Source organism: Streptococcus sp. Marseille-Q5619 (genome assembly GCF_946901205.1).
Taxonomy (GTDB): domain Bacteria; phylum Bacillota; class Bacilli; order Lactobacillales; family Streptococcaceae; genus Streptococcus.
Genome location: NZ_CAMPPO010000002.1, coordinates 230,687 through 346,029, shown reverse-complemented (window position 1 = coordinate 346,029; position 115,343 = coordinate 230,687). Strand labels below are relative to the sequence as shown.

At 40.3% G+C, this 115,343-nt stretch carries 98 protein-coding genes, 1 tRNA gene, 2 pseudogenes and 3 riboswitches (2 of these 104 running past the window's edge); of the genes and pseudogenes, 85 read left to right on the top strand and 16 right to left on the bottom strand.

What is annotated here, in order from left to right; translation table 11 throughout:
- The 4 genes from OC530_RS02790 to OC530_RS02775 all read left to right on the top strand — a co-directional run.
- Window positions 1-2,254, top strand: partial view of a hypothetical protein gene (locus OC530_RS02790; protein ID WP_262079297.1) — the 3' portion only. The gene continues 2,147 nt to the left of window position 1, outside the view; only the last 2,254 of its 4,401 coding nucleotides appear in the window; the start codon falls outside the window, past its left edge; its stop codon occupies window positions 2,252-2,254.
- A gap of 163 nt (window positions 2,255-2,417) precedes the next feature.
- Window positions 2,418-3,074, top strand: a complete 657-nt coding sequence (gene vncR / locus OC530_RS02785) for a response regulator transcription factor VncR (RefSeq protein WP_023934212.1) — start codon at window positions 2,418-2,420, stop codon at window positions 3,072-3,074.
- A complete protein-coding gene (vncS, locus tag OC530_RS02780) occupies window positions 3,071-4,399 on the top strand; it encodes a sensor histidine kinase VncS (protein WP_262079294.1) in 1,329 nt (442 codons plus the stop codon). Before vncR ends, vncS begins: the two co-directional genes overlap by 4 nt.
- 140 nt (window positions 4,400-4,539) lie before the next feature.
- Window positions 4,540-5,421 (top strand): class II fructose-bisphosphate aldolase, encoded by an 882-nt coding sequence (locus OC530_RS02775; protein ID WP_001018997.1) that lies wholly within the window; start codon window positions 4,540-4,542, stop codon window positions 5,419-5,421.
- Window positions 5,422-5,742: 321 nt separating this feature from the next.
- Here OC530_RS02775 and OC530_RS02770 read toward each other — a convergent pair whose 3' ends face one another.
- The 5 genes from OC530_RS02770 to OC530_RS02750 all read right to left on the bottom strand — a co-directional run bounded on the left by OC530_RS02770 (window position 5,743) and on the right by OC530_RS02750 (window position 10,002).
- Window positions 5,743-6,933 (bottom strand): oxidoreductase, encoded by a 1,191-nt coding sequence (locus OC530_RS02770; protein WP_173283018.1) that lies wholly within the window; start codon window positions 6,931-6,933, stop codon window positions 5,743-5,745.
- Window positions 6,934-7,079: 146 nt separating this feature from the next.
- Complete coding sequence (locus OC530_RS02765) at window positions 7,080-7,739, bottom strand: amino acid ABC transporter permease (protein WP_000443889.1); 660 nt, start codon at window positions 7,737-7,739, stop codon at window positions 7,080-7,082.
- Between the two features lie 9 nt (window positions 7,740-7,748).
- On the bottom strand, window positions 7,749-8,426 hold the full coding sequence (locus OC530_RS02760; protein WP_057518587.1) for an amino acid ABC transporter permease: 678 nt from the start codon (window positions 8,424-8,426) through the stop codon (window positions 7,749-7,751).
- 12 nt (window positions 8,427-8,438) lie between these two features.
- Complete coding sequence (locus tag OC530_RS02755; RefSeq protein WP_262079287.1) at window positions 8,439-9,233, bottom strand: transporter substrate-binding domain-containing protein; 795 nt, start codon at window positions 9,231-9,233, stop codon at window positions 8,439-8,441.
- 10 nt (window positions 9,234-9,243) lie between these two features.
- Window positions 9,244-10,002 (bottom strand): amino acid ABC transporter ATP-binding protein, encoded by a 759-nt coding sequence (locus OC530_RS02750; RefSeq protein WP_001229569.1) that lies wholly within the window; start codon window positions 10,000-10,002, stop codon window positions 9,244-9,246.
- A 175-nt stretch (window positions 10,003-10,177) separates the two neighbouring features.
- Here OC530_RS02750 and recJ point away from each other — a divergent pair, with 175 nt between their 5' ends.
- The 8 genes from recJ to OC530_RS02710 all read left to right on the top strand — a co-directional run bounded on the left by recJ (window position 10,178) and on the right by OC530_RS02710 (window position 21,255).
- On the top strand, window positions 10,178-12,400 hold the full coding sequence (gene recJ, locus OC530_RS02745) for a single-stranded-DNA-specific exonuclease RecJ (RefSeq protein WP_262079283.1): 2,223 nt from the start codon (window positions 10,178-10,180) through the stop codon (window positions 12,398-12,400).
- Between the two features lie 173 nt (window positions 12,401-12,573).
- On the top strand, window positions 12,574-14,235 hold the full coding sequence (locus tag OC530_RS02740) for a ribonuclease J (protein ID WP_000065626.1): 1,662 nt from the start codon (window positions 12,574-12,576) through the stop codon (window positions 14,233-14,235).
- Between the two features lie 67 nt (window positions 14,236-14,302).
- The gene (locus OC530_RS02735) at window positions 14,303-15,082 is read left to right on the top strand and encodes an alpha/beta hydrolase family protein (RefSeq protein WP_262079281.1); all 780 of its coding nucleotides are present in this window, start codon (window positions 14,303-14,305) and stop codon (window positions 15,080-15,082) included.
- Window positions 15,083-15,193: 111 nt separating this feature from the next.
- Complete coding sequence (locus OC530_RS02730) at window positions 15,194-16,414, top strand: aminoacyltransferase (protein ID WP_262079279.1); 1,221 nt, start codon at window positions 15,194-15,196, stop codon at window positions 16,412-16,414.
- A gap of 4 nt (window positions 16,415-16,418) precedes the next feature.
- A complete protein-coding gene (gene murN, locus OC530_RS02725; RefSeq protein ID WP_262079275.1) occupies window positions 16,419-17,651 on the top strand; it encodes a peptidoglycan bridge formation alanyltransferase MurN in 1,233 nt (410 codons plus the stop codon).
- Window positions 17,652-17,844: 193 nt separating this feature from the next.
- Entirely contained in the window at window positions 17,845-18,546 is a 702-nt protein-coding gene (locus OC530_RS02720; RefSeq protein ID WP_262079273.1) for a M57 family metalloprotease, read from the top strand.
- 38 nt (window positions 18,547-18,584) lie between these two features.
- Window positions 18,585-20,432, top strand: a complete 1,848-nt coding sequence (gene uvrC, locus OC530_RS02715) for an excinuclease ABC subunit UvrC (RefSeq protein WP_262079270.1) — start codon at window positions 18,585-18,587, stop codon at window positions 20,430-20,432.
- On the top strand, window positions 20,422-21,255 hold the full coding sequence (locus tag OC530_RS02710) for a metallophosphatase family protein (protein ID WP_262079268.1): 834 nt from the start codon (window positions 20,422-20,424) through the stop codon (window positions 21,253-21,255). The genes uvrC and OC530_RS02710 overlap by 11 nt, the downstream gene beginning before the upstream one ends.
- Window positions 21,256-21,320: 65 nt before the next feature.
- Here the strand turns inward: OC530_RS02710 and OC530_RS02705 are convergent, their stop codons facing one another.
- Window positions 21,321-22,121 carry an amino acid ABC transporter substrate-binding protein gene (locus tag OC530_RS02705; RefSeq protein ID WP_176139003.1) on the bottom strand — a complete coding sequence of 267 codons (801 nt, stop codon included), beginning with the start codon at window positions 22,119-22,121 and terminating at the stop codon, window positions 21,321-21,323.
- A 171-nt stretch (window positions 22,122-22,292) separates the two neighbouring features.
- Here OC530_RS02705 and OC530_RS02700 point away from each other — a divergent pair, with 171 nt between their 5' ends.
- From OC530_RS02700 to brnQ, 6 genes are all read left to right on the top strand, one after another.
- The gene (locus tag OC530_RS02700; RefSeq protein ID WP_050209139.1) at window positions 22,293-22,898 is read left to right on the top strand and encodes a nitroreductase family protein; all 606 of its coding nucleotides are present in this window, start codon (window positions 22,293-22,295) and stop codon (window positions 22,896-22,898) included.
- Between the two features lie 12 nt (window positions 22,899-22,910).
- Complete coding sequence (pepV, locus tag OC530_RS02695) at window positions 22,911-24,311, top strand: dipeptidase PepV (RefSeq protein ID WP_262079264.1); 1,401 nt, start codon at window positions 22,911-22,913, stop codon at window positions 24,309-24,311.
- Window positions 24,312-24,364: 53 nt separating this feature from the next.
- On the top strand, window positions 24,365-24,943 hold the full coding sequence (locus OC530_RS02690) for a uracil-DNA glycosylase family protein (RefSeq protein ID WP_176139005.1): 579 nt from the start codon (window positions 24,365-24,367) through the stop codon (window positions 24,941-24,943).
- 3 nt (window positions 24,944-24,946) lie between these two features.
- Window positions 24,947-25,138, top strand: coding sequence for a hypothetical protein (locus tag OC530_RS02685; RefSeq protein ID WP_023933439.1), 192 nt, complete (start codon window positions 24,947-24,949; stop codon window positions 25,136-25,138).
- Between the two features lie 10 nt (window positions 25,139-25,148).
- The gene (locus OC530_RS02680; RefSeq protein WP_262079258.1) at window positions 25,149-25,436 is read left to right on the top strand and encodes a rhodanese-like domain-containing protein; all 288 of its coding nucleotides are present in this window, start codon (window positions 25,149-25,151) and stop codon (window positions 25,434-25,436) included.
- 170 nt (window positions 25,437-25,606) lie between these two features.
- The gene (gene brnQ, locus OC530_RS02675; protein WP_262079256.1) at window positions 25,607-26,932 is read left to right on the top strand and encodes a branched-chain amino acid transport system II carrier protein; all 1,326 of its coding nucleotides are present in this window, start codon (window positions 25,607-25,609) and stop codon (window positions 26,930-26,932) included.
- Window positions 26,933-26,957: 25 nt separating this feature from the next.
- On the opposite strand, the gene OC530_RS02670 is transcribed toward brnQ, so the two are convergent.
- Entirely contained in the window at window positions 26,958-27,083 is a 126-nt protein-coding gene (locus tag OC530_RS02670) for a hypothetical protein (RefSeq protein ID WP_261061026.1), read from the bottom strand.
- Window positions 27,084-27,182: 99 nt separating this feature from the next.
- Between OC530_RS02670 and OC530_RS02665 the strand changes: the two genes are divergently transcribed.
- The 6 genes from OC530_RS02665 (at window position 27,183) to OC530_RS02640 (ending at window position 38,676) form a co-directional block, all read left to right on the top strand.
- Window positions 27,183-28,220: a M42 family metallopeptidase gene (locus OC530_RS02665; RefSeq protein WP_262079253.1), complete on the top strand. Its 1,038-nt coding sequence runs from the start codon at window positions 27,183-27,185 to the stop codon at window positions 28,218-28,220.
- Window position 28,221: 1 nt separating this feature from the next.
- Window positions 28,222-28,692: an HIT family protein gene (locus OC530_RS02660; RefSeq protein WP_262079251.1), complete on the top strand. Its 471-nt coding sequence runs from the start codon at window positions 28,222-28,224 to the stop codon at window positions 28,690-28,692.
- 2 nt (window positions 28,693-28,694) lie between these two features.
- Window positions 28,695-29,411, top strand: a complete 717-nt coding sequence (ldcB, locus tag OC530_RS02655) for an LD-carboxypeptidase LdcB/DacB (RefSeq protein ID WP_262079250.1) — start codon at window positions 28,695-28,697, stop codon at window positions 29,409-29,411.
- A 122-nt stretch (window positions 29,412-29,533) separates the two neighbouring features.
- Window positions 29,534-29,959 (top strand): 50S ribosomal protein L11, encoded by a 426-nt coding sequence (gene rplK / locus OC530_RS02650; protein ID WP_001085807.1) that lies wholly within the window; start codon window positions 29,534-29,536, stop codon window positions 29,957-29,959.
- Window positions 29,960-30,165: 206 nt separating this feature from the next.
- Window positions 30,166-30,855, top strand: coding sequence for a 50S ribosomal protein L1 (gene rplA / locus OC530_RS02645; protein WP_001085675.1), 690 nt, complete (start codon window positions 30,166-30,168; stop codon window positions 30,853-30,855).
- 531 nt (window positions 30,856-31,386) lie between these two features.
- Window positions 31,387-38,676 (top strand): YSIRK-type signal peptide-containing protein, encoded by a 7,290-nt coding sequence (locus OC530_RS02640; protein WP_262079242.1) that lies wholly within the window; start codon window positions 31,387-31,389, stop codon window positions 38,674-38,676.
- A gap of 521 nt (window positions 38,677-39,197) precedes the next feature.
- Here OC530_RS02640 and OC530_RS02635 read toward each other — a convergent pair.
- The gene (locus tag OC530_RS02635; RefSeq protein WP_164226856.1) at window positions 39,198-39,539 is read right to left on the bottom strand and encodes a type II toxin-antitoxin system RelE/ParE family toxin; all 342 of its coding nucleotides are present in this window, start codon (window positions 39,537-39,539) and stop codon (window positions 39,198-39,200) included.
- Window positions 39,529-39,816: a type II toxin-antitoxin system RelB/DinJ family antitoxin gene (locus OC530_RS02630; RefSeq protein WP_173270312.1), complete on the bottom strand. Its 288-nt coding sequence runs from the start codon at window positions 39,814-39,816 to the stop codon at window positions 39,529-39,531. The genes OC530_RS02635 and OC530_RS02630 overlap by 11 nt, the downstream gene beginning before the upstream one ends.
- A 325-nt stretch (window positions 39,817-40,141) precedes the next feature.
- Here OC530_RS02630 and OC530_RS02625 point away from each other — a divergent pair, with 325 nt between their 5' ends.
- The 6 genes from OC530_RS02625 to OC530_RS02600 all read left to right on the top strand — a co-directional run bounded on the left by OC530_RS02625 (window position 40,142) and on the right by OC530_RS02600 (window position 51,158).
- Window positions 40,142-41,134, top strand: coding sequence for an ATP-binding cassette domain-containing protein (locus OC530_RS02625; protein WP_262079237.1), 993 nt, complete (start codon window positions 40,142-40,144; stop codon window positions 41,132-41,134).
- A gap of 1 nt (window position 41,135) precedes the next feature.
- On the top strand, window positions 41,136-41,954 hold the full coding sequence (locus OC530_RS02620) for an ABC-2 family transporter protein (protein WP_262079234.1): 819 nt from the start codon (window positions 41,136-41,138) through the stop codon (window positions 41,952-41,954).
- A gap of 1 nt (window position 41,955) precedes the next feature.
- Complete coding sequence (locus tag OC530_RS02615) at window positions 41,956-42,741, top strand: ABC transporter permease (RefSeq protein ID WP_173235024.1); 786 nt, start codon at window positions 41,956-41,958, stop codon at window positions 42,739-42,741.
- A 100-nt stretch (window positions 42,742-42,841) separates the two neighbouring features.
- A tRNA-Thr gene (locus OC530_RS02610) sits at window positions 42,842-42,914 on the top strand.
- Window positions 42,915-43,678: 764 nt separating this feature from the next.
- A complete protein-coding gene (locus OC530_RS02605) occupies window positions 43,679-50,353 on the top strand; it encodes a S8 family serine peptidase (RefSeq protein WP_262079231.1) in 6,675 nt (2,224 codons plus the stop codon).
- Between the two features lie 493 nt (window positions 50,354-50,846).
- A complete protein-coding gene (locus tag OC530_RS02600) occupies window positions 50,847-51,158 on the top strand; it encodes a hypothetical protein (RefSeq protein ID WP_164226851.1) in 312 nt (103 codons plus the stop codon).
- Window positions 51,159-51,234: 76 nt separating this feature from the next.
- Here OC530_RS02600 and OC530_RS02595 read toward each other — a convergent pair whose 3' ends face one another.
- Complete coding sequence (locus OC530_RS02595; protein ID WP_050239784.1) at window positions 51,235-51,594, bottom strand: DUF3397 domain-containing protein; 360 nt, start codon at window positions 51,592-51,594, stop codon at window positions 51,235-51,237.
- Window positions 51,595-51,685: 91 nt separating this feature from the next.
- Here OC530_RS02595 and OC530_RS02590 point away from each other — a divergent pair, with 91 nt between their 5' ends.
- From OC530_RS02590 to OC530_RS02510, 17 genes and pseudogenes are all read left to right on the top strand, one after another.
- Complete coding sequence (locus tag OC530_RS02590; RefSeq protein WP_262079226.1) at window positions 51,686-52,642, top strand: TIGR01212 family radical SAM protein; 957 nt, start codon at window positions 51,686-51,688, stop codon at window positions 52,640-52,642.
- Window positions 52,626-53,183 (top strand): class I SAM-dependent methyltransferase, encoded by a 558-nt coding sequence (locus OC530_RS02585; protein ID WP_262079224.1) that lies wholly within the window; start codon window positions 52,626-52,628, stop codon window positions 53,181-53,183. The genes OC530_RS02590 and OC530_RS02585 overlap by 17 nt, the downstream gene beginning before the upstream one ends.
- Window positions 53,176-53,430: a hypothetical protein gene (locus OC530_RS02580; RefSeq protein WP_000361092.1), complete on the top strand. Its 255-nt coding sequence runs from the start codon at window positions 53,176-53,178 to the stop codon at window positions 53,428-53,430. The genes OC530_RS02585 and OC530_RS02580 overlap by 8 nt, the downstream gene beginning before the upstream one ends.
- A gap of 11 nt (window positions 53,431-53,441) precedes the next feature.
- Entirely contained in the window at window positions 53,442-55,496 is a 2,055-nt protein-coding gene (locus OC530_RS02575) for a sodium:proton antiporter (RefSeq protein WP_262079222.1), read from the top strand.
- Between the two features lie 141 nt (window positions 55,497-55,637).
- A complete protein-coding gene (locus tag OC530_RS02570; protein WP_262079220.1) occupies window positions 55,638-56,498 on the top strand; it encodes a YihY/virulence factor BrkB family protein in 861 nt (286 codons plus the stop codon).
- A gap of 209 nt (window positions 56,499-56,707) precedes the next feature.
- Window positions 56,708-57,418 (top strand): thiol-disulfide oxidoreductase-associated membrane protein CcdA2, encoded by a 711-nt coding sequence (ccdA2, locus tag OC530_RS02565; protein WP_262079218.1) that lies wholly within the window; start codon window positions 56,708-56,710, stop codon window positions 57,416-57,418.
- A 20-nt stretch (window positions 57,419-57,438) separates the two neighbouring features.
- Entirely contained in the window at window positions 57,439-58,005 is a 567-nt protein-coding gene (locus tag OC530_RS02560; RefSeq protein ID WP_173217731.1) for a redoxin family protein, read from the top strand.
- Window positions 58,006-58,014: 9 nt separating this feature from the next.
- A complete protein-coding gene (msrB, locus tag OC530_RS02555) occupies window positions 58,015-59,127 on the top strand; it encodes a peptide-methionine (R)-S-oxide reductase MsrB (protein WP_262079216.1) in 1,113 nt (370 codons plus the stop codon).
- 336 nt (window positions 59,128-59,463) lie between these two features.
- Window positions 59,464-60,201: a response regulator transcription factor gene (locus OC530_RS02550; RefSeq protein WP_262079215.1), complete on the top strand. Its 738-nt coding sequence runs from the start codon at window positions 59,464-59,466 to the stop codon at window positions 60,199-60,201.
- Entirely contained in the window at window positions 60,198-61,889 is a 1,692-nt protein-coding gene (locus tag OC530_RS02545; protein ID WP_262079213.1) for a sensor histidine kinase, read from the top strand. The genes OC530_RS02550 and OC530_RS02545 overlap by 4 nt, the downstream gene beginning before the upstream one ends.
- A gap of 115 nt (window positions 61,890-62,004) precedes the next feature.
- Window positions 62,005-62,568, top strand: coding sequence for a TIGR01440 family protein (locus tag OC530_RS02540; protein WP_262079211.1), 564 nt, complete (start codon window positions 62,005-62,007; stop codon window positions 62,566-62,568).
- 21 nt (window positions 62,569-62,589) lie between these two features.
- Entirely contained in the window at window positions 62,590-68,478 is a 5,889-nt protein-coding gene (locus OC530_RS02535; protein ID WP_262079209.1) for a ZmpA/ZmpB/ZmpC family metallo-endopeptidase, read from the top strand.
- A 69-nt stretch (window positions 68,479-68,547) separates the two neighbouring features.
- Window positions 68,548-70,269: an aminodeoxychorismate synthase component I gene (gene pabB, locus OC530_RS02530; RefSeq protein ID WP_262079207.1), complete on the top strand. Its 1,722-nt coding sequence runs from the start codon at window positions 68,548-68,550 to the stop codon at window positions 70,267-70,269.
- Window positions 70,270-70,413 (top strand): annotated as a pseudogene (locus tag OC530_RS02525) (alpha/beta hydrolase); the annotation flags it as partial.
- Window positions 70,401-70,622, top strand: a pseudogene (locus tag OC530_RS02520) (N-acetylmuramoyl-L-alanine amidase family protein); the annotation flags it as partial. The pseudogenes OC530_RS02525 and OC530_RS02520, both read left to right, overlap by 13 nt.
- 110 nt (window positions 70,623-70,732) lie before the next feature.
- Window positions 70,733-71,692 (top strand): ROK family glucokinase, encoded by a 960-nt coding sequence (locus OC530_RS02515; RefSeq protein WP_262079205.1) that lies wholly within the window; start codon window positions 70,733-70,735, stop codon window positions 71,690-71,692.
- Between the two features lie 97 nt (window positions 71,693-71,789).
- Window positions 71,790-72,629, top strand: a complete 840-nt coding sequence (locus OC530_RS02510) for a thymidylate synthase (protein WP_262079203.1) — start codon at window positions 71,790-71,792, stop codon at window positions 72,627-72,629.
- On the opposite strand, the gene OC530_RS02505 is transcribed toward OC530_RS02510, so the two are convergent.
- Window positions 72,626-72,829, bottom strand: coding sequence for a hypothetical protein (locus OC530_RS02505; RefSeq protein WP_262079201.1), 204 nt, complete (start codon window positions 72,827-72,829; stop codon window positions 72,626-72,628). The two genes, OC530_RS02510 and OC530_RS02505, sit on opposite strands and share 4 nt — an antisense overlap.
- 56 nt (window positions 72,830-72,885) lie before the next feature.
- The gene (locus OC530_RS02500; protein ID WP_001051780.1) at window positions 72,886-73,056 is read right to left on the bottom strand and encodes a DUF3042 family protein; all 171 of its coding nucleotides are present in this window, start codon (window positions 73,054-73,056) and stop codon (window positions 72,886-72,888) included.
- Window positions 73,057-73,176: 120 nt separating this feature from the next.
- Between OC530_RS02500 and miaA the strand changes: the two genes are divergently transcribed.
- From miaA to OC530_RS02475, 5 genes are read left to right on the top strand one after another with little or no spacing between them, the layout of a single operon-like run.
- Window positions 73,177-74,061: a tRNA (adenosine(37)-N6)-dimethylallyltransferase MiaA gene (gene miaA / locus OC530_RS02495; protein WP_262079195.1), complete on the top strand. Its 885-nt coding sequence runs from the start codon at window positions 73,177-73,179 to the stop codon at window positions 74,059-74,061.
- Window positions 74,054-75,292, top strand: coding sequence for a GTPase HflX (hflX, locus tag OC530_RS02490; RefSeq protein ID WP_262079193.1), 1,239 nt, complete (start codon window positions 74,054-74,056; stop codon window positions 75,290-75,292). The genes miaA and hflX overlap by 8 nt, the downstream gene beginning before the upstream one ends.
- On the top strand, window positions 75,285-75,908 hold the full coding sequence (locus tag OC530_RS02485; protein ID WP_262079191.1) for a cystathionine beta-lyase: 624 nt from the start codon (window positions 75,285-75,287) through the stop codon (window positions 75,906-75,908). The genes hflX and OC530_RS02485 overlap by 8 nt, the downstream gene beginning before the upstream one ends.
- Window positions 75,909-75,922: 14 nt before the next feature.
- Window positions 75,923-76,852: a ribonuclease Z gene (gene rnz / locus OC530_RS02480; RefSeq protein WP_261063122.1), complete on the top strand. Its 930-nt coding sequence runs from the start codon at window positions 75,923-75,925 to the stop codon at window positions 76,850-76,852.
- Window positions 76,853-76,872: 20 nt separating this feature from the next.
- Entirely contained in the window at window positions 76,873-77,628 is a 756-nt protein-coding gene (locus OC530_RS02475) for an SDR family oxidoreductase (RefSeq protein ID WP_262079187.1), read from the top strand.
- Window positions 77,629-77,681: 53 nt separating this feature from the next.
- On the opposite strand, the gene OC530_RS02470 is transcribed toward OC530_RS02475, so the two are convergent.
- The gene (locus tag OC530_RS02470) at window positions 77,682-78,590 is read right to left on the bottom strand and encodes a LysR family transcriptional regulator (protein WP_049501939.1); all 909 of its coding nucleotides are present in this window, start codon (window positions 78,588-78,590) and stop codon (window positions 77,682-77,684) included.
- A 102-nt stretch (window positions 78,591-78,692) separates the two neighbouring features.
- On the opposite strand from OC530_RS02470, the gene OC530_RS02465 reads away from it, so the two are divergent.
- Window positions 78,693-78,923 carry a YqgQ family protein gene (locus OC530_RS02465; RefSeq protein ID WP_001808324.1) on the top strand — a complete coding sequence of 77 codons (231 nt, stop codon included), beginning with the start codon at window positions 78,693-78,695 and terminating at the stop codon, window positions 78,921-78,923.
- On the top strand, window positions 78,923-79,306 hold the full coding sequence (locus OC530_RS02460) for a rhodanese-like domain-containing protein (RefSeq protein ID WP_262079182.1): 384 nt from the start codon (window positions 78,923-78,925) through the stop codon (window positions 79,304-79,306). The genes OC530_RS02465 and OC530_RS02460 overlap by 1 nt, the downstream gene beginning before the upstream one ends.
- 33 nt (window positions 79,307-79,339) lie before the next feature.
- Here OC530_RS02460 and OC530_RS02455 read toward each other — a convergent pair whose 3' ends face one another.
- Window positions 79,340-80,065: a pseudouridine synthase gene (locus OC530_RS02455; RefSeq protein WP_262079181.1), complete on the bottom strand. Its 726-nt coding sequence runs from the start codon at window positions 80,063-80,065 to the stop codon at window positions 79,340-79,342.
- 161 nt (window positions 80,066-80,226) lie between these two features.
- Here OC530_RS02455 and typA point away from each other — a divergent pair, with 161 nt between their 5' ends.
- The 21 genes from typA (at window position 80,227) to thiE (OC530_RS02350) (ending at window position 102,839) form a co-directional block, all read left to right on the top strand.
- The gene (gene typA, locus OC530_RS02450) at window positions 80,227-82,068 is read left to right on the top strand and encodes a translational GTPase TypA (protein WP_000164111.1); all 1,842 of its coding nucleotides are present in this window, start codon (window positions 80,227-80,229) and stop codon (window positions 82,066-82,068) included.
- A gap of 19 nt (window positions 82,069-82,087) precedes the next feature.
- Window positions 82,088-82,342: a DUF3165 family protein gene (locus OC530_RS02445; protein WP_023932983.1), complete on the top strand. Its 255-nt coding sequence runs from the start codon at window positions 82,088-82,090 to the stop codon at window positions 82,340-82,342.
- Between the two features lie 475 nt (window positions 82,343-82,817).
- The gene (locus tag OC530_RS02440; protein WP_262079180.1) at window positions 82,818-84,839 is read left to right on the top strand and encodes a bacteriocin-associated integral membrane family protein; all 2,022 of its coding nucleotides are present in this window, start codon (window positions 82,818-82,820) and stop codon (window positions 84,837-84,839) included.
- A gap of 1 nt (window position 84,840) precedes the next feature.
- On the top strand, window positions 84,841-85,482 hold the full coding sequence (locus tag OC530_RS02435) for an ABC transporter ATP-binding protein (protein ID WP_000571283.1): 642 nt from the start codon (window positions 84,841-84,843) through the stop codon (window positions 85,480-85,482).
- Window positions 85,483-85,690: 208 nt separating this feature from the next.
- Entirely contained in the window at window positions 85,691-87,043 is a 1,353-nt protein-coding gene (murD, locus tag OC530_RS02430; protein ID WP_262079179.1) for a UDP-N-acetylmuramoyl-L-alanine--D-glutamate ligase, read from the top strand.
- Between the two features lies 1 nt (window position 87,044).
- Entirely contained in the window at window positions 87,045-88,103 is a 1,059-nt protein-coding gene (locus tag OC530_RS02425) for a UDP-N-acetylglucosamine--N-acetylmuramyl-(pentapeptide) pyrophosphoryl-undecaprenol N-acetylglucosamine transferase (protein WP_262079178.1), read from the top strand.
- 9 nt (window positions 88,104-88,112) lie between these two features.
- The gene (locus OC530_RS02420) at window positions 88,113-89,333 is read left to right on the top strand and encodes a cell division protein FtsQ/DivIB (RefSeq protein ID WP_262079177.1); all 1,221 of its coding nucleotides are present in this window, start codon (window positions 88,113-88,115) and stop codon (window positions 89,331-89,333) included.
- 232 nt (window positions 89,334-89,565) lie between these two features.
- A complete protein-coding gene (gene pyrF / locus OC530_RS02415) occupies window positions 89,566-90,261 on the top strand; it encodes an orotidine-5'-phosphate decarboxylase (RefSeq protein WP_262079176.1) in 696 nt (231 codons plus the stop codon).
- 38 nt (window positions 90,262-90,299) lie between these two features.
- Window positions 90,300-90,932: an orotate phosphoribosyltransferase gene (gene pyrE / locus OC530_RS02410; RefSeq protein WP_138335561.1), complete on the top strand. Its 633-nt coding sequence runs from the start codon at window positions 90,300-90,302 to the stop codon at window positions 90,930-90,932.
- A gap of 372 nt (window positions 90,933-91,304) precedes the next feature.
- Window positions 91,305-92,795 carry a lysine--tRNA ligase gene (lysS, locus tag OC530_RS02405; protein ID WP_088791010.1) on the top strand — a complete coding sequence of 497 codons (1,491 nt, stop codon included), beginning with the start codon at window positions 91,305-91,307 and terminating at the stop codon, window positions 92,793-92,795.
- 622 nt (window positions 92,796-93,417) lie between these two features.
- Entirely contained in the window at window positions 93,418-94,554 is a 1,137-nt protein-coding gene (gene lctO, locus OC530_RS02400; protein WP_000120722.1) for an L-lactate oxidase, read from the top strand.
- 148 nt (window positions 94,555-94,702) lie between these two features.
- Window positions 94,703-94,791, top strand: a riboswitch (TPP riboswitch).
- A 216-nt stretch (window positions 94,792-95,007) separates the two neighbouring features.
- Complete coding sequence (locus OC530_RS02395) at window positions 95,008-95,676, top strand: TenA family protein (protein WP_262079169.1); 669 nt, start codon at window positions 95,008-95,010, stop codon at window positions 95,674-95,676.
- A gap of 128 nt (window positions 95,677-95,804) precedes the next feature.
- Window positions 95,805-96,587: a hydroxyethylthiazole kinase gene (thiM, locus tag OC530_RS02390; RefSeq protein WP_262079167.1), complete on the top strand. Its 783-nt coding sequence runs from the start codon at window positions 95,805-95,807 to the stop codon at window positions 96,585-96,587.
- A gap of 1 nt (window position 96,588) precedes the next feature.
- The gene (thiE, locus tag OC530_RS02385) at window positions 96,589-97,218 is read left to right on the top strand and encodes a thiamine phosphate synthase (protein WP_101514665.1); all 630 of its coding nucleotides are present in this window, start codon (window positions 96,589-96,591) and stop codon (window positions 97,216-97,218) included.
- A gap of 115 nt (window positions 97,219-97,333) precedes the next feature.
- Window positions 97,334-97,422: riboswitch (TPP riboswitch) on the top strand.
- 158 nt (window positions 97,423-97,580) lie between these two features.
- Window positions 97,581-98,141: an ECF transporter S component gene (locus OC530_RS02380; protein WP_050108240.1), complete on the top strand. Its 561-nt coding sequence runs from the start codon at window positions 97,581-97,583 to the stop codon at window positions 98,139-98,141.
- A complete protein-coding gene (locus OC530_RS02375) occupies window positions 98,142-99,527 on the top strand; it encodes an ABC transporter ATP-binding protein (RefSeq protein ID WP_262079161.1) in 1,386 nt (461 codons plus the stop codon).
- A 1-nt stretch (window position 99,528) separates the two neighbouring features.
- On the top strand, window positions 99,529-100,179 hold the full coding sequence (locus OC530_RS02370; RefSeq protein WP_262079159.1) for an energy-coupling factor transporter transmembrane component T: 651 nt from the start codon (window positions 99,529-99,531) through the stop codon (window positions 100,177-100,179).
- A 10-nt stretch (window positions 100,180-100,189) separates the two neighbouring features.
- Window positions 100,190-100,882 carry a thiaminase II gene (gene tenA, locus OC530_RS02365; protein ID WP_262079157.1) on the top strand — a complete coding sequence of 231 codons (693 nt, stop codon included), beginning with the start codon at window positions 100,190-100,192 and terminating at the stop codon, window positions 100,880-100,882.
- Window positions 100,883-100,886: 4 nt separating this feature from the next.
- The gene (gene thiW / locus OC530_RS02360) at window positions 100,887-101,411 is read left to right on the top strand and encodes an energy coupling factor transporter S component ThiW (RefSeq protein WP_081530025.1); all 525 of its coding nucleotides are present in this window, start codon (window positions 100,887-100,889) and stop codon (window positions 101,409-101,411) included.
- Window positions 101,411-102,214, top strand: coding sequence for a hydroxyethylthiazole kinase (locus OC530_RS02355; RefSeq protein ID WP_262079154.1), 804 nt, complete (start codon window positions 101,411-101,413; stop codon window positions 102,212-102,214). Before thiW ends, OC530_RS02355 begins: the two co-directional genes overlap by 1 nt.
- Window positions 102,207-102,839: a thiamine phosphate synthase gene (gene thiE / locus OC530_RS02350; protein ID WP_262079152.1), complete on the top strand. Its 633-nt coding sequence runs from the start codon at window positions 102,207-102,209 to the stop codon at window positions 102,837-102,839. Before OC530_RS02355 ends, thiE (OC530_RS02350) begins: the two co-directional genes overlap by 8 nt.
- Window positions 102,840-103,003: 164 nt before the next feature.
- Here the strand turns inward: thiE (OC530_RS02350) and thiD are convergent, their stop codons facing one another.
- Window positions 103,004-103,795: a bifunctional hydroxymethylpyrimidine kinase/phosphomethylpyrimidine kinase gene (gene thiD, locus OC530_RS02345; protein WP_262079150.1), complete on the bottom strand. Its 792-nt coding sequence runs from the start codon at window positions 103,793-103,795 to the stop codon at window positions 103,004-103,006.
- Window positions 103,796-103,878: 83 nt separating this feature from the next.
- A riboswitch (TPP riboswitch) is annotated at window positions 103,879-103,976 on the bottom strand.
- 183 nt (window positions 103,977-104,159) lie between these two features.
- Here thiD and OC530_RS02340 point away from each other — a divergent pair.
- The 10 genes from OC530_RS02340 to manA all read left to right on the top strand — a co-directional run bounded on the left by OC530_RS02340 (window position 104,160) and on the right by manA (window position 114,409).
- Entirely contained in the window at window positions 104,160-104,555 is a 396-nt protein-coding gene (locus tag OC530_RS02340) for a CopY/TcrY family copper transport repressor (RefSeq protein ID WP_261053892.1), read from the top strand.
- 10 nt (window positions 104,556-104,565) lie between these two features.
- On the top strand, window positions 104,566-104,937 hold the full coding sequence (locus OC530_RS02335) for a cupredoxin domain-containing protein (protein ID WP_262079147.1): 372 nt from the start codon (window positions 104,566-104,568) through the stop codon (window positions 104,935-104,937).
- A 9-nt stretch (window positions 104,938-104,946) separates the two neighbouring features.
- Window positions 104,947-107,190, top strand: a complete 2,244-nt coding sequence (locus OC530_RS02330) for a heavy metal translocating P-type ATPase (protein WP_262079145.1) — start codon at window positions 104,947-104,949, stop codon at window positions 107,188-107,190.
- Window positions 107,191-107,396: 206 nt separating this feature from the next.
- Window positions 107,397-109,172: a pyruvate oxidase gene (gene spxB / locus OC530_RS02325; protein WP_112443465.1), complete on the top strand. Its 1,776-nt coding sequence runs from the start codon at window positions 107,397-107,399 to the stop codon at window positions 109,170-109,172.
- A 154-nt stretch (window positions 109,173-109,326) separates the two neighbouring features.
- On the top strand, window positions 109,327-109,674 hold the full coding sequence (locus tag OC530_RS02320) for a VOC family protein (protein WP_173213768.1): 348 nt from the start codon (window positions 109,327-109,329) through the stop codon (window positions 109,672-109,674).
- Window positions 109,675-109,982: 308 nt separating this feature from the next.
- Entirely contained in the window at window positions 109,983-111,980 is a 1,998-nt protein-coding gene (locus OC530_RS02315; protein ID WP_112443467.1) for a DUF1430 domain-containing protein, read from the top strand.
- Window position 111,981: 1 nt separating this feature from the next.
- The gene (locus tag OC530_RS02310) at window positions 111,982-112,617 is read left to right on the top strand and encodes a putative bacteriocin export ABC transporter (protein WP_112443468.1); all 636 of its coding nucleotides are present in this window, start codon (window positions 111,982-111,984) and stop codon (window positions 112,615-112,617) included.
- On the top strand, window positions 112,614-112,805 hold the full coding sequence (locus tag OC530_RS02305; RefSeq protein ID WP_000850052.1) for a hypothetical protein: 192 nt from the start codon (window positions 112,614-112,616) through the stop codon (window positions 112,803-112,805). Before OC530_RS02310 ends, OC530_RS02305 begins: the two co-directional genes overlap by 4 nt.
- Before the next feature lie 140 nt (window positions 112,806-112,945).
- Complete coding sequence (locus OC530_RS02300) at window positions 112,946-113,206, top strand: SemiSWEET family transporter (protein ID WP_173275620.1); 261 nt, start codon at window positions 112,946-112,948, stop codon at window positions 113,204-113,206.
- A gap of 258 nt (window positions 113,207-113,464) precedes the next feature.
- Complete coding sequence (gene manA / locus OC530_RS02295) at window positions 113,465-114,409, top strand: mannose-6-phosphate isomerase, class I (protein ID WP_124787759.1); 945 nt, start codon at window positions 113,465-113,467, stop codon at window positions 114,407-114,409.
- Window positions 114,410-114,451: 42 nt separating this feature from the next.
- Here manA and OC530_RS02290 read toward each other — a convergent pair whose 3' ends face one another.
- Window positions 114,452-115,343, bottom strand: the 3' portion of a protein-coding gene (locus tag OC530_RS02290) for a sodium-dependent transporter (protein WP_262079140.1). Its footprint extends 449 nt past the window's final position; 892 of the gene's 1,341 nt are visible here — the last part of the coding sequence; its start codon lies beyond the right edge, outside the window; the stop codon is at window positions 114,452-114,454.

The following is a 115,343-nucleotide window of genomic DNA, read 5'->3' as shown; positions in this document are numbered from 1 at the left end:
AACACCGGTTGCTTCAGGCGATACCAATTCTACTGCACAGCCAGCTGGAGAAACAGGTAACTCTGAAACAACTGCAGAACCTTCCAATACTCCATCTGCAGATGCTACAAATGATTCAGGCAATTCAGAGTCATCAAGTCCGGTAACAGATGATACTACTTCAAATGTGGAAACTACAGAACAACCTGAAACTTCAGCTCCAAAAACTGAAGCAACAGCGCCAAAAGAGGATAAACTACCAACTAATCAAAATGGAGATACATCAAATCCAGTAGATTCAAAGGATGAAACATCAAATACGGCTCCGAAAGAAGGGGATTCAACTTCAGGAGTAACAGGAACAGAAGGAAACCCAACACCTGAAGAAAAAGAAACTGAAGAACCAGGAACATCTGAAGCTACTAAACCAGCAGCAACCTCTACAAATGAGGATACTAACGAGGGTGAATCAGAAAAAACAGTAGCAGAAGAAAAAACTGATACAACAGGAAACAATTCAAATTCATCAACAGATGTTACAAATTCATCAGATAACACAACACCCGAAGCAACAACTACAGGTGATCAAGGAAAAGAGTCAAAAGTAGAAGAACAACCATCAGAAACAGGCGATACACTAACGCCAAAAGAAGGAAACTCAACTGAAGGGACAGTAGACTCAACATCGGCACCAAAAGAAGTAGGAATTACAGGAACTGAAGGAACAGAAGTAGCTAATGCAGAATCCGAATCGAAAGAAGAAAAACCTCAAGCCGATGCATCGGCTGAAGAACATAATGATTCAGAGAAGACTTTAGAAGAAGATACCAAAGACAGTAACAAAGAGGCGATTAATGAGCGTAAGGTTACAAAAGAAGCTGAGATTAGCAACAGTAATTTAAGTAATGATAAGAAAAAAGAAGCACGCGAAAAAGTGGAAAAACTTACTGAAGAGTACCATAAAAAACTCGAAAACGAGAAAGGTACAAATAAACAGGCTGAGTTGGTAGATGAATACGAAACAGAACTAGATAAAATAGAAACTCCAGGTGCAGAATATGCCAGTCCTGATTTCAAGAAACCAATCGAAAGTCATGCTGGTGGTACAACTATCGATGAAAATAGTACAGTCGCAAACAGTGCACTAACTTCTAGCAATCCATCTTCTCAGCCGTCCTTATCTGAAGATTCATCACAAACACAACCTGTGGCAACATCGGATAGTTCTGCAACTGGTAATTCCAGCTTCCGAAGTGCAGGAACTTACCAACCTCGAGTAACTCGTCGTCCTAGAAGTGTAAATGAACCTAAAAATAAAGTTTCTATTTATTACAATTTTGATGGTATGAAAGATATTCCTGGATTCTTTGATGATTTAGGTGGTAAAAATGAAGTAGACATACCAAAAGATGTCTCTGGTGAAGCTTTGAAATCTATTTTAAAAGCAAGAATAGATAAGAAAAAAGCAGAACTTGAAAGCAAAGGATACAAAATTTCTGATGAGTACTTTGTGGGTATTGATCAAGCAGATGCAACTCATTATGACTACGTAGTTACTTTCACTAAAGAGAAAACAGGAACTACAGGATTTAGAATTGCACCAAAAGTTCAAGTTAGAGCTAAAAAAGTTGTAAAAAGAGATTTATCTAATAAAACTAAAAAAATAAATATCTACTATAATTTAACAGCTCTTAAAGATATAGCTGGAGCGTTAGGAGAATTGGATGGCGAAAATGTGCTTACTTTCTCTGGAGAGACATCTAAAGAAGACTTAAAACGAGCTGTTGAAGAAAAAACAAAAGCCCAAATCGAGAAACTTAAAAAACAAGGCTTTACAGTTACGTCAAAAACAGACTTAGATCAAATCATTGAAGGTGGAGATAGCTATGATTATGTTGTAGAATTCACAAAAGAATCCAAAACACAGCCAGTAGGAACTACAGGTTTCAGAATGGCTCCAGCAGTTCAACCACGCGCTAGCAGAAATCGTAGAAGTCTAGAACAGCCAGCTCCTCAAAAGGTCAAAGTAAATGTATTTTATAACTTTGATAAAATGAAAGATATTGCAGGTTTCCTAGGAGATATCAATGGAACTTCTCTTGAAATCGCGGAAGGTTTATCAGCTGAACAGGTGAAAGCAGCGGTCAAGAGCCAAGTTGATGCTAAGAAAGAAGAGTTGAGCAAACGCGGCTATACTTTCAAAGAGGACTATGTCTATCAAGCTAATGGGAAAGATTATAACTACGTTGTAACATTTTCAAAAGCAACCAAATAACGTTCATTCTATAGAGAGTGAAATGCAAGCAGAGAGAGCGATAGGCTCTCTTTGTTTTATCTAGTGGTCAGTTGCTTACAGACAAAAGGCCAGTAAGAGGCTATAATAAAAGTAGAGTAGGTAGTTATTCTAAGAAAAATAAAAAATAGAGAGCAGTTAAAGTATGAAAATTTTAATTGTAGAAGATGAAGAGATGATCCGTGAGGGGATCAGTGATTATTTGACGGATTGTGGTTATGAAACCATTGAGGCGGCGGATGGTCAGGAAGCCTTAGAAAAATTTTCCAGCTATGAAGTAGCCTTAGTTTTACTGGATATCCAGATGCCAAAGCTCAATGGCTTAGAAGTCCTAGCGGAAATTCGTAAAACCAGTCAGGTTCCTGTTTTGATGTTGACTGCCTTTCAGGATGAAGAATACAAGATGACTGCCTTTGCTTCGCTAGCAGATGGCTATCTGGAAAAGCCCTTCTCCCTCTCCCTCTTAAAAGTGAGGGTGGATGCGATTTTCAAGCGCTATTATGATACGGGAAGAATCTTTTCTTACAAGGATGCCAAGGTGGACTTTGAAAGCTACAGTGCAAGCCTCGCAGGTGAGGAAGTAGCTATCAATGCCAAAGAGTTAGAAATTCTTGATTATTTGGTGAAAAATGAAGGAAGAGCCTTGACTCGTTCTCAGATTATCGATGCAGTCTGGAAGGCGACAGATGAGGTTCCCTTTGACCGAGTCATTGATGTTTATATCAAGGAACTGCGGAAAAAGCTAGACCTGGACTGCATCCTCACTGTGCGCAATGTTGGTTATAAATTGGAGCGAAAATGAAACGAACAGGTTTATTTACAAAGATATTTATCTATACCTTCTCGATTTTTAGTGTTCTAGTCGTCTGTCTCCATTTAGCCATTTATTTTCTTTTTCCTTCGACTTATCTGAGCCATCGTCAGGAAACCATTGGCCAGAAAGCGACAGCCATTGCTCAGTCCCTAGAAGGGAAGGATAGGCAGAGTATCGAGCAAGTGTTAGAGCTGTATTCCCAGACTAGTGAGATTAAGGGGGCGGTCAAGGGTGAGATGACCGAGGACAAGTTAGAAGTCAAGGACAATCTTCCTCTGGACACAGACCGCCAGACCACCTCTCTCTTTATCGAGGAGCGTGAGGTGAAAACGCAGGACGGTGGTACCATGACTCTCCAGTTTTTAGCGTCCATGGATTTGCAAAAGGAAGCAGAGCAAATCAGTCTCCAGTTTCTTCCCTATACCTTGTTGGCATCATTTCTGATTTCACTTTTGGTAGCCTATATCTATGCTCGGACTATCGTTGCCCCGATTTTGGAAATCAAGCGGGTGACCCGACGGATGATGGAACTGGATACTCAAGTGCGATTGCGCGTGGATTCTAAGGATGAGATTGGTGATCTCAAGGAACAAATCAATAGCCTCTACCAACATCTTTTGACAGTTATCGCGGACTTGCATGACAAGAATGAAGCCATTCTCCAGCTGGAAAAGATGAAGGTCGAATTCCTACGAGGAGCTTCTCATGAATTGAAAACACCGCTGGCTAGTTTGAAAATCCTAATCGAAAACATGAAAGAAAATATCGGGCGTTATAAGGATAGAGACCACTATCTGGGAGTTGCCTTGGGGATTGTGGATGAACTCAATCACCATGTTCTGCAGATACTTTCTCTCTCGTCTGTGCAGGAATTGCGAGATGATAGGGAAACAATTGACCTCCTCCAGATGACGCAAAGTCTAGTCAAGAATTATGCCTTGCTAGCCAAGGAAAGAGAGCTTCAGATAGACAATAGTTTGACTCATCAGCAGGCCTATTTAAACTCATCTGTCATGAAATTGATTCTGTCTAACCTTATCAGTAATGCTATCAAGCACTCTGTTCCAGGCGGCTTGGTCCGCATCGGGGAGAGAGAAGGGGAACTTTTTATCGAGAATAGCTGTAGCTCAGAGGAACAAGAAAAACTAGCCCAGTCTTTTTCTGACAATGCTAGTCGCAAGGCCAAGGGTTCTGGGATGGGGCTCTTTGTGGTTAAGAGTCTATTGGAACATGAAAAATTAGCTTATCGTTTCGAGATGGCGGAGAATCGTTTAACCTTCTTCATAGCTTTTCCAAAAGTCGCCCAAGACTAGGGAGAGAAAGGGTTTACATAGATGAAGCTAGAAGAAATTCAATCGAAACTGCGGGAAAAACTAGATTTTTTTGTCAAAAAGTGATAAAATGAACAATGTAAATGGGATGACCCATAAAAATATACAGGAGGCCTGATAAAATGGCAATCGTTTCAGCAGAAAAATTTGTCCAAGCAGCTCGTGACAACGGTTATGCAGTTGGTGGATTTAACACAAACAACCTTGAGTGGACTCAAGCTATCTTGCGCGCAGCAGAAGCTAAAAAAGCTCCAGTTTTGATCCAAACTTCAATGGGTGCTGCTAAATACATGGGTGGTTACAAAGTTGCTCGCAACTTGATCGCTAACCTTGTTGAATCAATGGGTATCACTGTACCAGTAGCTATCCACCTTGACCACGGTCACTACGAAGATGCACTTGAGTGTATCGAAGTTGGTTACACTTCAATCATGTTTGACGGTTCACACCTTCCAGTTGAAGAAAACCTTAAATTGGCTAAAGACGTTGTTGAAAAAGCACACGCTAAAGGTATCTCAGTAGAAGCTGAAGTTGGTACTATCGGTGGTGAAGAAGACGGAATCATCGGTAAAGGTGAATTGGCTCCAATCGAAGACGCTAAAGCAATGGTTGAAACTGGTATCGACTTCTTGGCAGCTGGTATCGGTAACATCCACGGTCCTTACCCAGCAAACTGGGAAGGTCTTGACCTTGATCACTTGCAAAAATTAACAGAAGCTCTTCCAGGATTCCCAATCGTATTGCACGGTGGTTCAGGTATTCCTGATGAGCAAATCCAAGCAGCTATCAAACTTGGTGTTGCGAAAGTTAACGTTAACACTGAATGCCAAATCGCATTCGCTAACGCAACTCGTAAATTTGCTCGTGACTACGAAGCAAACGAAGCAGAATACGACAAGAAAAAACTCTTCGACCCACGTAAATTCTTGGCTGACGGTGTAAAAGCTATCCAAGCATCAGTTGAAGAACGTATCGACGTATTCGGTTCAGAAGGTAAAGCATAATCTAGCTGAATAATACAGATGAAACCTACCCATTGGGTGGGTTTTTTGGTGTTTCAAGCTACTCGTTTTAGTATAGTAAACTGAAACTAGACTAGCACAATGCTGCTTCTATAGCGTTTTGAAACTGGAATAGGATGCCATGACTGCTAAAAGATTTCTGTAAATTCATTTGATTTTCCTAATCAATTTGTTCGTATCCTATTTCATTCCACTATAAAATATTCTTATCAATTGATTTGAATGCCAAAATTCCATCGCTCCGGTCTTATTTCATTTGGCTATAAAAAACTCTCCTGGGAAATTTCAGGAGAGTATGAGTGGTTATTTGAACTTGAATCCTTCGTAAATAAGCTCTGCTTTTGGATTTTGTTTCTTAATCTGTTTGGCAAGTGACTTCATCATAGAAAGAGGACCACACATATAGACGGTTGCCTGTTCGGGTACTTCTTTTTGTTCAAAATTAAGATAGCCGTTTTTTGTACTGTCGACTAGATGGAGTTCAAAATTAGGATTTTTCTGAGCATAGTCACGGAGTAAATCTAGATAAACTGCATTTTCACCTCCACGGAAGCTATAGTAGAAGTGAACCTGTTTATCTAAAATAGGATGTTCACGGATGTAAGAGATGAAGGGGGTGATCCCAATACCCCCAGCAATCCAAACCTGATTTCCTCGTCCTTCTTCTATAATCATGTGCCCATAAGCTCTGTCTACGCTTACTTTGCTGCCGACTTGAAGATTGTCATAGATATTCTTGGTATGGTCGCCTGAATTTTTAACAGTAAAGTAAAGAGTTTGACCATGACCTCCTGAGATAGAAAAGGGATGTGGAGCACTTTCAAAGCCTTCTTGGAAAATCTTCAGAAAGGCAAATTGTCCTGATTGATAGTTGAAAGGTCTGCTAAGATGGATTTGAATTTCTCTAGTATCGTGATTTAAGTGTTTGAGATTGGTGATTTTCCCTAGATAGGGGAAGCCAATCTTTTGATATAGAAAAATGATATAAAAACCAGCCAGTAAGCTTAAAAGGGCATAGCTACCAACAAGAAAACTTAGAAGATTAAATGTAAGGAGACGATTGCCCATCATCATGTAGACGTGAAAGAGTCCGAAAATATAGGCTAGGTAAACCAGACGGTGAATCCATCGCCAAGCTTCGTATTGGATGTATTTTCCTAAATAGGCGACAAGGATGATGCTGACAAAGATATAGATGGCAAGGTTGCCAAACTGAGCAGCTAAGCGAGAGCCCCACAAACCGCCCATACTAAAGTTATGAAAGATGAGTAGGATGATGGAGAGGAAGGCTGTGAATTTGTGGACGGTGTAGACCTTCTCCAAACCGTGAAACCAGCTTTCAAGTAGTGGGAGATGAGTGGCTAGGATAAAAGTCAGAGATAGGCTTGTTAAAGCTAGTCCTGGAATCATGAATTGGGGAGAAGTGTTCATCCAAGTCAACATAGTCAAGATAAAACTAGCTGTGATAAAGAGTAGTCCTTTGATTGATTTCATAGAAAATTCCATTTCATTAAGATTTTGATTTGTTGTAAACAAATTTGTTACATTTTATCATAGAAAAAGTATGGTGTCAAATTGAGGTCTATAAATATCTACTCTCATCAAAAAACTCTCCAATTGAACTGGAGAGCTGTTTTTTTTTATTCTGCAGCTTGTTGCCAACGTTTTGCTAGCATATGAGACAGGCTAGAAATGGCTAGGTTAAAGCTGAAGTAGATGAGGGCAATCAGGATATACAGACTGAAGACTTGCTCTGGTTCGAAATAACGGCCCATGAGAATTTGGCTGGCTCCAAAGAGTTCTTGTAGGGCGATAACAGAGTAGAGAAGGCTGGTATCCTTAATCACGGTAACAAACTGAGAAATGATGGCTGGCAGCATTTTACGAATGGCTTGTGGGAGAATGATGTGGTAGAGGATTTGTGCAGAAGTAAATCCTTGTGACATTCCTGCTTCGTACTGTCCCTTGTCTACGGCATTGAGACCACCTCGGATAATCTCAGCCAAGGCTGCTGATGTAAAGAGGGTAAAGGCAGTGATTCCTGCTGGTGTGGATTTCATCTTGAAAACTAAAAAGATAGTGAAAATCCAGAGGAGGTTGGGAACGTTACGTACAAACTCGATATAAATGCTGGAGATGATACGTAAGACAGGATTTTTCCCATTTCTCATGACGGCTAGCACCGTTCCGATAAGGGTAGAGAGGACGATGGCAATCAGAGAAATATAGAGGGTCAAGCCAAATCCTTTAAAGATAAAGACTAGGTTATCTGGGGTCAAAACTTCTAAAATGGATTCCATAGTAACCTCCTAAAGTGAATAGGCTTTTTTGTTGGCTTGCTCCATCTTGCGACCAAACTGGGCAACAGGAAAGCATAGAGAGAAGTAGAGCAGGGCAGCGCCTAAAAAGGCTGGAATGTAGTTTCCGTTAAGTGCTGACCAAGACTTGGTCACAAACATCAAGTCGACTCCAGAAATGATAGCGACTGTGGAGGTATTTTTGATGAGGTTGACGATTTGGTTGGTCAAAGGAGGGAGAATGATACGAAAGGCCTGAGGCAAGATAATCAAGCGCATGGCACTGATATAAGTAAAACCTTGTGACAAGGCAGCCTCCATCTGACCGCTAGGAATAGACTGAATTCCTGAGCGAATAACCTCGGCGATATAGGCGCCGTGATAGAGACCCACGCAGAGAACAGCCGTCCAATAAATCGGAATCATGATGATATGGTCACTGATAAGAGGTAGGCCATAAAAAACGATAACAAACTGCACCAAGAGGGGAGTGTTTTGGTAAAATTCAACAAAGATGCGAGCCAAAATGCGCAAAATTGGACGTTTGCTGGTTGACATAGCTCCGAAGAAGATACCTAAGATCATGGCGAGGATAAAGGATCCAATCGCTAAGGCCAGGGTAAAGAGGAAACCATTGAAAAATTGTCCAAAATCCTGAAAATAGGCTGTCCAAGATGATAAATCTGTCATGGGGTATCCTCCTTAATCTGCAGTATGGCTAGATGGTTTGAGCTTGTAACGGTCATAAAGTTTTTGCAAACTGCCATCCTTGCTCCATTTGGTCACCAAGTTATCGAGATAGTCGTTGAGCTCTGTATTTGATTTCTTGGTGACGATACCATAGTCAGATGGCTTGAAACTATTATCTAGTAGTACTGTGCGTTTGCTGATGTAGCCAGACAGGATCGAGCGGTCAACGGAAAAGGCATCAATACGGTGAGCATGAAGGGAAGTAATCAATTCTGGATAAGAACCAAGTTCGACAAATTTAAACTTCAAGCCTTTCTTTTTACCTAGTTCGGTAATCAAGCGCTGAGTAATGGAACCTTGGGCAACTCCGATGGTTTTGCCGTTTAGTTCCTCAATACTTTTTATTTTGGCAGATTTATTGACCAAAAAGCCAGAAGCATCTGTGTAGTAGGGACTGGTGAAGTTATAGAGTTTTTTGCGTTCGTCTGTGATGGTAAAGGTCGCGATATCTATATCGACCTGTTCATTGTCTAGAAGTGGTCCGCGAGTTTGTGCGGTAACAGGCACATAGCGAACCTTGACCTTGAGTTCATCGGCGACCATCTTGGCCAAGTCAGTTTCGATACCAGAATAGGTCCCTGTCTTGGGATCCTTGTAACCGAAATTGGGAACGTCTTGTTTGACACCAACAACCAGCTCGCCTCTCTTTTGAATATCTGCGACGCTGGTGTCGGCCTGAACTGGTTTTGCAGCAGCAAGGCCGAAAAGGCTAATCAATAATGCGGATAAAAAGAATTTCTTTTTCATAGGCGCCTCCTTATTTGACTTTGTCACTTTCGTGGTTGATGATTTTGCTGAGGAATTGTTGGGCACGAGGTTCGCTTGGATTGTCGAAAAAGTCATCAACATCTGTTGTATCCACCAACACTTCTCCGTCAGCCATAAAGATGATGCGGTCAGCGACTTCACGGGCAAAGCCCATTTCATGGGTAACGACAATCATATTCATACCATCGTGGGCCAATTTTTGCATAACTGCCAGAACATCACCGATGGTTTCAGGGTCAAGGGCAGATGTTGGTTCATCAAAGAGAAGGAGTTCCGGATGCATAGCGAGTCCACGAGCAATGGCGATTCGTTGTTTTTGTCCACCAGACAGCATGGCTGGATAAGAATCTTTCTTGTCCCACATATTTACAAATTCCAGATATTTTTGGGCTGTTTTTTCAGCTTCTTTTTTATCAATTCCTAGAACTTTTATGGGTGCAAGCGTTACATTTTCTAACACTGTTTTATGCGGATAGAGGTTAAAATGCTGGAAAACCATGCCGACTTCCTTGCGAAGAGGAACTAAATCTTTCTGGCTGGCACCAGCAACTTGGTGACCATTTACTAGAAGACTTCCTTTGTCTACAGCCTCCAAACCATTGATGGTACGGATAAGAGTGGATTTTCCAGAACCAGATGGACCTAGAAGGACAACGACTTGTCCTTTTTCAAAACGGAGATTGATGTCGCGGAGTGCGTGGTAGTCTCCGTAATATTTTTCGACGTGTTCAAATTCTACTAAAGCCATAAGGAATCTCCTTTGTGTTAGATTTTATAACATGATTCTACACCAAAAGATTTGTCTTGTCAAATCATATCTTAAAAATTCACTAAAATTTTATAAAAAAGCAATCCGGATAGAGAAAAAGCCTAAATCGTGTTATAATGAAGCAATAGAATTCTTAGAAAGAGTGGATGTCTTTTTGATAACACCTACTTATGAATGGCAGTTTGCCCCGCAGGTAGAAGATGCGGATTTTACAAAAATAGCCAAGAAGGCTGGACTGGGTCCTGAGGTGGCTCGGTTATTATTTGAGAGAGGGATTCAGGACCAAGAAAGTCTGAAGAAGTTTTTAGAACCTTCCTTGGAGAATTTGCATGACCCTTATCTGCTCCATGATATGGACAAGGTAGTGGCTCGTATTCGTCAGGCCATTGAAGAAGGGGAAAATATTCTCATCTATGGAGATTACGATGCGGATGGAATGACTTCGGCTTCTATTGTTAAGGAAAGTTTGGAACAGCTTGGCGCCGAGTGCCGTGTTTACCTACCCAATCGTTTTACTGATGGCTATGGACCTAATACAAGTGTCTATAAATACTTTATCGAGCAAGAAGGAATTTCCTTGATTGTGACGGTGGACAATGGGGTTGCTGGTCACGAGGCTATTGAATTGGCCCAGTCTATGGGAGTGGATGTCATTGTGACTGACCACCATTCTATGCCTGAAACCCTGCCAGATGCCTATGCCATTGTCCATCCTGAACATCCGGATGCGAACTATCCTTTCAAATATCTGGCTGGTTGTGGAGTGGCTTTCAAGCTGGCTTGCGCCCTGTTAGAAGAAGTACAAGTGGAATTGCTTGATTTGGTCGCTATTGGTACCATTGCTGATATGGTTAGTTTGACAGATGAGAACCGTATCTTGGTTCAGTATGGTCTGGAAATGTTGGGACACACTCAGCGTATTGGTCTACAAGAAATGCTAGACATGGCTGGGATTGCTACCAACGAAGTAACAGAAGAAACGGTTGGTTTCCAGATTGCCCCTCGTTTGAATGCCTTGGGCCGCTTGGATGATCCTAATCCAGCCATTGATTTGTTGACTGGCTTTGATGATGAGGAGGCTCACGAGATTGCCCTTATGATTCATCAGAAAAATGAAGAGCGTAAGGAAATCGTCCAGTCTATCTATGAAGAAGCCAAGACCATGGTGGACCCTGAGAAGAAGGTCCAAGTCTTGGCTAAGGAAGGCTGGAATCCTGGAGTTCTAGGAATCGTGGCTGGTCGTTTGTTGGAAGAACTAGGACAGACAGTCATCGTTCTCAATATAGAGGACGGTCGTGCCAAGGGTAGTGCTCGTAGTGTGGAAGCGGTTGATATTTTTGAAGCCCTAGATCCCCATCGAGACCTCTTCATCGCCTTTGGTGGCCATGCTGGTGCGGCTGGCATGACGCTGGAAGTGGAGAAACTTTCAGATTTATCTCAGGTTTTGGAAGACTATGTCCGTGAAAAAGGCGCAGATGCTGCTGGCAAGAATAAGTTAAACCTAGATGAAGAGTTGGATTTGGAGACTTTGAGTCTTGAAACAGTCAAGAACTTTGAGCGCTTGGCACCTTTTGGAATGGACAATCAGAAACCTATCTTTTATATCAAGGATTTTCAGGTCGAAAGTGCTCGTACTATGGGAGCAGGCAATGCTCATCTCAAGTTGAAAATTTCCAAAGGTGAGGCGAGTTTTGAAGTGGTGGCCTTCGGACAAGGCAGGTGGGCAACAGAATTTGCTCAAACCAAGAATTTAGAGTTGGCAGTCAAATTGTCTGTCAACCAATGGAATGGCCAAACTGCCCTCCAATTGATGATGGTGGATGCGCGTGTAGAGGGTGTTCAACTTTTTAACATCCGTGGGAAGAATGCAGTCTTGCCAGAAGGAGTTCCAGTCTTGGATTTTGCTGGAGAATTACCGAGTCTAGTAAATAGTGAAGCTGTTGTCGTAAAAACCATTCCAGAGGATATTACTCAGCTGAAGACCATTTTTCAGAAACAGAATTTTTCCGCTGTCTATTTCAAAAATGATATTGACAAGGCCTACTATCTGACAGGCTATGGGACTAGAGAGCAGTTTGCCAAATTGTACAAGACTATCTACCAGTTTCCAGAGTTTGATATTCGCTACAAGCTCAAGGATTTGGCTGCTTATCTCAATATCCAACAAATCTTGCTGGTTAAGATGATTCAAGTCTTTAAAGAACTAGGCTTTGTGACGATCAAAGATGGGGTTATGACAGTCAATAAAGAAGCGCCAAAGAGAGAAATCGGAGAAAGTCAGATTTACCAAAATCTCAAACAAACCGTCAAAGACCAAGAAATGATGGCGCTGGGTACCGTGCAAGAAATTTATGACTTTTTAATGGAAAAAGAGTAGATCATAGGAAAGAGTTGGGAAACCAGCTCTTTTTTGAAAACAAATCTTCATTTTGAAAATCATCAAAAAAATGGTATAATGGTAGGAAAAGATTCGGCTAACAGTAATAGTGCTTTTAGAATAAGAGGGTAAGCAACCCTATAATCAAGATAAACTAAGATTTTGGAGGAAAAATGAGTAATATTAGTTTAACAACACTTGGTGGTGTACGTGAAAATGGGAAAAATATGTACATTGCTGAAATTGGAGAGTCCATTTTTGTTTTGAATGCAGGGTTAAAATATCCCGAAAATGAACAATTAGGGGTCGATGTGGTGATTCCAAAGATGGACTACCTTTTTGAAAATAAAGATCGAATTGCTGGGGTATTTTTAACTCACGGACATGCAGATGCTATTGGTGCTCTGCCTTATCTCTTGGCTGAAGCCAAGGTACCTGTATTTGGCTCTGAGTTGACCATTGAGTTGGCAAAACTCTTTGTCAAAGGAAATGACGCAGTCAAGAAATTTAATGATTTTCATGTTATTGATGAAGATACGGAGATTGATTTTGGTGGGACAGTGGTTTCCTTCTTCCCTACGACTTACTCCGTTCCAGAGAGCCTGGGAATTGTCTTGAAGACAGCTGAAGGGAGCATCGTTTATACAGGTGACTTCAAATTTGACCAGACAGCTAGTGAATCCTATGCGACAGACTTCGCTCGTTTGGCAGAAATCGGTCGTGACGGCGTCCTGGCTCTCCTCAGTGATTCGGCCAATGCGGACAGCAATATTCAGGTGGCTAGTGAAAGTGAAGTTAGAGATGAAATTACCCAAACCATTGCTGACTGGGAAGGTCGTATCATCGTTGCAGCTGTTTCCAGTAACCTTTCTCGTATCCAGCAGATTTTTGACGCTGCGGATAAAACAGGTCGACGTATCGTCTTGACAGGATTTGATATTGAAAATATCGTCCGCACAGCGATTCGTCTCAAGAAGTTGTCTTTAGCCAACGAAATTCTCTTGATTAAGCCGAAAGATATGTCTCGCTTTGAAGACCATGAGTTGATTATTCTTGAGACAGGTCGTATGGGTGAACCTATCAATGGACTTCGTAAGATGTCGATTGGTCGCCATCGTTATGTAGAAATCAAGGATGGGGACCTGGTCTATATTGCTACGGCTCCGTCTATTGCTAAAGAAGCCTTCGTTGCGCGTGTGGAAAATATGATTTATCAGGCAGGAGGGGTTGTCAAATTGATTACCCAAAGTTTACATGTATCAGGGCACGGAAATGCGCGTGATTTGCAGTTGATGATCAATCTCTTGCAACCTAAGTATCTCTTCCCAATTCAAGGGGAATACCGCGAGTTGGATGCCCATGCTAAGGCTGCTATGGCAGTAGGTATGTTGCCAGAACGCATTTTCATTCCTAAAAAGGGAACCAGCATGGCTTATGAGAATGGGGACTTTGTCCCAGCTGGAGCGGTTTCGGCAGGGGATGTCTTGATTGACGGAAATGCCATTGGTGATGTTGGTAATGTAGTCCTTCGTGACCGCAAGGTCTTGTCAGAGGATGGTATTTTCATCGTCGCAATCACCGTTAACCGTCGTGAGAAGAAAATTGTGGCCAAGGCTCGTGTTCACACGCGTGGATTTGTTTATCTCAAGAAGAGCCGCGATATTCTCCGTGAAAGTTCAGAATTGATTAACCAGACGGTAGAAGACTATCTGCAAGGAGATGACTTTGACTGGGCAGACCTTAAAGGGAAGGTTCGTGATAATTTAACTAAGTATCTCTTTGACCAGACTAAGCGTCGTCCAGCTATTTTACCAGTAGTCATGGAAGCAAAATAATCTTTGAAATAAACAGAGAGAAAGTCGAGTTTCGGCTTTTTCTTATAGAAAAATAGAGGAAAAAATTATGGCAGTAATGAAAATCGAGTATTACTCACAAGTTTTGGATATGGAGTGGGGAGTGAATGTCCTCTATCCTGATGCTAATCGAGTGGAAGAACCAGATTGTAAAGACATTCCAGTCTTGTACCTCTTGCACGGGATGTCTGGCAACCATAATAGCTGGCTCAAGCGTACCAATGTAGAACGCTTGCTTCGAGGAACCAACCTCATCGTCGTCATGCCCAATACCAGCAACGGTTGGTACACCGATACCCAATATGGTTTTGACTATTATACAGCTCTAGCAGAGGAATTGCCAGAGGTTCTGAAACGCTTCTTCCCTAATATGACAAGTAAGCGTGAAAAGACCTTTATCGCTGGTCTCTCTATGGGAGGCTACGGCTGCTTTAAATTGGCTCTTGCTACAAATCGTTTTTCCCATGCAGCTAGCTTTTCAGGCGCCCTTAGCTTTCAAGAGTTTTCTCCTGAGAGTCAAAATCTGGGGACACCAGCTTACTGGAGAGGTGTGTTTGGGGAGATTAAAGATTGGACAGCTAGTCCTTATTCTCTTGAAAGTCTGGCTAGAAAATCGGACAAAAAGACTAAACTTTGGGCTTGGTGTGGCGAGCAGGATTTCTTGTATAAAGCCAATAATCTAGCAGTGAAAAATCTCAAAAAACTAGGTTTTGATGTGACCTATAGCCATAGCGCTGGAACTCACGAATGGTATTACTGGGAAAAACAATTGGAACGGTTTCTAGCAACCCTACCGATTGATTTCAAATTAGAAGAGAGACTGACTTAGTTTGAACTTCAGCATAGGGGGAGTAGAACTAAAATAAAATATGTTTTCACTAGACTTTTCAAACGAAAGTGGTAGAATAGTAATAAGATACTGGAGGAAAGAGAGTAGGAAATGTACCGTTATCAAATTGGCATTCCCGCATTAGAATATGATCAGTTTGTCAAAGAACATGAATTAGCCAATGTATTACAAAGTAGTGCTTGGGAAGAAGTGAAGTCTGATTGGCAACATGAGAAGTTTGGTGTCTACAGGGAAGAAAAATTACTGGCGACAGCTAGTATTTTGATTAGAACTCTTCCGCTAGGCTATAAAATGTTTTACATTCCAAGAGGACCTATATTGGATTATGGGGATACGGAACTCTTGAGTTTTGTCATTCAGTCCATTAAGTCTTATGCTCGAAGCAAGAGAGCTATTTTTGTGACTTTTGACCCAAGTATTTGCCTATCTCAAAGTTTAATCAATCAGGAAAAGACAGAATATCCTGAAAATCTTGCTATCATTGACAGTCTTAAAAACTTGGGAGTAAAATGGTCAGGACTTACCAGTGATATGGGAGATACCATTCAACCTAGGGTTCAAGCAAAGATTTATAAGGATCATTTTGGAGAGGATGCCCTTTCAAAATCAACAAAACAAGCGATTCGAACAGCTCGAAATAAGGGAATTGAAGTCCAAGTTGGTGGACTAGAGTTGTTGGATTCTTTTTCGGCTTTGATGAAAAAAACGGAGCAGAGAAAAGATATCCATTTGAGAAATCAAGATTACTATAGAAAATTATTGGATAGCTTTAAAGATCATTCTTATATTACACTTGCGACACTAGATCTTTCGAAACGCTCACAAGAATTGGCTCTGCAATTAGAAAAAAATAAATCTAAGCTTGAAAGATTTACAGATTCAACTAAGCCTTCTAAAGTGCAGGAGCATTTGAAAGAGAAGGAACGTATAGAAGAGGAACTAACTTTCTTACAGGATTACATCGATAGAGGTTATACAAAAGCACCTTTGTCTGCAACATTAGTTGTTGAATTTGGTCATTCTTCTGTCAATTTGTATGCCGGTATGGATGATGATTTTAGGCGTTATAATGCCCCAATTTTAACATGGTATGAAACAGCACGCTATGCTTTTGAACGTGGAATCTTGTGGCAAAATCTAGGAGGAATCGAAAACACTTTAGATGGTGGACTCTATCGTTTTAAAGCTAATTTTAATCCAACGATTGAAGAATACTTGGGTGAATTTACAATGCCTATCCATCCTCTCTATCCTCTGTTAAGACTTGCTCTTGATTTCCGTAAAACATTAAGAAAAAAACATAGAAAGTAAGTATATGGCACTAACAACACTCACGAAAGAAGAGTTTCAGACTTATTCTAATCAGGTTTCTTGTCGTTCCTTTATGCAATCTGTCCAGATGGGGGATTTGTTAGAAAACAGAGGGGCTCAAATTGTTTATCTTGCTTTGAAACAAGAAGGAAAAACTCAAGTTGCAGCTCTGGTTTATAGCTTGCCCATGCTGGGTGGTCTGCATATGGAGCTCAATTCGGGGCCGATTTATACCCAACAAGATGCCCTTCCAGTTTTTTATGCGGAGTTAAAAGAATATGCCAAGCAAAATGGTGTATTAGAGTTGCTTGTAAAACCTTATGAAACTTATCAAACTTTTGATAGCCAAGGTAATCCAATAGATGCTGAGAAAAAAAGTATGATTCAAGGTTTGACTGATTTAGGTTATCAATTTGATGGATTGACGACAGGGTATCCAGGTGGAGAACCAGATTGGTTATACTATAAAGATTTGACTGAATTAACTGAAAAGAATTTGCTTAAAAGTTTTAGTAAAAAAGGGAAACCCTTGGTGAAAAAGGCTGAAACCTTTGGCATTCGGTTGAAAAAGTTAAAACGTGAAGAACTATCGATTTTTAAGAACATCACAAAAGAAACCTCTGAACGTAGAGAATATAGTGATAAAAGTTTAGAATATTATGAGCACTTTTATGATTCTTTTGGAGAACAAGCTGAGTTTCTCATAGCAAGCTTGAATTTTTCGGACTATATGAGCAAATTGCAAGGTGAGCAAAGTAAACTAGAAGAAGTCTTGGACAAGTTGCGACTTGATTTGAGTAAAAATCCTCATTCTGAGAAAAAACAAAATCAACTGAGAGAATACTCTAGTCAATTTGAAACGTTTGAAGTTCGAAAAGCAGAAGCGCGAGACTTGATTGAAAAATATGGAGAAGAAGATATTGTTTTAGCTGGGAGTTTATTTGTCTATATGCCTCAGGAAACGACTTACCTCTTTAGTGGTTCCTACACTGAGTTTAATAAATTCTATGCCCCTGCACTGCTTCAAAAATATGTTATGTTGGAAAGTATAAAACGTGGAATACCTAAATACAACTTCCTAGGCATTCAAGGGATTTTTGATGGTAGTGATGGTGTTTTGCGTTTTAAACAAAATTTTAATGGCTATATTGTACGCAAAGCGGGTACTTTCCGTTATCATCCATCGCCTTTAAAATACAAAACTATTCAGTTATTCAAAAAAATATTAGGACGTTAATACTCTTCGAAAATCTCTTCAAACCACGTCAGCTCTATCTGCAACCTCAAAACAGTGTTTTGAGCAGTCTGCGGCTAGCTTCCTAGTTTGGCTCTTTGATTTTCATTGAGTATAAGATGAAAAAGTCAGTATTTAGTTTTCTTTCAGCTTCTTTTAGTAAAATAGACTTTATTTACTAGAAAGGTGGAAGGATATGCGCTGGCTTTTTCGTTTGATAGGGGCTTTCTTTTCTTTTGTTTGGCGTTTGTTTTGGCGTCTGGTTTGGATAGTTGTGCTCTTATGTGTGCTTGCTTTCAGATTTCTCTGGTATCTGAACGGGGATTTTCAAGGGGCGCTAAAGCAAGCAGAACGGTCAGTAAAGATTGGTCAACAAAGTATCGACCAATGGGAAAGAACAGGGCAACTGCCTAAGTTGAACCAGACAGATAGCCATCAACACTCTGAAGGAAGATGGCCACAGGCTTCTGCTCGTATTTACTTGAATCCCCAGATGGATTCACGCTTTCAAGAAGCTTATTTAGAAGCAATCCAGAATTGGAATCAAACTGGTGCTTTTAACTTTGAAATTGTCGCTGAGTCCAGCAAGGCGGATACCTTGGCTACTGAGATGAACGACGGAAACACTCCTGTGGCAGGAGAGGCTGAAAGTCAGACCAATCTCTTGACAGGACAATTCTTATCTGTCACGGTACGGTTGAATCATTATTATTTGTCCAATCCTAACTATGGCTATTCCTATGAGCGTATTGTCCATACGGCAGAACATGAGTTGGGTCATGCGATTGGCTTGGACCATACAGATGAGAAGTCTGTCATGCAACCAGCAGGTTCTTTTTATGGTATCCAGGAAGAGGATGTTGCAAACCTCCGAAAAATATATGAGACTAGTGAGTAGGGAACAATCTTTCCCTACTTTTTTGCTATAATGGAACTATGAATAACTTGATTAAATCAAAACTAGAGCTCTTGCCGACCAGCCCTGGTTGCTACATTCACAAGGATAAAAACGGCACCATTATCTATGTAGGAAAGGCTAAAAATCTGCGTAACCGCGTGAGATCTTATTTCCGTGGGAGTCACGATACCAAGACAGAGGCCTTGGTGTCTGAAATTGTGGATTTTGAATTTATCGTTACGGAGTCTAATATTGAGGCACTTCTCCTAGAAATCAACCTAATCAAGGAAAACAAGCCCAAGTACAATATCATGCTCAAGGATGACAAGTCCTATCCTTTCATCAAAATCACCAACGAGCGCTATCCTCGTTTGATTATTACCCGTCAGGTCAAAAAGGACGGTGGTCTCTACTTTGGGCCTTATCCAGATGTGGGGGCAGCCAATGAAATCAAGCGACTGCTGGATCGAATTTTCCCTTTTCGCAAGTGTACGAATCCACCGTCTAAGGTTTGTTTTTACTACCATATCGGTCAATGTATGGCCCACACTATCTGTAAGAAGGATGAGGCCTACTTCAAGTCTATAGCTCAGGAGGTTTCTGACTTCTTAAAAGGGCAGGATGACAAAATCATTGATGACCTCAAGGGCAAAATGTCAGCGGCAGCCCAGACTATGGAATTTGAACGTGCGGCGGAATACCGTGACCTCATTCAGGCCATTGGAACACTTCGAACCAAGCAACGGGTCATGGCTAAGGATCTCCAAAATCGGGATGTCTTTGGCTACTATGTGGATAAGGGCTGGATGTGTGTTCAGGTTTTCTTTGTTCGTCAGGGCAAGCTTATCGAGCGCGATGTCAATCTCTTCCCCTACTTCAATGATCCAGATGAGGATTTCTTGACCTATGTGGGACAGTTCTATCAAGAAAAATCTCACCTGGTTCCCAATGAGGTACTGATTCCGCAGGATATTGACGAAGAAGCTGTCAAGGCTTTGGTGGATACCAAGATTCTCAAACCCCAGCGTGGAGAGAAAAAGCAACTGGTCAATCTGGCTATAAAGAATGCTCGAGTCAGCCTAGAGCAGAAATTTAACCTGCTAGAGAAATCTGTCGAAAAGACCCAAGGGGCTATTGAAAATCTAGGACGCTTGCTCCAGATCCCGACCCCAGTCCGCATCGAATCCTTCGATAACTCCAATATCATGGGAACTAGTCCTGTTTCAGCCATGGTGGTCTTTGTCAACGGCAAACCAAGTAAGAAGGATTATCGTAAGTACAAGATAAAAACGGTTGTCGGTCCAGACGATTATGCTAGTATGCGAGAGGTCATTCGCAGGCGTTATGGTCGAGTTCAACGTGACGGCTTGACTCCGCCAGATTTGATTGTGATTGATGGGGGACAAGGTCAGGTCAATATCGCCAAGCAAGTCATACAAGAGGAACTGGGTTTGGATATTCCCATTGCAGGTCTGCAAAAGAATGACAAGCACCAAACCCATGAATTGCTCTTTGGAGATCCGCTTGAGGTGGTGGAGTTGTCTCGCAATTCTCAGGAATTTTTCCTCCTCCAACGTATTCAGGATGAGGTCCACCGCTTTGCTATCACTTTCCACCGCCAACTGCGCTCCAAAAATTCCTTTTCATCACAATTGGATGGCATTGACGGCCTGGGACCTAAACGCAAGCAAAATCTCATGAAGCATTTCAAGTCTTTGATCAAAATCAAGGAAGCCAGTGTGGATGAGATTGTCGAAGTTGGGGTACCAAGAGCAGTTGCAGAAGCTGTGCAGAGGAAGTTGAACCCGCAGGAAGAAGTGGAATTGGCTCAGGTAGCGGAAGAAAGAGTAGATTATCAAACGGAAGGAAACCACAATGAACCATAAAATCGCAATTTTATCAGATATTCATGGCAATGCGACGGCGCTAGAAGCAGTGATTGCAGATGCTAAAAATCAAGGAGTCAGTGAATACTGGCTTCTGGGAGATATTTTTCTTCCTGGTCCAGGCGCAAATGACTTAGTCGCCCTGCTAAAGGACCTTCCTATCACAGCAAGTGTTCGAGGCAATTGGGATGATCGTGTCCTGGAGGTCTTGGATGGCGAATATGGTTTGGAAGATCCGAAAGAAATTCAGTCAATGCGCATGACCCAGTTTTTGATGGAGCGAATGGATCCTGCAACGATTGTCTGGCTACGAAGCTTGCCTTTGCTGGAAAAGAAAGAAATTGACGGATTGCGCTTTTCTATCTCTCATAATTTGCCAAATAAGAACTATGGTGGTGACTTGCTAGTTGAGAATGATACAGAGAAATTTGACCAACTCCTAGATGATGAAGTTGACGTGGCAGTCTATGGTCATGTTCACAAGCAGTTGCTTCGTTATGGCAGTCAAGGGCAACAAATCATCAATCCAGGGTCGATTGGCATGCCCTATTTTAATTGGGAGGCGTTAAAAAATCACCGTGCCCAGTATGCCGTGATAGAGGTTGAAGATGGGGAATTGGTAAATATCCTATTTCGTAAAGTCGCTTATGATTACGAGGCTGAGTTAGAATTGGCCAAGTCCAAGGGGCTTCCCTTTATCGAAATGTATGAAGAACTACGTCGTGAAGATAACTATCAGGGACACAATCTGGAACTCTTAGCCAGCTTAATAGAAAAGCATGGGTATGTAGAGGATGTGAAGAAATTTTTTGATTTTTTGTAAGAGTTTCCTAAAATAACCGATGCAAACTAAAAACGATTGACTGGTCCAATCGTTTTTAATATATCTTACTGTAACTGAGATTGATCTGGGAGGTAAGAGCCACCTAGATAGGTATTGCTGAGTTTTTCGAGGGTTCCGTCTTGGTAGAGTTCTTTGAGTGCTTTATCAAATTGTTCTTTAAACTCTTTCTGGTCGCTTGAGAAAATGATATAGTTGCTGGGGCTATCGGCAGAAGGCAAGTCAACCACAGAAAGGTCTAAGCCACGGTCCTTGATAATCTTTTGAACAGAGACCTTGTCAAAAACGAGGAAATCAAATTCACCGTTAGCAAGGTCTAGGATTCGTTTGCCGATATCTTCACCAGAAAAATCTATAGTAGCAGGATTATCAGTGTGTTTTTGATTCCAGTTATTGATGAATTGAGCGTTTGAAGTTCCGGTATCCTCTTGCGTTGTTTTACCAGCAATTTGGTCAAGTGAAGTCAAAAGATTTTTCTTGTTGCTGACGAGGACGAGGGGATTGTTCGAAATCGGAAGTGAGTAGAGGTATTTTTCAGCACGCTCTTTTGTATAACTCAAGTTATTGGCTGCAGCCTGATAGTGACCAGAATCAAGTCCTGGGAAGATACTTTCCCAAGCAGTTCTTTGGAATTGAATCTCGTAGTCGCTGAGTTTTTCATCCACTGCCTTTAGGACTTCAATATCGAAGCCTGTCAGATTACCCTTGTCTTCGTAGTCAAATGGCGGCACATCGCCGGCTGTAGCAACGACGATTGTCTTTTGAGCGCTAGTCTCTTTGGGTGTAGCTTGATTCCCACAGGCAACCAAAAATGGTAGGATAGCTAGTAATAGGCTAAATTTTTTCATAATGTCTCCATTCAAATGTAAAGTACTTGCTAGTTTATCAGAAACTTTCCTGATAAACCAATATATATCTTTTATGTCTGTGATAGAAAAAACTTAATCATGAAAAATCTCTGCAAGCTCTTTCAAAATATGGTAGAATGGAAGCAGTAGAATTAGAAAAGGAAATCGATTATGAAATTTCTTGAATTAAATAAAAAACGTCATGCGACTAAGCATTTCACTGATAAGCCAGTTGATCCAAAAGATGTGCGTACGGCTATCGAAATTGCAACCTTGGCTCCAAGCGCCCACAACAGCCAGCCTTGGAAATTTGTGGTGGTACGTGAGAAAAATGCCGAACTAGCAAAATTGGCTTACGGTTCAAACTTTGAACAGGTATCATCAGCGCCTGTAACTATTGCCTTGTTTACAGACACAGATTTGGCTAAACGTGCCCGCAAGATTGCCCGTGTCGGTGGCGCAAAGAATTTCTCAGAAGAACAACTTCAATATTTCATGAAGAACTTGCCTGCGGAATTTGCCCGTTACAATGAACAACAAGTCAGCGACTACCTAGCCCTCAATGCAGGTTTGGTTGCTATGAACTTGGTTCTGGCTCTTACAGACCAAGGAATCGGATCAAATTTGATCCTTGGATTTGACAAATCAAAAGTCAATGAGGTTTTGGAAATTGAAGACCGTTTCCGCCCAGAACTCTTGATCACAGTGGGTTACACAGACGAAAAATTGGAACCAAGCTACCGCTTGCCAGTAGATGAAATCATCGAGAAAAGATAGAAAGAAGAAAAAATGACAGTAATTGATTTTACAGCAGAAGTAGAAAAACGCAAAGAAGACCTCTTGGCTGACTTGTTTAGCCTTTTGGAAATCAACTCAGAACGTGATGATAGCAAGGTTGATGCTGAGCATCCATTTGGACCTGGTCCAGTAAAAGCCTTGGAAAAATTCCTTGAAATAGCAGATCGTGATGGCTACCCAACTAAAAATGTTGATAACTATGCAGGACACTTCGAGTTTGGTAATGGCGAAGAAGTTCTCGGAATCTTTGCTCACATGGACGTGGTTCCTGCTGGTAGCGGTTGGGACACAGACCCTTACACACCAACTATCAAAGATGGTCGTCTTTATGCGCGTGGGGCTTCTGATGATAAGGGACCTACAACAGCTTGTTACTATGGCTTGAAAATCATCAAAGAATTGGGCCTTCCAACTTCTAAAAAAGTTCGCTTCATCGTCGGAACAGACGAAGAATCAGGCTGGGCAGACATGGACTACTACTTTGAACATGTAGGACTTGCCAAGCCAGACTTTGGTTTCTCTCCAGACGCTGAATTCCCTATCATCAATGGTGAAAAAGGAAATATCACGGAATACCTTCACTTTGCAGGTGAAAATGCAGGTGAAGCTCGTCTTCACAGCTTCACAGGTGGTTTGCGTGAAAACATGGTACCAGAATCAGCAACAGCAGTCGTTTCAGGTGATTTGGCTGACTTGCAAGCTAAACTAGATGCCTTTGTTGCAGAACACAAACTTAGAGGAGAACTCCAAGAAGAAGCTGGCCAATACAAGGTGACCATCATTGGTAAATCAGCCCACGGTGCTATGCCTGCTTCAGGTGTCAATGGTGCGACTTACCTAGCCCTCTTCCTTAGCCAGTTTGACTTTGCTGGTCCAGCCAAAGACTACCTTGACATCGCTGGTAAGATTCTCTTGAACGATCATGAGGGTGAAAATCTCAAGATTGCTCATGTGGATGAAAAGATGGGTGCCCTTTCTATGAATGCCGGTGTCTTCCGCTTTGACGAAACAAGCGCTGATAATACCATTGCCCTTAACATCCGCTATCCAAAAGGAACAAGTCCAGAACAAATCAAGTCAATCCTTGAAAACTTGCCAGTTGCTTCTGTTAGCCTTTCTGAACACGGTCATACCCCTCACTATGTGCCAATGGAAGATCCACTTGTGCAAACCTTGTTGAATGTCTATGAAAAACAAACTGGACTTAAAGGTCACGAGCAAGTTATCGGTGGTGGAACCTTTGGTCGTTTGCTCGAACGCGGAGTTGCCTACGGTGCCATGTTCCCAGACTCAATTGATACCATGCACCAAGCCAATGAATTTATCGCCTTGGACGATCTCTTCCGAGCAGCAGCAATCTATGCCGAAGCTATTTACGAATTGATCAAATAAAACGATAGAAGTCTGAGATCTTATGCTTAGACTTCTTTTTGGAGGGAAAGTAGATGTCTCAAATCGAAAGAATCAAGAAAGCTATTATGGCGGATCCACAGAATGCTATCTATACAGAACGCGGAATTGAGCCTCTTTTTGCAGCGCCAAAAACTGCTCGCATCAATATCATCGGTCAGGCGCCTGGTCTTAAAACCCAAGAAGCAGGCCTTTACTGGAAGGACAAAAGTGGTGATCGTTTGCGGGACTGGCTCGGTGTGGATGAAGATACCTTTTACAATTCAGGCTATTTTGCTGTCTTGCCTATGGATTTCTACTTTCCAGGACATGGCAAGTCAGGTGACCTGCCACCGAGAACAGGCTTTGCTGAAAAATGGCATCCACAGCTCTTGCAAGAATTACCCGATATCCAGTTGACCCTCTTGATCGGCCAATATGCCCAAGCCTACTATTTACAGGAGAAAGTCAGTGGCAAGGTGACAGAACGGGTAAAATATTATCAGAATTACTTGCCAGAGTATTTTCCTTTAGTTCACCCCTCACCGCGAAATCAAATCTGGATGGCCAAAAATCCTTGGTTTGAGGCAGAAGTGGTGCCAGATTTGAAAAAAAGAATTAAAACCATTTTATAGTCAATGAAAATCAAAGAGCAAACTAGGAAGCTAGCCGCAGGCTGCTCAAAGTACAGCTTTGAGGTTGTGGATAGAACTGACGAAGTCAGCTCAAAGCACTGCTTTGAGGTTGTGGATAGAACTGACGAAGTCAGTAACCATACCTACGGTAAGGCGACGCTGACGTGGTTTGAAGAGATTTTCGAAGAGTATTAGGAGAAAAAGAATGAAAGAAATAACCTTTGACGCATTTTACGAGCTTTACCAAAATGACCAACTTTCTCTAGTAGACGTGAGAGAAGTGGATGAGTTTGAAGCTCTTCATTTAGAAGGTGCTCAGAATCTTCCTCTGAGTCAATTAGCCGATACTTATGATCAATTGAACAAGGATCAGTTACATTATGTTATTTGTAAATCTGGAATGAGATCGGCGCGCGCTTGTCAATTTCTAGCTGAACAGGGTTATGAGGTTATCAATATTCAAGGTGGCATGTTAGCCTTTGAAGAACTTTAAACAGTAGACTTTCTCCTACTTGGTGTGGACTGGGTAGGAGAATTTTATTTTTAGACAATTCTTATTTTTAAGAATCTTGAAAACATTCAATATTTACTTCGTGAAGCTTTTTTCATACTCCTATTCATGATATACTAGGTCAGTATTTTATAAATATGAAGGAGATTTTCATGGCTAAAAAAGGTGCCTTAACAGGTTTACTCCTGTTTGGAATATTTTTTGGTGCGGGGAACTTGATTTTTCCGCCTTCTCTAGGTGCTCTATCTGGAGAACATTTTCTTCCTGCCATCGCAGGTTTTGTCTTTTCAGGTGTCGGTATCGCCGTCTTGACTCTGATTATCGGAACGCTAAATCCTAAAGGATATATTTACGAGATTTCAACAAAGATAGCGCCTTGGTTTGCGACTCTTTACCTCTCAGTTCTTTACTTGTCAATTGGTCCATTCTTTGCCATCCCACGTACAGCTACAACAGCTTACGAAGTAGGGATTAGCCCCCTTTTGTCGGATGCAAATAAAGGTCTTGGTTTGATTGTCTTTACGGTTCTGTATTTTGCGGCAGCCTATTTGATTTCGCTTAATCCATCAAAAATCTTAGACCGTATCGGCCGTATTTTAACACCAGTTTTTGCGATTTTGATTGTTATCTTGGTTATTCTAGGAGCTATCAAATACGGCGGAACAAGTCCTCAAGCTGCGTCAGCCGCTTATCAAGCTTCTGCCTTTGGGACAGGTTTCCTAGAAGGTTATAATACTTTGGATGCCCTTGCCTCAGTTGCCTTCAGTGTAATCGCAGTACAAACCTTGAAACAACTTGGATTTTCAAGTAAGAAAGAATATATTTCAACTATTTGGGTGGTTGGTATCGTTGTTGCCCTTGCTTTCAGCGCCCTTTACATCGGGTTAGGTTTCCTTGGAAATCATTTCCCAGTACCAGCTGAGGCGATGAAGGGTGGAACACCAGGTGTTTACATCTTGTCACAAGCTACTCAAGAAATATTTGGCTCAACAGCTCAACTCTTCCTTGCAGCTATGGTTACCGTAACCTGCTTCACAACAACAGTTGGTCTGATTGTGTCAACAGCTGAGTTCTTTAATGAGCGTTTCCCACAAATCAGCTACAAGGTTTATGCGACAGCCTTTACTTTGATTGGATTTGCCATCGCTAATTTGGGTCTTGATGCGATTATCAAGTATTCCATTCCAGTATTGGTTATCTTGTACCCAATCACGATTGCTATCGTTATGATTGTCATTGTCAACAAATTTGTGGCTCTTTCAAAACCAGGTATGCAGTTGACAATTGCTGTTGTTACAGCTATTGCCATTGCAAGCGTACTAGGAAGCTCGTTTAAAGTTGAGTTTCTTGCAAATCTTGTCAATGCTCTTCCTTTTGCCAAGGCATCACTCCCATGGTTGGTACCAGCCGTTGTCGGAATCTTGCTCTCATTGGTTCTGCCAAACAAGCAAGAAAGTGATGTTTTTGAAATGGAATAATCACTAATACTCTTCGAAAATCTCTTCAAACCGCGTCAACGTCGCCTTGTCGTATGTGTAGGATACTGACTACGTCAGTTCCATCTACAACCTCAAAACAGTGTTTTGAGCAACCTGCGGCTAGTTTCCTAGTTTGCTCTTTGATTTTCATTGAGTATAAAATCACTTTTGTAGCCAAGTCTACAGGAGTGATTTTCTTTTTTTATCCGATGATAAATGTGTTATAATAGGTAGCAAAAGAGGTGAAGAAATGAATCAAACAGTAGAATATATCAAAGAACTGACAGCCATTGCGTCGCCAACGGGCTTCACTCGTGAGATTTCGGACTATTTAGTCAAGACTTTAGAAGCTTTTGGTTATCAGCCAGTTCGCACAGCCAAGGGCGGTGTCAATGTGACCATTAAAGGTCAAAATGATGAAGAGCAACGCTATGTGACTGCCCATGTGGATACGCTGGGTTCTATTGTCCGTGCTGTCAAACCAGATGGCCGTCTCAAAATGGACCGAATCGGTGGTTTTCCTTGGAACATGATTGAAGGTGAAAACTGTACCGTTCATGTGGCTAGTACAGGTGAAAAAGTATCCGGAACCATCCTCATCCACCAAACTTCTTGCCACGTTTACAAGGATGCAGGAACTGTAGAACGCACGCAGGACAATATGGAAGTGCGTTTGGATGCAAAAGTGACCAATGAAAAAGAAACTCGTGCTCTTGGGATTGAGGTTGGTGATTTTATCAGCTTTGACCCACGAACTGTAGTGACAGAGACAGGTTTTATCAAATCTCGTCATTTGGACGATAAGGTCAGTGCAGCGATTTTGCTTAATCTCCTTCGTATTTATAAGGAAGCGAAGATTGAATTGCCTGTAACAACCCATTTTGCTTTTTCAGTCTTTGAAGAAGTGGGGCACGGTGCTAACTCTAACATTCCTGCTCAGGTAGTAGAGTATCTGGCTGTGGATATGGGAGCTATGGGCGATGACCAGCAGACAGATGAGTACACAGTGTCTATCTGTGTCAAGGATGCCTCAGGGCCTTATCACTATGACTTCCGTCAACATTTGGTGGCTTTGGCTAAAGAGCAAGATATTCCATTTAAGTTGGATATCTATCCATTTTATGGTTCGGACGCTTCAGCAGCTATGTCTGCAGGGGCAGAAGTCAAACACGCCCTTCTCGGTGCCGGTATCGAGTCTAGTCACTCATATGAACGCACTCATATTGACTCGGTGGTTGCAACAGAGCGTATGGTTGATGCATATCTTAAGAGTGCATTGGTAGACTAATATGTGCCTGATTTGTCAGAGAATTGAGCTCATCAAGGCTGGGGAAAATCCTTACTTTGTAAGAGAGTTGGAAACAGGCTATCTTGTGATTGGAGACCACCAGTATTTTGCAGGCTATAGTCTCTTTCTAGCCAAGGAACATGTCACGGAATTGCACCATTTGAAAAAGGAAACAAGACTCCGTTTTCTCGAAGAAATGAGTCTAGTCCAAGAGGCAGTTGCCAAGGCATTTGCTGCTGAGAAAATGAATATCGAACTGCTAGGAAATGGCGATGCCCATCTTCATTGGCATCTGTTTCCACGACGGACAGGTGATATGAATGGCCACGGTCTTAAAGGTCGTGGTCCAGTCTGGTGGGTTCCCTTTGAAGAAATGACAGCAGAAACATACCAAGTAAAAACGGATGAGATTAAAAGATTAGTCGAATGTTTATCGTCAGAAGTAGATAACCTATTAGAAATAAAGGAGTAGAAATGAAAAAAAGATACCTTATCTTGACAGCCTTGCTAGCCTTGAGTCTAGCAGCTTGTTCACAAGAAAAAGCAAAAAATGAAGATGGAGCAGCTAAAACAGAACAAACTGCTAAAGCTGATGGAACAGTTGGAAGTAAGTCTCAAGGAGCTGCCCAGAAAAAAGCAGAAGTGGTCAATAAAGGTGATTACTACAGCATCCAAGGCAAATACGATGAAATCATCGTAGCCAATAAACACTATCCATTGTCAAAAGACTACAATCCAGGGGAAAATCCAACAGCCAAGGCTGAGTTGGTCAAGCTCATCAAAGCTATGCAAGAGGCAGGTTTCCCAATCAGCGATCATTACAGTGGCTTTAGAAGTTATGAAACTCAGACCAAACTCTATCAAGATTATGTCAATCAAGATGGAAAAGAAGCTGCCGACCGTTATTCTGCTCGACCTGGCTATAGTGAACACCAAACTGGCTTGGCCTTTGATGTGATTGGGACTGATGGTGATTTGGTGATAGAAGAAAAAGCAGCCCAATGGCTTTTGGACCATGCAGCTGACTATGGCTTTGTTGTCCGTTATCTCAAAGGTAAGGAAAAGGAAACAGGCTATATGGCTGAGGAATGGCACTTGCGTTATGTAGGAAAAGAAGCTAAAGAAATTGCTGAGAGTGGTCTTAGTTTGGAAGAATACTATGGCTTTGAAGGCGGAGATTACGTCGATTAAAAAATAAACTTTTCTCTTGCAATTCCAGATAAATAGTGTATAATAGATGGGTATGTGAAAAGCATACTTGTGGGAGGTAAAAATCTCTAATTACCGCCAAAACCACAAAGGAGGATTTAAAAATGGCTAAAAAAGTCGAAAAACTTGTAAAATTGCAAATCCCTGCTGGTAAAGCTACACCAGCTCCACCGGTTGGACCTGCTCTTGGTCAAGCTGGTATCAACATCATGGGATTCACAAAAGAGTTCAACGCTCGTACAGCTGACCAAGCTGGTATGATCATTCCAGTTGTTATCTCAGTTTACGAAGATAAATCATTTACTTTCATCACTAAAACACCACCAGCTGCTGTTCTTTTGAAAAAAGCTGCAGGTGTTGAAAAAGGATCAGGTACACCTAACAAAACTAAAGTTGCTACAGTTACTCGTGCGCAAGTACAAGAAATTGCAGAAACTAAGATGCCAGATTTGAACGCAGCAAACGTAGAGTCTGCAATGCGTATGATCGAAGGTACTGCTCGTTCTATGGGATTCACTGTTGTTGATTAATCAATAACACAGTAGAAAATCTCACAGCAGTCTATTAGTTGCTTTTCATATTAGGCAAGTGACTGATGCTTGTACTTGGGTACAGCAAGGAGCTTAAGGCCGTAGGAAGAGAAAAATAATAGACTGAAAACCCGCAAGACTTCATCATTTCGAGAAGTGACGTGGGAGATGAAAATCGATTGAACCACTTACAAGGAGAATAGAAAATGGCTAAAAAAAGCAAACAACTTCGTGCTGCTCTTGAGAAAATCGACAGCACAAAAGCATACAGCGTAGAAGAAGCTGTAGCACTTGCAAAAGAAACTAACTTTGCAAAATTTGACGCAACTGTAGAAGTTGCTTACAACTTGAACATCGACGTTAAAAAAGCTGACCAACAAATCCGTGGAGCAATGGTATTGCCAAACGGTACTGGTAAAACTTCACGCGTTCTTGTTTTCGCACGTGGTGCAAAAGCTGAAGAAGCAAAAGCTGCTGGTGCAGACTTTGTTGGTGAAGATGACCTTGTTGCTAAAATCAACGACGGTTGGTTGGACTTCGACGTAGTTATCGCTACACCTGACATGATGGCTCTTGTTGGACGTCTTGGACGTGTCCTTGGACCACGTAACTTGATGCCAAACCCTAAAACTGGTACTGTAACAATGGATGTTGCTAAAGCAGTTGAAGAGTCTAAAGGTGGTAAAATCACTTACCGTGCTGACCGTGCAGGTAACGTTCAAGCAATCATCGGTAAAGTATCATTTGAAGCTGAAAAATTGGTTGAAAACTTCAAAGCTTTCAACGAAACAATCCAAAAAGCAAAACCAGCTACAGCTAAAGGAACTTACGTAACAAACTTGACTATCACAACTACTCAAGGTGTTGGTATCAAAGTTGACGTAAACTCACTTTAATCAGTAGTTAATCTAATGTAAAAAAGTTGAAGACGCTATGTCTCAACTTTTTTTGATTTCAAAATATCTTCTTGTAAGGTAATACTCAATGAAAATCAAAGAGCAAACTAGGAAGCTAGCCGCAGGCTGTACTTGAGTACGGCAAGGTGAAGCTGACGTGGTTTGAAGAGATTTTCGAAGAGTATAAATTTAAGTTACTGCTGTTATTCTTAGGGTCCCGTGTTTCAATACAATACTCTTTAAGCGTATGTAAATTGGTTTTATACTAAAGCATTGATCATCGTTAATGAAAAATAGAAAAATCTCTAATAAAATTAAAAAACACTCATTCAAACTCAATAATTACCAGTTATAATACTTGAATGCTACAAATATAAATGCTATAATGAATTTAAGTGTGTACAATTATTTAGCAATCTTTTTTAAGATATTCTCCTCTTAATATTACTAAAAAATTTAAGGGGGGGGCTTTTTATTTGCCCTAATGCTTTAAATCAACACGAATAAAATAAATCAAGGAGGTTGAATCTCATGAAGAGAGGTCAACAAGATTTTAGAACTGAAAGATACCTTCGATATGGTATTCGTAAGTATAGTTTTGGGGCAGCATCAGTGGCAATTGCGGCTGGTTTGATGTTTCTTGGAGCTGGTGCGGTATCAGCAACAGAAGTAGAAGGAGTTAATGAACTATCTTCAACAGCTACTCCAACACCGACCATAGGCGATGAGGGTGCTAATCAAGGTGCTAACTCATCTAAATCCACTACTTATGACGCAAAACCAGTCCTAACTAGGGACGGCGGTGAAGATACTGCCTCATCCCAAGCTAGCGATGAGAATACCGAAGCAGCGGCAACTGAATCCTCTACAGAAACAGTTGCAGATAAGACTATTCTTAAGGATACAATCTCTGACTTGGAACTAGGATTATCTAAGATTGCTCGTTCTAAAGTTCCAGCATCTACTATTGCAAATGCAGAGAAGGTACTGGAAGAAGCGAAAAGAATCCTTGCCAAAGAAAATGCAAGTCAATTAGAAGTGAACAAAATCGCTAAAGCCAGTCGTTCACAAGCTTCAATCATTGCAAGTATGCCTAAAGTTCTTGGAGTAACACCAGCTGAATCGGAAAATAAGGAAAAAGCAACAACAGCTGCCCCAACAGCAACTGAAGTTGAAAAACCGGTTGATGCAAGTCTAGCTGAAGAAAAAACAGCTGAAGATGCAAAGGCAGAGTTGGCAACAGTGCAAGAAGACCTTGCTAGCTTCTTACCACAAGCAGAGAAGTTGGCTACAGATTCTGTAGTGATAGAAAGTGCAAAAGCAACTCTTCAACTGATCAAATCAAGCCTTGTGGATGCAAATATCACAATCCCTGAACTTGAAAAACGTGTGCAAGAAGCAAAACGTGTACGCAACAGCCTTGTAAACCTTGTAACAGGCTTCAACTCAGGTAGTCGTGATAGCCGTAATGATCAAGCGATGAAAGAGGGAAGTCAGCTTCTGGCAGCCAGCGACTATATCTCAACTCCAAATGAGGATGGAACCTACACAGCTAAAGCCAACTCTCCAACAAAAGATAATTATACTGGTAAGGATATCTATACATTTACTTCTACTGTAGCAAAGCAGGGAGATGTTTCTACTGACCGAAGGAATGGAGATATCAGCACTTTAGAAACTGTGGTTTATTCTACTCAACGTGTAGGGGAAGCGAAAGATCCTAGTAACGCAGGTAATGGAGTTAACAATATAGGACGTATGGATTATCCCTTAAGCAAGGAACAAGCAGAAGACTTGGCAGTAGAGGCGGATTTTTGGAAAAATAAAAAACGTATAGACGGTTCGACGATTTCGGGTGGTAACAATTCAAAATATCAAGCTAACGGTGGATATGAGTATCTAGCTACCCACATTTATCACTATGTCTATGAGCAAGGTCAAGACCGCGTTTATATCAATAAAATTAAGGATCGTTTTGACCTAACAGATAAAGCTAAGGCAGATGGTTGGACTATCTCAAAAGTTGAACCGACAAACTTACCAAGTGGCTTAAGTTACAATGCTGCTACTGATACGATTGAGGGCAAGATTGTTGTAAGTAATATTGCAAATGGGGTATACGATACACGAACCTATGTGACTTATACCAATACCAAAACCAAAGCAAGTGTGCGTGTATTTTATCGAAACGTCCGTGGGGGTTGGATTGGTTGGCAAGATACTACGCCACCTACTATAGGAAGTGATAATACAGTTCATAAGGGAACGGTCGGAGAAGAGATTTCACCTGTAGACATCCATTACAATGATAATTCTGGTTCCCGTATAACCACTGAAAGAGCCAATGTTTCCTATACGTTGGCTAATGGTACAGATATCTCAATTCGTACTCAATATGGTAATGGGATTTCTGGAATTTCAGGAAATATCTCAACAAGTGGGTCAACGGTAGCTACAGCTATCCCTGGTTTGACTTATAAACCAAACGTAGGGACTACTCCTATTACTGAAAATGGTAAAATTGTTGGCTATGATGGGAAAGGGCTAATTTCTGGAACACCAACAAAAGCAGGTGTTTACCATGTGACTGCCTACGCGAAAGATTATAACATAACAGATCGTGCAAGGAATTATAGCTGGAATTATGATACACAAGAAGGTCGTGGAGAATTGACCTTTGTCATCGCACCTAAGGTAACGGTAAAGAACATAGCTACTTATGATAAAACTGTACCGGTTACGATTTCAGATGGGGCAACCTATGCAGAAATTAAGACACCAGATGGCTCCAAGACTATCTTAAAAACAAATAAGGATGGCAAGTGGATTGTACAAGAGGGAACAACGAATACCGCGGTTTCTGTTAGAACTGAAGTTGGAACGGTAGGGAATGAATTTTCTCTATCAGTAAAACCTGAAGCGACGGCAACAGCTGGAGTTTCTAAGATTTCTGTATATGCTAAAACTGAAAATGTTACGGCTAATCTCATGAGAACCAAGGTGGAGTTGAACTCTGTAAACGGTACGAAGTATATAGCAGTTCTCAATCCTAAATCAGGTCGTTATGAATTAGCTGACTCTGATGCAACGGTGCGAACAGAGTTAAATGATGGCAAAGGTAATTACACAATCACCAAACGAGAAGTTTCAACCCGTGCCCAAACAGATGGCTCCATGAAGTTTGACTTGTACGAATATAAGAGAACATACAACAATGCTGGCAAAGTGACTGCTGTTAACAGTGCTGATTTAACTGAGACAGTTTATAGCAAGGATAACACAGAAAACACTGCTACAGGTAATGGTATGTACATTACTGTTCAGTATGATAAAAATAGTAATGAATGGTCAGCAAGTGATAAGTCTACAGTAAAAGCCCATAAGACTGGTGATGATACATGGAAAATTGAAACTAGTTCGGGTTATACTGGGACTGTTAAGGGAATTATGGCTGAAAATACCAGCACTTCTACAATCATCAACTCGAAACCAACTGCTGCATCAACTTCTTACGAGAGTACCTTGAATACAACTGTTAACCTAATCGACCGCCCTGCAGCTGATACTGCGGTAGTTACTAGTGCTAACGTGAGTGTCAGAGATACTGAAGATAATAAGTTAGCTACAAGTACTGCAGAGCCTGCATTCAAGGAAAGTCATAAAACAAAAGTAACAAGTATTACTGTTACAGATCCAGATGGCAACACTGTATTTGCAGAGACTACATCTGGAGATGCAGCCAACTATCCAACTGAAACATCTCTCAAACTGACAAAAGTTGGTAAATATAGTGTTACCATCAATGTCGTAGATAGTAATACAAACTTGGTTGATGGAACAACTGTAGGAGATACGACTGCTGGTACTGATCACGGAGTGAACACTTCTACAGCGACTACAACTTACACTATTACTGTTAAAGCTGGTATTGTAGGAACGCCTGCAACTACTAGCGATATTCAAGGAGCGGTTCAGAAAGGCACTCCAAGCTTCAATTTTGATGACGAAGAGAAAACTAAGATTTCTGCTACCACAAATGGTACAAAAGTTTATAGCTTAGAATCAACAAATGCTACAGATAATACAGGAGCTACTGTAGGTACTTATGCAATTAATGCGGATACGGGTGAGGTAACCTTTACTCCTAATCCAACATTTGTTGGAACTCCAAATCCAGCTAAGGTAAAATTGACCGTGACAGTAGCCGGAGTTGATCCATTAACATCTACGGCAGATTACACACCAACTGTTATTGGCGTTAGACCAGAGGGAACGAAGGCATCTTCAACAGATATTCAAGGTCAAGTTCAAACAGGTAAACCAACCTTTATCCCAGGTTCTGCAGAAGTAAATGGAGCTAGAAAAACAGTCCCATTGAAGGCAGATAGCTATAAACTTCTTGATAGTGCAGGTACAGAAGTAGCGGATGGCGCTACAACTCCAGCTTACGCTGCAGCAGATAATGGTACTGTGAAAGCTGGTGATGTGATTGGAACTTTCGGTATTGATAAGTCAACAGGTCTCGTGACCTTTACGCCAACCAATAAAGCTTATGTTGGAGCAGTAAAACCTGTCCAAGTTCTTGTTTCAGATAACAATGGTACGCAACCAGAGAACGATAAACGTGGTGAATACACACCAAACATTGTTGGTGTTACTCCAACTGCAAGTGAAGCTTCAACTACAGGCATTCAGGGAGCTGTTCAAAAATCTGAAGTGGTTCTCAATGCTAAAGATGAAAATGTAAACACCTTGAACTTTAGCAAAGGTAGTGAAATTGTAAATGGAACTGAAAAATCTGTTGATTTAAATGAAGCTACTCTGACTCTAGTAGGAGCTGATGGTGAAGGTAAAGTATCGGTAGCTGGTCAAGGAACATACTCTATCGTAAAAGAAGACGGTAAGTCTTATGTTCAATTCACCCCGGTAGCCACTTATACAGGAAATGTAACTCCAGTAACAGTGAAAATTGCTGATGCTAATGGAACTGAAGTAACAACAACCTATACTCCGAAGATTGTTGGAGTGAAACCAAGCGCAGAATCTTCTAAGACAAATGGAATTCAAGGCGAAACTCAAACTTCTAGCATCGTTTACAATCTAGTTAATAAAGATGAGAATGCTCTAAACTTCGTCAAAGGAACTGCGATTATAAATAGTGAGTCTAAATCAATCGAACTAGATAAAACATCTGTGAAGCTAGTAGGTGCAGAAAATGGAACTGTTAATGGTGACGGTAGCGTTACTGTAGCGAATCAGGGTACTTATAAGCTTGTTAAAGATGCAACTGGAGCCAATGCTGTTACCTTTACTCCTCTTGCTACATTTACTGGAAAAGCACATCCTGTAACAGTAAGTATTACTGATACCAATGGAACTGAAGCAACAACAACCTACACTCCAAGCGTCACGCCTGTTAAAGCTTCAGCTGAACCTGCAACGTCTACTGGAACTCAAGGTTCAACTCAAAGTGGTACGCCAATTTACACAGCTCCAGAAGCTGGTACGGGTGTTACCGTCACTCCAAGTTATACTTTGGATAACGATTCAACTACTAAAACTGTAGATGGTGTTGGTACTTATACAATTGATACAACTGGTAAAGTAACCTTTGTTCCCGTAGCTAGCTATGTATCAAGTGATGCCAATAAGACAAGTGTAGGAGTAAAAGTTACTTATAGATTAGAGACTGCAGATAAGTCGCAGGCAACAATCACCTCTGAAACAACCTATACTCCAACAGTAAATCCTGTAACCTCTGCAGGAAATGATGTTGCAACGACAAACATCCAAGGTCATGCCCAAAAATCAACAGATGAAGGGAAAACTCTGACTTATACTATTTCTGATACTAGTCATATCACAGCACGCACTTATGCATTGGAAGGTGCAGATAATGATGGTAAGGTAGTGGTAGAGAATGTTGGAACCTACACAGTAGACGATAAAGGTCAGGTAACCTTTGTACCAGTGCCATCTTATGTAGGAACACCGACTCCTGTGACAGTTGTTGAATCAGCGGTTTTAACTTCTGATGATAAGACTACAGCAATTATCACAACTAAGTCAATGTACACTCCAACGGTAACAGCTGTAACTCCAACAGGTGCTTCATCGGTTACTGAAGGAGCTCGTGGAACTATTCAAACATCTCCTGTAGTATTTGATACGCCAGATCAAGATAATACAACAGTGAACTTTAATAAAGGTCATGAAAAAGTTGAACTTGATAAGTCTACTCTAACATTAGTTGATAAAACTGGTAAAGAAGTGAAAGAAGTTGTAGTTCCAGGAGAAGGAACATATGTACTTAAGGATGGAGTCGTTGAATTTACACCAGAAAAAGATTTCGTAGGCAAGGCAACTCCAGTAACAGTTCAAGTGAAAGACGTCAATGGTAAAGTAGTTTCTGAAACTTATACTCCAACTGTGCGTCCTGTAACGGAGTTTAAAGACACAGATGGGAATGTTGTTTCAGGAAGTACTACAGAAGATGGCAAAGTTGATAAGAAGGACTTCCCGGGCTATAGATTTGTTGAAACTAAAGTTGATAACAAAGGTAATACAACTCATATTTATGAAAAAGTAACAACAACATTCAAGGATAAGGAAGGCAATCTTATTACTGTTGATAAAGACAACAATCCTGTGAAATCAACAGAAAAAGGAGAAATCCTAGCTAAAACGATCCCAGGTTATAAATTCGTAGAAACGAAGAAATTACCAAATGGTGATATTGAGCATATCTATGAAAAAGTAACAACAACATTCAAGGATAAGGAAGGCAATCTTATTACTGTTGATAAAGACAACAACCCTGTGAAATCAACAGAAGAAGGAGAAACCCCAGCTAAAACGATCCCAGGTTATAAATTCGTAGAGACTAAGAAACTTCCAAACGGAGATATCGAACACATCTACGAAAAAGTAACAACTTCATTCAAAGATAAAGACGGAAACGAGATTCCAAACTATCCAAGTGAGCCAGGTACAGTCGATAAGAAAGACATTCCAGAATACAGATTCGTAGAGACTAAGAAATTACCAAATGGTGATACAGAACACATCTACGAAAAAGTAAGTACCTTCTTCAAAGATAAAGAAGGCAAAGAGATTCCAAACTATCCAAGTGAGCCAGGTACAGTCGATAAGAAAGACATTCCAGAATACAGATTCGTAGAGACTAAGAAATTACCAAATGGTGATACTGAACATATCTACGAAAAAGTAAGTACCTTCTTCAAAGATAAAGAAGGCAAAGAGATTCCAAACTATCCAAGTGAGCCAGGTACAGTCGATAAGAAAGACATCCCAGGCTACCGCTTCGTAGAGACTAAGAAACTGTCAAATGGAGATACTGTTCATGTTTATGAAAAAGTAACACCACCAGCTCCAACACCTTCACCTGTTCCTCAACCAAATCCAGGTAAGCAAAATACAACTACTTGGACTGATGAGAATGGAAATCCATTGAAACCAACTGAGCCAGGTTCTAAAGAACCGGGAACAATTCCAGGTTACGAATATGTGAAGACTGTGACAGATTCAAATGGAAATATCAGACATATCTTCCGTAAAGTTGAGATGCCAACTCCAACACCGGTTGAACCGACTCAACCAGCACAACCGGTAGAGCCAGCAACTCCAGCAATACCTGAACAGCCAGCTAAACCTCAAATGCCAGCAACACCTAAATATGTTGATGGTCAAAAAGAATTGCCTAACACAGGTACAGAAGTTAACGCTAGCCTCGCAGCACTTGGACTTCTTGGAGTTTTGAGTGGATTTGGATTTCTTGCTCGCAAGAAGAAAGAAGACTAATCTTTCTAATGGGTATAATTTGTTTGCAATGAACAGATTGTCCTTAATGAGGATGGGCAAAAACTTCATTTCAGGATAAAATGAAGTAAATATTCCCACAATAAAACGCATAGTATCAAGTTTCAAGACCTGATATTATGCGTTTTTTAATTTTACAGACTTTTTTCAGTCTCACTTATTGTACAGTGAAATGAGATAAAAAATGGACAAGTTGATTGGGGGATTTAAACCAATTTCTAACAATGTTTTAGAAAACTCGGCGGACTATTCCAGATTCAATCAACTAGAATGTTAAAAGTTATTGGGCCTGTAGAGGTTCCACAATCTCGTCATTTTGAGTCTAAAAAGAGAATGGTTTCCATGCTGTGATTGCTGCTCTCTACAAACGTGAGCTTGTGCATGAGTCGAACGTTGGGGAGCTCCTCGATATGTTAGAGGATTGGGAGTTTTAAAAAATCCTTGTTTATGTTTTTTTATATGCAATTGATTTACAGTAGATAAAAAGACTGAGGGATTACTTCTCAGTCTTGGATATGTTGAAAGAGGTGGTCGAGTTGGTTTAGGTAGTCGGTGCGTGAGTTGATAATTCTCAGGATATGGACTTCTTTTTCATGAATGAGGTAAAAGAGTAGGTATTGTTTAGAGACAATCATTCTGAGAGTATTTCCTGGATAGAGGGAGTATCCGATTTTATGGTCAAAGTTAATACCGCCCTCTGGTGAGAAGGTGAGTAGGTTGGTAATTTGTTGTAGACGAGTGATGACTTTCTTGGCTATGTTTTCACTGAACTCTGTGGAGTAGTAGATGAAAATATCGTCCAAGTCTTGTCTGGCTTGTTCTGTAAAGCGTACTTTATAGTCCATACTTTGAAAAGACCTCGTCTGTGTCGTAGAGACGCTCCTCGATGATGTCTTGGTAGCCTTTATCTAGTTCTGCTTTGAGTTCGCCTAGGAAGATTTCTGCTTTGAGTTGGTCGGCTGTTTTAATTGGGAGACCTCTTTCAAGGACGATTTGTTCTACAAAGAGGTTGAGGGCATCTGAAAGGCTGATGTTTTGGCTTTCTAGGATGGTTTTTGCTTCTTCAAATAGTTGAGTATTGACGCGGAAGTTATAAACTCGGTCTCGTGTAAGTGTTGACATGGCATTTCTCCTTGTAATGATATGGTATAACACATATCTTACATAAAAAGATAGAGAAAGTCAAGGGCTGTTTTAGTAGGGAAGGGTGGAAGGGTGGTAATTTAAACTATTAAACAGAATTTTTGATTAAAAGTATTATTTTATGAGAGAAATCCTAATTTCACAATCCATAGGCAAACGCTTGCATTTTAGTTTTTATTGGACTATAATAGGTTGGTATAAAGCCTTCTGTAGTAATAAAATGTAGAAGGTGTAGAAAGTAAGGATTTAGAATATTTGTAGTTAAAAATACAATGTTGCAATTCCTTACCATAGGGAGATAGATATGGCAATGATAGAAGTGGAACATCTTCAGAAAAATTTTGTGAAGACTGTTAAGGAACCGGGCTTGAAGGGGGCATTACGTTCCTTTATTCATCCTGAAAAGCAGACCTTTGAAGCAGTCAAAGATTTGACCTTTGAGGTGCCCAAAGGGCAGATTTTAGGCTTTATCGGGGCCAATGGTGCTGGGAAGTCGACAACCATTAAAATGCTGACAGGGATTTTGAAACCGACATCTGGTTTTTGTCGGATTAATGGCAAGATTCCGCAGGACAATCGCCAAGATTATGTCAAGGATATTGGGGTTGTTTTTGGACAACGTACCCAGCTGTGGTGGGATTTGGCACTGCAAGAGACCTACACGGTCTTAAAAGAAATTTACGATGTGCCAGATTCGCTCTTTCATAAGCGCATGGATTTTTTGAATGAAGTCTTGGATTTGAAGGACTTTATCAAGGACCCCGTGCGAACTCTTTCACTGGGACAGCGCATGCGGGCGGATATTGCAGCTTCCTTGCTCCACAATCCCAAGGTACTCTTTTTAGATGAGCCGACCATTGGCTTGGACGTTTCGGTCAAGGATAACATTCGTCGGGCTATTACTCAGATCAATCAGGAGGAAGAGACGACCATTCTCCTGACTACTCACGACCTGAGCGACATTGAGCAACTTTGTGATCGGATTTTTATGATAGATAAAGGGCAGGAAATTTTTGATGGAACGGTTAGCCAGCTCAAGGAAACCTTTGGTAAGATGAAGACGCTCTCCTTTGAACTGCTACCAGGCCAAAGTCATCTCGTCTCTCACTATGAAGGCCTGCCTGATATGACCGTTGATAGACAAGGAAATACTCTCAATATTGAATTCGATAGTTCCCGCTACCAATCAGCTGATATTATCAAGCAAACCCTGTCTGATTTTGAAGTCCGTGATTTGAAGATGGTGGATACGGATATTGAGGATATTATCCGTCGCTTCTACCGAAAGGAGCTCTAGGATGGTCAAATTGTGGAGACGTTATAAACCCTTTATCAATGCAGGTGTTCAGGAGTTGATTACCTATCGAGTCAACTTTATTCTCTATCGGATTGGGGATGTCATGGGTGCTTTTGTGGCCTTTTATCTCTGGAAGGCTGTCTTTGATTCTTCGCAAGAGTCCTTGATTCAGGGCTTTAGTATGGCAGATATCACCCTCTACATCATTATGAGTTTTGTGACTAATCTTTTGACAAGATCTGATAGCTCCTTTATGATCGGGGAGGAGGTCAAGGATGGCTCCATTATCATGCGCTTATTGAGACCAGTGCATTTTGCGGCCTCTTATCTTTTCACTGAGCTTGGTTCCAAGTGGTTGATTTTTATCTCTGTTGGCCTTCCATTTTTAAGTGTCATTGTTTTGATGAAAATCTTATCTGGGCAAGATGTTGTAGAAGTGCTGGGATTAACTGTCCTTTATCTTTTTAGCTTAACGCTGGCCTATCTGATTAACTTTTTCTTTAATATCTGCTTTGGATTTTCTGCCTTTGTGTTTAAAAATCTTTGGGGATCCAATCTCCTCAAGACTTCCATAGTGGCCTTTATGTCGGGGAGTTTGATTCCCTTGGCATTCTTTCCAAAGATTGTTTCAGATATTCTGTCCTTCCTGCCTTTTTCATCCTTGATTTACACTCCGGTTATGATCATTGTTGGGAAATACGATGCCAGTCAGATGATTCAGGCGCTCGCTTTGCAGTTTTTCTGGCTCTTAGTGATGGTGGGCTTGTCTCAGTTGATTTGGAAACGAGTCCAGTCATTCATTACCATTCAGGGAGGTTAGTATGAAAAAATATCAACGCATGCATCTGATTTTTATCAGACAATATATCAAGCAAATCATGGAATACAAGGTGGATTTTGTAGTTGGTGTTCTGGGAGTTTTTTTAACTCAAGGTTTAAATCTCTTGTTTCTCAATGTCATCTTTCAACACATACCATCCCTAGAAGGTTGGACTTTTCAAGAGATTGCTTTTATCTATGGATTTTCCTTGATTCCCAAGGGGCTGGACCATCTCTTTTTTGATAATCTCTGGGCTCTGGGACAGCGTTTGGTGAGAAAAGGGGAGTTTGACAAGTATCTGACTCGTCCTATCAATCCTCTCTTTCACATCCTAGTTGAGACCTTTCAGATTGATGCCTTGGGCGAACTTTTGGTTGGTGGAATTTTATTGGGAACAACCATGAGCAGCATTGCTTGGACTCTTCCAAAATTCCTGCTTTTCCTAGTTTGTATTCCTTTTGCGACCTTGATTTATACTTCTCTTAAAATCGCGACAGCTAGTATCGCTTTTTGGACCAAACAGTCAGGCGCCATGATTTACATCTTCTATATGTTCAATGATTTTGCCAAGTACCCGATTTCGATTTACAATTCTCTTCTTCGGTGGTTAATCAGTTTTATTGTACCTTTTGCCTTTACGGCCTACTATCCTGCCAGCTATTTCTTGCAGGACAAGGGTGTAATCTTTAACATCGGAGGTTTGATGTTGATTTCCCTCGCTTTCTTTGCTATTTCCTTGAAACTATGGGACAGGGGCTTGGATTCTTACGAAAGTGCTGGGTCCTAAGATGAAGAAACTCAAAGCCTTGTCTCAAGACAGGCTTTTTCTAATAGAGATGAAAATTCCTTGACATCTATTCTCAGAGTGCTATACTGTAAGTGTAATAGCCGATTTAGCTCAGTTGGTAGAGCAAGGCACTCGTAAAGCCTAGGTCACAGGTTCGATCCCTGCAATCGGCAAAGTGAAGAAGTCTCATCAGGCTTCTTTTTCTTTTTAAAGAAAATCAGACCACTTAGACTGATATAGAGACCAGATAGGCAAAAGAACTTGTTCTTGAGAAACTCCTCTGCTATAATGATTGTTGTAAGGGACGTGAGTATTCATACTCTTCGAAAATCTCTTCAAACAAAGTCAGCTTCACCTTGCCGTTTATATGTGACTGACTTCGTCAGTCTTATCTGCAACCTCAAAACAGTGTTTTGAGCAGCCTACGGCTAGTTTCCTAGTTTGCTTTTTGATTTTCATTGAGTATTAGTTGCTAGAGCAAGGCACTCGTAAAGCCTAGGTCACAGGTGAACATATGACTGAAGATTTGAAAAAATAGATATGTATAAATAACCGTTAAGCCTTATTCTTAGCGGTTATTTATATTGTTTAATAGCGCTGATATTTCATCAATGATGTTTGACTTTGTGATTTTGGTAGTGGTTCAATTTGATTGCTACTATTTTTGATGGTATGAATGTGCTTATAATGTATCCCCGTTAAGTACGAAACTTTTGCATCATTTATTAACATGCGTTAAAAATAAAATTAACCAGCCTTAATTTTTCTTGACTTAAATTTTTTAAATGATATACTATTTTTATGGAGAGCTAACAATTATATATAAATGTACTACTCTATTTCCTAGATAATACTTAGTAAAACTTTTTATAACAAAGGCTAGCAAAGTTAAAGTTTTCTATCTATTGGAAGTTAAATAAATATGTAAGGAATTAAAATGAAAAAAAGTACAGTATTGTCATTAACCACAGCTGCAGTTATTTTAGCAGCCTATGCCCCTAATGAGGTAGTCTTAGCAGACACATCTAGCTCTGAAGATGCTTTAACTATCTCTGATACAGAAAAAGTAGTAGTAGATAAGGAAGCAGAAAATAAAGAAAAACATGAAAATATTCATAATGATATAGAAACTTCCAAGGATACTGAAGAGAAGAAAACAACGGTTATTGAGGAAAAAGAAGTTGTTAGTAAAGAATCTGTGATAGATAACAAAACTAGCAATGAAGAAGCAACAATCAAAGAAGATTCCAATCAATCCAAAGAAGATAAAGCGGACTCGTCTGCAAGTAAAGACCCAGAAAGTCCCAAAAAAGAGGATAAACTTGTCTATATTGCTGAATTTAAAGATAAAGAATCTGGAGAAAAAGCAATCAAGGAATTATCCAATCTTAAGGATACAAACGTTTTATATACCTATAATACGATTTTTAATGGTGTTTCAATAGAAACAACTCCAGATAATCTGGATAAAATTAAACTAATAGAAGGTATTTCATCGGTTGAACGGTCACAAAAACTCCAACCCATGATGAATCATGCCCGAAAGGAAATTGGAGTTGAGGAGGCTATCGATTACCTAAAGGCCATTAATGCTCAATTTGGGAAAAACTTTGATGGTAGAGGTATGGTCATTTCAAATATCGATACCGGGACAGATTATAGGCATAAGGCCATGAGGATTGATGATGATGCTAAAGACTCAATGAGATTTAAAAAAGAAGACTTAAAAGGTACTGATAAAAATTTCTGGTTGAGTGATAAGATTCCTCATGCTTTCAATTATTATAATGGTGGTAAAATAACTGTAGAAAAAGCTGATGATGGAAGTGATTATTTTGATCCACATGGAATGCATATTGCAGGGATTCTTGCGGGAAATGATACTGAAAAAGACATCAAGAACTTTAATGGAATAGATGGAATTGCTCCTAATGCACAGATATTCTCTTATAAAATGTACTCTGACGCAGGATCTGGCTTCGCAGGAGATGAAACAATGTTTCATGCTATTGAAGATTCGATCAAACACAATGTCGATGTTGTTTCGGTATCATCTGGCTTTACAGGAACAGGTCTTGTAGGTGAGAAATATTGGCAAGCTATTAGAGCATTAAGAAAAGCAGGCATTCCAATGGTTGTAGCTACGGGTAACTATGCGACTTCTGCTTCAAGTTCTTCTTGGGATTTAGTGGCAAATAATCATCTGAAAATGACCGACACTGGAAATGTAACGCGAACAGCAGCACATGAAGATGCGATAGCGGTTGCATCTGCTAAAAATCAAACAGTTGAGTTTGATAAAGTTAAGATTGGAGGAAAAAGTTTTAAATACAGAAATATAGGAGCCTTTTTCGATAAGAATAAAATCACAACAAATGAAGATGGTTCAAAAGCTCCTGATAAATTGAAATTTGTATATATAGGCAAAGGCCAAGACCAAGAGTTGATAGGTTTGGATCTTAAGGGCAAAATTGCAGTAATGGATAGAATTTATACAAAGGATTTAAAAAATGCTTTTAAAAAAGCTACGGATAAGGGCGCACGCGCCATTATGGTTGTAAATACTGTCAATTACTACAATAGAGATAATTGGACAGAGCTTCCAGCTATGGGATATGAAGCGGATGAAGGGACTAAAAGTCAAGTATTTTCAATTTCAGGAGATGATGGTGTAAAGTTATGGAACATGATTAATCCTGATAAAAAAACTGAGGTTAAAAGAAATAGTAAGGAAGATTTCAAAGATAAATTGGAGCAATACTATCCAATTGATATGGCAAGCTATAATTCTAATAAACCGAATGTAGGTGACGAAAAAGAGATTGACTTTAAGTTTGCACCTGACACAGACAAAGAATTGTATAAAGAAGATGTCATCGTTCCAGCAGGATCCACATCTTGGGGACCAAGAATAGATTTACTTTTAAAACCCGATGTTTCAGCACCTGGTAAAAACATTAAATCTACTCTCAATGTCATTAATGGGAAATCAACTTATGGCTATATGTCAGGAACTAGTATGGCAACTCCAATCGTAGCAGCTTCTACTGTTTTGATTAGACCGAAGTTAAAGGAAATGCTTGAAAGACCTGTATTGAAAAATCTTGAGGGAGATGACAAAATAGATCTTACAAGTCTTACAAAAATTGCTCTACAAAATACTGCGCGACCGATGATGGATGCAACGTCTTGGAAAGAAAAAAGTCAATACTTTGCATCACCTAGACAACAGGGAGCAGGGCTAATTAATGTGGCCAATGCTTTGAGAAATGAAGTTGTAGCGACTTTCAAAAACAAGGATTCTAAAGGTTTGGTAAACTCTTATGGTTCTATTTCTCTTAAAGAAATAAAAGGAGAAGAAAAATATTTTACAATTAAGCTTCACAATACATCAAACAGACCTTTGACTTTTAAAGTTTCAGCATCAGCGATAACTACAGATGCTCTAACTGACAGACTAAAACTGGATGAAACATACAAAGATGAAAAATCTCCAGATGGTAAGCAAATTGTTCCAGAAATCCACCCAGAAAAAATCAAAGGAGCAAATATCACATTTGAGCATGATACTTTCACTATAGGCGCAAATTCTAGCTTTGATTTGAATGCGGTTATAAATGTTGGAGAGGCTAAAGACAAAAATAAATTTGTAGAATCATTTATTCATTTTGAGTCAGTAGAAGAAATGGAAGCTCTAAACTCTAACGGGAAGAAAATAAACTTCCAACCTTCTTTATCAATGCCTCTAATGGGATTTGCTGGGAATTGGAACCACGAACCAATCCTTGATAAATGGGCTTGGGAAGAAGGATCAAAATCAAAAACAATGGGAGGTTATGATGATGATGGTAAACCGAAAATTCCAGGAACCTTAAATAAGGGAATTGGTGGAGAACATGGTATAGATAAATTTAATCCAGCAGGAGTTATACAAAATAGAAAAGATAAAAATAGAACATCCCTAGATCAAAATCCAGAATTATTTGCTTTCAATAACGAAGGGCTAAATGCATCATCAAGTGGTTCTAATATTGCTAACATTTATCCTTTAGATTCAAATGGAAATCCTCAAAAGGCTCAACTTGAAAGAGGATTAACACCTTCTCCACTTGTATTAAGAAGTGCAGAAGAAGGATTAATTTCAATAGTAAATACAAATAAAGAGGGAGAAAATCAAAGAGACTTAAAAGTCATTTCGAGAGAACACTTTATTAAAGGAATTTTAAACTCTAAAAGCAATGATGCAAAGGGAATCAAATCATCTAAACTAAAAGTTTGGGGTGACTTGAAGTGGGATGGACTCATCTATAATCCTAGAGGTAGAGAAGAAAATGCACCAGAAAGTAAGGATAATCAAGATCCTGCTACTAAGATAAGAGGTCAATTTGAACCGATTGCGGAAGGTCAATATTTCTATAAATTTAAATATAGATTAACTAAAGATTATCCATGGCAGGTTTCCTATATTCCTGTAAAAATTGATAACACAGCCCCTAAGATTGTTTCGGTTGATTTTTCAAATCCTGAAAAAATTAAGCTGATCACAAAGGATACTTATCACAAGGTAAAAGACCAATACAAGAATGAAACCCTATTTGCGAGAGATCAAAAAGAACATCCTGAAAAATTTGACGAGATTGCAAACGAAGTTTGGTATGCTGGCGCCGCTCTTGTTAATGAAGATGGAGAGGTTGAGAAAAATCTTGAAGTAACTTATGCAGGTGAGGGTCAAGGAAGAAACAGAAAACTTGACAAAGACGGAAATACTATTTATGAAATTAATGGTGCAGGAGATTTAAGAGGAAAAATCATTGAAGTCATTGCATTAGATGGCTCTAGTAATTTCACAAAGATTCATAGAATTAAATTTGCTGATCATGCTGATGAAAAGGGGATGATTTCTTATTACCTAGTAGATCCTGACAAAGATGCTTCTAAATATGAAAAACTTGGTGAAATTTCTGAAGATAAACTCAAAAATGCAAAGAGCTCAGAGGAAAATACCAATAATAATCAAGCTAAGGATGAAGATTCAAAACCAGATGAAGAAAGTTCAGTTGAGGGAGAAGCTAGCCTTGAAATAAATAAAACTATTTCAACAATTAGAAACTTTGAAAATAAAGACCTAAAGAAACTCATTAAAAAGAAATATAGGGAAGAAGAGGACTTTGTAAATGGTGGTACAAGAACAGTAGAACTTGATTATCGATATGACGATAAAGGAAATATAGCTGCCTATGACGATGGTAGCGCCTTAGAATATGAAACTGAAAAACTTGACGAAATCAAATCAAAAATTTATGGTGTTCTAAGCCCGTCTAAAGATGGACACTTTGAAATTCTTGGAAAGATACGTAATGTGTCTAAAAATGCCAAGGTATATTATGGAAATACCTATAAATATATAGAAATCAAAGCGACCAAGTATGATTCCAATTCAAAAACGATGACATTTGATTTATACGCTAATATTAATGATATTGTGGATGGATTAGCTTTTGCAGGAGATATGAGATTCTTTGTTACAGATGATGGTCAGAGAAAAGCTGAAACGAAGATTAGAATGCCTGAAAAAAATAGGGAAACTAAAACAGAATATCCCTATGCATCAAGTTATGGGAATGTAATCGAATTAGGAGAAGGAGATCTTTCAAAGAACAAACCAAACAATTTAACTGAAATGGAATCTGGTAAAATCTATTCTGATTCAGAAAAACAACAATATCTATTAAAGGATAATATCATTCTGAGAAAAGGCTATGCACTAAAAGTGACTACCTATAATCCTGGAAAAACGGATATGTTAGAAGGAAATGGAGTCTATAGCAAGGAAGATATAGCAAAAATACAAAATTCCAATCCTAATCTAAGAGCCCTTTCAGAAAAAATAATTTATTCTGACAGTAGAAATGTTGAAGATGGAAGAAGTACTCAAGCTGTATTAATGTCGGCTTTGGACGGCTTTAACATTGTAAGGTTTCAAGTGTTTAGATTTAAAATGAACGATAAAGGGGAGGCAATCGATAAAGATGGAAATCTTGTGACAGATTCCTCTAAACTTGTATTATTTGGTAAAGATGATAAAGAGTATCATGGGGAGGAATATTCTAATGTAGAAGCTATAAAAGAAGATGGCTCCATGTTATTTATTGATACCAAACCAGTAAACCTTTCAATGGATAAGAACTACTTTAATCCATCTAAATCTAATAAAATTTATGTACGAAATCCAGAATTTTATTTAAGAGGTAAGATTTCTGATAAGGGTGGTTTTAACTGGGAATTGAGAGTTAATGAATCGGTTGTAGATAATTATTTAATCTACGGAGATTTACACATTGATAACACTAGAGATTTTAACGTTAAGCTTAATGTTAAAGACGGTGACATCATGGACTGGGGAATGAAAGACTATAAAGCAAACGGATTTCCAGATAAGGTAACAGATATGGATGGAAATGTTTATCTTCAAACTGGCTATAGCGATTTGAATGCGAAAGCAGTTGGAGTCCACTATCAGTTTTTATATGATAATGTTAAACCCGAAGTAAACATTGATCCTAAGGGAAATACTAGTATCGAATATGCTGATGGAAAATCTGTAGTCTTTAATATCAATGATAAAAGAGATAATGGATTCAATGGTGAGATTCAAGACAAACATATTTATGTAAATGGAAAAGAATACACATCATTTGATGATATTAAACAACTAACAGATAAGACACTAAACATTAAGATTCTTGTAAAAGATTTTGCAAGAAATACAACTGTAAAAGAATTCATTTTAAACAAAGATACGGGAGAGGTAAGAGAACTAAAACCTCATACGGTAACTGTGACCATGCAAAATGGAAAAGAAATGAGTTCTAAGATAGTGTCGGAAGAAGATTTCATTTTACCTGTCTATGAGGGTGAATTAGAAAAAGGATATCAATTTGATGGCTGGGAAATTTCTGGTTTCGAAGGGAAAAAAGATGCTGGCTATGTTCTTAATTTATCAAAAGATACCTTTATAAAACCTGTATTCAAGAAAATAGAGGAGAAAAAGGAGGAAGAAAATAAACCTACTTTTGATGTATCCAAAAAGAAAAATAAGGTGCAAGTAAATCATAATCAATTAGATGAAAGTCACAGAAAAGAGGATTTACAAAGGGAAAATCATCCCCATAAATCTGATTCAACTGAAGGTGTCAAAGCTACAGTTCCTGTACAAGTAAATCATAATCAATTAGATGAAAGTCACAGAAAAGAGGATTTCCAAAGAGAAAATCATTCACACAAATCTGATTCAACTGAGGGTGTCACAGCTACAGTTCCTGTACAAGTAAATTATAGTCAATTAGATGAAAGTCAAAGATCTGATTTAACTAAGGATGTCAAAGCTACAGTTCCTGGTAGAAATGATAAAAACTTTGAAAATAAGACTGAAGTTTATCCTAATGAACCAGAGAACATAGCCAATAAAGACACCAATATCGATAGCAAATTAACTACTAACAATCTTAATAAGTCACCAAAAACCGGAACAGTTAGCGGAGTCTTTACATTATTCGTTGCTGGAATACTGTTTACCGTAGGCACATTTCTTGGATTAAAGAAAAAAGATTAAGATGAAGACAAAAGCTATAGATGAAAAAATGGTTTATGTACTGAGATAGTGTGATGATGAAACAGTTTTGTGAAAATAGCCATTTATAACTCAATTATTTAGTTTACTTTACTATTGATACTCTTTTTTGGATCTATTAATAGACTTAGTTTCGATAACTAATGAATTGATTGAAAGGGTTAGTATTGACAATATTGGTCATATTGATTAGAAAATAGAGTCTATCAAAATTTAAAGGCTAATAGAGGTGATGAGACAATTTCAAGGAATTAAGTAGCGTTTGGTTGCTTAATTCCTTTTTATTTGGAAGGAAGTTTTTCACCTATTTCCTTATTTTACGGCTATTATTGAGCCACTTAGACCGAGATTGAGACCAGATAGGCAAACGAACTTGTTCTTGAAATTGACCTCTGTTATAATGATTTTTGTAAGGAACAGGAGGCGTCACTATCAGATAACTCAAGTTCCTAAAAAAGAAATCGGAGATAAAGAAATGAAAAAATTATTGGGGATTGTATTTTTAGTAGCAGCAGCGACAGTAGTGTATTTTGGTTCTGTTGGATGGCCAAGTTTGGATGTCAACCTATGGTCCCTGATTCCGGTAGGCCTGTTCCTCTTTTTCACTCTAGAGAATCTTTTGAAAAAAGACTACAAGGATAGTCTGATGTGTTTGATTATTGCCTTTATCATCGCCAATGCAATTTTGGACCTGTTACCAATTTCAAGTGGCTTGGTGATTGGAGCAGGTGTGCTGGCTTGTGTAGGTATTGGTTACCTCTTTCCTGATAAAGAAAATAGGAATTGATGAAAAAATAGATAAAGAAAAAAACACTTCAATCACTGTATTTCAGCTTGATTGAGGTGTTTTCAATTTCATTTTTTTATTTCTGGGTCATCAATTCAACAATCATCTCGATATACATGACAAGGGTTAATAAGAATCCTGCACGCCAGAAGAATTTTATGAATTTAGGATAGTAAAAGCTACGTTTTTTCAAAAGAAAGAAAAAAACGAGAATAATAGCTAGGACTGAGAGGGCTAGGCCCAGTCTAGGGAGAAAATTATGGGTAAAGGTTTTAGCTGTGATCAGGTAATATTCAAATACCAAGACTGGAAAAGCCAAATCCGCAAAATTTCGTCCTAGTTTTTTTAATCTAAAAAGTTTGGTTAGGATAATGCAGACTACTAAAGTCAGTATCAATAATAAAATAGATGCTAATTTCATTAAAATCATACCCATATTGTATCATAAAAAATCGCTATTGGAAATGGGAAACAGAGGAATTTATAGGAAAGTCAGGCTTTTGAGATTGTGGGTGATTTTTGTTATAATGAAAGTTATGAAATCTTATAATACCTTGAATGATTATTATCGAAAACTTTTTGGAGAAAAGACTTTTAAAGTCCCTATTGATGCGGGATTTGACTGTCCCAATCGTGATGGAACTGTGGCTCATGGGGGCTGTACTTTTTGTACGGTTTCTGGTTCTGGAGATGCTATCGTAGCACCGGATGCCCCTATCCGTGAGCAATTTTATAAGGAAATTGACTTTATGCACCGCAAGTGGCCAGATGTTCAGAAGTATCTAGTTTATTTTCAGAATTTTACCAACACCCATGAAAAGGTGGAAGTCATCCGAGAGCGCTATGAGCAGGCTATCAATGAGCCAGGTGTAGTAGGAATCAATATTGGAACACGGCCAGACTGTTTACCAGACGAAACCATCGAATATTTGGCTGAATTATCGGAGCGCATGCATGTGACGGTTGAATTGGGTTTGCAGACTACTTATGAAGCAACCTCTGACCTGATTAACCGTGCCCATTCCTATGAATTGTACGTAGAAACGGTCAAGCGTTTGAGAAAGTATCCTAAGATTGAGATTGTTTCTCATTTGATCAATGGTTTGCCTGGTGAAACACATGAGATGATGGTTGAAAATGTACGCCGCTGTGTTACGGATAACGATATTCAAGGAATTAAACTGCATTTGCTCCATCTTATGACAAATACTCGTATGCAACGGGATTACCATGAGGGACGCTTACAACTGATGAGTCAGGACGAGTATGTCAAAGTCATCTGTGACCAACTGGAAATCATTCCCAAGCATATCGTCATCCATCGAATCACGGGAGATGCACCTAGAGATATGCTGATTGGTCCTATGTGGAGCCTCAATAAGTGGGAAGTGCTAAATGCTATTGAAACTGAAATGCGACGTCGCGGAAGCGTTCAAGGATGTAAGGCTGTAAAACAGGAGTTTGAAAATGAAAAGATCACTTGAAATGGCACATGATTTTTTGGCTGAGGTTGTAACTCAGGACGATATCGTAGTGGATGCGACCATGGGAAATGGTCATGACACGCTTTTTTTAGCCAAACTAGCCAAGAAAGTCTATGCCTTTGATATTCAGGAGCAAGCCTTGGAAAAGACCCAAGAGCGTTTGGACCAGGCTGGAATGACAAATGCCCAGTTAATCTTGCAAGGCCATGAGACACTGGACCAGTTTGTGACAGAAGCCAAGGCAGGGATTTTTAATCTGGGTTATCTGCCGTCGGCTGATAAGTCCGTCATTACCCAACCTCAGACAACTATTGAAGCCTTAGAAAAGTTGTGTCACTTTCTTGTCAAAGGTGGACGGATTGCCATTATGATCTACTATGGTCATGAAGGAGGCGACCTCGAGAGGGATGCTGTCTTGGATTTTGTTAGCCAGTTGAACCAACAAGAGTATACAGTTGCCATTTACCGAACCCTGAACCAAGTTAATAACCCGCCATTTTTAGTTATGATTGAAAAATTAGAGAGATATAGACATGGATAAACAATACCTACGTGAAAAGCTGGATACTATGCGCCAGAAATTTGTGGAGTCAACCCACCACGAACGTGCGGTTGGTGTGCTAGACCAAGCGCATATGAGCAAAAAAATGCTTAAAATCAAGAAAAAATTAGTTGCTCTTGAAATGGAACGGTGCCAGAGAAAAATTGAGCACAAGGATTGTTCCAAGATTGACCAAAAAATCAAAGAGCAGAAGGAGATTTTTGAATCTTGTTGTAAAAAAGATTAAGGAGGACGTGCGTGGAATTACTGATTTACCTCATCCTATTTTTACTGGTCTTGATTGTCTCAAGTACAACCAATAAGCTCCTGCCCTTTTTGCCTCTACCTTTGGTGCAAATTCTTTTGGGAATTGTGATTGGTCTCTTTTTACCCAATACCGACTTTCACCTCAATACAGAGTTGTTTTTGGCACTGGTTATTGGGCCCTTGCTTTTTCGAGAGTCGGAAGAAGCGGACATTACAGCTATTTTAAAACACTGGCGAATCATTGTTTACCTCATATTTCCAGTGATTTTCATCTCGACCCTGAGTTTGGGTGGCTTGGCCCATCTTCTTTGGCTCAGTCTTCCCTTGGCGGCTTGCTTGGCTGTTGGTGCAGCCCTTGGCCCTACGGATTTGGTGGCCTTTGCCTCTCTTTCGGAGCGGTTTAGCTTTCCTAAGCGCGTGTCCAATATTCTTAAGGGTGAAGGACTCTTGAATGATGCATCTGGTTTGGTTGCCTTTCAGGTGGCCTTGACAGCCTGGACAACTGGAGCCTTTTCCCTTGGACAAGCGGGTAGTTCGCTCATCTTTTCAATCCTAGGCGGTTTTTTGATTGGATTTTTAACAGCCATGACCAACCGTTTCCTCCATAGTTTCTTACTTAGTGTGAGAGCAACGGATATTGCTAGTGAGCTCCTTCTGGAATTGAGTTTGCCCTTGGTAACCTTCTTCCTGGCAGAAGAAGTCCATGTTTCAGGGATTATTGCCGTTGTAGTTGCAGGGATTTTAAAAGCAAGCCGTTTTAAGAAAATTACGCTCCTTGAAGCCCAAGTGGATACGGTGACCGAGACGGTCTGGCATACAGTGAACTTTATGCTCAACGGTTCTGTCTTTGTGATTTTAGGGATGGAGCTGGAAATGATAGCAGAACCTATCTTGACCAATCCAATCTATAATCCCTTACTTTTATTGGTATCTCTTATAGCCCTTACCTTTGTCCTCTTTGCCATTCGTTTTGTCATGATTTATGGCTATTATGCCTATAGGACTCGACGTCTTAAGAAAAAGCTAAATAAATATATGAAGGACATGCTTCTTTTGACCTTCTCAGGTGTAAAGGGAACGGTGTCGATTGCTACGATTCTTCTGATACCAAGTAATCTAGAGCAGGAGTATCCTCTCTTGCTTTTCCTTGTCGCAGGTGTGACGCTGATAAGCTTTTTAACAGGTCTCTTGGTCTTGCCTCATCTTTCTGATGAACAGGAAGAAAGCAAGGACTATCTCATGCACATCGCCATTTTGAATGAAGTAACGCTAGAGTTGGAAAAAGAGTTGGAAGATACCAGAAATAAGCTCCCTCTCTATGCAGCTATTGACAATTACCATGGACGTATTGAAAATCTCATCCTGAGTCAAGAAAATAAGGGGGCTCAAGAAGACTGGGAGGCCTTAAAACTTCTCATCCTCAGTATTGAAAGTGATGGTTTAGAACAGGCTTACGAAGAGGGTAAGATGAGTGAGCGTGCCTATCGAGTTTACCAACGTTATTTGAAAAACATGGAACAAAGTATCAATCGTAAGTTTGCGTCACGATTGACCTATTATTTCCTTGTTTCCTTGCGGATTTTACGTTTTCTCCTTCATGAAGTTTTTACCTTAGGTAAGACCTTACGCAGTTGGAAAAATGAAGAATCACAGAAACTCAGAGCCCTTGACTATGACCAAATTGCAGAGCTCTATCTAGAAAATACAGAGATGATTATCGAAAGTTTGGAGAACCTAAAAGGGGTTTATAAGAGTTCTTTAATCAGCTTTATGCAGGATTCTCGTCTCCGAGAAACAGCTATCATCACCAGTGGTGCCTTTGTCGAACGGGTTATCAATCGCGTCAAGCCCAACAATATCGATGAAATGCTGAGAGGCTATTACCTGGAGCGTAAGTTGATTTTCGAATATGAAGAGAAACGATTGATTACGACCAAGTATGCCAAGAAATTGCGACAAAATGTGAATAACTTAGAGAACTATTCTCTAAAGGAAGCTGCCAATACCCTGCCTTATGATATGGTGGAATTGGTAAGAAGAAATTAGTTAATACTCTTCGAAAATCTCTTCAAACCACGTCAGCTCTATCTGCAACCTCAAAACAGTGTTTTGAGCAACCTGCGGCTAGCTTCCTAGTTTGCTCTTTGATTTTCATTGAGTATAAGATTGTAAGTGAAGGAGTGAGACATGAAGAAGTGGTGGAAAGAGCTGATAGACAGGCCTTTAGTAAAAGCTTTTTTGCATTATTATCAAGCATCAGATAGTGAATTGACTAGTGTCGCAGTAGCCTACTATTGGTTGATTTCGATTTTTCCCCTGCTTTTGGTGGTGGTCAATACCCTCCCATATTTTCAGATTCCAGTTTCTAATTTTTTAAAGGTTGTCAATGAATTTTTGCCGGAAAGCATGTATGATGTGGTCGCAAAGATTATTACAGAAGTGCTGACCCAACCGTCAACAGGCTTATTGAGTTTTGCGGTTTTGTCAGCCCTCTGGACCTTTTCAAAATCCATGAATTTCCTACAGAAAGCCTTTAATAAAGCTTATGGCGTCGAAAAGAGTCGTGGACTTATTTCCCATCAGATGGTAAGTCTCCTAGTCAGTTTTGGTTTGCAGCTCCTCTTTGCTTTTGCCTTGTTTTTGAGCTTATTTGGGCAGATGATTTTGGATTTACTTGCTCATTATTGGACAAAAGATGGCATTATCTATCAGGCTTTACAAGGTTTGGCAGGTCCTCTGACTTACGCTCTCCTCTTTGCTATCTTGGTCATGCTTTATTATTTTCTTCCCAATCTATCTGACAGGAAAATTAGCTATACCCTACCAGGCAGTGCCTTTGTCCTCTTAGTGATTTTAGGTTTACTAACTCTGTTCTCTAGTTATCTCAATTACTATGTCCATCATTTGGTGGATGTCCGAATTTTAGGTTCCGTTCTTCTTGTTGTTATGATGTTTTGGTTTATCTTGATTGCTAAAATTGTTATCCTAGGCGCGGTGATCAATGCCAGTATACAGAGTTTGAAAGATCCGAGCTTTAGAAAAGACTAACTATTTATCTATTACAAAAACGCATAGTATCGAGGCTTTATAGAACCTTGATACTATGCGCTTTTGTGCTTTGGTAGTTTTTGTATAGTTTTTGTCTAAGATTTCTAAATCATCTGATTAAATTCCTATTTTTCCCTATCATTGTCCCTGTTTTTTCGAAAATGGAAGGAGTATAATAAACCTATCAATAAAATGATAGGAGGAACTTTATGGGTCATATTTTCTTTTTTCTAAGTGTCTTTTTGGCAGGGATTCTATCCTTCTTTTCTCCTTGTATCTTACCCTTGTTACCAGTTTATGCAGGGGTGTTACTAGATGATAAGGATGGTGCTCAGACTTCTAGTGGCAAATTTTCCATCTCAGTTACTAGTTTATTGCGAACGCTGGCCTTTATAGCGGGGATTTCCTTTATCTTTATTTTGTTGGGCTATGGAGCTGGTTTTTTAGGCGATTTGCTTTATGCTTCTTGGTTCCAATATGTGACGGGTGCGGTTATCATTCTCTTAGGCTTGCACCAGATGGAGATTCTACACTTTAAGGGGCTTTATAAGGAAAAGAGGTTACAACTCCAAAGACAGGGGCAACATGGTAAGGGCTATAGTCAGGCATTTTTGCTGGGTTTGACCTTTAGTTTTGCTTGGACACCTTGTGTGGGGCCGGTTCTGGGGTCTGTTTTAGCCTTGGCGGCTTCAGGTGGCTCAGGTGCTTGGCAGGGAGCTGGTCTCATGTTGGTGTATACGCTGGGTTTGGCGCTACCATTTTTGGTTCTAGCTCTGGCCTCTAGCTATGTTTTGAAACATTTCCGAAAACTCCATCCTTATCTCGGAATCCTCAAAAAAGTGGGTGGGTTTCTCATTATCCTGATGGGAATCTTGGTTCTGTTTGGAAATGCTTCAATTTTAAGTCAATTATTTGAATAAAAATGGAAAGGAATATCAGTATGAAAAAATGGCAAACATGTGTTCTTGGAGCAGGTTCGCTCCTTTGTTTGACGGCTTGTTCAGGCAAGTCCATGACCAGTGAACACCAAATGAAAGATGAGATGAAGATGGAGCAGACAGCTAGTAAAACAAGCACGGCTAAAGGGAAAGAGGTGGCTGATTTTGAGCTAACTGGAGTAGATGGCAAGACCTACCGCTTGTCTGATTATAAGGGAAAGAAAGTCTATCTTAAATTCTGGGCTTCTTGGTGTTCCATCTGTTTAGCTAGCCTTCCAGATACGGACGAAATCGCTAAAGAAGCTGGATATGACTATGTTGTCTTGACAGTAGTGTCACCAGGACACAAGGGAGAGCAATCTGAAGCGGACTTTAAGAATTGGTATAAGGGCTTGGATTATAAAAATTTCCCAGTCCTAGTTGACCCATCAGGCAAACTTTTGGAAAGTTATGGTGTCCGTTCTTACCCAACTCAAGCCTTTATAGACAAGGAAGGAAAGCTGGTCAAAACGCAACCAGGTTTTATGGATAAGGATATGATTTTAAAAACATTGAAAGAAATGGGGTAGGGAAAGGTCATGAATGATAAAGTAAAATTGTTTGTCTTGGCAGGAATCTTTTTCCTAGCCATAACCGGTTTCTATTTTCTATTGATGCGAAATGCAGGGCAGACAGATGCCTCGCAAATTGAGAAAGCGGCAGTTAGCCAAGGAGGAAAAACAGTGAAAAAAACAGAAATTAGTAAAGACGCAGACTTGCACGAAATTTATCTAGCTGGAGGTTGTTTCTGGGGAGTGGAGGAATATTTCTCACGTGTTCCTGGAGTGACAGATGCCGTTTCAGGTTATGCAAATGGTAGAGGGGAAACAACCAAGTACGAATTGATTAACCAAACAGGTCATGCGGAGACTGTTCATGTTACCTATGATGCTAATCAAATTTCTCTCAAGGAAATCCTGCTTCATTATTTCCGCATTATCAATCCAACCAGCAAAAATAAACAAGGAAATGATGTGGGAACCCAGTACCGTACTGGTGTTTATTACACAGATGACAAGGATTTAGAGGTGATTAATCAAGTCTTTGATGAGGTGGCTAAGAATTATGACCAACCTCTGGCAGTTGAAAAGGAGCCCTTGAAGAATTTCGTGGTGGCCGAGGATTATCACCAAGACTATCTCAAGAAAAATCCAAATGGCTACTGCCATATCAATGTCAATCAGGCGGCCTACCCCGTCATTGATGCCAGCAAATATCCCAAACCAAGTGATGAAGAATTGAAAAAGACTCTGTCACCTGAGGAGTATGCAGTTACCCAGAAAAATCAAACAGAACGGGCTTTCTCAAACCGCTACTGGGATAAATTTGAATCTGGTATCTATGTGGATGTGGCAACTGGCGAACCTCTCTTTTCATCAAAGGACAAGTTTGAGTCTGGTTGCGGATGGCCTAGTTTCACCCAACCAATCAGTCCAGATGTTGCTACTTACAAAGAAGATAAGTCCTACAATATGACACGCATGGAAGTGCGGAGCCGAGTTGGAGATTCTCACCTTGGCCATGTCTTTACGGACGGACCACAGGACAAGGGTGGCTTGCGCTACTGTATCAATAGTCTTTCCATTCGCTTTATTCCCAAAGACCAAATGGAAGAAAAAGGCTATGCTTATTTACTAGATTATGTCGATTAATACTCTTCGAAAATCGCTTTAAACCACGTCAGAATCGGCTTACAGTGGGTAGGGTTGAGACTGGGCAAAACTCAATTTGAGGAGAAAGTGAAGCAAATTTTCTAACAATAAAACACATAATATCAAGTATTTTTAACACCTGATACTATGCGTTTTCTACTTTAACAGACTTTTTGCCCAGTCTCTCTATCCACAACCTCAAAGCTGTACTTTGAGCAACTTGCGGCTAGCTTCCTAGTTTACTTTTTGATTTTCATTGAGTATAAGAAGTCTTTCCTAAGCAGTTAGAGGAGAATTTTGCTATACTGATACTAGTAAGTGACAAAGGAGAGAAGCATGACCTACACAATCTTAATCGTAGAAGATGAATATCTGGTAAGACAAGGCTTGACCAAGTTGGTCAATGTAGCAGCCTACGATATGGAAATCATCGGTCAGGCTGAAAATGGAAGGCAGGCTTGGGAGCTAATTCAAAAGCAGGTGCCAGACATTATTTTAACCGATATCAATATGCCTCAGCTAAATGGCATCCAGTTGGCCAGTCTAGTCCGAGAAACCTATCCTCAGGTTCATCTAGTTTTTTTGACTGGCTACGATGATTTTGATTATGCCTTGTCTGCTGTCAAACTCGGTGTGGATGACTACCTGCTTAAGCCCTTTTCTCGTCAGGATATTGAGGAAATGTTGGGGAAAATCAAGCAAAAGTTGGACAAGGAAGAGAAAGAAGAGCAGTTACAAGATTTATTGACCGATAAGTTTGAAGGAAATATGGCCCAGAAAATCCAGTCTCATCTGGCTGATAGCCAGTTTAGTTTAAAGTCTTTAGCCAGTGACTTGGACTTTAGTCCGACCTATCTGAGTTCTTTGATTAAGAAAGAGTTGGGCCTGCCTTTTCAGGATTATCTGGTGAGAGAACGTGTCAAACAAGCCAAGCTCTTGCTTCTGACCACAGATTTAAAGATTTATGAGATAGCCGAAAAGGTTGGTTTTGAAGATATGAACTATTTTACCCAACGTTTTAAACAGATTGCAGGAGTGACACCTCGTCAGTTTAAGAAGGGGGAAGGTCGATGAAGCGTTCTTCTCTCCTAGTCAGAATGGTTATTTCCATCTTTCTGGTCTTTCTCATTCTCCTAGCTCTGGTCGGGACTTTCTATTATCAATCTAGTTCATCAGCCATTGAAGCTACCATTGAGGGCAATAGCCAGACGACTATCAGCCAAACTAGCCACTTTATCCAGTCTTATATCAAAAAATTAGAAACCACCTCGACTAGTTTGACCCAGCAGACAGATGTTCTGGCCTATGCTGAGAATCCCAGTCAAGACAAGATCAAGGGAATTCGAGATCTGTTTTTGACCATCTTAAAGGCAGATCAGGACTTGAAAACTGTTGTGCTGGTGACCAAATCCGGTCAGGTCATTTCTACAGATGATAGTGTGCAAATGAAAACTTCCTCAGATATGATGGCTGAGGATTGGTACCAAAAGGCCATTCATCAGGGAGCCATGCCCGTTTTGACTCCAGCTCGTAAATCAGATAGTCAGTGGGTCATTTCTGTCACTCAAGAACTTGTTGATGCAAAGGGAGCCAATCTGGGTGTACTTCGTTTGGATATTTCTTATGAAACTCTGGAAGCATATCTCAACCAGCTACAGTTGGGTCAGCAGGGATTTGCTTTTATCATCAATGAAAATCATGAATTTGTTTATCATCCTAAACATACAGTCTATAGCTCATCTAGCGAAATGGAGGCCATGAAACCCTATATTGAGACAGGGCAGGGCTATACTCCAGATCACAAATCCTACGTCAGTCAGGAAAGGATTGCTGGAACTGATTGGACGGTGCTTGGTGTGTCTTCGTTGGAGAAGTTAGACCAGGTTCGGAATCAACTCTTGTGGACCTTGCTTGGGGCTAGTATCACATCTCTTCTTGTCTGTCTCTGCTTGGTGTGGCTTAGTCTTAAACGCTGGATTGCTCCTTTGAAGGATTTGAGAGAAACCATGCTGGAAATTGCTTCTGGTAATCAGAATCTTCGTGCCAGGGAAACTGGTGCCTATGAACTGAGAGAAGTGTCTCGTCAGTTTAATGCCATGTTGGATCAGGTTGATCAGCTGATGGCGGATATTCGCAGGCAGGAAGAAACGACCCGTCAGTACCAACTTCAAGCCCTATCAAGTCAGATTAACCCACATTTCCTCTATAACACCTTGGACACCATCATCTGGATGGCTGAATTTCAGGATAGTCAGCGTGTGGTTCAGGTGACCAAGTCCTTGGCAACCTATTTCCGCTTGGCACTCAATCAAGGCAAGGATTTGATTTGCCTGTCTGATGAAATCAATCATGTCCGCCAGTACCTCTTTATCCAGAAACAACGCTATGGAGATAAGCTGGAATACGAGATTGAGGAAAATCCTGCCTTTGATAACCTAGTCTTGCCCAAGTTGGTGTTACAACCTCTGGTGGAAAATGCTCTGTACCATGGCATCAAGGAGAAGGAAGGTCAGGGACATATTAGAGTTTCTGTCCAGAAGCAGGATACAGGATTGGTCATCCGTATTGAGGATGATGGCGTTGGCTTCCAAACTGCTGGCGATAGTAGTCAGAGTAACCTCAAACGTGGGGGAGTTGGTCTTCAAAATGTCGATCAGCGACTCAAACTTCATTTTGAAGAAGATTACCATATGAAGATTGATTCTGCCCCCTCAAAAGGAACGAAAGTTGAAATATACATAAATGGAATAGAAACTAGCTAACTCCCAGTCAATTCTGGGAGTTTTATGCGTAATTGGGCAAGCTTTCTAGGTTGTCTATCTTGCTAAAAACAAGAAAAAACGGTATGATAGAAGAGTGACAAAAGAGGTGACAGAGATGAACGAGACACAGATTCAAAGAGAAACACGTCAGGTATTAGAAGATGTTTTAGAAAAGGCCAATTTGAAGCAGGGGGCCCTTTTTGTTTTAGGTCTATCTTCTAGTGAGGTGATAGGTGGTCAGATTGGGAAAGAATCCAGTCAAGAGATTGGTGAGCTGATAGTGGAGACTATCTTGGGTATTCTAGGTAGTAGAGGTATCCATTTAGCCGTTCAAGGTTGTGAACATGTCAATCGAGCCCTCGTTGTTGAACATCAAGTGGCAGAGCAGTTTGGTCTGGAAATCGTCAGTGTCCTTCCAACTCTTCATGCAGGAGGTTCAGGTCAGTTGGCAGCCTTCAAGTTTATGCAGGATCCAGTTGAGGTTGAATTTATCAAGGCTCATGCTGGATTGGATATCGGAGACACTGCAATTGGCATGCATGTCAAGCATGTTCAGGTTCCGATTCGCCCTCTTTTGAGAGAGATTGGTCATGCCCATGTAACGGCGCTGGCTAGTCGTCCAAAATTAATCGGAGGTGCGCGTGCGCACTATCCGCAAGATTCTATCAGAAAGTCGTGAGAATGAATAAAGGAGATGAAAGTGTTTAAAAAAGACCGTTTTTCAATTCGTAAGATTAAGGGAGTTGTAGGTTCTGTATTTCTTGGAAGCCTTTTGATGGCTCCTTCTGTAGTGGACGCAGCTACCTATCACTATGTAGATAAAGAGGTTATTTCACAAGAAGCTAAAGATTTAATCCAGACAGGAAAGCCTGATGGGAATGAAGTTGTATATGGTTTGGTGTACCAAAAAGACCAGCTGCCACAAACAGGGACAGAAGCATCTGTTTTGACAGCTTTTGGTTTGCTGACTGTTGGGAGCTTACTTGTAATCTACAAGAGAAAGAAAATTGCCAGCGTCTTTCTAGTTGGAGCTATGGGATTGGTAGTCCTTCCTAGTGCAGGAGCTGTAGACCCAGTTGCGACCCTAGCACCGGCTAGTCGAGAGGGTGTTGTTGAAATGGAGGGCTATCGCTATGTTGGTTATCTATCAGGTGACATCCTCAAAACGCTTGGCTTGGACACTGTTTTAGAAGAAGCCTCAGCTAAACCTGGAGAGGTGACTGTAGTCGAAGTTGAGAATCCCCAAGTAACAAGTAGTCAAGCACAACCTAGGGTAGAAACCCAAGCAGGAGTAGAGGAAGTTTCAGTAGAAGAAGCTCCTAAAATAGAAGAAGATCCAAAGGAAGAACCAAAATCGGAAGTAAAACCTACTGACGACCCCCTCCCTAAAGGAAAAGATGAAAAAGAAGATTCAGCAGAACCAGCTCCAGTTGAAGAAGTAAGTGGAGTAGTTGAGTCAAAAACAGATGAACAAGCACCAGTCAAACCGGAAAGTCAACCATCAGACAAACCAGCTGAGGAATCAAAAGTTGCAACTCCAGTAGAACAACCAAAAGTCCCAGAACAACCTGAGCAACCAAGGATACCAAAAGATTCATCACAACAAGAAGATCCTAAAGAGGATAAGGTATCGGAAGAGACACCGAAACAAGAAGATGCACAGCCAGCAGTAGTAGAATCAAAAGAGGAGGCTGCTAATCAACCTGTTGAAGAACCAAAAGTGGAAACGCCTGCTGTAGAAAAACAAACGGAACCAAAAGTTGAACAAGCAGGTGAACCAGTCGCGCCAAGTGAAGACGAAAAGGCACCAGTCTCTCCAGAAAAGCAACCAGAAGCTCCTGAAGAAGAGAAGACTGCGGAAGAAACACCGAAACAAGAAGAAGTATCTCCAGAGACTAAGGTTGAAGAAACTGTAGAACCAACAGAGGAGACCAAAACAGCTAAAGGTACGCAAGAAGAAGGCAAAGAAGGTCAAGCACCAGTACAAGAAGTAAACCCAGAATATAAAGTAACAACAGGTACAGTTGAGAAGTCTACCGAAAGTGAATTAGATTTCACAACAGAAGTAGTTCCGGATGACACAAAATATGTAGATGAAGAAGTTGTTGAACGTGAAGGGGCTAAAGGAGTTCAAGTTACCAAAACAACTTACGAAACAGTGGAAGGTGTAGAGACAGATAAAGTTCTTTCTACCAGTACGGAAGTGAAAATGCCTGCCGTTTCTAAAGTCGTTAAAAAAGGAACAAAACCAGTTGAAGGAACAACAGTTGAAACAAGAGAAGAAGCCATTCCTTTTGCTACAAAAACAGAAGATGATGACACTTTAAAACGTGGAACAACTACAGTTGCTCAAGAAGGTGTAAACGGTAAGAAACAAATTACTGAAACGTATAAAACAATTCGCGGAGAAAAAACAAACGAAGCTCCAACAGTAGAAGAAAAAGTTATCTTACAACCTCAAGATAAAATTATTAAGAATGGTACAAAAGGGTTAGAAAAACCTACTTTACAATGGGCTAATACTGAAAAAGATGTCTTGAAGAAGAGTGCGACAGCTAGTTATACATTGACAAAACCAGCTGGAGTAGAAATCAAATCAATCAAATTAGCATTAAAAGATAAAGATGGACAACTTGTTAAAGAAGTAACGGTAGAAGAAAATAAATTAAACGCTACTTTAGATAAATTGAAATATTATCAAGGTTACACCCTATCTACTACAATGGTTTATGATCGTGGAGAAGGCGAAGAAACTGAGAAATTAGAAGATAAACAAATTCAGTTAGACCTTAAAAAAGTTGAAATCAAAAACATCAAAGAAACTAGCTTGATGAGTGTGGATGATGCTGGTGTTGAAACAGATAAGAGCTTACTTACTGAAAAACCGACAGACGTTGCACCACTTTACTTACGTGTAACAACTCACGACAACAAAGTGGCAAGACTTGCAGTAAGTTCTGTTGAAGAAGTTGTTGTAGATGGAAAAACATTGTACAAAGTAGTAGCAAAAGCTCCAGACTTAGTTCAACGTAGATCTGATGATACACTGAGTGAAGAATATGTTCATTATTTTGAAAAACAATTACCAAAAGTAAATAATGTATACTACAACTTCAATGAACTTGTAAAAGATATGCAAGCTAACCCTACTGGAGAGTTCAAACTGGGTGCAGATCTTAATGCAGCCAATGTTAAAGGTAATGGTAAATCTTACGTAACATCCGTATTTAAAGGTAAGTTATCAAGTGTTGATGGTGGACGTTATTCAATCCATAATATAAGTCGTCCATTATTTGGAAACATTCAAGGTGGTCATATTCATGATATAAATCTTGCTAATGTGAATATTAACATGCCGGGAGAAAATCAAATTGCACCCATTGCTAATGTCATTAAAGGTGGAACTACTATTGAAAATGTTAAAGTTACAGGTGATGTAGTTGGTCGTGACTGGGTATCTGGATTTATTGATAAGATTGATAGTGGCGGTACATTGAGAAATGTAGCTTTTATTGGGAATGTGACCTCTATTGGTACAGGTAGTTCGTTCTTGACTGGTATTGTTGGTGAAAACTGGAAGGGGCTGGTAGAGCAGGCTTATGTAGATGCCAATATTCGAGGGAAGAAAGCTAAGGCTGCAGGTATAGCTTACTGGTCGCAAAATGGAGGCGATAACTATGCTGTAGGTAGAGAGGGAGCTATTAAAAAATCTGTTGTTAAAGGTACAATAGTTGTGGAAGAACCAATTGAAGTTGGCGGTGCTGTTGGAAGTCTTAACATGCATGGTTCGATTGAAGATTCTGTTTCAATGATGAAAGTTGAAACCGGAGAAATATTTTATGGTTCACATGATATCAGTGCCGATCCTTATTGGACTGGTAACAATGTTAATAGAAACTACGTTGTAAAAGATGTAAGTAAGGGTACTTCATCATACAAGCATTCTAAAGAATTGCATCGTATTAAGCCTATAACACAAGAGGAAGCTGATAAGAAAATTAAAGAATTGGCTATCACAGCAGATAAATATGCAATTACAGAGCCAATTGTAAATAAACTCAACGCTCTCACAACACGGGATAATGAGTATAAGACAACGCAAGATTACAAAGTTGAACGTGAACAAGCCTATCGCAACATTGAAAAACTTCAACCGTTCTATAATAAAGAGTGGATTGTAAACCAAGGGAATAAGTTAACAGATGAGTCCAATCTTGTTAAGAAAACCGTTCTGTCTGTAACGGGTATGAAATCAGGGCAATTTGTTACTGATTTATCAAGTGTGGATAAAATCATGATTCACTATGACGATGGAACCAAAGAAGAATTTGGGGTATCTGCGGTTTCGGACTCTAGGGTAAAACAAGTCAAAGAATATAATGTAGATGATTTAGGTGTAGTTTACACTCCTAATATGGTTGATAAGAACAGAGATTCTTTGATTACGAAAGTTAAAGAGAAGTTGAGTTCTGTTGCTTTAGACTCTGCTGAGGTTAAAGCTATTACAAATAACCCTGCATCTCTATACCTAGAAGAAAGTTTCGCTGAGGTTAGAGAGACGTTAGATAAGTTAGTGAAGTCCTTGTTAGAAAATGAAGATCATCAACTGAACAGTGATGAAGTGGCTGAGAAGGCGCTTCTCAAGAAAGTTGAAGATAATAAAGCTAAGATTATATTAGCCTTGACTTATCTAAATCGTTATTATGGTATCGACTATGATGGCTTGAACTTTAAGCATTTGATGATGTTTAAACCAGACTTTTATGGTAAAACACCAAGTATTTTAGATTTCTTGATTCGTATAGGTTCAGCAGAAAAGAATTTAAAAGGAGATAGAAGTTTAGAAGCTTATCGTGAAGTTATTGGTGGTACTATTGGAAAAGGGGAATTAAATGGCTTGTTAGGTTATAACATGCGTTTATTCACTAAGTACACCGACTTAAATGACTGGTTTATTCATGCTGCAAAGAACGTTTATGTTTCTGAGCCCGAAACGACTACAGAGGATTTCAAAGATAAGCGCCATCGTATTTATGATGGTTTGAATAATGATGTTCATAGTCGTATGATTTTACCATTGCTTAACTTGAAGAAAGCTCATATCTTTGTAATATCTACTTACAATACGATAGCTTTTAGTTCATTTGAGAAATATGGTAAGAATACAGAAGAAGAGCGTAATGCCTATAAAGCGGAGATTGATAAAGTAGCCAAAGCGCAACAACGTTACTTAGACTTTTGGTCTCGTTTAGCTTTACCAAAGGTTCGGAATCAATTATTGAAGAGTCAAAATTCTGTACCAACTCCAGTTTGGGATAACCAAGCCTATGCTGGTTTAGGTGGAGCGAATCGTATGGGTTATGGTGATGGTGGTAAGGTTGTTACACCAGTCCGTGAGTTATTCGGCCCGACTGATCGTTGGCACCAAATTAATTGGAATATGGGTGCTATGGCGAAGATTTATGAGCGTCCTTGGAAAGATGATCAAGTTTACTTCATGGTAACAAATATGATGGAACCATTCGGTATTTCAGCTTTCACTCATGAAACTACACACGTAAATGACCGTATGGCTTATTACGGTGGGGATTGGCATCGTGAAGGTACGGATTTAGAAGCCTTTGCTCAAGGTATGTTGCAAACTCCTGATAAATCAACTCCGAATAGTGAATATGGTGCTCTCGGTATCAATATGGCTTATAAGCGTAAAAATGATGGTGAACAGTTATACAATTATGACCCGGATAAGTTAGATAGTCGAGAGAAGATTGATAGTTACATGAAGAACTACAATGAGTCTATGATGATGCTTGATTACTTAGAAGCTGATGCCGTTATTAAACAGAAGTTAACTGATAATTCTAAGTGGTTCAAGAAGATGGATAAAGAGTGGCGCACTAATGCGGATAGAAACCGTTTAATTGGAGAACCACATCAGTGGGATAAATTACGTGACTTGACAGAAGAAGAGAAAAGATTGGCAATTGATAGTATTGACAAGTTGGTAGAGAATAATTTTGTAACTCTTCATGGTATGCCGGGTAACGGTCGTTACCGCACAGAAGGATTTGATAGTGCTTATCAGACAGTGAACATGATGGCAGGTGTCTTTGGAGGAAATACGAGTCGAAGTACCGTAGGTTCTATTTCCTTTAAACATAATACTTTCCGTATGTGGGGGTATTATGGTTATGAAAATGGCTTCATTCCTTATGTTTCTAATAAGTTAAAAGGAGCTGCAAATAAAGAGAATGAAGGGCTTTTAGGTGATGATTTCATTATCAAGAAAGTTTCTAAGAATCAATTCCAAAATCTCGAAGAGTGGAAGAAGCATTGGTATCATGAAGTTTATGATAAAGCACAAAAAGGCTTTGTTGAGATTGAGGTAGACGGAGTGAAAATTTCAACGTATGCTCAGTTACAATCCTTATTTGAAGAAGCTGTTAGCAAAGATCTTGCAGGTATGGATGATAAGAACATTAAGAATCATTACCAATATACAGAGAATCTCAAGTGGAAAATATACAAACAACTCCTTAAAAACACAGACGGTTTCTCTGGTGATCTATTTACTGCACCACAAGCATAGGGATGAATAAAATCGTAAAAAGGTAGATCAGCTTTGTCTGTATCTGCCTTTTTATGCTATACTTAAGGTATGCATAGAAAAACAGTGATTGATTTTAGGGCTTTGGGGGAGAGATACACCTTTACCCAGCCTATTAAAGAGTTAAAAACCAGAGATTTAGCAGAAGTGGCAGACTTGTTGTCACAAGTGGAAAGCTACCAAGAGCAGGGTTACTATGTGGTGGGCTATGTCAGCTACGAGGCTGCACCTGCTTTTGAGGAGAAATTAGCAGTTCATAAGGCACCTTTACTGGACGAGTATTTGCTTTACTTTACTGTTCACGATAGGGTGGAGACCTCCCCTATTCCTCTGACTTATGATGAGGTTGATTTGCCTTCAAATTGGCAGGAAGTAACGTCAGCAGTAGACTATGAAAAGGCTATTGCCCAGATTCACCATCATTTGCGGCAGGGAGATACCTATCAGGTCAACTACACCGTCCAACTAAAACAAGATTTAAGTGCCAATCCTTTTGCCATCTACAATCGTATGGTGGTAGAGCAGGAGGCGGGCTACAATGCCTATGTGGAACATGACGAGATGGCAGTGATTTCCATGAGCCCAGAGCTCTTTTTTGAGCAAAATGGCCGCGAGTTGACAACGCGACCAATGAAGGGAACGACTCAGCGTGGCATGACTGACCAAGAAGATTTGGGGCAGGCTAGTTGGCTGGAGCAGGATCCCAAAAATCGCTCTGAAAATATGATGATTGTGGACCTCTTGCGCAATGATATGAACCGTATCTCTGAAGTGGGGAGCGAGCACGTGGAGCGTCTGTGTCAGGTAGAGCAGTATTCAACTGTGTGGCAGATGACTTCGACTATCAAGAGTCAGTTGCGAGAGGATGTTGACCTTGTTGAAATCTTCCGTTCTCTATTTCCTTGCGGTTCCATAACGGGAGCTCCGAAAATTGCGACTATGGAGATTATCAAGGACCTAGAGCCGCAACCGCGTGGAGTTTACTGCGGAACGATTGGTTTCTTGCTTCCAAATGGACGACGGATTTTTAATGTGGCCATTCGGACGATTCAACTGTATCAAGGGAAAGCCATCTATGGAGTTGGCGGAGGCATTACATGGGATAGCACTTGGGAATCTGAGTATCGAGAGGTTCATCAAAAGGCAGCTGTTCTCTATCGTAAACAAGCTCGTTTCAAACTGATTACTACAGGGAAAATCAGCCAGAAGTGCTTGCTGTTTGAGAATCAACATATAGAAAGGCTGAGAAAAGCTAGTCGGTATTTTGCCTTTCCATTTGATTCAGAAAACTTGAAACAAAAGATAGAGGAAGAGTGTCAGGATTGTGAAGTTAATCAAGATTACCGCTTGCGAATTTCTCTCAGCAAATCTGGAGAGATAGAAGTCAATCGTCAAGTATTAACCCCTCTTAGTACAAGCTTTTGTCAGGCCCAAGTCTGCCTTCAAGAAGCTGCTTTGAATCAATCCTTTACCTACTTTAAAACGACTCACCGACCGCATTTGAGTTTAGGAGAACAAGAAATTATTTACCATAATGTAGCTGGAGAGCTATTGGAAACCTCAATCGGAAATTTGGTTCTGAAAATCGCTGGAAAACTCTACACACCGCCTATCCGACTGGGAATCTTGCCAGGAATTTACCGTCAGTATTTACTAGAAACAGGACAGGTAGAAGAGAAAGTCTTGACCTTGGCAGACTTAGCCCAAGCAGAAGCTATTTACGGCTGTAATGCAGTGAGAGGCTTGTATGAATTAAACCTAGAGGAGAATTAGATGAAACTGATATTTTTACACGGTTTAGGGCAGTCAGCAGAGTCTTGGAAAGAAGTTCGGAATCTACTGACAGATTATCCTTCTGAGGCTATCGAGTTATTTCCTTCTGGAATTAGCAGCTATCAAAAAGCCAAGGAGCTTATTACCTTAAATCAAACGGTAAAATGGCACAAGGTGAGTGGGTTTATGATTCTTCTTACCAAGCCTGGTATTACTTGAAATCAGATGGTTCATACGCTCGCAATGCATGGCAAGGAAATTACTATTTGAAATCAGATGGTAAAATGGCTAAGAATGAGCGAGTTGATGGAGGCCGCTACTATGTAGATGCCTCAGGTCTCTGGAAACCATAAATCAGATAAAATTCAGAAAGTTAATGCAAACCTTTGCATAAACGATTAGTTTTTGTTATACTAATACTGTAAGCATTTTCAATTAATTCATAATAAAAAAGGAGAATATGATGAGTCAAAAGATTATTGGAATTGACCTTGGTGGAACATCTATCAAGTTCGCAATTTTAACTCAAGAGGGAGAAATCCAAGAAAAATGGTCTATCAAGACCAACATTTTGGATGAGGGAAGTCATATCGTAGATGATATGATTGAGTCTATTCAACATCGTTTGGCCTTGCTTGGATTGGCAGCAGCGGACTTCCAAGGAATTGGAATGGGGTCACCAGGTGTGGTTGACCGTGAAAACGGGACTGTTATTGGTGCCTACAATTTGAACTGGAAAACCCTTCAACCAATTAAAGAGAAAATTGAAAAAGCCTTGGGCATTCCATTTTTCATCGATAATGATGCCAACGTGGCAGCTCTTGGTGAGCGCTGGATGGGGGCTGGTGATAACCAACCAGATGTTGTCTTTATGACACTTGGTACTGGTGTTGGTGGTGGTATCGTCGCAGAAGGCAAATTGCTTCACGGTGTTGCTGGTGCAGCAGGTGAGCTTGGCCACATCACTGTTGACTTTGACCAACCAATCGCATGTACTTGCGGTAAGAAAGGCTGCCTTGAGACAGTCGCTTCAGCAACAGGGATTGTCAACTTGACTCGTCGTTATGCCGATGAATACGAAGGCGATGCAGCCTTGAAACGCTTGATTGATAATGGAGAAGAAGTGACTGCTAAGACTGTCTTTGACCTTGCAAAAGAAGGAGACGACCTTGCTTTAATCGTTTACCGTAACTTCTCACGTTACTTAGGAATTGCTTGTGCTAACATCGGTTCAATCCTAAACCCATCAACAATTGTTATCGGTGGTGGTGTGTCAGCTGCAGGAGAATTCCTTCTACAAGGTGTTCAAAAAGTTTACGATGAAAATAGTTTCCCACAAGTACGCACATCCACTAAATTAGCTCTTGCAACTCTAGGAAATGACGCTGGAGTTATCGGGGCAGCATCACTTGTATTGCAATAAGATAAAAAAGGAGAAAATTGCTTTCCAGAAGCGAGTGATTTTCCTCCTTTCTTTTTTTATGCTATACTAGTTAGGACAATGAATGAGGTGAGACGAAATGACAAAAGCAGATACGATTTTTAAAGAAAATATTGAACGAATCCTTAAAGACGGTGTATTTTCTGAGCAGGCTCGTCCCAAGTACAAGGATGGAACCGTGGCTAACTCCAAGTACATAACCGGTGCCTTTGCCGAGTATGATTTGGCTAAGGGCGAATTTCCCATCACGACTTTGCGTCCCATTGCTATCAAATCAGCTATCAAGGAAGTGCTATGGATCTACCAAGACCAGTCCAACAGCCTAGAAGTGCTTAATGATAAGTACAATGTCCACTACTGGAATGACTGGGAAGTGGGAGATACAGGTACTATTGGAGAGCGATATGGTGCTGTTGTTAAGAAACACGACATTATCAACAAGCTTCTCAAACAGTTGGAAGCTAACCCTTGGAACCGTCGAAACATTATCTCCCTTTGGGATTACCAAGCTTTTGAGGAGACAGAGGGCCTCCTTCCATGCGCCTTTCAGACCATGTTTGATGTCCGCCGTGTAGATGGGGAAATCTATCTGGATGCGACCTTGACCCAGCGTTCTAACGATATGCTGGTGGCCCACCACATCAACGCTATGCAGTATGTGGCTCTTCAAATGATGATTGCCAAGCATTTTGGCTGGAAGGTTGGGAAGTTCTTCTATTTTATCAACAACCTTCATATCTATGATAATCAATTTGAACAAGCTCAGGAATTGCTCCGTCGTGAGCCGTCAAACTGCCAACCACGCTTGGTTTTAAATGTTCCTGATGGGACTAGTTTCTTTGATATAAAAGCAGAAGATTTTGAGTTGGTGGATTATGACCCTGTCAAGCCACAGTTGAAGTTTGATCTAGCTATTTAATACTCTTCGAAAATCTCTTCAAACCACGTCAGCGTCGCTTCATCTACAACCTCAAAACCATGTTTTGAGCTGACTTCGTCAGTTCTATCCACAACCTCAAAACAGTGCTTTGAGCTGGCTTCGTCAGTCTTATCTACAACCTCAAAGCAGTGCTTTGAGCAACCTGCGGCTAGCTTCCTAGTTTGCTCTTTGATTTTCATTGAGTATAAAAGAATAGAAAAAAGAAGTTGAGAATAATCCCAACTTCTTTTATTTCTTAACGTGATACACGACGGCGAGCTGCTTTTTTACGGTTTTCTTCGATGAAAGCTGCTTTTTGCTCTTCTGGTTCGATTACTTTCTTTTTAAATGCGTATACTGCACCTGCAACGGCAGCGACAGTTCCTGCGACACCTGTTACAAGACCTTTAGCGAATCCTTTAGCCATGAGTCTTCCTCCTTTATATTCTCAATCAGCCAGCCTCCTCAAGAGGTCACATTTTTCTGACTGACCTTTTTGTGTTATAATAATAGTAACGAAAAAATGGGAATTTTTCAAGGAAAAAAGATGAAAACAAAAATAATTGTGATTGTTGGACCGACTGCAGTTGGAAAAACAGCCCTTGCCATTGAAGTTGCAAAGCGTTTTAATGGCGAAGTGGTTAGTGGAGATAGCCAGCAAGTCTATCGAGAACTTGATATTGGGACGGCCAAGGCTAGTCCAGAAGAGCAGGCAGCTGTTCCTCATCATTTAATCGATGTTAGAGAGGTAACCGAGTCTTACTCGGCTTTTGATTTTGTTTCAGAAGCTAAGATGGCTATTGAGGATATTCACAGCCGTGGCAAGCTAGCCATTATAGCCGGTGGGACTGGGCTTTATATCCAGAGCTTGCTAGAAGGTTATCACCTGGGTGGGGAGACTCCTCATGAGGAGATTTTGGACTATCGAGCTAGTTTGGAGCCATATTCAGATGAGGAATTAGCTCATCTGGTGGCGCAAGCAGGCCTTGAAATTCCCCAGTTTAATCGTCGTCGTGCTATGCGTGCCTTGGAAATTGCCCATTTTGGTCAGGATTTGGAAAATCAAGAGACCTTGTATGAACCATTGATTATCTGCTTGGATGATGAACGCAGTCAATTATATGAACGAATCAATCATCGAGTGGATTTGATGTTTGAGGCTGGGCTTTTGGATGAGGCCAAGTGGCTCTTTGACCATTATCCAGATGTGCAGGCTGCTAAGGGAATTGGCTATAAGGAACTCTTTCCATATTTCCGCGGAGAGCAGACCTTGGAGGAAGCTAGTGAGAGTCTCAAACAGGCGACCCGTCGTTTTGCCAAGCGTCAGTTGACCTGGTTCCGTAATCGCATGCAGGTCACCTTTTATCAGATTGGAGAAGCTGGTGTGCAAGACCGCATTTTAAGCCAGATAGAGGAGTTTTTAGATGATTGAAACGGAGAAAAAAGAGGAACGGGTTCTGCTGATTGGTGTAGAATTGCAGGGAATGGACAATTTTGATCTCTCCATGGAAGAATTGGCCAGTTTAGCGAAAACGGCAGGGGCAGTCGTTGTAGATAGCTACAAACAAAAACGTGAAAAGTATGACTCCAAGACCTTCGTCGGCTCTGGTAAGTTGGAAGAGATTGCGCTTATGGTGGATGCAGAAGGAATCACCACTGTCATTGTCAACAACCGTCTGACCCCAAGGCAAAATGTCAATCTGGAGGAAGTTCTGGGTGTTAAGGTCATTGACCGTATGCAGTTGATTTTGGATATCTTTGCCATGCGAGCTCGAAGCCATGAAGGGAAGCTCCAAGTCCACCTAGCACAACTCAAATACCTCTTGCCTCGCTTGGTTGGTCAGGGGATTATGCTCAGTCGTCAGGCAGGGGGAATTGGTTCCCGTGGACCTGGTGAAAGCCAGCTGGAGCTGAATCGTCGTAGCGTTCGCAATCAAATCACGGATATCGAGCGCCAGCTCAAGGTGGTTGAGAAAAATCGGGCGACTGTCAGAGAAAAACGTCTGGAGTCTAGCACCTTTAAGATTGGTTTGATTGGTTATACCAATGCTGGGAAGTCAACTATCATGAACACCTTGACCAGTAAGACTCAGTATGAAGCAGACGAGCTCTTTGCGACTCTAGATGCGACGACTAAGAGTATCCATCTGGGAGGCAATCTCCAAGTAACTTTGACTGATACCGTTGGCTTTATCCAAGATTTGCCGACAGAGTTGGTATCCAGTTTCAAGTCGACCTTGGAAGAAAGCAAGCATGTGGACCTTCTAGTTCATGTTATCGATGCCAGCAATCCTTACCACGAAGAGCATGAAAAAACAGTTCTTTCTATCATGAAAGACTTGGATATGGAGGATATTCCTCGCCTGACACTTTATAATAAAGCGGATTTGGTGGAGGATTTTACGCCGACCCAAACGCCTTATGCCCTCATTTCTGCCAAATCTGAGGATAGTCGTGAGAACTTGCAATCTCTATTTTTAGAGAAAATCAAGGATGTTTTTGAAGTCTTTACCCTGCGAGTGCCTTTTTCAAAGTCCTACAAGATTCATGATTTAGAAAGTGTTGCGATTCTGGAAGAACGTGATTATCAGGATGACGGTGAAGTGATTAGAGGCTACATTTCTGAGAAAAACAAATGGAGGTTAGAGGAATTTTATGACTGATATTAAAACGTTGGCTCTAAAATATGGGGGCTATACAAGTCTGGACAAGGTCTATCTGGATCAGCTTCTAGCTGGCAAGACAGAGCAGGAGCAGTTGGCACTTATCACACCTCCGCCCAGTGTAGTCAATGCCTACTTTGCAGAGCTATACCAGAAAAAGAGTCCGGAGGCTGCGACTGATTATTTTGCAGAAGTCAGTCAGGAACTGAATCTCTACAATGCTGAGCCAAGTTTCACCCTAGAAAATAAGCCTTTTATTCGTCTTAATCTGTCTGGTAAATCCTTTGGTTTTTGCTATGAGAGTGAGGGGCTGGGGCGGATTTTCTCTGAGAATGAAGAGAAAATTTCAGATGACTTACTCTTTGAAATTGCGCAAATTTTTCCCCATCAACTAGTCTTTGAAGAGTCTGGTAAGATTTATATGAAGGCTGTCGGGGACGAGGAAGTTGTGAACGTGGAGAGTCTCACGGCTTTGACTGATTTAGAAAGCTTGGCTGATGGTCGTAAGCGTCTCAAAGGCTACAGCCAAGAGGATTTACTGCAAGAAGCTGCTGCTTTTTCTGGCAAGCGCTATTTCCGATCGGAAAACCGCACAGCCATGTTATATATTGATTAATTAGAAAGTATCGAATGGATATTCAATTTTTAGGAACGGGGGCTGGTCAGCCCTCTAAAGCCCGCAACGTTTCAAGTCTCGCCCTGAAACTCTTGGACGAGATTAACGAAGTTTGGCTCTTTGACTGTGGAGAGGGAACGCAAAATCGCATTCTGGAAACCACAATTCGACCACGTAAGGTCAGCAAAATCTTTATCACTCACCTGCATGGAGACCACATTTTTGGCTTGCCAGGATTCCTTTCTAGCCGTGCTTTTCAAGCTAATGAAGAGCAGACAGATTTGGAAATCTATGGGCCGCAAGGGATCAAGTCATTTGTCTTAACCAGCCTTCGTGTGTCAGGTTCTCGCCTGCCTTACCGTATTCATTTTCATGAGTTTGACCAAGATTCTCTAGGTAAAATCCTTGAGACCGATAAATTCACGGTGTATGCAGAGGAGTTGGATCATACTATATTCTGTGTTGGCTATCGTGTCATTCAAAAGGACTTGGAAGGAACGCTAGATGCTGAAAAACTCAAGGCGGCAGGTGTCCCATTTGGCCCACTTTTTGGGAAAATCAAAAACGGTCAGGACGTTGTTCTCGAAGACGGTACTGAAATCAAGGCAGCTGACTATATCTCAGCTCCCCGTCCAGGTAAAATTATCACTATTTTAGGAGACACTCGAAAAACGGATGCCAGTGTGCGTCTGGCTGTTAATGCCGATGTCCTTGTCCATGAGTCCACTTATGGCAAGGGTGATGAAAAAATTGCTCGTAACCATGGCCACTCAACCAACATGCAGGCAGCGGAGGTAGCAGTAGAAGCAGGTGCTAAACGACTCTTGCTCAACCATATCAGTGCCCGTTTCCTCTCAAAAGATATCAGCAAACTCAAGAAAGATGCTGCTAGTGTCTTTGAAAACGTCCATGTGGTCAAGGATTTGGAAGAAGTGGAAATCTAAAAGCTTGAGAAAGGAACAGTATGCCTACTATTCTCATTACCGGAGCTAGCGGTGGCCTAGCCCAAGAAATAGTCAAACTCCTGCCAGAAGACCAGCTCATCTTACTTGGTAGAAATAAGGAAAAATTAGCCCAACTCTACGGAAATCATCCACAAGCAGAATTGCTTGAAATAGACATTACCGATGACTCAGCCTTAGAATCTCTGGTAGCAGACCTCTATCTCCGCTATGGCAAGATTGATGTCTTGATAAACAACGCTGGTTACGGGATTTTTGAGGAATTCGACCAGATTTCTGACCAAGATATTCACCAGATGTTTGAGGTCAATACCTTTGCCCTGATGAATCTGTCTCGTCGCCTTGCGGCTCGAATGAAGGAAAGTCGAAAAGGCCATATTATCAATATCGTCAGCATGGCAGGTTTAATCGCTACTGGCAAGTCTAGTCTTTACTCAGCGACCAAGTTTGCCGCTATTGGTTTTTCAAATGCTCTGCGCCTAGAACTCATGTCCTACGGTGTTTATGTAACGACAGTTAATCCAGGACCAATTCGTACAGGATTTTTTGACCAGGCCGATCCAGATGGAACTTATCTCAAGTCGGTTGACCGCTTCCTGCTAGAACCAGATGCAGTGGCTAAAAAGATTGTCAAGATTATAGGAAAAAACAAACGAGAACTCAATCTTCCTGTTTTGTTGAATCTAGCCCATAAGTTTTATACTCTCTTTCCCAAGCTAGCAGATAAGTTGGCAGGGGAAACTTTTAATTATAAGTAAAAAGAACCAATGTGCAGGTTGTTGCTAGCCTACATATTGGTTCTTATCATTTCTCAACTATCAAACTGGACTTCTTCTAGGAGATAGTCGATAAAGCGTTCGCCCATCTTGGATAGGCTGGTTTTTTCATGCTGGATATAGACCAGCTCAATTGGGTCATCAATATCTAGTGGGATAGAAACGATATTGTCTCCGTTGAGGTTGCTATTCAAAATCCCTGTCGCAATCGTGTATCCATCCAGACCAATCAAGAGATTAAAGAGGGTAGCACGGTCGCTGACCACAATGGATTTCTTGTGGTGCTCTTGAGAAAGAATCTCTTCTGAAAAATAGAAGGAGTTGTGCGTCCCTTGGTCATAACTCAGATAAGGGAAGTTTTCTAAATCAGAGAGTTTCACCTTGTCTTTTTTTGCCAGAGGATTGGTCTTGCTGACAAAGATATGCGGTTGAGCGGTAAAAAGATGGTGAGCCAGCAGGTGGTTGTCATCCAGCATCTTGGTTAAAACATCACGGTTGTAGCTGTTAAAAAATAGGACCCCGACCTCACTACGGAAGTTCTTGACGTCGTCGATAATTTCCCAAGTACGAGTTTCACGAAGGAAGAGCTCGTATTTTTCCATATCGCTTTTCTTGAGTAGAGAGACAAAGGCATTGACCACAAAGGCATAGTGTTGAGACGAAACGCTAAAGAGTTCGCGGTGGGCGACAGGATTTTTATAGCGTTCCTCCAGAAGCTGGGTCTGCTCGACAACCTGACGGGCATAAGAGAGAAACTCCATCCCATCACGAGTCAAGGTAATGCCCTTGGGATTGCGGATAAAGATTTCAATGCCCATTTCATTTTCCAAATCTCTCACAGCGTTGGAAAGACTCGGTTGAGTGATAAAGAGTTGCTTGGCTGCCTCATTCATGGAGCCGGTTTCGACGATTTTGATAATATAATGTAATTGTTGAATTCTCATGTTTTTATTGTACCACACTTGCGTCAGAATCGCCAAAGAAGATAGGAAAATCAGGAGCATTGTGTAAGTCTCTTCTTGAAAAAAACACAAAATTTTGCTAGAATGAGTCTTATGAAAACATTCTATGATGTGCAGCAATTCCTCAAACGATTTGGTATTATTGTTTATATGGGAAAACGCTTATATGATATTGAACTGATGAAGTTGGAGCTCTCTCGAATTTACGATGCAGGGTTGATGGACAAACTGGATTATCTGGAAGCGGAAGCGGTTCTTCGCAGAGAGCACAAGGTAGAATTGGATTATATTGAGAAAAATGGAGAAAAGAACTAATGGTTACTTGGATTTTGTGGGCACTTATACTGGCAATGTTGGCGTGGATGGGCTTTAACTATCTTCGTATTCGCCGTGCGGCTAAAATCGTAGACAATGAGGAGTTTGAAGCCTTGATTCGTACGGGTCAATTGATTGATTTGCGCGATCCAGCTGAATTCCACAGAAAACATATCCTGGGTGCGCGCAATATTCCTTCAAGTCAGTTGAAAACTAGTCTTGCAGCTCTTCGTAAGGATAAACCTGTCCTTCTTTACGAAAACCAACGTGCGCAACGAGTTACAAATTCAGCCCTTTACTTGAAAAAACAAGGTTTTTCTGAGATTTATATCCTTTCTTATGGATTGGATTCTTGGAAAGGGAAAGTCAAAGTTGAGAAGTAAGAAAATGAGCTCGGATGTTTCCGAGCTCATTTTTTAACCACTTTTTCTGAGAAAGTCACGAATGCTTGCCAATTCTTGGGAGTTGAGGGGGCGATAGTCTCCTTCTTGAAGATTGTCATCCAAACTCCAAGGCCCGAAATGGGTACGTTTGAGAGAAGTCACCTTGACACCAACCGAGAGGAACATTTTCTTGACTTGATGAAATTTTCCTTCTGAAATGGTGATGGAGGCTCGACTGAGGGAAGGACTTGCAGATAGAATCTCTAGCCTTGCAGGTTTACAGACAGTACCATCTAAAAAGACAATTCCTTTTTGAAAGGCTTGGATATGGTCAGGTGTTAGAAGTCCATTAACCTCAACTTGATAAGTCTTATCGACATGATATTGGGGGTGGAGGAGCTGAAAGCCTAAGGGACCGTTATCGGTCAAGAGGAGGAACCCTGTCGTATCTCGGTCCAGTCGGCCGACGGCATAGAACTTGTCAGATTGGATGTCAGGTGACAGCAGGTCCATGACGGTCGGAAGTTCCTTGTCTTTGTTGGCTGTCACGACACCAACAGGCTTATGAAGCATCAGATAGGTGTGCTCATAGCCTCGAATGATACGATCCTGAAAAAGGAGTTCTTGTAGTCCTGTATCGATATTTTGGGCTAGGGAGCGGGCTGGGCAACCATCGACGAGAATTTCTCCTTTGAGTAAGGCTTGTTTCATGGCCTTTCGGCTAACTGTTTCTTGGGCTAATAAATTATCTAAACGCATACTGTGCTTATCTTATCATAAGTCGCTTGCTTTGAAAAGGCTTGACGTGAAAAGAAAAGCAGAGTGAAAACATTTACACTTGCTTGAATTATGTTATTTACTTGAAAATATGGTATAATCGTTCAGTTAGAAAATAAATTTTGAATATTATAGAGGAAATCATGACAAAATTAAGAGAAGATATCCGTAACATTGCGATTATCGCCCACGTTGACCACGGTAAAACAACCCTCGTTGACGAATTATTGAAACAATCAGAAACGCTTGATGCACGTACTGAATTGGCAGAGCGTGCTATGGACTCAAACGATATCGAAAAAGAGCGTGGAATTACCATCCTTGCTAAGAATACAGCTGTTGCTTACAACGGAACTCGTATCAACATCATGGACACACCAGGACACGCGGACTTCGGTGGAGAAGTTGAGCGTATCATGAAAATGGTTGACGGTGTTGTCTTGGTCGTAGATGCCTACGAAGGAACCATGCCACAGACTCGTTTCGTATTGAAAAAAGCCTTGGAACAAGACCTTGTGCCAATCGTGGTTGTTAACAAAATCGACAAACCATCAGCTCGTCCAGCAGAAGTAGTGGACGAAGTCTTGGAACTTTTCATCGAGCTTGGTGCAGATGACGACCAGCTTGACTTCCCAGTGGTTTATGCTTCAGCGATCAACGGAACTTCTTCATTGTCAGATGATCCAGCTGACCAAGAAGCTACTATGGCACCAATCTTTGACACGATTATCGACCATATCCCAGCTCCAGTAGACAACTCAGATGAGCCTTTGCAGTTCCAAGTATCACTTTTGGACTACAATGACTTCGTTGGACGTATCGGTATCGGTCGTGTCTTCCGTGGTACTGTTAAAGTTGGGGACCAAGTTACCCTTTCTAAACTTGACGGTACAACTAAAAACTTCCGTGTTACTAAACTCTTCGGTTTCTTTGGTTTGGAACGTCGTGAAATCCAAGAAGCAAAAGCGGGTGACTTGATTGCCGTTTCTGGTATGGAAGACATCTTTGTCGGTGAAACCATCACTCCAACAGACGCAGTTGAAGCTCTTCCAATCCTACACATCGATGAGCCAACTCTTCAAATGACTTTCTTGGTCAACAACTCACCATTTGCTGGTAAAGAAGGTAAATGGGTGACTTCTCGTAAGGTGGAAGAACGCTTGCAGGCAGAATTGCAAACAGACGTCTCCCTTCGTGTTGACCCAACTGATTCACCAGATAAATGGACTGTTTCAGGACGTGGAGAATTGCACTTGTCAATCCTTATCGAAACAATGCGTCGTGAGGGTTATGAACTTCAAGTATCTCGTCCAGAGGTTATCGTAAAAGAAATCGATGGTGTTAAATGCGAACCATTTGAACGTGTTCAAATCGACACTCCAGAAGAATACCAAGGGTCTGTTATCCAAAGCCTTTCTGAACGTAAGGGTGAAATGTTGGATATGATTTCAACTGGTAATGGTCAAACTCGTTTGGTCTTCCTTGTTCCAGCGCGTGGGTTGATAGGTTACTCAACTGAGTTCTTGTCAATGACTCGTGGTTACGGTATCATGAACCATACCTTCGACCAATACTTGCCATTGATTCCAGGGGAAATTGGTGGTCGTCACCGTGGTGCCCTTGTTTCTATCGACGCTGGTAAGGCTACAACTTACTCAATCATGTCTATCGAAGAACGTGGTACGATCTTTGTCAACCCAGGTACTGAGGTTTATGAAGGAATGATCATCGGTGAAAACTCTCGTGAAAATGACTTGACAGTTAACATCACTAAGGCGAAACAAATGACCAACGTTCGTTCAGCTACTAAGGATCAAACAGCTGTAATCAAGACACCTCGTATCTTGACCCTTGAAGAATCTCTTGAGTTCTTGAACGACGACGAGTACATGGAAGTAACGCCTGAGTCTATCCGTTTGCGTAAACAAATCCTTAACAAGGCAGAGCGTGAGAAAGCTAACAAGAAGAAAAAATCAGCTGAATAAGAGCTAGAAAGAGAGAAAGATGGTCTATTTAGTCCTAGGAATTTTACTGCTCCTACTCTATGTATTTGCGACACCAGAAAGCATTAAAGGAACAGTCAATATCGTCGCTATGGTATGTATTTTAGTGGCACTCTTGGTTTTGTTGGCTCTATCTTTTCTGAAAATTTTTCAATTACCAACAGAAATGTTCCTAGCAATAGCCATGTTAATCCTAGCTTACTTTAGTGTGAGAGACATCACACTCATGCCAGTCAAAAAAAGTAAAAGAAGATAAAAAAGAGAGTTTTGGCTCTCTTTTTTTGGTAGGAATTTTACAATAGTTTGAATTGTTTTTTACTATAACATCATCTCTTTTGCTTGGATAATATGAATGGGAAAAACTGGAATAAAATTCGTTAATGACATCTATTTTTAAGGGAACTATAAAATTCTATTACTAACAATATTTTAGTGAAATATGTTGATAGATTATATAGAAAGTGATATACTTAAGTTATAAGAAATCGTTTTCAAAATAAGAAAGGATTAAATTTATACTCAATGAAAATCAAAGAGCAAACTAGGAAACTAGCCGCAGGCTGTACTTGAGTACGGCAAGGCGACGTTGACGCGATTTGAAGAGATTTTTGAAGAGTATTGTTGTCTTGGTGCTCAGGGTGTAATGGATTAAACTAGGAAAATAATTCTAAGAATTTATAAAAGATAAAATCTTTTTCTATAGGGTTATTCTCTTATACAAGGAGTCTACTATGAAGAAACTATTCATATTATTATCAACTTTTTTTCTCAGCTTCTTCCTTGCTTGGATTATTGTCTTACGTGCGCCACAATATTTATATGCAAGCTATGATTCCGTCTCCTTACTTCGTGTCAAAAAAGATACTCAGGAACCGACGCGTGAGGTATTTGAACAGGAATTGGAGAATTTTGCAAACTCAGAACAGAGTTTAATAGCTAGAAGAATTGTAGAGCCGAGTAAGGATGGGACGACTCACTTTACTTATGCAACTTATGGTCAGGGAACTTTACCAAAAGAATTCCAAGAAGCTAGTCAAGAAAGTCGTGAACGTAGTGATCCACTAAATAGTTATCTCCTTTTATCAGGCTCCTTGACAAAAGAAAAGCTTGCCGATAAATTAGGGGATTTGGGTTATAAAGCAATTGCTGACCGGAAGACACCGCCCTATTCTCTTGCTTTTCGAATGTTACTAAATCCCCTTATTTTAATTAGTTTAGCAATATTTGGCTTATCTTTCTTTGCTTTAGTGATTATCACTCGGATTAAGGAAATGAGAGCAGCAGGTATAAAACTCTTTTCTGGTCAGACTCTCTTATCCATTATGGGGCATTCATTATCGACTGATATTAAGTGGCTCCTTCTATCAGCCCTCCTTTCCTTCCTAGGTGGGGGAGTCGTTCTTTTTAGTCAAGGTTTGTTTTATCCTATCTTGTTAGCCACCTATGTTTTTGGGATTAGTTTCTATCTGTTGTTTTTATTGGGTATTTCAATTTTACTAATGCTCCTTTATCTAATGAGTTTGAGTTATAAAGCATTAGTTCCTGTTATTAAGGGGAGATTACCCCTTAAACGCTTGATGGCTTTAACCCTATTGTGTCAGTTAGTAGCTGTTTTTACAGTAGGCTACGCTGTTAAGACAGGCTTGACGTCTTACCAACGATTGAAAGAACTTGAAATTTCAAAACAAGCATGGCAGGACAGAGCAGATTATTATCAAATTTCTTTTGGTTTAGGTGATAGAGGAAAAGATACAGAAAATCTGAATAAGTGGTATGAATTTTCCAAAGAAGCAGTTGAAAAAGAACAGGCTCTATTTGTAAAAGATAATCTCATTCATTTTGCAAATCCTCAAAGAAAAAATAAAAACGGAGAGACACTGGATACCTATAGTCCAGATGCTAATGTTCTTTATGTCAGCCCAAGTTATTTGGACAAGGAAAATGTGACTGTAAATGATGAGACTAGACAGAAACTAGCCCATCTTCAAAAAGGTGAATTTGGACTCTTACTACCAGAATCTCTTCGTTCACAGGAAGCAGAACTTAAGAAAGCTTTTGAAGAGAGTTTGAGTTATTATGGAAAATCTGGTGAGGAGGCAAGTGCTCCTTTAGAGTATGAAATGAGAGCGATTGTTAGCTATCTTCCAACTGGAGAAAAGCGATTTATTTATAATAACGGTGAAAGTCCAGTATCTATCCAGTACTTAACCGATCCAATTTTAGTTGTATTTACTCCAACATCTACAGGTGATAGTATCATTTCCAAATTTAGTTGGTCTATCAATGCTGGAAAACAACTCTTTATCAAAGGATATGAGAGTGGGCTAGAACTCTTAAAGAAAGCTGGAATTTATGAGCAAGTATCCTATCTTAAAGAAGGAAGAAGTGTTTATCTAACTCGTTATAATGAAGTTCAAACTGAAACAGCAACTTTAATCTTAGGAGCTATTGTTGGGATAGCCAGTTCCTTATTACTCTTTTATTCTGTCAATCTTCTATATTTCGAGCAATTCCGCCGAGATATCTTGATTAAACGAATTTCAGGTTTACGATTTTTTGAAACACATGCTCAGTATATGGTTAGTCAATTTGCCAGTTTTGTATTTGGTGCTAGTTTCTTTATTTTAAGCAGTCGAGACTTGGTGATTGGCTTGCTCACTTTATTAGTCTTTCTAGCTAGTGCAGTTTTGACGCTTTACCGTCAAGCTCATAAAGAATCTCGTGTTTCTATGACAATTATGAAAGGAAAATAGGATGATTGAACTAAAGAATATATCTAAAAAATTTGGAAGCCGTCAGCTATTTTCAGATACGAATCTTCATTTTGAAGGTGGGAAAATTTATGCCTTAATCGGTACAAGTGGCTGTGGTAAGACAACACTCTTGAATATGATTGGACGATTAGAGCCATATGACAAAGGACAAATCATCTATGATGGTACTTCTCTTAAGGACATCAAGCCTTCTGTTTTCTTTAGAGATTACTTAGGATACCTATTTCAAGATTTTGGCTTAATCGAAAGCCAAACCGTCAAAGAGAACCTCAATCTGGGTTTAGTTGGTAAAAAGTTGAAAGAAAAAGAGAAAATTTCTTTGATGAAACAAGCTCTAAACCGTGTTAACCTCTCTTATTTAGATTTAAAGCAACCTATCTTTGAATTATCAGGAGGAGAAGCACAACGTGTTGCACTAGCGAAGATAATTTTAAAGGATCCACCTTTGATTCTCGCAGATGAACCAACCGCTTCACTAGACCCCAAAAACTCTGAGGAATTACTTTCTATCCTAGAGTCTTTAAAAAATCCGAATCGAACTATTATTATTGCGACCCACAATCCTCTGATTTGGGAGCAAGTAGACCAAGTCATTCGAGTTACCGATTTATCACATAGATGATAAGGTAAGATTCATACTCAATGAAAATCAAAAAGCAAACTAGGAAGCTAGCCGCAGGCTGTACTTGAGTACGGCAAGGCGAAGCTGACGTGGTTTGAAGAGATTTTCGAAGAGTATCATTTAGAAGAAAGAGTCACAAACACACTTTGTGGCTTTTTTATTTCCATAAAAATGGTAAAATAGTAGGAGTAGAAATGGAGTTCGAGACATGAAAGTAATAGATCAATTTAAAAATAAGAAAGTCCTTGTTTTAGGTTTGGCCAAGTCTGGTGAATCTGCAGCTCGTTTGTTGGACAAGCTAGGTGCCATTGTGACAGTAAATGATGGGAAGCCTTTCGAGGACAATCCAGCTGCGCAAAGTTTGCTGGAAGAAGGGATTAAGGTCATTACAGGTGGCCATCCTTTGGAACTTTTGGATGAAGAGTTTGCCCTTATGGTGAAAAATCCAGGCATCCCATACAGCAATCCCATGATTGAAAAGGCTTTGGCAAAGGGAATTCCAGTCTTGACTGAGGTAGAATTGGCTTACTTGATTTCAGAAGCGCCAATTATCGGTATCACAGGTTCAAATGGAAAAACAACCACAACGACTATGATTGGGGACGTTTTGACTGCTGCTGGTCAACATGGTCTCTTATCAGGAAATATCGGCTATCCAGCTAGTCAAGTGGCTCAAACTGCGTCAGACAAGGACACTCTTGTTATGGAACTTTCTTCTTTCCAACTTATGGGCGTTCAAGAATTCCATCCTGAGATTGCGGTTATTACCAACCTCATGCCAACTCATATCGATTATCATGGTTCTTTTGAGGAATATGTAGCAGCCAAGTGGAATATCCAGAACAAGATGACAGCGGCTGATTTCCTTGTCTTGAACTTTAACCAAGACTTGGCAAAAGAATTGGCTACTAAAACACAAGCTACAGTTGTACCATTCTCAACACTTGAAAAGGTTGATGGAGCTTATCTGGAAGATGGTCATCTCTACTTCCGTGGAGAAGTGATTATGACAGCCAGCGAAATCGGAGTTCCAGGTAGCCACAATGTAGAAAATGCCCTTGCGACGATTGCTGTAGCCAAGCTCCGTGGTGTAGATAACCAAACTATTAAAGAAACTCTTTCAACCTTTGGTGGTGTCAAACACCGTCTCCAATTTGTGGATGAAATCAAGGGTGTCAAATTTTATAATGATAGCAAGTCAACCAATATCTTGGCTACCCAAAAAGCCTTGTCAGGATTTGACAACAGCAAGGTCATCTTGATTGCCGGTGGTTTGGACCGTGGCAATGAGTTTGACGAATTGGTGCCAGATATTACTGGACTCAAGAAGATGGTCATCCTCGGTCAGTCTGCAGAACGTGTCAAACGGGCAGCAGATAAGGCTGGTGTGGCTTATGTGGATGCGACTGATATTGCAGATGCGACCCGCAAGGCCTACGAGCTTGCGACTCAAGGAGACGTGGTTCTTCTCAGTCCAGCCAATGCCAGCTGGGATATGTATGCTAACTTTGAAGTACGTGGCGACCTCTTTATCGACACAGTAGCGGAGTTAAAGGAATAATATGAAAAAAATTGTCTTTACAGGTGGGGGGACGGTTGGACACGTGACCCTCAACCTTTTGTTAATGCCCAAGTTCATCGAAGATGGTTGGGAAGTCCACTATATCGGGGACAAGCGTGGGATCGAACACCAAGAAATCCTCAAGTCGGGTCTAGATGTCACCTTCCATTCCATTGCGACTGGCAAATTGCGTCGCTATTTCTCTTGGCAAAATATGCTGGACGTCTTCAAAGTTGGCTGGGGAATTGTCCAATCGCTCTTTATCATGTTGCGACTTCGTCCACAGGCCCTTTTTTCAAAGGGAGGCTTTGTCTCAGTGCCGCCAGTTATCGCTGCGCGTGTGTCTGGAGTTCCTGTCTTTATTCACGAATCTGACCTATCTATGGGCTTGGCCAATAAAATCGCCTATAAATTTGCGACGAAGATGTATTCAACCTTTGAGCAAGCTTCAAGTTTGACTAAGGTTGAGCATGTGGGAGCAGTGACCAAGGTTTCAGATCAAAAAAATCCAGAACCCGATGAATTGGTGGATATTCAAACCCACTTTAATCCCCAATTGCCAACTGTATTGTTTGTCGGTGGTTCTGCAGGTGCTCGTGTCTTTAACCAATTGGTGACAGACCATAAGAAAGAACTGACAGAACGCTACAATATTATCAATCTAACTGGAGATTCTAGCCTGAACGAGTTGAGCCAAAATCTCTTTCGTGTCGACTATGTGACCAATCTCTATCAACCCTTGATGGAATTGGCTGATATTGTTGTGACACGTGGTGGTGCCAATACGATTTTTGAGCTCTTGGCCATGGCAAAATTACATGTTATTGTGCCACTTGGTCGTGAAGCTAGTCGTGGAGACCAGATTGAAAATGCGACTTACTTTGTAAAAAAAGGCTATGCAGAAGAGCTTCAAGAAAGTGATTTGACCTTGGATAGTTTGGAAGAGAAGCTTTCTCACTTACTAAGTCACAAGGAAGATTACCAAGCTAAGATGAAGGCTTCAAAGGAATTGAAATCTCTAGCAGATTTTTATCAACTATTGAAAAACGATTTATCATAAGGAAAGTAAATGTCAAAAGATAAGAAAAAAGAGGGCAAAGAAATCCTCGAAGAATTTAAAGAGTTATCAGAATGGCAGAAACGAAACCAAGAATACCTAAAAAAGAAGGCTGAAGAAGAGGCAGCCCTAGCTGAGGAGAAAGAAAAGGAAAGACAAGCTCGAATGGGAGAAGAAACTGAGAAATCAGAGGACAAGCAGGACCAGGAGAGTGAAACAGACCAGGAAGATGAAGAATCAGCTAAGGAGGAGTCTGAGGAAAAAGTAGCATCCTCAGAGGGTGACAAAGAGGAAGAAGAGAAAGAAGAATCAGGGTCTAAAGAGGACGAGGAACAGGATAAAAAGCTTGCTAAAAAGGCTACAAAAGAAAAACCAGCCAAAGCAAAGATTCCTGGTCTCCATATCTTGCGAGCTCTAACGATTTTATTTCCAAGTCTGCTTTTATTGGTTGTCTCTGCTTATTTGCTCAGTCCTTATGCGACCATGAAGGATATTCGTGTTGAGGGAACGGTGCACACTACGGCTGATGATATCCGACAGGCTTCAGGCATTCAGGATTCGGATTATACGATTAATCTTTTGCTAGACAAGGCAAAATATGAAGAGCAGATTAAGTCTAACTATTGGGTTGAATCAGCTCAGCTTGTTTATCAATTTCCAACCAAGTTTACTATAAAGGTCAAGGAATATGATATTGTGGCCTACTATGTTTCTGGAGAAAGTCATTATCCTATTCTTTCCAGTGGTCAGCTTGAGACCAGTTCTGTGAGCTTGGTTAGTCTGCCAGAAACCTATTTATCTGTTTTCTTTAATGATAGTGAACAAATCAAGGCTTTTGTCTCAGAACTTGCTCAAATTAGCCCAGAACTTAAGGCAGCTATCCAAAAGGTGGAACTAGCCCCAAGCAAGGTCACATCAGATTTAATTCGATTGACTATGAATGATTCGGACGAAGTCTTGGTTCCCCTTTCTGAAATGAGTAAGAAACTGCCTTATTACAGCAAGATTAAACCTCAATTGTCAGAACCGAGTGTGGTCGACATGGAAGCTGGAATTTACAGTTACACTGTGGCGGATAAATTGATTATGGAAGCTGAGGAAAAAGCCAAACAAGAGGCTAAGGAAGCCGAGAAAAAGCAGGAAGAAGAACGTAAACGTTTAGAAGAAGAACAGAAAAAACAAGAGGAAGAGAGCAATCGAAATCAAACAAGTCAGCGTTCATCGCGTCGTTAGGTTTAGCTTTTCTCCTATAGCTCTTTGGTTGCCATGTTTTTACTTGACAAGTGCTAGTAGAAATAATAGAATAATAGAAAACCTTTAAAGCAGTCCAGAGAGGCAGCTAAGGTTAGACGGTGAAAGGGTGGAGACTACCCATTTTTCGTGGAACCTTGCTGTTGGCAGGTTCCTTTTTTCGTGGTTTCTGTTGGCCAGACTCTCTCACTAGCAAAGGTAAAAGGAGAAACCTATGCGAGAACATCGTCCAGTCATTGCTCTTGATTTTTCTAGTTTTGAGGTGGTCAAGGAATTTTTAGCTCTTTTCCCAGCAGAAGAAAGCCTTTATCTAAAGGTAGGAATGGAGCTTTATTACGCAACGGGTCCTGAGATTATTTCCTATTTAAAAAACTTGGGACATAGCGTCTTTCTTGATCTCAAACTTCATGATATTCCCAATACAGTCAAATCAGCCATGAAGGTCCTATCTCAGCTTGGTGTGGATATGACCAATGTTCATGCTGCTGGGGGTGTAGAGATGATGAAGGCTGCGCGTGAAGGTCTGGGGACACAAGCCAAATTGATTGCAGTTACGCAGCTTACATCAACGTCAGAAGCCCAGATGAAGGATTTTCAAAATATCCAAACCAGCCTGCAAGAGTCTGTGATCCACTATGCTAAGAAGACAGCTGAAGCGGGATTAGATGGTGTCGTTTGCTCAGCTCAGGAAGTTCAACTCATCAAGCAGGCCACCAATCCAGATTTTATCTGTCTGACACCAGGGATTCGCCCTCAGGGGGCTGCAGTTGGAGACCAAAAACGCGTGATGACGCCAGCAGAGGCCTATCAAATCGGTAGTGACTATATCGTGGTGGGACGTCCCATTACTCAAGCTGAAAATCCTGTTGCAGCTTATCATGCTATCAAGGATGAATGGAACCAAGACTAGAATTAAAGAATAGATTAGAAAAACAAAAGGAGAAGACCATGACACTTGCTAAAGATATCGCTAGCCACCTCTTGAAAATCCAAGCCGTTTACCTCAAACCAGAGGAGCCTTTCACTTGGGCATCTGGTATCAAGTCACCCATTTATACGGATAACCGTGTAACGCTTGCCTATCCAGAAACTCGTACTCTCATTGAAAATGGTTTTGTGGATGCTATCAAAGAAGCCTTTCCAGAGGTTGAAGTGATTGCAGGAACTGCGACAGCAGGGATTCCTCACGGAGCCATTATTGCTGACAAGATGAATCTGCCATTTGCCTACATCCGTAGCAAACCAAAAGACCACGGTGCTGGTAATCAAATCGAAGGTCGCGTAGCTCAAGGTCAAAAAATGGTAGTGGTTGAAGACCTCATTTCAACTGGTGGTTCTGTTCTTGAAGCCGTAGCCGCAGCTAAACGCGAAGGAGCAGATGTACTTGGAGTTGTAGCGATTTTTAGTTACCAATTGCCAAAAGCAGATAAGAACTTTGCAGATGCTGGTGTTAAACTTGTGACGCTTTCTAACTACAGTGAGCTCATTCATTTAGCCCAAGAAGAAGGGTATATCACGCCAGAAGGCTTGGATCTCCTAAAACGCTTTAAAGAAGACCAAGAAAATTGGCAAGAGGTGTAAAAAATCAAAAGACTAAAAGGTTAAAAATTATACTATTCTGTCATATCAGGTGTATGAATGGCAAGATTCAAGTTGTTAATGTTTTTTACGTCAATTGTTTAAGTTTTAGATTTGCTTGGCTTGCTCTTATATAAAAAGTAGCACACGTCATGAAAGTTACAAGGGTTAAAGTATAATCCATAAACATGGTCAGATCCCTTTTCTGAGATGTTGAAATTTCTTGCTGATCCCAGTCTTTTCAGTGATTTTAGCGTCAAGTTCTTTTTAGTTTTGAAAGATTATCCGTGAATTTCTTGGTTATTTATGATAAAATGGGAGTATCGCAAAAAATGACTCATCGTATTCAATTTTGAGTAAAACTAGGAGGATCCCATGTCTACAGAACATATGGAAGAACTAAATGACCAGCAGATCGTTCGCCGTGAAAAAATGGCTGCGCTCCGTGAACAAGGAATCGATCCCTTTGGAAAACGCTTTGAACGTACTGCAAATTCACAAGAATTAAAAGATAAATTTGCTGACCTCGATAAAGAACAATTACATGATAAAAACGAAACAGCTACTATCGCAGGACGCTTGGTAACCAAACGTGGTAAAGGTAAAGTAGGTTTTGCCCACCTTCAAGACCGTGAAGGTCAAATCCAGATCTACGTTCGTAAGGATGCTGTCGGTGAAGAAAACTACGAAATCTTCAAAAAAGCAGACCTTGGTGACTTCCTTGGTGTCGAAGGTGAAGTGATGCGTACGGATATGGGAGAACTCTCTATCAAGGCTACTCACATCACACACTTGTCTAAGGCTCTTCGTCCTCTTCCTGAGAAATTCCATGGTTTGACAGACGTTGAAACAATTTACCGTAAACGTTACCTTGACTTGATTTCTAACCGTGAAAGCTTTGAACGCTTTGTCACTCGTTCAAAAATCATCTCTGAAATTCGTCGTTATCTTGACCAAAAAGGTTTCCTTGAAGTGGAAACGCCTGTTCTTCATAACGAAGCTGGTGGTGCTTCTGCCCGTCCATTTATCACCCACCACAATGCCCAAAACATTGACATGGTACTTCGTATCGCGACTGAGCTTCACTTGAAACGCCTTATCGTGGGTGGTATGGAACGCGTCTATGAAATTGGCCGTATCTTCCGTAACGAAGGAATGGATGCTACTCACAACCCTGAATTTACTTCTATCGAAGTTTACCAAGCTTATGCAGACTTCCAAGACATCATGGACTTGACGGAAGGCATTATCCAACATGCTGCTAAAGCTGTTAAAGGTGATGGTCCAGTCAACTATCAAGGTACTGAAATCAAGATCAACGAACCATTTAAACGTGTTCACATGGTGGATGCTATCAAAGAAATTACTGGTGTCGATTTCTGGCAAGACATGACTTTGGAAGAAGCTAAAGCTATCGCTGCTGAGAAGAAAGTTCCAGTTGAGAAACACTACACTGAAGTTGGTCACATCATCAATGCCTTCTTTGAAGAGTTTGTTGAAGAAACCTTGATCCAACCAACCTTTGTCTATGGACATCCAGTAGCTGTATCTCCACTCGCGAAGAAAAATCCTGAAGACCAACGCTTTACTGACCGTTTCGAGCTCTTCATCATGACTAAGGAGTACGGTAATGCCTTTACTGAGCTCAACGACCCAATCGACCAACTTAGCCGTTTTGAAGCCCAAGCTAAAGCCAAAGAACTTGGTGATGATGAAGCGACAGGAATCGACTATGACTACATCGAGGCTCTTGAATACGGTATGCCACCAACAGGTGGTTTGGGAATCGGTATCGACCGTCTCTGCATGCTCCTCACTGATACAACTACTATCCGTGATGTATTGCTCTTCCCAACAATGAAATAAGCTCTTATCCTCTGGTACTTGCCAGGGGATTTTTTGATGAAAAAAGAGACTGAATTTAAGGAGAAAATGAAGTATAGTGTATTGAAGTTGAAATAGTACACTTTGACTTCTAAGACATTGTTAGAAATTGGTTTAAATTCCCTAATCAATTTGCGCATGTTTTATTTCATTTTACGATAGTATGCTGAAACTTTTCAAAAAGTACTAGAAATTGACTTGGATTCTCCAATTGATTTGTTCAGATTCACTATAAATAAAAATTAATAAGTGGGATAGGAAGTTAGCGTCAACTAGGATAGTATCTTGCTTAAACAGTATATATGGGATTGATATAAGTCCCTAGGCCCTATTAGAGGATGTTCTGGTGTCTTATTCACTTGTTTTTTATAGCATTAGTAGATAGAATCAGCAAATAAAAAAGTAGTTCAAATGCCTGGTAGCAAAAGATCTCAACGATTCACTTAATGTAGACTAAAGTTTAGAGTTTAAGGAAAGTAGGGATAGTATATTGTATGAAAAAATAAGATGGTTTTTAAGCAAAACTCTTGAAAATGATTGAAAAAAGAGTTATTATAGTTGTATAGTAAAAAGCAAACGCTTACTTAATCAAGGAGGACAGTTTATGTCATACAAAACAAGCAATGCAGAAGGTCATGTAGATTTCATCAATACCTATGATTTGGAGCCAATGGCGCAACAAGTGATCCCTAAAGCAGCCTTTGGTTATATCGCTAGTGGGGCGGAAGATACTTTCACTTTAAGAGAGAATATCCGCGCCTTTAACCACAAACTCATCGTTCCTCATACACTTTGCAATGTAGAAAATCCAAGTACAGAGATTGAGTTTGCAGGCGAAAAATTGTCTTCACCAATCATTATGGCGCCTGTTGCGGCTCATAAATTAGCGAATGAACAGGGTGAAGTGGCGACTGCGCGTGGTGTGCATGAGTTCGGTTCTCTTTATACAACCAGTTCTTACTCTACTGTTGACCTTCCAGAGATTTCTGAAGCCCTTCAAGGGACACCTCATTGGTTCCAATTTTACTTTAGTAAAGATGATGGCATTAACCGCCACATCATGGATCGTGTGAAGGCTGAAGGTTATAAAGCGATTGTCTTGACAGCAGATGCTACTGTAGGGGGCAATCGTGAGGTGGATAAGCGTAATGGCTTTGTCTTCCCAGTTGGCATGCCGATTGTTGAAGAATACCTGCCAGAAGGTGCTGGTAAATCAATGGACTTTGTTTACAAATCAGCTAAACAACGCTTGTCTCCACGCGATGTAGAATTTATCGCTGAATACTCAGGACTTCCTGTGTATGTCAAGGGACCACAATGCCGTGAGGACGTTGAACGTTCGCTTGCTGCGGGAGCATCTGGTATCTGGGTAACCAACCACGGTGGACGCCAAATCGACGGTGGACCAGCTGCCTTCGACTCACTTCAAGAAGTAGCAGAAGCAGTTGATAGACGTGTGCCGATTGTCTTTGACTCTGGTGTTCGCCGTGGTCAACACGTCTTTAAAGCCTTGGCTTCAGGAGCAGACTTAGTAGCTATTGGTCGCCCGGTTATCTATGGCTTGGCTCTCGGCGGTAGTGTTGGTGTGCGTCAAGTCTTTGAACACTTGAATGCGGAATTGAAGACAGTCATGCAGTTGTCTGGAACTCAGACTATTGAAGATGTCAAACACTTCAAGCTCCGTCACAATCCATACAACCCAACTTTCCCAGTTGATCCTCGTGACTTAAAATTGTATTGATAAAATAGATTGCCTCCACTGAATGTGGAGGTTTTTCTTCGTGTATTGGAAGAATAAATAGCTATCAAAAACTATATAAAGATATTTTTCGGTCAAATATCTTGCTAGGGCTTTCATTTTTTGCTATACTGGTGCAGTAATTAAATAATAAAGACATTTGGGGTGCTTTAAGCTGAGATGATACCCATTGAACCTGATACAGTTAAGACTGGCGAAGGGAAATGTGAAACGTTTTTTCGTATGGCGAAATGAACGATCTAATCTTGTAAGTCAACTCTAATTCTTGATTGTAATTGGAGTTTTTTTGTTTATATAAACTGGATAGGTTTGTTTAGGTAGCTCTCTGCAAATGCCCTCAATGTTCTTTAAAAGGATCAAGTGGAATTAGGATTTTACTTGGTATCTCTTGGTGTTTTATTGATTACTAAGGAGTAAAGAGAGGAAAAAATAAATATGGAAACACAGGTTTATGCATTTGAGCCAGGTTTGACTGTTGGAGAATTATTAAAAAATAGTCAGAAGGATTGGCAGGCTGCAAGCAATCATCGTTTTGTCAAGGAACTTTTTGCGGGGACAATTGAGAATAAGGTCTTAAAAGACTACCTGATTCAAGATTATCACTTCTTTGATGCCTTCTTATCTATGCTGGGTTCCTGTGTAGCCTACGCAGACCAGCTTGAATCCAAGCTTCGTTTTGCCAAGCAACTAGGCTTTCTTGAAGCAGATGAAGATGGTTATTTCCAAAAGGCTTTCAAAGAGTTAAAAGTATCTGAGAATGACTATCTGGAAGTGAGCTTGCACCCTGTAACAAAAGCCTTTCAGGAGCTTATGTATTCTGCTGTGTCATCATCAGACTATGCTCATCTTTTGGTCATGCTGGTCATTGCAGAAGGTCTCTATTTAGACTGGGGTTCTAAAGATTTGGCTCTACCTGAAGCCTACATTCATTCGGAATGGATCAATCTCCACAGAGGTCCTTTCTTTGCAGAGTGGGTTCAATTTCTTATTGACGAACTCAATCGTGTTGGGAAAGGTAGAGAAGATTTGACAGAACTTCAGCAACGCTGGAATCAAGCAGTTTCTTTAGAATTAGCCTTTTTTGATATTGGTTACGATGTCTAGGGAAAGTTCAGGGTACTGACAAATTTGACGAGGTAAATCATTCAATGTAACTGAAAAAAATTCTCAACTAAAGATAGAGATAAATCGAAATCAGTAGATCGTATAAAGTGAAAAGGAAGGATTTCAATATGACAAGTTTAAAATTATTAAAAGAAAAAGCACCTTTGGTCATTTGCATCACCAATGATGTAGTAAAAAATTTCACAGCAAATGGATTAGTAGCACTGGGTGCCTCACCAGCTATGAGCGAGTACCCAGCAGACTTAGAAGATCTATTAAAATATGCTGGAGGATTATTGATTAACATTGGGACTTTAACGGATGAAAATTGGAACTTATACCAAGCTGCTCTGAAAATTGCAGAGAAATATAATGTCCCAGCAGTTTTAGATCCTGTAGCCTGTGGAGCAGGAGAATATAGAAAAAAAGTAGCAGATGATCTAATCAACAATTATAAACTAGCAGCGATTAGAGGAAATGCTGGCGAGATTGCCTCTTTAGTAGGAATAAATGTGGCATCTAAAGGAGTAGATAGTGCGGGCGTAGATAATATTGATGAGATTGCTCTAGCAGCCAACGCTAAGTTTCATATTCCAATAGTAGTGACTGGAGAAGTTGATGCGATTGCTGTTAATGGAGAAGTGGTAACGATTCATAATGGTAGTGCCATGATGCCAAAAGTTATTGGGACAGGATGCTTATTAGGTGCTGTAATAGCAAGCTTTATCGGACTTGAAAAAGGTCAAGAATTGAAATCATTAGAAACAGCAATGTTGGTTTACAATATCGCTGGAGAAATGGCAGAAAAACGCCCCAATGGGCATCTTCCTGGGACATTTAAAGTTGAATTTATAAATGCCTTATATGAGATTACAGATGAAGATGTAAAGGAATTCAAAAGAGTGAAGTAAAATGTTTCATAAAGAATTACTAAAACTATATTTTATTTGTGGAACGACTACTTGCCAAGGTAAAGATCTATATAGAGTCGTTGAGGAAGCCTTAAAAGGTGGTATAACCTTATTTCAATTTCGTGAAAAAGGGGAGGGAGCCTTAGAAGGTAAAGAAAAAGTCGAAGTAGCAATTAAACTACAGGATCTTTGTAAAAAATACAATGTTCCGTTTATTGTTAATGATGATATTGATTTGGCGATGGAAATTGACGCTGATGGCGTACATGTAGGACAAGATGACCTTGGAGTTGATGAAATTAGAAAATTGATGCCAGATAAAATAATTGGTCTTTCTATAAAAAACGAGAAAGAATTTCAACAGTCAAAAGTTGAATATGTAGATTATGTTGGTGTTGGTCCTGTATTTGATACCCAGTCAAAAGATGATGCTGGTGGTGCTATAGGTTATGAAGGTCTTAAATTGATGAGAAAACTATTGCCACAAATGCCCTTAGTTGCAATTGGTGGGATACAGACGCAACATATTAAAGACATTATGAAGACCAATGTTGACGGCGTTTCAATCATTTCAGCAATATCGTATGCAAAAAATATAGAAAAAACTGTTCGGGAAATGAGTGAACAATAGATATAGATCTAACCCAAGAAAGATCTGCTGTCTTTGTGAGTGCAAGGCTATATTTTCAGTTCAATTTCTTGAACTAGTATAAAATGTGTGTTATAATAATCACATAATTAAATAATAAAGACATTTGGGGTGCTTTAGGCTGAGATGATACCCATTGAACCTGATACAGTTAAGACTGGCGAAGGGAAATGTGAAATGTTTTTTTCGTATGTCGAAAAGAACGGTCTAATCTTGTAAGCTAAACTCTAATTTCTATCTGTAATTAGAGTTTTTTCTTTTACGAAACTGGATGAAGGTGATATAAAGCCTTTTGGTAGCTCACCTTGAGTGCCCCACTTTTCTTTAAAAAAAGGAGTTTTTTTATGTTGAAAAAATGGCAGTTAAAAGATGTTATCTTGCTTGCTTTCTTGTCTATCTTTTTTGGTGGGGTTTTCGTTGGTTCAGGATATGTGTATAATATTCTCAGCCTACTCTTAACACCTCTTGGTTTACAGGCTTTTGCCAATGAAATCCTTTTTGGACTCTGGTGTATGGCTGCGCCCATTGCTGCCATCTTTGTTCCGAGAGTCGGAAGTGCAACGATTGGAGAAGTGCTAGCTGCGCTTGCTGAAGTCCTTTATGGTAGCCAATTCGGTCTAGGTGCCCTTTTGTCCGGCTTGGTTCAAGGTTTGGGAAGTGAACTTGGTTTTATCGTAACTAGAAATCGCTATGAAAGTTGGCTCTCTCTAACTGCTAATAGTATTGGGATTACGCTTGTTAGCTTTATCTATGAATACATTAAGTTAGGTTACTACGCCTTTTCACTTCCGTTTGTCCTTTCCTTGCTTGTGGTACGTTTTATTTCTGTTTATTTCTTCTGTACCATTTTGGTTCGTGCCATTGTCAAACTCTATCATCAGTTTGCAACTGGAGGAAAGGCATAGATGGGGCTGGAACTACGAGCGATTCAGTCCCCAATTTTTTCGGAACCGCTTGATTTTACTTTTCATGAGCAAGCTTTTACCTTGTTAGTTGGGAGCAGTGGGTCTGGAAAATCGAGCCTCTTTCAAGTTATTGCCCAAGTTAGTTCTCTTCCCTATAGCGGTCAAGTACTGATAGATGGGAGCGAAGTCAGTCAGCTTTCTATCATCGAACGTGTCCAAACGATTGGTATTCTCTTTCAAAATCCCAATCATCAATTTACCATGGAGAACTTGTTTGAGGAGCTGATTTTTACCTTGGAGAATATCGGCTATCCCGTTCAGGAAATTGATTCTAAAATAGCAGAGGTTGTCCAGCAATGTCGTTGCAAGGACATCTTGCACCGTCCCATCCATCACTTATCAGGTGGAGAAAAGCAAAAGGCTGCTTTGGCTGTTCTCTTTGCTATGAATCCTAAGGTCTATCTCTTAGATGAGCCCTTTGCTTCCATTGACCGCAAGAGTAGGATAGAAATCTTGGAGATTCTAAAAGAGTTGGTCTTTGATGGGAAGACAGTTATTTTATGCGACCATGATTTATCTGATTATGAAGCCTATATCGACCATATGGTGGAGCTAAGAGTTGGACAACTAAGGGAAGTATTTCAAATCCCTTCCTCTGAGATGACACAGGTTTCTTCAAAGAATGTTGCTTCTAGTCCAGAATTATTCCATATGGATCGAATGACTTGTGAGCTGGATAAGCGCTCCCTCTTTTCGATTGCGGATTTTACATTTTACCAAGGAATTTCCTGTATTTTGGGTGATAATGGTGTCGGGAAATCAACCCTCTTTCGGTCTATTCTTCAATTTCAAAAGTATAAAGGACGAATTACTTGGAAGGGGACAGTCCTGAAAAAGAAAAAGAGTTTGTATCATGACCTGACGGGTGTGGTTCAGGAAGCTGAGAAACAGTTTATCCGAGTCAGTCTGCGAGAGGAACTTCAATTAGATGGACCTGATTCTGAAAGAAATCAACGAATTTTCCAAGCTTTACAATATTTTGATCTGGAGCAGGCACTCGATAAGAGTCCCTATCAATTAAGTGGTGGCCAGCAAAAGATTCTTCAGCTCTTGACCATCTTGACCAGTAAGGCTTCTGTGATTTTGCTAGATGAACCTTTTGCAGGTTTGGATGATAGAGCTTGCCATTATTTCTGTCAGTGGATTGTGGAGGAGAGTAATCAAGGAAGAAGTTTTCTGATCATTAGCCATCGTTTAGATCCTTTGATCTCTGTGGTTGATTATTGGATTGAGATGACTAGTCAGGGTCTTCGTCATGTGAAAGCAGTGACCATTACCAAACCACTCACATCTCAGAGTAGCAATATCCAAGGGGAGGTGAGATAGTATGGTCAAAGTAGCAACCCAGACACCGATTATCAGTCTCTTCTTGCTGATCTTATCCTTGGAAACATCTTTCATTCCTTCGATTGCTCTGAATCTTTCGGTAGTCGCATTCTGTATTCTCTTTATGCTCTATTACCATCGATTTAAGATGTTGGCTTGGATGTTTCTGCTTGCCATTTTACCATCTTTTGCCAACTACTGGGCAGTTCATTTGTATGGAGATGCTTCTCAGGCAGTCATACTTGGAACGAGGGCCTTTGTGACAGTTTGTATCGGACTTGTCTTTATTTCCTCTATTTCACTAAAAGAGCTTCTCTTGTACTTGGCTCAAAAGGGGCTATCACGCTCTTGGTCCTATGCCTTGATTGTGGTATTCAATTCCTTCCCCCTCATTCAGCAAGAAATCAAGTCCCTAAAAGAAGCTTGCCTATTACGTGGTCAAGAACTGCATTTTTGGTCGCCCTTGATTTACAGCAAGGTTCTGATGACAGTCTTTAGGTGGCGCCATCTTTACCTGAGAGCCCTGTCGGCGCATGGATATGACGAACATGCACAGGTGGAGAATCGCTATCGGACTTTTTATATTCCTCAAAGGACAATATTCATCTACCTGCTTTTCTTTTTATTACTTCAAATCAGTCTATTTTTATAAAGGAGTTATTATGGAATTTACAGATATTGCGATGGAATTATCCAAGGAAGCTTGGCAGGCTTCCTTTCATCATCCCTTTATTTTACAATTACAAGAGGGAAATTTAGCCCCGTCCATTTTCCGCTATTACCTGATTCAGGATGCCTACTATCTGAAGGTCTTCTCAGAAATCTATCACCTCTTGGCTGAAAAGACTTCCAATCAAGAGATGAAAAGACTCTTGAAACAAAATGCTCAGAGTCTAGTGGAGGGTGAGTTATTTATCCGCCAACAATTTTTCAAGGAATTGGAAATCAGCGATCAGGAAATGGAGCAACATCCAATCGCTCCAACCTGCTATCATTACATTTCTCATATTTATCGGCAATTTGCAGAGCCAAACTTGGGCATTGCCTTTGCAAGTTTGCTACCTTGTCCTTGGTTATACCATGATATAGGAAAATCACTTAATCTTAAACCATCACCAAATCCTCTCTACCAACAATGGATTGAAACTTATATTACGGATGAGTTAGAGCAACAGATCAGAGAGGAGGGAGCGCTGGTCAATCAGCTCTATCGAGAAAGTGATGAGATAGATAAGCAAAAAATGCTAGATGCCTTCCACATCAGTGTTCATATGGAAGCCAAGTTTTGGGAAATGGCCTACCAACACCAGACATGGAAGAGCGATTTACAGTCTTTAGAAAAAGGAGAAGAATAGAAGCATGAGAAAGCACCAATTACAAGTTCACAAATTAACCATTTTATCCATGATGATTGCCCTTGATGTAGTTCTTACACCTATCTTTCGGATTGAGGGAATGGCACCGATGTCCAGTGTAGTCAATATTCTAGCAGGAATCATGATGGGACCTGTTTATGCTTTGGCTATGGCTACAGTCACAGCCTTTATCCGTATGACGACTCAAGGGATTCCACCTTTAGCTCTTACAGGAGCAACTTTTGGAGCCCTCCTGGCAGGTCTCTTTTATAAGTATGGTCGAAAATTTCATTATTCCGCTCTAGGAGAGATTGTGGGAACAGGTATTATTGGTTCTATTGTTTCCTATCCTGTTATGGTACTCTTTACAGGATCAGCTGCTAAGCTTAGCTGGTTTATCTACACTCCTCGATTTTTTGGAGCAACCTTGATTGGTACAGCGATTTCCTTTATTGCCTTTCGATTTTTAATCAAGCAGGAATTTTTTAAAAAAGTGCAGGGATATTTCTTTGCTGAAAGGATAGATTGATGCAGGCATTGACAAATCCTTTTCCTATAGGCTCTAGTTCCCTCATTCACTGTATTACCAATGAGATTTCTTGTGAGATGCTGGCAAATGGGATTTTGGCTCTGGGATGCAAACCTGTCATGGCAGATGATCCCCGTGAGGTTCTTGATTTTACTAAGCAAAGCCAGGCTCTCTTCATCAATTTAGGGCATTTGTCAGCTGAGAAGGAAAAAGCAATCCGCATGGCAGCTTCTTATGCAACTCAAGTTTCTCTCCCAATGGTAGTAGATGCAGTTGGCGTAACGGCTTCCTCCATTCGTAAGAGCTTAGTTAAAGACATTTTAGACTATAGACCTACGGTCCTTAAAGGAAACATGTCAGAAATTCGAAGTCTTGTTGGCTTAAAACACCATGGCGTTGGGGTCGATGCGAGTGCTAAAGACCAAGAAACTGAGGATTTACTTCAAGTCTTGAAAGACTGGTGTCAGCTTTATTCTGGTATGTCATTCTTAGTTACTGGCCCTAAGGACCTCATCGTTTCGAAGAATCAGGTCGCTGTATTGGGAAATGGCTGTGCAGAATTAGACTGGATAACAGGGACAGGAGACTTGGTTGGAGCCTTGACAGCTGTTTTTCTCAGCCAAGGAAAGACTGCATTTGAAGCTTCGTGTTTAGCAGTTTCTTATTTCAATATTTCTGCTGAGAGAATAGTTGTTCAAGGACTGGGATTGGAAGATTTTCGCTACCAAGTACTCAATCAGCTTTCGCTCCTCAAAAGAGATGAAAACTGGCTAGATGCTATCAAAGGAGATGTTTATGAATAGAGAGGCGCTTAGACTGTATCTGGTAACCAATCGCTATCAAGATTCCGTGGAAAGCTTTCTTGAAAAGGTTGAGACGGCCTGCCGTTCAGGGGTTACCATAGTCCAATTACGAGAAAAAAATCTCACAACCAATCAATATTATCAACTGGCAAAACAAGTCAAGGAAATAACAGATGCTTATCAGGTACCCTTGATCATCGATGATCGGTTGGATGTTTGTCTTGCGGTTGATGCAGCAGGTCTGCATATCGGAGATGATGAATTACCCGTTTCGGTTGCCCGACAAGTCTTGGGACCTGAAAAAATCCTCGGTGTCACCGCTAAAACAATAAAAAGAGCTCTGGAAGCAGAAACATCAGGTGCAGATTACTTGGGGACAGGAGCCATTTTCCCAACCACGACCAAGGAAAATGCGCCCATTACTCTGATATCGACCTTGAAAACAATTTGCCAAACGGTTGCCATTCCAGTAGTTGCTATTGGAGGCCTGACTTCAGAGAACATTGACCAGCTTATGGGCACTGGCATAGCTGGTGTAGCTGTTGTACGTGATTTGATGCAGGCAGAAGATATTGAGGCAAAAACGCAAGCCTTTTTAACAAAGTTGGATGACATTATTTCCTAACTAATACTCGATGAAAATCAAAGAGCAAACTAGGAAGCTAGCCGCAGGTTGCTCAAAGCCCTGCCTTGAGGTTTTAGATAAGACTGACGACGTAGTTTGAAGAGATTTTCGAAGAGTATAAAAACTCTCTAATTCCCTTAAAGTGGGAACTAGAGAGTTTTTTCTTAATCTTTAAAAGTTGTATGGTTGACTGGGCCAGAACCATGACCAAGTTGAGGAGCATCTTGGATGGCTTTCGTAATAAAGGCCTTGGCCTTATCAACTGCCTGATAGAGAGTTTTGCCCTTGGCTAGTTCAGCCGTAATCACTGCAGCAAAGGTACACCCAGTACCATGGGTGTGACAGGTTTGAATTCGTGGGCTTTCCCAGACAAATTGCTCATCCTTGGTAAAGAGGAAATCTTTAGCACCACCTTCGAGATGGCCGCCTTTGACAACAACAGACTGAGGACCAAACTCTTTTAAAATCAGGTGACCGGCACGCTGCATGTCTTCGGGGTCATGGATTGAAAAACCAACAATCTCTTCTGCCTCAGGAAGATTTGGCGTAATAATAGTTGCTAGAGGTAGTAAGTTTGTTTTGAGATAGTCTCTAGCACTTGAGTCGATCAAGGCATCTCCGCTAGTCGCTACCATAACTGGATCTAAAACATAGGGACAATCCAGCTTTTTAAGATAGGGCTGGATGATTTCCATAATTTCAGTAGTTGCTAACATCCCAGTTTTTACAGCCTGAGGTGGAATATCCGAAAAGACACTGTCCAATTGGGCTTTCAACATTTGAGGAGAAACGTGCTCGATCAATTGAACGCCTCTGGTATTTTGAGCGACAAGACTGGTTACAACAGCCATTCCATAGACATCTCTCGCTTGGAATGACTTTAAATCAGCCATAACGCCAGCACCGCCACTAGGGTCAGTCCCTGCAATGGTCAAAGCAACGGGTAAATAAGTCATCTAAAACCTCCCAACCAACTGAAGTTTGTATTCTTAAGAACAAGCTGGTCTGTTTTAGAAAGGTAATAGAAGACTGCTAGTCCCCATTATCATTTCCACTTCCATCAGCTAGCATTACCTAGATTGAGTCAAAGGGTCTAACAGTTGTTAATCTCAGCTTTACGCACCCCTAGTGGTTGTTTTCTTTTTTCTTTAGTATAGCATATTTTTATTGTTTATATAGTAATATTTGACTGCAAATCCTTTATCAAATGGTTAAAATTCAATTTTTCAAAGAAAAGATTGATTTTATAATTGACAAACGTAGATTTTGATAGTATACTAATAACTGTAATTGACAAATGTAGATTTAGGAGGTGTGATTATGCAGATTTCAGATGCAGAATGGCAGGTCATGAAGATTATTTGGATGCAAGGAGAGCAGACCAGTACGGATTTAATCAGGGTTCTGGCAGAGCGGTTCGACTGGTCCAAATCGACCATTCAAACTCTTTTGGCTCGTTTGGTTGAGAAAGAGTGTCTGACAAGGAAAAAAGAAGGCAAGTCCTTTGTCTATTCAGCCCTTTTAACTTTGGATCAAAGTCGGGATTTACTTGTCCAAGATATCAAGGACAAGGTTTGTTCTCGTAGGATTAAGAACTTGTTGGCTGATTTGATTATGGAATGTGATTTTACTCAGGCTGACTTGGAAGACTTGGAAGCTGTGATTTCTGAGAAGAAATCAAGCGCTGTAACAGAAGTAAAATGTAATTGTATGTAAAGGAGACGTCATGTTAAATAGTATTGTAACCATTATTTGTATTGCCCTTATCGCGTTTATCTTGTTTTGGTTTTTCAAAAAGCCTGAAAAATCTGGACAAAAGGCCCAGCAAAAAAAGGGCTACCAAGAGATTCGCGTGGAAGTCATGGGAGGCTATACGCCTGAGTTGATTATTCTCAAGAAATCAGTGCCAGCCCGTATTGTCTTTGACCGTAAGGACTCTTCACCCTGTCTGGACCAAATTGTTTTTCCAGATTTTGGTGTGCATGCGGACCTGCCTATGGGGGAAGAGTATGTAGTGGAAATCACGCCTGAGCAGGCTGGAGAGTATGGTTTCTCTTGTGGCATGAATATGATGCACGGTAAGATGATTGTAGAATAGGAGAATGATATGACTGAAATTGTAAAAGCAAGTCTTGAAAATGGTGTTCAAAAAATCCGTATCACGGCAGACAAAGGCTACCATCCAGCCCACATTCAACTGCAAAAAGGAGTTCCTGCTGAGATTATCTTTCATCGTGCTACTCCTTCAAACTGTTATAAGGAAATTCTTTTTGAAGAAGAAGGCATCTTGGAACCAATCGGCGTGGATGAGGAGAAAGTCATTCGTTTTACACCTCAAGAATTAGGGCAACATGAATTTTCTTGTGGCATGAAGATGCAAAAGGGAAGTTATACAGTCGTAGAGAAGACTCGAAAATCTCTATCACTTTTACAGCGTTTTTGGATTACTAGTATCTTTACTGTGCCTCTTGTGATCCTCATGATTGGGATGTCGACAGGAGGAATTAGTCACCAAGTCATGCGTTGGGGCACCTTTTTAGCCACAACACCGATTATGCTAGTAGCAGGTGGTCCTTATATCCAAAGTGCTTGGGCTAGTTTTAAAAAGCACAATGCCAACATGGATACCTTGGTTGCTCTGGGAACCCTAGTGGCCTATTTCTATAGCTTAGTTGCCCTCTTCGCTGGTCTCCCCGTTTACTTTGAAAGTGCTGCATTTATCTTCTTCTTCGTTCTTATGGGAGCCGTTTTTGAGGAGAAAATGCGGAAAAATACTTCCCAAGCTGTGGAGAAATTACTTGACTTGCAGGCTAAAACTGCAGAAGTCTTGCGTGAGGATAACTATGTTCAAGTCCCCTTGGACCAAGTCAAGGTAGGTGACCTGATTCGAGTGCGTCCCGGTGAAAAGATTGCGGTTGATGGTGTCGTAGTAGAAGGTGTCTCCAGTATTGACGAATCCATGGTGACAGGTGAGAGTCTGCCTGTGGACAAGACAGTTGGAGATACTGTCATTGGCTCAACCATCAATAATAGTGGAACTCTTGTCTTTAGAGCAGAAAAAGTTGGTTCAGAGACTGTTTTGGCTCAGATTGTCGATTTTGTGAAGAAAGCTCAGACAAGTCGTGCGCCGATTCAGGACTTGACGGATAAAATTTCAGGGATTTTTGTCCCAGCAGTTGTCATTTTAGGGATTGTGACCTTTTGGGTTTGGTTCGTCTTGCTCAGGGATAGTGTAGTCGTGCTTGGAGCTAGCTTTGTGTCCTCTCTTCTCTACGGAGTGGCGGTTTTGATTATCGCCTGTCCTTGTGCCTTGGGACTTGCAACACCAACAGCCCTTATGGTGGGGACAGGACGCAGTGCCAAGATGGGAGTTCTCCTCAAAAATGGAACGGTTCTACAGGAAATCCAGAAAGTCCAAACTATTGTCTTTGATAAGACTGGGACTTTGACGGAAGGGAAACCTGTGGTAACAGATGTCATCGGCAACGAAGCAGAAGTGCTTGGATTGGCAGCTTCCTTGGAAGAAGCTTCTCAACACCCACTGGCTGAAGCCGTTGTGAAACGAGCGAGTGAAGCTGGACTTGAGTTTCAAACTGTTGAAAATTTCCAAGCCTTGCACGGAAAAGGTGTCTCAGGGCAAATCAATGGAAAACAAGTTTTGCTTGGAAATGCTAAAATGCTGGATGGCATGGATATTTCTAGCATTTATCAAGAAAAACTAGAACAACTGGAAAAAGAAGCTAAGACAGTTGTGTTCTTGGCTGTTGAGAATGAAATCAAAGGCTTGCTTGCTCTGCAAGATATTCCAAAGGAAAATGCTAAGCTTGCCATCAGTCAGTTGAAAAAACGTGGTCTTAAAACAGTCATGCTGACAGGAGACAATGCAGGTGTGGCGCGTGCTATTGCGGATCAGATCGGAATCGAAGAGGTCATTGCAGGTGTCTTGCCAGAAGAAAAAGCCCATGAAATCCATAAACTACAAGCGGCTGGGAAAGTAGCCTTTGTTGGGGACGGTATCAATGATGCCCCTGCCCTCAGTGTAGCAGATGTGGGAATTGCTATGGGTGCTGGAACAGATATTGCCATCGAGTCAGCAGATTTGGTGTTGACAACTAATAACCTCCTAGGAGTGGTACGTGCCTTTGACATGAGTAAGAAAACCTTTAATCGAATTCTGCTCAATCTTTTCTGGGCCTTTATCTACAATGTCGCCGGAATTCCGATTGCAGCAGGAGTCTTTTCAGGTGTTGGACTGGCCCTCAATCCAGAACTAGCTGGTCTAGCCATGGCCTTTAGTTCTGTATCTGTTCTGACTAGTTCACTCTTACTAAACTTTAGTAAAATAGACTAAAAGTAATGACTAGATTTCTTTGTTATAAAACAGGAATGGCAGCATTTTCAAAACTGTATTAGAATAGAGAATAGAGAGTTTTGAGCAGATTTTTAGAAAAGTCAACATAAATATGATACAGTGGAATAGTAAAAGTTTGGAGAACGTTTCCAATTCTATGTAATCGTATTCTCCAAGTCTAAAAAAATTGAAGGAGAGTTATCACTATGACTCAAGGGAAAATTACTGCATCTGCAGCAATGCTTAACGTATTGAAAACATGGGGCGTAGACACAATCTACGGTATCCCATCAGGAACACTCAGCTCATTGATGGACGCTTTGGCTGAAGAAAAAGATATCCGCTTCTTGCAAGTTCGCCACGAAGAAACAGGTGCTCTTGCAGCGGTTATGCAAGCTAAATTCGGTGGCTCAATCGGGGTTGCAGTTGGTTCAGGTGGTCCAGGTGCGACTCACTTGATTAACGGTGTTTACGATGCAGCTATGGATAACACTCCATTCCTAGCGATCCTTGGATCACGTCCAGTTAACGAACTCAACATGGATGCTTTCCAAGAATTGAACCAAAACCCAATGTACAACGGTATCGCTGTATACAACAAACGTGTAGCTTACGCTGAGCAATTGCCAAAAGTTATTGACGAAGCTTGCCGTGCTGCAGTTTCTAAAAAAGGTCCAGCTGTTGTTGAAATCCCAGTAAACTTTGGTTTCCAAGAAATCGACGAAAACTCATACTATGGATCAGGTTCATACGAGCGTTCATTCATTGCTCCTGCCTTGAACGAAGTTGAAATCGACAAAGCTGTTGAAATCTTGAACAACGCTGAACGTCCAGTTATCTATGCTGGTTACGGTGGTGTTAAAGCTGGTGAAGTGATTACTGAATTGTCACGTAAAATCAAAGCACCAATCATCACAACTGGTAAAAACTTTGAAGCCTTTGAATGGAACTATGAAGGTTTGACAGGTTCTGCTTACCGTGTTGGTTGGAAACCAGCCAACGAAGTGGTCTTTGAAGCAGACACAGTTCTTTTCCTTGGTTCAAACTTCCCATTTGCTGAAGTTTACGAAGCATTCAAGAACACTGAAAAATTCATCCAAGTTGATATTGACCCTTACAAACTTGGTAAACGTCACGCCCTTGACGCTTCAATCCTTGGTGACGCAGGTCAAGCAGCTAAAGCTATCCTTGACAAAGTGAACCCAGTTGAATCTACTCCATGGTGGCGTGCAAACGTTAAGAACAACCAAAACTGGCGTGATTACATGAACAAACTCGAAGGTAAAACTGAGGGTGAATTGCAATTGTACCAAGTTTACAATGCAATCAACAAACATGCTGATCAAGATGCTATCTACTCAATCGACGTAGGTGACACTACTCAAACATCTACTCGTCACCTTCACATGACACCTAAGAACATGTGGCGTACATCTCCACTCTTTGCGACAATGGGTATTGCCCTTCCTGGTGGTATCGCTGCTAAGAAAGACAATCCAGATCGCCAAGTATGGAACATCATGGGTGACGGTGCATTCAATATGTGCTACCCAGACGTTATCACAAACGTTCAATACGACCTTCCAGTTATCAACGTTGTCTTCTCAAATGGTAAATATGCCTTCATCAAGGACAAATACGAAGACACAAACAAACACTTGTTTGGTTGTGACTTCTCTAATGCTGACTATGCGAAAATCGCTGAAGCGCAAGGTGCTGTAGGATTTACAGTTGACCGTATCGAAGACATCGATGCAGTTGTTGCAGAAGCTGTTAAATTGAACAAAGAAGGTAAAACTGTTGTGATCGATGCTCGCATCACTCCACACCGTCCACTTCCAGTAGAAGTACTTGAGTTGGATCCAAAACAACACTCAGAAGAAGCAATCAAAGCCTTCAAGGAAAAATACGAAGCAGAAGAACTCGTACCATTCCGTCTCTTCTTGGAAGAAGAAGGATTGCAATCACGCGCAATTAAATAATTTCTCTCGTCGAAAATCAAGTGTAAACTGTGTTATCTTCACCTCGCCGTACTCCAGTACTGCCTGCGGTTCGATACCTTGTTTATTCTTTGATTTTCATAGAGAGAAACTTGAAAAGATCGGAGCAATCCGGTCTTTTTATGGAGGAGAGTAAATGGATTTAAATCAATTAGATATTATCGTTTCAGATGTTCCCCAAGTCTGTGCTGACTTGGAGCATATCTTGGATAAAAAGGCAGATTATGCTGATGATGGTTTTGCTCAGTTTACTATTGGCAGTCACTGTTTGATGTTGTCCCAAAATCATTTGGTTCCTTTGGAAAATTTTCAGTCAGGAATCATTCTTCATATCGAGGTTGAGGATGTAGACCAGAATTACCAACGGTTGAAAGAGCTTGGTATCCAGATTGTAAACGGTCCAGCTGTAACCGATTGGGGAACAGAGTCCTTATTAGTTAAAGGTCCAGCTGGTCTAGTGCTTGATTTTTATCGTATGAAATAAGGTGCTTAGTCGTTTGACGTTAACCTTAGCTATTTTTAAAACAGAAATTGAGAATATGAACTATTGAAAAGATCGGAGCAATCCGGTCTTTTTAATATAAAGAAATTGCATATAAATAGTTGATAGCGTTTTCTTAAAGTCATATAATAAAAATATAAAAGCAGAAAATAAGATTGATATGGAAAGGAGAAATGTTTTTTTAACAGCTGTTGTAAGTGGATTTTCTTATTTCACTGGAAGTTGGGATTGGAATATATCCATGAATAGATAGAGAGCAACCTTTTTAAAAATGTAGAAAGGAGTAGTCTATGTATAACATACTAAAACGAAGCCTTGCAACTTTTTCCTTTGTTTTAATTGCTTTTGTTAGCCTTTTCTTTATTAGCCAATATAAAAGTGAAATGTTGGGTGGATACAGTAAGATGATTTCTGTAGAGAAATCTACTACTACCATTAAGAAGGATTTAGAAGAGATTGCAAAAGATAAACAGAGTGTTTTAGCTCGTAGGATTGTTTCTGTAAAGGATAATGTTAGGGGAAAGACAGAAAATACCTATATACCAATTGGAGGTGAACTACCTGTAGATTTACCATTACAACAAGATCAAAACCTAATCCAAAATGCATCTGATGATACCTTATATTTGATTGTAAGAGGAAACTTAAGTGCACAGGAACTAGCACAAACTTTAAACCAAAAAGGACATCAAGCAATTGTTGAACAATCAAGTTCTGGTTTGACTTTGTTAAAGGTATTTTTGACTTATCCTCAATCGATTACTTTTACATTAGTTTTGATAATTGCTTTTGGGACTCTGACACTAGCTGACTACATAGCCAAACTGCGTTCTGTAAGTATAGAACGATTGTCAGGTAGAGGGAAATATCAAATTGCTTTGAGAAATATTAGCAAAGATAGTATTTTCTTAATATTGATAGCAAGTATAGTTTATTTAGCGACAGTTTTATTCTTATTCTCTACTAGAACTGTAAACATTTTGTCCTTAAGTCTAGTATTTTATCCTTTGCTTTCTTGGTTATTTCTTTTACTTTTTTTAAATTTCTTTTTATCAAATATTTTTTACCATATTTTACAAAAGCAAGCTCTTAATCTATCCATAAAAGGTAAGGCACATTTGCATCTTGTGTTCATTTTGGTTATTTTGACGCAGTTACTATCTCTTTTAATCGTGATGTATAGCGTTTATGGTGTTGTTAACTTAAATCAACAATTGTCAACATTACAAGTGGGACGAGATGAATGGAGTAAGCATTCTAATTATTTTGCTACTAATGAATTATATACTGGAGAGTCAAATAAAGACAGAGAAGCAGAAGTAGCTTTTTATTCAGAACTTAGTCAAAAAACAAATCTCCTTTATATAGATACAAATTTAGATAGAATTGCTTTTCAAAAGAATTCTTCAGCTAATTCTTATTATCCTACCCCAGATATGGTATCAAATGAAATTCGTGTGAATCGACGTTTTATTGAAACAAGTGGCATTCAGTTGAGTATGGAAGCTCAAGTATTCTTTGAACAAATGGGAGATTTTGATCGTCTCGTTTTAATACCTAAGAATCAAGAATCAAACTTTTCAGAATTACATAAGGCTTGGTTGCGATATGAACAAAAAGGCTTTGCTCCAGACGATGCTCCTGTAAAAAAGAAAGATCCTAATGAGAAAATTGAGATAGCCACTTATCAAGGCGGTGAAAATCTATTTGTTTACCCAATCTTTACTTCGGCTAATTACTTAGTGAATCAAAATGCTTTTGTTCATGAACCAATTATTACTGTGTTTGGCTCTGCTTATGAAAATAGAACAATTCGCCAATTTTCTTTGGCACATTATATTTTTGATAAACCCGAGGTAGTGAAAGAATTGATTTCTAAATACAAGTTAACAGCTAGTATTGGTAGTTTTTCAAATGGCATGTATTCATTTGAAAATAGAATTCAAAAAGTAGAGACAGATAGATTTATATTATTTTTTGCGATGATGATTAGTTTTGTGAGTTCCATTTTATTGATGGTGTTACTAAACACTCTTTACCTCTATCAAGGGCGCAAAACTTATTTCATTGAGAGATTAGCAGGTAAGTCACTTTTTGAAATTCATCATGTTTATTTTTCAATTTTATCTAGTAGCTATATTTTTTGTACTTTATTGTCGGTAATATTAGGCTTTAATTTGTTTGTGATTTCTATTCCTTTGCTCTCATTGCTATTATTTACAGGAATTTTTCTTCTTCAACTGAGACAAGATAAAAAGGCTAATATTTTATATCTAAAAGGAGGTTAGTATGATTGAATTGAAAGATATTTGTAAACAATTTGATGATTATGTTATTTTTAAAGACTTTAATTATCAATTTCATGAAGGTCAGACCTATGCTTTGATAGGTGAGTCTGGAGCAGGCAAAACAACTCTTTTAAATATTATAGGTAAATTAGAAACTGTCCAAAGTGGCTCAGTAGAAGTTGATGGTAAGGACTTAAAACAAATTAAGGAAAAAATCTATTTTAAGGATTATGTAAGCTACTTATTTCAAAATTATGGTTTAATTGAGAATAAGAGTATTAAAGATAATTTAGAACTTGCATTTATTGGGAGAAAAGAAAGCAAAAAAGAACAAGAAGCTCTTATGAGAGAAGCCTTGAAACATGTTCATTTACAATTAGATTTAAAACGTAAGATTTTTACTCTTTCAGGTGGTGAAGCACAGCGTGTCGCAATTGCTAAAATAATGTTGAAAGATTCCCCAATAATCTTAGCAGATGAACCAACAGCCTCTCTTGATAGTAGGAATAGTCGTGAAATTATTGACCTTATTCTTGGATTACGAAATGAAAAACGTACGATTATTATTGCAACTCATGATAGTAGTGTATATGAACGAATGGATCAGGTTGTAGAAATTAGAAAGGAAAAGATATGAAAACAAAATTTAGTTTAACAACAATTTTTTTCCAAGTAATGATTTTTGGTTCTTCTCTCTTTGTAATACTGACTCAGTTTGGCTTACTGCGTCAACCTACAAAGCTAATTATACAGATGATTTGCTTACTAAGTTTGTTATCTTTAGCTATTGCGATTTGGAATTATGTACGTGAAGAAAAAGACTGAACAGATCGGAGCAATCCGGTCTGTTTCTTATTACAAGACTGTGATAGTTTACATTTTTATAATAAAAGTCTTAAATTCTTGCTTGTTTTTGTATTAAATTATAAAATAGAAAGTATAAAAGAATAAAAGAGGTTTTGAAAATGTCTGAAAAACAAATGAAAGTGTTGGGTTGGGCAGCGACCTTTATGTCTGTTATGATGTATGTGTCATATTTCCCACAAATCATGAATAATCTTGCCGGTCAAAAAGGCAACTTCATTCAACCCCTAGTCGCAGCTATCAACTGTAGTCTCTGGGTTTACTATGGTCTTTTCAAGAGGGAAAGAGATATTCCACTTGCAGCTGCTAATGCACCAGGTATCGTTTTTGGTTTAGTAACGGCTATCACAGCTTTGATTTAAAAAGAAGACTGCTTTCAGATTTTTTCTTTTATGAAAATAAATGTTTCATTAAAGTAATTTTTGAATGAGAGTTGAGGGAAAAAGTCCAGTTACAGCTAGCTTTACGAGAGTTTTTTATGTTCGTCTCTATCAAAGAAGAAAGTATATCGTTACTATTTTTATAAAATTTTCTCCCTACTTTATAAGATGTTAAAAAGAGTTCAATTCGAATTCTTTTTTTGCTATAATGAGGGGAGAAAAATCAGACAGGAGATTAAGATGTCAGAACCATTATTTTTACAATCAGTTATGCAAGAAAAAATCTGGGGTGGAACCAAGCTACGTGATGAGTTTGGCTACGACATCCCAAGTGAAAAAATAGGGGAATACTGGGCCATCTCAGCTCATCCAAATGGAGTTTCAAAGGTGGCAAATGGTCGTTACGAGGGAACAGATCTAGCTACTTTGTATGCGGAGCACCGTGAATTGTTTGGCAATCGTCCTGAGCCTGTATTTCCGCTTTTGACTAAGATTCTGGATGCCAACGACTGGCTCAGCGTCCAAGTTCACCCAGACGATGCTTACGGACTCGAGCATGAAGGCGAACTTGGAAAAACAGAATGCTGGTACATCATCGCTGCGGATGAAGGTTCAGAGATTATCTACGGTCACAATGCCAAGTCAAAAGAAGAACTCCGCCAGCAAATTGAGGACAAGAATTGGGATACTTTGTTGACAAAAGTACCAGTTAAGGCTGGAGATTTCTTCTATGTACCAAGTGGCACCATGCACGCTATCGGGGCAGGTATCTTAATCCTTGAAACCCAGCAGTCTAGCGATACCACCTATCGTGTCTATGACTTTGACCGTAAGGACGACAAGGGGAACTTGCGTGAACTTCACCTTGAAAAATCCATTGATGTATTAAACATTGGTGAGCCAGCAAATAGCCGTCCTGTAACTGTCAAAGCAGATGATTTGCGTTCAACTCTCCTTGTATCCAATGATTTCTTTGCAGTTTACAAGTGGGAAATTACTGGAAAAGTTGACTTCGAAAAGACAGCTGACTACAGCTTATTCAGTGTCTTGGCTGGTCAAGGTCAACTGACTGTTGACGGAAAAAACTATCCAATCCAAAAAGGTAGCCACTTTATCCTACCAAGTGATGTTGAAACTTGGACTCTGGAAGGGCAAGGTTTGGAATTGATTGCTAGCCATCCATAAAAAAAAGAAAGGGCCTGAGTTCACTACTCAAGTCCTTTTTGATTACATAAATTGGGCGATAAAGACCACGATGATGATGATTGGAATAATAAAGCGAAGAAGGAAGAGCCAGACTTGGAACAGTCCCTGTTTCCATGCTCTTTCATCGAGATGGAGTTCCTCCATAGCAAGAGCCTTTTTGAAGATGTAGCCTGTAAAAAGTGAAAGGCAGAGGGCTCCAAATGGCATGAGAAGATTGGAAACCAAGAAGTCCATAGCGTCAAAGAAGGTTTTACCGAAAATGTGAATATCTGCCATGACACCGTAAGAAAGGGCTGAAGGAATACCAAAAACAAAGGTCAAGATTCCTAAAATAGTACTCCACTTAGTACGTTTGCTGTTGTCCTGATTGGTGATATTGCCTACATTGATTTCCAACATAACGACAGAAGAAGTGACTGTCGCAAAGAGGAAGAGCAAGAGGAAGAGGATGTAGAAAATGGTTCCCAAAGGCATCTTGTCAAAGAGTTGAGGTAAGACGATAAATAGCAAGCTTGGTCCCCCTTCAGACTGGATATTGAAGGCTGACATGGCTGGGAAAATGGCGAGACCTGCCATGATGGACACCGAGATGTTCATTGCTACGATAGAAATTCCTGACTGGACTAGATTGGTTTTCTTATCCAAATAAGAAGCATAGGTCAGCATGGCTGTAACCCCTAGTGAGAGGGCAAAGAAAGATTGTCCCAGAGCATAGAGGAGACCAGCACTTGTCAGCTTAGAGAAGTCTGGTTTTAGGAAGTAAAGAACCCCTTCCATGGCATTTGGCAAACTGAGAGAGCGCCCAATGATGACAACAAAGATGATAAAGAGCAGGGGCATCATGACTTTCGAAGCTCTTTCAATCCCTTTTTGAACCCCACGTGATACAATGAAGATATTCAATAGGATAAAG

Bases quoted from the DNA above. Each gene is read 5' to 3' on its own strand.
- OC530_RS02625 (WP_262079237.1), top strand. From the start codon at position 40,142: ATGGCAATGATAGAAGTGGAACATCTTCAGAAAAATTTTGTGAAGACT.
- OC530_RS02635 (WP_164226856.1), bottom strand. From the start codon at position 39,539: ATGGACTATAAAGTACGCTTTACAGAACAAGCCAGACAAGACTTGGAC.
- lctO (WP_000120722.1), top strand. From the start codon at position 93,418: ATGTCATACAAAACAAGCAATGCAGAAGGTCATGTAGATTTCATCAAT.
- OC530_RS02335 (WP_262079147.1), top strand. From the start codon at position 104,566: ATGTTAAATAGTATTGTAACCATTATTTGTATTGCCCTTATCGCGTTT.
- ccdA2 (WP_262079218.1), top strand. From the start codon at position 56,708: ATGGGTCATATTTTCTTTTTTCTAAGTGTCTTTTTGGCAGGGATTCTA.
- thiW (WP_081530025.1), top strand. From the start codon at position 100,887: ATGAGAAAGCACCAATTACAAGTTCACAAATTAACCATTTTATCCATG.
- OC530_RS02775 (WP_001018997.1), top strand. From the start codon at position 4,540: ATGGCAATCGTTTCAGCAGAAAAATTTGTCCAAGCAGCTCGTGACAAC.
- OC530_RS02460 (WP_262079182.1), top strand. From the start codon at position 78,923: ATGGTTACTTGGATTTTGTGGGCACTTATACTGGCAATGTTGGCGTGG.
- OC530_RS02500 (WP_001051780.1), bottom strand. From the start codon at position 73,056: ATGGCTAAAGGATTCGCTAAAGGTCTTGTAACAGGTGTCGCAGGAACT.
- uvrC (WP_262079270.1), top strand. From the start codon at position 18,585: ATGAATAACTTGATTAAATCAAAACTAGAGCTCTTGCCGACCAGCCCT.
- OC530_RS02570 (WP_262079220.1), top strand. From the start codon at position 55,638: ATGAAGAAGTGGTGGAAAGAGCTGATAGACAGGCCTTTAGTAAAAGCT.
- OC530_RS02705 (WP_176139003.1), bottom strand. From the start codon at position 22,121: ATGAAAAAATTTAGCCTATTACTAGCTATCCTACCATTTTTGGTTGCC.
- OC530_RS02485 (WP_262079191.1), top strand. From the start codon at position 75,285: ATGACTGATATTAAAACGTTGGCTCTAAAATATGGGGGCTATACAAGT.
- OC530_RS02720 (WP_262079273.1), top strand. From the start codon at position 17,845: ATGCGCTGGCTTTTTCGTTTGATAGGGGCTTTCTTTTCTTTTGTTTGG.
- OC530_RS02475 (WP_262079187.1), top strand. From the start codon at position 76,873: ATGCCTACTATTCTCATTACCGGAGCTAGCGGTGGCCTAGCCCAAGAA.
- thiM (WP_262079167.1), top strand. From the start codon at position 95,805: ATGACAAGTTTAAAATTATTAAAAGAAAAAGCACCTTTGGTCATTTGC.
- OC530_RS02770 (WP_173283018.1), bottom strand. From the start codon at position 6,933: ATGAAATCAATCAAAGGACTACTCTTTATCACAGCTAGTTTTATCTTG.
- OC530_RS02740 (WP_000065626.1), top strand. From the start codon at position 12,574: ATGAGTAATATTAGTTTAACAACACTTGGTGGTGTACGTGAAAATGGG.
- OC530_RS02670 (WP_261061026.1), bottom strand. From the start codon at position 27,083: ATGAAAATCAAAGAGCAAACTAGGAAACTAGCCGCAGGTTGCTCAAAA.
- OC530_RS02320 (WP_173213768.1), top strand. From the start codon at position 109,327: ATGGATTTAAATCAATTAGATATTATCGTTTCAGATGTTCCCCAAGTC.
- OC530_RS02455 (WP_262079181.1), bottom strand. From the start codon at position 80,065: ATGCGTTTAGATAATTTATTAGCCCAAGAAACAGTTAGCCGAAAGGCC.
- OC530_RS02590 (WP_262079226.1), top strand. From the start codon at position 51,686: ATGAAAGTTATGAAATCTTATAATACCTTGAATGATTATTATCGAAAA.
- OC530_RS02700 (WP_050209139.1), top strand. From the start codon at position 22,293: ATGAAATTTCTTGAATTAAATAAAAAACGTCATGCGACTAAGCATTTC.
- spxB (WP_112443465.1), top strand. From the start codon at position 107,397: ATGACTCAAGGGAAAATTACTGCATCTGCAGCAATGCTTAACGTATTG.
- tenA (WP_262079157.1), top strand. From the start codon at position 100,190: ATGGAATTTACAGATATTGCGATGGAATTATCCAAGGAAGCTTGGCAG.
- OC530_RS02305 (WP_000850052.1), top strand. From the start codon at position 112,614: ATGAAAACAAAATTTAGTTTAACAACAATTTTTTTCCAAGTAATGATT.
- OC530_RS02620 (WP_262079234.1), top strand. From the start codon at position 41,136: ATGGTCAAATTGTGGAGACGTTATAAACCCTTTATCAATGCAGGTGTT.
- OC530_RS02755 (WP_262079287.1), bottom strand. From the start codon at position 9,233: ATGAAAAAGAAATTCTTTTTATCCGCATTATTGATTAGCCTTTTCGGC.
- vncS (WP_262079294.1), top strand. From the start codon at position 3,071: ATGAAACGAACAGGTTTATTTACAAAGATATTTATCTATACCTTCTCG.
- OC530_RS02760 (WP_057518587.1), bottom strand. From the start codon at position 8,426: ATGACAGATTTATCATCTTGGACAGCCTATTTTCAGGATTTTGGACAA.
- pepV (WP_262079264.1), top strand. From the start codon at position 22,911: ATGACAGTAATTGATTTTACAGCAGAAGTAGAAAAACGCAAAGAAGAC.
- OC530_RS02550 (WP_262079215.1), top strand. From the start codon at position 59,464: ATGACCTACACAATCTTAATCGTAGAAGATGAATATCTGGTAAGACAA.
- OC530_RS02355 (WP_262079154.1), top strand. From the start codon at position 101,411: ATGCAGGCATTGACAAATCCTTTTCCTATAGGCTCTAGTTCCCTCATT.
- OC530_RS02710 (WP_262079268.1), top strand. From the start codon at position 20,422: ATGAACCATAAAATCGCAATTTTATCAGATATTCATGGCAATGCGACG.
- OC530_RS02540 (WP_262079211.1), top strand. From the start codon at position 62,005: ATGAACGAGACACAGATTCAAAGAGAAACACGTCAGGTATTAGAAGAT.
- OC530_RS02640 (WP_262079242.1), top strand. From the start codon at position 31,387: ATGAAGAGAGGTCAACAAGATTTTAGAACTGAAAGATACCTTCGATAT.
- pabB (WP_262079207.1), top strand. From the start codon at position 68,548: ATGCATAGAAAAACAGTGATTGATTTTAGGGCTTTGGGGGAGAGATAC.
- pyrE (WP_138335561.1), top strand. From the start codon at position 90,300: ATGACACTTGCTAAAGATATCGCTAGCCACCTCTTGAAAATCCAAGCC.
- hflX (WP_262079193.1), top strand. From the start codon at position 74,054: ATGATTGAAACGGAGAAAAAAGAGGAACGGGTTCTGCTGATTGGTGTA.
- OC530_RS02380 (WP_050108240.1), top strand. From the start codon at position 97,581: ATGTTGAAAAAATGGCAGTTAAAAGATGTTATCTTGCTTGCTTTCTTG.
- OC530_RS02505 (WP_262079201.1), bottom strand. From the start codon at position 72,829: ATGAAAATCAAAGAGCAAACTAGGAAGCTAGCCGCAGGTTGCTCAAAG.
- OC530_RS02445 (WP_023932983.1), top strand. From the start codon at position 82,088: ATGGTCTATTTAGTCCTAGGAATTTTACTGCTCCTACTCTATGTATTT.
- OC530_RS02300 (WP_173275620.1), top strand. From the start codon at position 112,946: ATGTCTGAAAAACAAATGAAAGTGTTGGGTTGGGCAGCGACCTTTATG.
- ldcB (WP_262079250.1), top strand. From the start codon at position 28,695: ATGAAAAAAAGATACCTTATCTTGACAGCCTTGCTAGCCTTGAGTCTA.
- lysS (WP_088791010.1), top strand. From the start codon at position 91,305: ATGTCTACAGAACATATGGAAGAACTAAATGACCAGCAGATCGTTCGC.
- OC530_RS02340 (WP_261053892.1), top strand. From the start codon at position 104,160: ATGCAGATTTCAGATGCAGAATGGCAGGTCATGAAGATTATTTGGATG.
- OC530_RS02660 (WP_262079251.1), top strand. From the start codon at position 28,222: ATGTGCCTGATTTGTCAGAGAATTGAGCTCATCAAGGCTGGGGAAAAT.
- OC530_RS02735 (WP_262079281.1), top strand. From the start codon at position 14,303: ATGGCAGTAATGAAAATCGAGTATTACTCACAAGTTTTGGATATGGAG.
- OC530_RS02470 (WP_049501939.1), bottom strand. From the start codon at position 78,590: ATGAGAATTCAACAATTACATTATATTATCAAAATCGTCGAAACCGGC.
- OC530_RS02690 (WP_176139005.1), top strand. From the start codon at position 24,365: ATGTCTCAAATCGAAAGAATCAAGAAAGCTATTATGGCGGATCCACAG.
- OC530_RS02600 (WP_164226851.1), top strand. From the start codon at position 50,847: ATGAAAAAATTATTGGGGATTGTATTTTTAGTAGCAGCAGCGACAGTA.
- OC530_RS02425 (WP_262079178.1), top strand. From the start codon at position 87,045: ATGAAAAAAATTGTCTTTACAGGTGGGGGGACGGTTGGACACGTGACC.
- OC530_RS02585 (WP_262079224.1), top strand. From the start codon at position 52,626: ATGAAAAGATCACTTGAAATGGCACATGATTTTTTGGCTGAGGTTGTA.
- rplK (WP_001085807.1), top strand. From the start codon at position 29,534: ATGGCTAAAAAAGTCGAAAAACTTGTAAAATTGCAAATCCCTGCTGGT.
- rnz (WP_261063122.1), top strand. From the start codon at position 75,923: ATGGATATTCAATTTTTAGGAACGGGGGCTGGTCAGCCCTCTAAAGCC.
- OC530_RS02515 (WP_262079205.1), top strand. From the start codon at position 70,733: ATGAGTCAAAAGATTATTGGAATTGACCTTGGTGGAACATCTATCAAG.
- rplA (WP_001085675.1), top strand. From the start codon at position 30,166: ATGGCTAAAAAAAGCAAACAACTTCGTGCTGCTCTTGAGAAAATCGAC.
- OC530_RS02580 (WP_000361092.1), top strand. From the start codon at position 53,176: ATGGATAAACAATACCTACGTGAAAAGCTGGATACTATGCGCCAGAAA.
- murN (WP_262079275.1), top strand. From the start codon at position 16,419: ATGGCACTAACAACACTCACGAAAGAAGAGTTTCAGACTTATTCTAAT.
- OC530_RS02370 (WP_262079159.1), top strand. From the start codon at position 99,529: ATGGTCAAAGTAGCAACCCAGACACCGATTATCAGTCTCTTCTTGCTG.
- typA (WP_000164111.1), top strand. From the start codon at position 80,227: ATGACAAAATTAAGAGAAGATATCCGTAACATTGCGATTATCGCCCAC.
- OC530_RS02510 (WP_262079203.1), top strand. From the start codon at position 71,790: ATGACAAAAGCAGATACGATTTTTAAAGAAAATATTGAACGAATCCTT.
- OC530_RS02440 (WP_262079180.1), top strand. From the start codon at position 82,818: ATGAAGAAACTATTCATATTATTATCAACTTTTTTTCTCAGCTTCTTC.
- vncR (WP_023934212.1), top strand. From the start codon at position 2,418: ATGAAAATTTTAATTGTAGAAGATGAAGAGATGATCCGTGAGGGGATC.
- OC530_RS02420 (WP_262079177.1), top strand. From the start codon at position 88,113: ATGTCAAAAGATAAGAAAAAAGAGGGCAAAGAAATCCTCGAAGAATTT.
- OC530_RS02435 (WP_000571283.1), top strand. From the start codon at position 84,841: ATGATTGAACTAAAGAATATATCTAAAAAATTTGGAAGCCGTCAGCTA.
- OC530_RS02615 (WP_173235024.1), top strand. From the start codon at position 41,956: ATGAAAAAATATCAACGCATGCATCTGATTTTTATCAGACAATATATC.
- OC530_RS02730 (WP_262079279.1), top strand. From the start codon at position 15,194: ATGTACCGTTATCAAATTGGCATTCCCGCATTAGAATATGATCAGTTT.
- pyrF (WP_262079176.1), top strand. From the start codon at position 89,566: ATGCGAGAACATCGTCCAGTCATTGCTCTTGATTTTTCTAGTTTTGAG.
- OC530_RS02595 (WP_050239784.1), bottom strand. From the start codon at position 51,594: ATGGGTATGATTTTAATGAAATTAGCATCTATTTTATTATTGATACTG.
- OC530_RS02685 (WP_023933439.1), top strand. From the start codon at position 24,947: ATGAAAATCAAAGAGCAAACTAGGAAGCTAGCCGCAGGCTGCTCAAAG.
- OC530_RS02330 (WP_262079145.1), top strand. From the start codon at position 104,947: ATGACTGAAATTGTAAAAGCAAGTCTTGAAAATGGTGTTCAAAAAATC.
- OC530_RS02545 (WP_262079213.1), top strand. From the start codon at position 60,198: ATGAAGCGTTCTTCTCTCCTAGTCAGAATGGTTATTTCCATCTTTCTG.
- brnQ (WP_262079256.1), top strand. From the start codon at position 25,607: ATGGCTAAAAAAGGTGCCTTAACAGGTTTACTCCTGTTTGGAATATTT.
- thiD (WP_262079150.1), bottom strand. From the start codon at position 103,795: ATGACTTATTTACCCGTTGCTTTGACCATTGCAGGGACTGACCCTAGT.
- OC530_RS02750 (WP_001229569.1), bottom strand. From the start codon at position 10,002: ATGGCTTTAGTAGAATTTGAACACGTCGAAAAATATTACGGAGACTAC.
- OC530_RS02395 (WP_262079169.1), top strand. From the start codon at position 95,008: ATGGAAACACAGGTTTATGCATTTGAGCCAGGTTTGACTGTTGGAGAA.
- OC530_RS02560 (WP_173217731.1), top strand. From the start codon at position 57,439: ATGAAAAAATGGCAAACATGTGTTCTTGGAGCAGGTTCGCTCCTTTGT.
- OC530_RS02605 (WP_262079231.1), top strand. From the start codon at position 43,679: ATGAAAAAAAGTACAGTATTGTCATTAACCACAGCTGCAGTTATTTTA.
- OC530_RS02665 (WP_262079253.1), top strand. From the start codon at position 27,183: ATGAATCAAACAGTAGAATATATCAAAGAACTGACAGCCATTGCGTCG.
- murD (WP_262079179.1), top strand. From the start codon at position 85,691: ATGAAAGTAATAGATCAATTTAAAAATAAGAAAGTCCTTGTTTTAGGT.
- OC530_RS02680 (WP_262079258.1), top strand. From the start codon at position 25,149: ATGAAAGAAATAACCTTTGACGCATTTTACGAGCTTTACCAAAATGAC.
- OC530_RS02630 (WP_173270312.1), bottom strand. From the start codon at position 39,816: ATGTCAACACTTACACGAGACCGAGTTTATAACTTCCGCGTCAATACT.
- thiE (WP_101514665.1), top strand. From the start codon at position 96,589: ATGTTTCATAAAGAATTACTAAAACTATATTTTATTTGTGGAACGACT.
- OC530_RS02375 (WP_262079161.1), top strand. From the start codon at position 98,142: ATGGGGCTGGAACTACGAGCGATTCAGTCCCCAATTTTTTCGGAACCG.
- msrB (WP_262079216.1), top strand. From the start codon at position 58,015: ATGAATGATAAAGTAAAATTGTTTGTCTTGGCAGGAATCTTTTTCCTA.
- OC530_RS02310 (WP_112443468.1), top strand. From the start codon at position 111,982: ATGATTGAATTGAAAGATATTTGTAAACAATTTGATGATTATGTTATT.
- thiE (WP_262079152.1), top strand. From the start codon at position 102,207: ATGAATAGAGAGGCGCTTAGACTGTATCTGGTAACCAATCGCTATCAA.
- miaA (WP_262079195.1), top strand. From the start codon at position 73,177: ATGAAAACAAAAATAATTGTGATTGTTGGACCGACTGCAGTTGGAAAA.
- OC530_RS02315 (WP_112443467.1), top strand. From the start codon at position 109,983: ATGTATAACATACTAAAACGAAGCCTTGCAACTTTTTCCTTTGTTTTA.
- OC530_RS02765 (WP_000443889.1), bottom strand. From the start codon at position 7,739: ATGGAATCCATTTTAGAAGTTTTGACCCCAGATAACCTAGTCTTTATC.
- OC530_RS02465 (WP_001808324.1), top strand. From the start codon at position 78,693: ATGAGTCTTATGAAAACATTCTATGATGTGCAGCAATTCCTCAAACGA.
- manA (WP_124787759.1), top strand. From the start codon at position 113,465: ATGTCAGAACCATTATTTTTACAATCAGTTATGCAAGAAAAAATCTGG.